Origin of the sequence: Paraburkholderia sp. BR10954, from assembly GCF_040965775.1 — a bacterium.
GTDB lineage: Bacteria > Pseudomonadota > Gammaproteobacteria > Burkholderiales > Burkholderiaceae > Paraburkholderia > Paraburkholderia youngii.
In genome coordinates this window covers 111,576-223,465 of sequence record NZ_JBFRCK010000004.1, presented here as the reverse complement: position 1 = coordinate 223,465, position 111,890 = coordinate 111,576, and the positions used below count along the sequence as shown (strand labels likewise).

At 64.2% G+C, this 111,890-nt stretch carries 107 protein-coding genes and 1 pseudogene (2 of these 108 cut by a window edge); 51 read left to right on the top strand and 57 right to left on the bottom strand.

The window, feature by feature from the left end; genetic code table 11:
* Positions 1-453 carry the 5' portion of a Fur family transcriptional regulator gene (locus tag AB4Y34_RS08455; RefSeq protein ID WP_176384408.1) on the bottom strand. 39 nt of this gene lie to the left of the window's left edge, so the window shows 453 of its 492 coding nt (coding positions 1-453); it begins with the start codon at positions 451-453; its stop codon lies beyond the left edge, outside the window.
* Between the two features lie 253 nt (positions 454-706).
* On the opposite strand from AB4Y34_RS08455, the gene AB4Y34_RS08450 reads away from it, so the two are divergent.
* From AB4Y34_RS08450 to AB4Y34_RS08415, 8 genes are all read left to right on the top strand, one after another.
* Positions 707-1,486 carry an L-iditol 2-dehydrogenase gene (locus AB4Y34_RS08450; RefSeq protein WP_176105164.1) on the top strand — a complete coding sequence of 260 codons (780 nt, stop codon included), beginning with the start codon at positions 707-709 and terminating at the stop codon, positions 1,484-1,486.
* Positions 1,487-1,583: 97 nt separating this feature from the next.
* A complete protein-coding gene (locus AB4Y34_RS08445; RefSeq protein WP_176105165.1) occupies positions 1,584-2,906 on the top strand; it encodes a sugar ABC transporter substrate-binding protein in 1,323 nt (440 codons plus the stop codon).
* A 195-nt stretch (positions 2,907-3,101) separates the two neighbouring features.
* On the top strand, positions 3,102-4,037 hold the full coding sequence (locus AB4Y34_RS08440; protein ID WP_368715768.1) for a carbohydrate ABC transporter permease: 936 nt from the start codon (positions 3,102-3,104) through the stop codon (positions 4,035-4,037).
* Positions 4,034-4,909, top strand: coding sequence for a carbohydrate ABC transporter permease (locus AB4Y34_RS08435; RefSeq protein WP_013090394.1), 876 nt, complete (start codon positions 4,034-4,036; stop codon positions 4,907-4,909). Before AB4Y34_RS08440 ends, AB4Y34_RS08435 begins: the two co-directional genes overlap by 4 nt.
* Complete coding sequence (locus AB4Y34_RS08430) at positions 4,909-5,619, top strand: HAD family hydrolase (RefSeq protein WP_368596461.1); 711 nt, start codon at positions 4,909-4,911, stop codon at positions 5,617-5,619. Before AB4Y34_RS08435 ends, AB4Y34_RS08430 begins: the two co-directional genes overlap by 1 nt.
* Positions 5,620-5,706: 87 nt before the next feature.
* The gene (locus tag AB4Y34_RS08425; protein WP_176384418.1) at positions 5,707-6,816 is read left to right on the top strand and encodes an ABC transporter ATP-binding protein; all 1,110 of its coding nucleotides are present in this window, start codon (positions 5,707-5,709) and stop codon (positions 6,814-6,816) included.
* 308 nt (positions 6,817-7,124) lie between these two features.
* The gene (locus AB4Y34_RS08420; RefSeq protein WP_368715767.1) at positions 7,125-7,955 is read left to right on the top strand and encodes an RNase A-like domain-containing protein; all 831 of its coding nucleotides are present in this window, start codon (positions 7,125-7,127) and stop codon (positions 7,953-7,955) included.
* A gap of 12 nt (positions 7,956-7,967) precedes the next feature.
* Positions 7,968-8,378, top strand: a complete 411-nt coding sequence (locus tag AB4Y34_RS08415; protein WP_176384422.1) for a hypothetical protein — start codon at positions 7,968-7,970, stop codon at positions 8,376-8,378.
* A 108-nt stretch (positions 8,379-8,486) separates the two neighbouring features.
* Here the strand turns inward: AB4Y34_RS08415 and AB4Y34_RS08410 are convergent, their stop codons facing one another.
* The 3 genes from AB4Y34_RS08410 to dalD all read right to left on the bottom strand — a co-directional run bounded on the left by AB4Y34_RS08410 (position 8,487) and on the right by dalD (position 12,487).
* Positions 8,487-9,434, bottom strand: coding sequence for a sugar-binding transcriptional regulator (locus AB4Y34_RS08410; protein ID WP_176105172.1), 948 nt, complete (start codon positions 9,432-9,434; stop codon positions 8,487-8,489).
* 77 nt (positions 9,435-9,511) lie between these two features.
* On the bottom strand, positions 9,512-10,993 hold the full coding sequence (gene xylB, locus AB4Y34_RS08405; protein WP_176365655.1) for a xylulokinase: 1,482 nt from the start codon (positions 10,991-10,993) through the stop codon (positions 9,512-9,514).
* A gap of 81 nt (positions 10,994-11,074) precedes the next feature.
* On the bottom strand, positions 11,075-12,487 hold the full coding sequence (gene dalD, locus AB4Y34_RS08400; RefSeq protein ID WP_368715766.1) for a D-arabinitol 4-dehydrogenase: 1,413 nt from the start codon (positions 12,485-12,487) through the stop codon (positions 11,075-11,077).
* Positions 12,488-12,929: 442 nt separating this feature from the next.
* Here dalD and AB4Y34_RS08395 point away from each other — a divergent pair, with 442 nt between their 5' ends.
* From AB4Y34_RS08395 to AB4Y34_RS08365, 7 genes are all read left to right on the top strand, one after another.
* Positions 12,930-13,907 (top strand): AraC family transcriptional regulator, encoded by a 978-nt coding sequence (locus AB4Y34_RS08395; protein ID WP_176121731.1) that lies wholly within the window; start codon positions 12,930-12,932, stop codon positions 13,905-13,907.
* A gap of 111 nt (positions 13,908-14,018) precedes the next feature.
* Positions 14,019-14,963, top strand: coding sequence for a substrate-binding domain-containing protein (locus AB4Y34_RS08390; RefSeq protein ID WP_368715765.1), 945 nt, complete (start codon positions 14,019-14,021; stop codon positions 14,961-14,963).
* A gap of 62 nt (positions 14,964-15,025) precedes the next feature.
* On the top strand, positions 15,026-16,546 hold the full coding sequence (locus tag AB4Y34_RS08385; RefSeq protein ID WP_368715764.1) for a sugar ABC transporter ATP-binding protein: 1,521 nt from the start codon (positions 15,026-15,028) through the stop codon (positions 16,544-16,546).
* Positions 16,533-17,540, top strand: a complete 1,008-nt coding sequence (locus AB4Y34_RS08380) for an ABC transporter permease (RefSeq protein ID WP_368715763.1) — start codon at positions 16,533-16,535, stop codon at positions 17,538-17,540. The genes AB4Y34_RS08385 and AB4Y34_RS08380 overlap by 14 nt, the downstream gene beginning before the upstream one ends.
* A gap of 37 nt (positions 17,541-17,577) precedes the next feature.
* Entirely contained in the window at positions 17,578-18,666 is a 1,089-nt protein-coding gene (locus tag AB4Y34_RS08375) for an alcohol dehydrogenase catalytic domain-containing protein (RefSeq protein WP_176105179.1), read from the top strand.
* A gap of 31 nt (positions 18,667-18,697) precedes the next feature.
* A complete protein-coding gene (locus AB4Y34_RS08370) occupies positions 18,698-20,242 on the top strand; it encodes an FGGY-family carbohydrate kinase (protein ID WP_368715762.1) in 1,545 nt (514 codons plus the stop codon).
* On the top strand, positions 20,239-20,976 hold the full coding sequence (locus AB4Y34_RS08365) for an SDR family oxidoreductase (RefSeq protein ID WP_368715761.1): 738 nt from the start codon (positions 20,239-20,241) through the stop codon (positions 20,974-20,976). The genes AB4Y34_RS08370 and AB4Y34_RS08365 overlap by 4 nt, the downstream gene beginning before the upstream one ends.
* A gap of 90 nt (positions 20,977-21,066) precedes the next feature.
* Here the strand turns inward: AB4Y34_RS08365 and AB4Y34_RS08360 are convergent, their stop codons facing one another.
* The 6 genes from AB4Y34_RS08360 to kynB all read right to left on the bottom strand — a co-directional run bounded on the left by AB4Y34_RS08360 (position 21,067) and on the right by kynB (position 25,619).
* Positions 21,067-21,351, bottom strand: a complete 285-nt coding sequence (locus tag AB4Y34_RS08360; protein WP_368715760.1) for a contact-dependent growth inhibition system immunity protein — start codon at positions 21,349-21,351, stop codon at positions 21,067-21,069.
* A 71-nt stretch (positions 21,352-21,422) separates the two neighbouring features.
* Positions 21,423-21,707 (bottom strand): contact-dependent growth inhibition system immunity protein, encoded by a 285-nt coding sequence (locus tag AB4Y34_RS08355; RefSeq protein ID WP_368715759.1) that lies wholly within the window; start codon positions 21,705-21,707, stop codon positions 21,423-21,425.
* Positions 21,708-21,724: 17 nt separating this feature from the next.
* Positions 21,725-22,555: an RNase A-like domain-containing protein gene (locus AB4Y34_RS08350; RefSeq protein ID WP_368715758.1), complete on the bottom strand. Its 831-nt coding sequence runs from the start codon at positions 22,553-22,555 to the stop codon at positions 21,725-21,727.
* 186 nt (positions 22,556-22,741) lie between these two features.
* Positions 22,742-23,668: a tryptophan 2,3-dioxygenase gene (gene kynA, locus AB4Y34_RS08345; protein ID WP_368715757.1), complete on the bottom strand. Its 927-nt coding sequence runs from the start codon at positions 23,666-23,668 to the stop codon at positions 22,742-22,744.
* A 10-nt stretch (positions 23,669-23,678) separates the two neighbouring features.
* Entirely contained in the window at positions 23,679-24,929 is a 1,251-nt protein-coding gene (gene kynU, locus AB4Y34_RS08340; RefSeq protein WP_176384448.1) for a kynureninase, read from the bottom strand.
* Positions 24,930-24,980: 51 nt separating this feature from the next.
* Positions 24,981-25,619, bottom strand: a complete 639-nt coding sequence (gene kynB / locus AB4Y34_RS08335; RefSeq protein ID WP_176384450.1) for an arylformamidase — start codon at positions 25,617-25,619, stop codon at positions 24,981-24,983.
* 130 nt (positions 25,620-25,749) lie between these two features.
* Here kynB and AB4Y34_RS08330 point away from each other — a divergent pair, with 130 nt between their 5' ends.
* Positions 25,750-26,265, top strand: coding sequence for an Lrp/AsnC family transcriptional regulator (locus tag AB4Y34_RS08330; RefSeq protein ID WP_176105186.1), 516 nt, complete (start codon positions 25,750-25,752; stop codon positions 26,263-26,265).
* Between the two features lie 76 nt (positions 26,266-26,341).
* On the opposite strand, the gene AB4Y34_RS08325 is transcribed toward AB4Y34_RS08330, so the two are convergent.
* Both AB4Y34_RS08325 and AB4Y34_RS08320 read right to left on the bottom strand, forming a co-directional pair.
* Positions 26,342-26,851, bottom strand: a complete 510-nt coding sequence (locus AB4Y34_RS08325; RefSeq protein ID WP_368715756.1) for a flavin reductase family protein — start codon at positions 26,849-26,851, stop codon at positions 26,342-26,344.
* 39 nt (positions 26,852-26,890) lie between these two features.
* Positions 26,891-27,187 (bottom strand): hypothetical protein, encoded by a 297-nt coding sequence (locus AB4Y34_RS08320; protein ID WP_368715755.1) that lies wholly within the window; start codon positions 27,185-27,187, stop codon positions 26,891-26,893.
* A 224-nt stretch (positions 27,188-27,411) separates the two neighbouring features.
* On the opposite strand from AB4Y34_RS08320, the gene msrA reads away from it, so the two are divergent.
* Positions 27,412-27,951, top strand: a complete 540-nt coding sequence (gene msrA / locus AB4Y34_RS08315; RefSeq protein ID WP_368715754.1) for a peptide-methionine (S)-S-oxide reductase MsrA — start codon at positions 27,412-27,414, stop codon at positions 27,949-27,951.
* A gap of 63 nt (positions 27,952-28,014) precedes the next feature.
* Here the strand turns inward: msrA and AB4Y34_RS08310 are convergent, their stop codons facing one another.
* From AB4Y34_RS08310 to pdxH, 3 genes are all read right to left on the bottom strand, one after another.
* A complete protein-coding gene (locus AB4Y34_RS08310) occupies positions 28,015-29,361 on the bottom strand; it encodes a DUF72 domain-containing protein (protein ID WP_368715753.1) in 1,347 nt (448 codons plus the stop codon).
* A gap of 84 nt (positions 29,362-29,445) precedes the next feature.
* Positions 29,446-30,660 (bottom strand): class I SAM-dependent methyltransferase, encoded by a 1,215-nt coding sequence (locus AB4Y34_RS08305; RefSeq protein ID WP_368715752.1) that lies wholly within the window; start codon positions 30,658-30,660, stop codon positions 29,446-29,448.
* 149 nt (positions 30,661-30,809) lie between these two features.
* Positions 30,810-31,451: a pyridoxamine 5'-phosphate oxidase gene (gene pdxH / locus AB4Y34_RS08300; protein WP_368715751.1), complete on the bottom strand. Its 642-nt coding sequence runs from the start codon at positions 31,449-31,451 to the stop codon at positions 30,810-30,812.
* A 246-nt stretch (positions 31,452-31,697) separates the two neighbouring features.
* Between pdxH and tcdA the strand changes: the two genes are divergently transcribed.
* Complete coding sequence (tcdA, locus tag AB4Y34_RS08295) at positions 31,698-32,555, top strand: tRNA cyclic N6-threonylcarbamoyladenosine(37) synthase TcdA (protein WP_176385073.1); 858 nt, start codon at positions 31,698-31,700, stop codon at positions 32,553-32,555.
* A gap of 68 nt (positions 32,556-32,623) precedes the next feature.
* Here tcdA and trxA read toward each other — a convergent pair whose 3' ends face one another.
* A complete protein-coding gene (gene trxA, locus AB4Y34_RS08290) occupies positions 32,624-33,472 on the bottom strand; it encodes a thioredoxin (protein WP_176385075.1) in 849 nt (282 codons plus the stop codon).
* Positions 33,473-33,561: 89 nt separating this feature from the next.
* Complete coding sequence (locus AB4Y34_RS08285) at positions 33,562-34,437, bottom strand: pirin family protein (protein ID WP_176121714.1); 876 nt, start codon at positions 34,435-34,437, stop codon at positions 33,562-33,564.
* Between the two features lie 168 nt (positions 34,438-34,605).
* Between AB4Y34_RS08285 and AB4Y34_RS08280 the strand changes: the two genes are divergently transcribed.
* The 4 genes and pseudogenes from AB4Y34_RS08280 (at position 34,606) to AB4Y34_RS08265 (ending at position 37,096) form a co-directional block, all read left to right on the top strand.
* Positions 34,606-35,487, top strand: a complete 882-nt coding sequence (locus AB4Y34_RS08280) for an EamA family transporter (RefSeq protein WP_368715750.1) — start codon at positions 34,606-34,608, stop codon at positions 35,485-35,487.
* A gap of 141 nt (positions 35,488-35,628) precedes the next feature.
* A pseudogene (locus AB4Y34_RS08275) lies at positions 35,629-35,910 on the top strand (hypothetical protein); the annotation flags it as partial.
* 261 nt (positions 35,911-36,171) lie between these two features.
* A complete protein-coding gene (locus AB4Y34_RS08270) occupies positions 36,172-36,666 on the top strand; it encodes a Tox-REase-5 domain-containing protein (protein WP_176385079.1) in 495 nt (164 codons plus the stop codon).
* A gap of 61 nt (positions 36,667-36,727) precedes the next feature.
* Positions 36,728-37,096, top strand: coding sequence for an immunity 52 family protein (locus AB4Y34_RS08265; RefSeq protein WP_368715749.1), 369 nt, complete (start codon positions 36,728-36,730; stop codon positions 37,094-37,096).
* Positions 37,097-37,269: 173 nt separating this feature from the next.
* Here the strand turns inward: AB4Y34_RS08265 and AB4Y34_RS08260 are convergent, their stop codons facing one another.
* Both AB4Y34_RS08260 and tsaE read right to left on the bottom strand, forming a co-directional pair.
* Entirely contained in the window at positions 37,270-38,877 is a 1,608-nt protein-coding gene (locus tag AB4Y34_RS08260; RefSeq protein WP_368715748.1) for an N-acetylmuramoyl-L-alanine amidase, read from the bottom strand.
* Positions 38,871-39,467 carry a tRNA (adenosine(37)-N6)-threonylcarbamoyltransferase complex ATPase subunit type 1 TsaE gene (gene tsaE, locus AB4Y34_RS08255; protein WP_176385085.1) on the bottom strand — a complete coding sequence of 199 codons (597 nt, stop codon included), beginning with the start codon at positions 39,465-39,467 and terminating at the stop codon, positions 38,871-38,873. Before tsaE ends, AB4Y34_RS08260 begins: the two co-directional genes overlap by 7 nt.
* Positions 39,468-39,484: 17 nt before the next feature.
* Between tsaE and queG the strand changes: the two genes are divergently transcribed.
* The 3 genes from queG to xerD are packed head-to-tail and all read left to right on the top strand — an operon-like array spanning position 39,485 to position 42,265.
* Complete coding sequence (gene queG / locus AB4Y34_RS08250) at positions 39,485-40,795, top strand: tRNA epoxyqueuosine(34) reductase QueG (RefSeq protein ID WP_176385087.1); 1,311 nt, start codon at positions 39,485-39,487, stop codon at positions 40,793-40,795.
* 52 nt (positions 40,796-40,847) lie between these two features.
* On the top strand, positions 40,848-41,318 hold the full coding sequence (locus AB4Y34_RS08245; protein WP_176105201.1) for a methylated-DNA--[protein]-cysteine S-methyltransferase: 471 nt from the start codon (positions 40,848-40,850) through the stop codon (positions 41,316-41,318).
* On the top strand, positions 41,315-42,265 hold the full coding sequence (gene xerD, locus AB4Y34_RS08240) for a site-specific tyrosine recombinase XerD (RefSeq protein WP_368715747.1): 951 nt from the start codon (positions 41,315-41,317) through the stop codon (positions 42,263-42,265). The genes AB4Y34_RS08245 and xerD overlap by 4 nt, the downstream gene beginning before the upstream one ends.
* Positions 42,266-42,298: 33 nt before the next feature.
* Here the strand turns inward: xerD and AB4Y34_RS08235 are convergent, their stop codons facing one another.
* Positions 42,299-43,861: a class I adenylate-forming enzyme family protein gene (locus AB4Y34_RS08235; protein ID WP_368715746.1), complete on the bottom strand. Its 1,563-nt coding sequence runs from the start codon at positions 43,859-43,861 to the stop codon at positions 42,299-42,301.
* 137 nt (positions 43,862-43,998) lie between these two features.
* Between AB4Y34_RS08235 and ybaK the strand changes: the two genes are divergently transcribed.
* On the top strand, positions 43,999-44,490 hold the full coding sequence (gene ybaK / locus AB4Y34_RS08230) for a Cys-tRNA(Pro) deacylase (RefSeq protein ID WP_176385093.1): 492 nt from the start codon (positions 43,999-44,001) through the stop codon (positions 44,488-44,490).
* A 142-nt stretch (positions 44,491-44,632) separates the two neighbouring features.
* Positions 44,633-45,268 carry a glycerol-3-phosphate 1-O-acyltransferase PlsY gene (plsY, locus tag AB4Y34_RS08225; RefSeq protein ID WP_176385095.1) on the top strand — a complete coding sequence of 212 codons (636 nt, stop codon included), beginning with the start codon at positions 44,633-44,635 and terminating at the stop codon, positions 45,266-45,268.
* A 98-nt stretch (positions 45,269-45,366) separates the two neighbouring features.
* Here the strand turns inward: plsY and AB4Y34_RS08220 are convergent, their stop codons facing one another.
* On the bottom strand, positions 45,367-45,852 hold the full coding sequence (locus tag AB4Y34_RS08220; RefSeq protein ID WP_018421633.1) for a YajQ family cyclic di-GMP-binding protein: 486 nt from the start codon (positions 45,850-45,852) through the stop codon (positions 45,367-45,369).
* Between the two features lie 209 nt (positions 45,853-46,061).
* On the opposite strand from AB4Y34_RS08220, the gene murB reads away from it, so the two are divergent.
* Entirely contained in the window at positions 46,062-47,144 is a 1,083-nt protein-coding gene (gene murB / locus AB4Y34_RS08215; protein WP_368715745.1) for a UDP-N-acetylmuramate dehydrogenase, read from the top strand.
* A 135-nt stretch (positions 47,145-47,279) separates the two neighbouring features.
* On the opposite strand, the gene argF is transcribed toward murB, so the two are convergent.
* Entirely contained in the window at positions 47,280-48,209 is a 930-nt protein-coding gene (argF, locus tag AB4Y34_RS08210) for an ornithine carbamoyltransferase (RefSeq protein WP_176105207.1), read from the bottom strand.
* A 517-nt stretch (positions 48,210-48,726) separates the two neighbouring features.
* Between argF and AB4Y34_RS08205 the strand changes: the two genes are divergently transcribed.
* Positions 48,727-49,074 carry a DUF3579 domain-containing protein gene (locus tag AB4Y34_RS08205; RefSeq protein WP_013090354.1) on the top strand — a complete coding sequence of 116 codons (348 nt, stop codon included), beginning with the start codon at positions 48,727-48,729 and terminating at the stop codon, positions 49,072-49,074.
* Between the two features lie 157 nt (positions 49,075-49,231).
* Here AB4Y34_RS08205 and rpsT read toward each other — a convergent pair whose 3' ends face one another.
* Complete coding sequence (rpsT, locus tag AB4Y34_RS08200) at positions 49,232-49,510, bottom strand: 30S ribosomal protein S20 (RefSeq protein ID WP_013090353.1); 279 nt, start codon at positions 49,508-49,510, stop codon at positions 49,232-49,234.
* Positions 49,511-49,984: 474 nt separating this feature from the next.
* On the opposite strand from rpsT, the gene murJ reads away from it, so the two are divergent.
* The gene (gene murJ / locus AB4Y34_RS08195; RefSeq protein WP_368715744.1) at positions 49,985-51,535 is read left to right on the top strand and encodes a murein biosynthesis integral membrane protein MurJ; all 1,551 of its coding nucleotides are present in this window, start codon (positions 49,985-49,987) and stop codon (positions 51,533-51,535) included.
* 5 nt (positions 51,536-51,540) lie between these two features.
* Positions 51,541-52,383, top strand: coding sequence for a SirB1 family protein (locus tag AB4Y34_RS08190; protein WP_176110260.1), 843 nt, complete (start codon positions 51,541-51,543; stop codon positions 52,381-52,383).
* Between the two features lie 83 nt (positions 52,384-52,466).
* Here AB4Y34_RS08190 and AB4Y34_RS08185 read toward each other — a convergent pair whose 3' ends face one another.
* From AB4Y34_RS08185 to lpxK, 5 genes are all read right to left on the bottom strand, one after another.
* Complete coding sequence (locus AB4Y34_RS08185; protein WP_176121700.1) at positions 52,467-53,225, bottom strand: 3-hydroxyacyl-CoA dehydrogenase; 759 nt, start codon at positions 53,223-53,225, stop codon at positions 52,467-52,469.
* Between the two features lie 260 nt (positions 53,226-53,485).
* Positions 53,486-54,151: an adenylate kinase gene (adk, locus tag AB4Y34_RS08180; RefSeq protein WP_368715743.1), complete on the bottom strand. Its 666-nt coding sequence runs from the start codon at positions 54,149-54,151 to the stop codon at positions 53,486-53,488.
* Between the two features lie 210 nt (positions 54,152-54,361).
* A complete protein-coding gene (gene kdsB, locus AB4Y34_RS08175; protein ID WP_368715742.1) occupies positions 54,362-55,156 on the bottom strand; it encodes a 3-deoxy-manno-octulosonate cytidylyltransferase in 795 nt (264 codons plus the stop codon).
* Positions 55,157-55,347: 191 nt separating this feature from the next.
* Positions 55,348-55,551, bottom strand: a complete 204-nt coding sequence (locus AB4Y34_RS08170) for a Trm112 family protein (protein WP_007180583.1) — start codon at positions 55,549-55,551, stop codon at positions 55,348-55,350.
* The gene (gene lpxK / locus AB4Y34_RS08165) at positions 55,532-56,548 is read right to left on the bottom strand and encodes a tetraacyldisaccharide 4'-kinase (RefSeq protein ID WP_368715741.1); all 1,017 of its coding nucleotides are present in this window, start codon (positions 56,546-56,548) and stop codon (positions 55,532-55,534) included. Before lpxK ends, AB4Y34_RS08170 begins: the two co-directional genes overlap by 20 nt.
* Before the next feature lie 547 nt (positions 56,549-57,095).
* Between lpxK and xseA the strand changes: the two genes are divergently transcribed.
* From xseA to AB4Y34_RS08150, 3 genes are all read left to right on the top strand, one after another.
* Complete coding sequence (gene xseA / locus AB4Y34_RS08160; RefSeq protein WP_368715740.1) at positions 57,096-58,475, top strand: exodeoxyribonuclease VII large subunit; 1,380 nt, start codon at positions 57,096-57,098, stop codon at positions 58,473-58,475.
* A gap of 225 nt (positions 58,476-58,700) precedes the next feature.
* The gene (sodB, locus tag AB4Y34_RS08155; protein WP_013090345.1) at positions 58,701-59,279 is read left to right on the top strand and encodes a superoxide dismutase [Fe]; all 579 of its coding nucleotides are present in this window, start codon (positions 58,701-58,703) and stop codon (positions 59,277-59,279) included.
* A gap of 535 nt (positions 59,280-59,814) precedes the next feature.
* Positions 59,815-60,369, top strand: coding sequence for a glycine zipper family protein (locus AB4Y34_RS08150; RefSeq protein WP_368715739.1), 555 nt, complete (start codon positions 59,815-59,817; stop codon positions 60,367-60,369).
* Between the two features lie 119 nt (positions 60,370-60,488).
* On the opposite strand, the gene AB4Y34_RS08145 is transcribed toward AB4Y34_RS08150, so the two are convergent.
* Together AB4Y34_RS08145 and clpP are read right to left on the bottom strand one after the other, a co-directional pair.
* Positions 60,489-62,036, bottom strand: coding sequence for an NYN domain-containing protein (locus AB4Y34_RS08145; protein WP_368715843.1), 1,548 nt, complete (start codon positions 62,034-62,036; stop codon positions 60,489-60,491).
* A 164-nt stretch (positions 62,037-62,200) separates the two neighbouring features.
* A complete protein-coding gene (clpP, locus tag AB4Y34_RS08140) occupies positions 62,201-62,848 on the bottom strand; it encodes an ATP-dependent Clp endopeptidase proteolytic subunit ClpP (RefSeq protein WP_368715842.1) in 648 nt (215 codons plus the stop codon).
* 274 nt (positions 62,849-63,122) lie between these two features.
* On the opposite strand from clpP, the gene AB4Y34_RS08135 reads away from it, so the two are divergent.
* Positions 63,123-64,178 carry a sigma-70 family RNA polymerase sigma factor gene (locus AB4Y34_RS08135; protein ID WP_368715738.1) on the top strand — a complete coding sequence of 352 codons (1,056 nt, stop codon included), beginning with the start codon at positions 63,123-63,125 and terminating at the stop codon, positions 64,176-64,178.
* Here the strand turns inward: AB4Y34_RS08135 and AB4Y34_RS08130 are convergent.
* The 3 genes from AB4Y34_RS08130 to AB4Y34_RS08120 form a co-directional block, all read right to left on the bottom strand.
* Complete coding sequence (locus tag AB4Y34_RS08130; protein ID WP_368715737.1) at positions 64,134-65,408, bottom strand: EAL domain-containing protein; 1,275 nt, start codon at positions 65,406-65,408, stop codon at positions 64,134-64,136. The genes AB4Y34_RS08135 and AB4Y34_RS08130 overlap by 45 nt on opposite strands.
* A 320-nt stretch (positions 65,409-65,728) precedes the next feature.
* A complete protein-coding gene (gene mdtD, locus AB4Y34_RS08125) occupies positions 65,729-67,114 on the bottom strand; it encodes a multidrug transporter subunit MdtD (RefSeq protein ID WP_368715841.1) in 1,386 nt (461 codons plus the stop codon).
* A 204-nt stretch (positions 67,115-67,318) separates the two neighbouring features.
* Positions 67,319-68,737, bottom strand: coding sequence for a PLP-dependent aminotransferase family protein (locus tag AB4Y34_RS08120; RefSeq protein WP_368715736.1), 1,419 nt, complete (start codon positions 68,735-68,737; stop codon positions 67,319-67,321).
* Positions 68,738-68,920: 183 nt separating this feature from the next.
* Between AB4Y34_RS08120 and AB4Y34_RS08115 the strand changes: the two genes are divergently transcribed.
* On the top strand, positions 68,921-69,226 hold the full coding sequence (locus AB4Y34_RS08115) for a DUF2917 domain-containing protein (protein ID WP_176385117.1): 306 nt from the start codon (positions 68,921-68,923) through the stop codon (positions 69,224-69,226).
* Positions 69,227-69,315: 89 nt separating this feature from the next.
* Here AB4Y34_RS08115 and AB4Y34_RS08110 read toward each other — a convergent pair whose 3' ends face one another.
* The gene (locus AB4Y34_RS08110; protein ID WP_368715735.1) at positions 69,316-70,557 is read right to left on the bottom strand and encodes a citrate/2-methylcitrate synthase; all 1,242 of its coding nucleotides are present in this window, start codon (positions 70,555-70,557) and stop codon (positions 69,316-69,318) included.
* A gap of 126 nt (positions 70,558-70,683) precedes the next feature.
* Between AB4Y34_RS08110 and AB4Y34_RS08105 the strand changes: the two genes are divergently transcribed.
* Positions 70,684-72,093 (top strand): CoA transferase, encoded by a 1,410-nt coding sequence (locus tag AB4Y34_RS08105; protein ID WP_176385121.1) that lies wholly within the window; start codon positions 70,684-70,686, stop codon positions 72,091-72,093.
* Positions 72,094-72,166: 73 nt separating this feature from the next.
* Here the strand turns inward: AB4Y34_RS08105 and AB4Y34_RS08100 are convergent, their stop codons facing one another.
* The gene (locus AB4Y34_RS08100; RefSeq protein ID WP_013090333.1) at positions 72,167-72,913 is read right to left on the bottom strand and encodes a GntR family transcriptional regulator; all 747 of its coding nucleotides are present in this window, start codon (positions 72,911-72,913) and stop codon (positions 72,167-72,169) included.
* Positions 72,914-73,109: 196 nt separating this feature from the next.
* Between AB4Y34_RS08100 and AB4Y34_RS08095 the strand changes: the two genes are divergently transcribed.
* Positions 73,110-73,955, top strand: a complete 846-nt coding sequence (locus AB4Y34_RS08095; protein WP_368715734.1) for an aldo/keto reductase — start codon at positions 73,110-73,112, stop codon at positions 73,953-73,955.
* A 93-nt stretch (positions 73,956-74,048) separates the two neighbouring features.
* Here the strand turns inward: AB4Y34_RS08095 and AB4Y34_RS08090 are convergent, their stop codons facing one another.
* Positions 74,049-74,510, bottom strand: coding sequence for a Rap1a/Tai family immunity protein (locus AB4Y34_RS08090; RefSeq protein WP_176385125.1), 462 nt, complete (start codon positions 74,508-74,510; stop codon positions 74,049-74,051).
* A gap of 331 nt (positions 74,511-74,841) precedes the next feature.
* On the opposite strand from AB4Y34_RS08090, the gene AB4Y34_RS08085 reads away from it, so the two are divergent.
* Complete coding sequence (locus tag AB4Y34_RS08085; protein ID WP_368715733.1) at positions 74,842-75,348, top strand: hypothetical protein; 507 nt, start codon at positions 74,842-74,844, stop codon at positions 75,346-75,348.
* A gap of 172 nt (positions 75,349-75,520) precedes the next feature.
* Here AB4Y34_RS08085 and AB4Y34_RS08080 read toward each other — a convergent pair whose 3' ends face one another.
* From AB4Y34_RS08080 to AB4Y34_RS08035, 10 genes are all read right to left on the bottom strand, one after another.
* Positions 75,521-77,710 (bottom strand): ABC transporter ATP-binding protein, encoded by a 2,190-nt coding sequence (locus tag AB4Y34_RS08080; protein WP_368715732.1) that lies wholly within the window; start codon positions 77,708-77,710, stop codon positions 75,521-75,523.
* On the bottom strand, positions 77,707-78,621 hold the full coding sequence (locus AB4Y34_RS08075) for an ABC transporter permease (protein ID WP_368715731.1): 915 nt from the start codon (positions 78,619-78,621) through the stop codon (positions 77,707-77,709). Before AB4Y34_RS08075 ends, AB4Y34_RS08080 begins: the two co-directional genes overlap by 4 nt.
* The gene (locus tag AB4Y34_RS08070) at positions 78,618-79,646 is read right to left on the bottom strand and encodes an ABC transporter permease (protein ID WP_368715730.1); all 1,029 of its coding nucleotides are present in this window, start codon (positions 79,644-79,646) and stop codon (positions 78,618-78,620) included. Before AB4Y34_RS08070 ends, AB4Y34_RS08075 begins: the two co-directional genes overlap by 4 nt.
* 41 nt (positions 79,647-79,687) lie before the next feature.
* The gene (locus tag AB4Y34_RS08065; protein WP_368715729.1) at positions 79,688-81,361 is read right to left on the bottom strand and encodes an ABC transporter substrate-binding protein; all 1,674 of its coding nucleotides are present in this window, start codon (positions 81,359-81,361) and stop codon (positions 79,688-79,690) included.
* A gap of 288 nt (positions 81,362-81,649) precedes the next feature.
* On the bottom strand, positions 81,650-82,693 hold the full coding sequence (locus AB4Y34_RS08060; protein WP_176385370.1) for a HoxN/HupN/NixA family nickel/cobalt transporter: 1,044 nt from the start codon (positions 82,691-82,693) through the stop codon (positions 81,650-81,652).
* A 50-nt stretch (positions 82,694-82,743) separates the two neighbouring features.
* Positions 82,744-83,271, bottom strand: coding sequence for a cupin domain-containing protein (locus AB4Y34_RS08055; RefSeq protein ID WP_368715728.1), 528 nt, complete (start codon positions 83,269-83,271; stop codon positions 82,744-82,746).
* Between the two features lie 158 nt (positions 83,272-83,429).
* Positions 83,430-85,538, bottom strand: coding sequence for an elongation factor G (gene fusA / locus AB4Y34_RS08050; RefSeq protein ID WP_368715727.1), 2,109 nt, complete (start codon positions 85,536-85,538; stop codon positions 83,430-83,432).
* A gap of 332 nt (positions 85,539-85,870) precedes the next feature.
* The gene (locus AB4Y34_RS08045; protein WP_176105234.1) at positions 85,871-86,386 is read right to left on the bottom strand and encodes a DUF192 domain-containing protein; all 516 of its coding nucleotides are present in this window, start codon (positions 86,384-86,386) and stop codon (positions 85,871-85,873) included.
* 144 nt (positions 86,387-86,530) lie between these two features.
* A complete protein-coding gene (locus tag AB4Y34_RS08040; protein ID WP_082194658.1) occupies positions 86,531-86,722 on the bottom strand; it encodes a hypothetical protein in 192 nt (63 codons plus the stop codon).
* Between the two features lie 440 nt (positions 86,723-87,162).
* Entirely contained in the window at positions 87,163-87,732 is a 570-nt protein-coding gene (locus AB4Y34_RS08035; RefSeq protein WP_368715726.1) for a pseudouridine synthase, read from the bottom strand.
* 261 nt (positions 87,733-87,993) lie between these two features.
* Here AB4Y34_RS08035 and icd point away from each other — a divergent pair, with 261 nt between their 5' ends.
* Together icd and AB4Y34_RS08025 are read left to right on the top strand one after the other, a co-directional pair.
* Positions 87,994-89,250 (top strand): NADP-dependent isocitrate dehydrogenase, encoded by a 1,257-nt coding sequence (gene icd / locus AB4Y34_RS08030; RefSeq protein WP_368715725.1) that lies wholly within the window; start codon positions 87,994-87,996, stop codon positions 89,248-89,250.
* Complete coding sequence (locus tag AB4Y34_RS08025) at positions 89,211-89,423, top strand: hypothetical protein (protein WP_368715845.1); 213 nt, start codon at positions 89,211-89,213, stop codon at positions 89,421-89,423. Before icd ends, AB4Y34_RS08025 begins: the two co-directional genes overlap by 40 nt.
* A gap of 20 nt (positions 89,424-89,443) precedes the next feature.
* On the opposite strand, the gene cspD is transcribed toward AB4Y34_RS08025, so the two are convergent.
* Entirely contained in the window at positions 89,444-89,650 is a 207-nt protein-coding gene (gene cspD / locus AB4Y34_RS08020) for a cold shock domain-containing protein CspD (RefSeq protein ID WP_176105238.1), read from the bottom strand.
* 556 nt (positions 89,651-90,206) lie between these two features.
* On the opposite strand from cspD, the gene clpS reads away from it, so the two are divergent.
* Together clpS and clpA are read left to right on the top strand one after the other, a co-directional pair.
* Positions 90,207-90,521 (top strand): ATP-dependent Clp protease adapter ClpS, encoded by a 315-nt coding sequence (clpS, locus tag AB4Y34_RS08015; RefSeq protein WP_008919570.1) that lies wholly within the window; start codon positions 90,207-90,209, stop codon positions 90,519-90,521.
* A complete protein-coding gene (gene clpA / locus AB4Y34_RS08010) occupies positions 90,518-92,815 on the top strand; it encodes an ATP-dependent Clp protease ATP-binding subunit ClpA (RefSeq protein ID WP_176105239.1) in 2,298 nt (765 codons plus the stop codon). The genes clpS and clpA overlap by 4 nt, the downstream gene beginning before the upstream one ends.
* 142 nt (positions 92,816-92,957) lie before the next feature.
* Here the strand turns inward: clpA and dut are convergent, their stop codons facing one another.
* The 6 genes from dut to AB4Y34_RS07980 all read right to left on the bottom strand — a co-directional run bounded on the left by dut (position 92,958) and on the right by AB4Y34_RS07980 (position 100,416).
* Positions 92,958-93,404: a dUTP diphosphatase gene (gene dut, locus AB4Y34_RS08005; RefSeq protein WP_176385376.1), complete on the bottom strand. Its 447-nt coding sequence runs from the start codon at positions 93,402-93,404 to the stop codon at positions 92,958-92,960.
* Positions 93,405-93,469: 65 nt separating this feature from the next.
* Entirely contained in the window at positions 93,470-94,486 is a 1,017-nt protein-coding gene (locus AB4Y34_RS08000; protein ID WP_368715724.1) for an LLM class flavin-dependent oxidoreductase, read from the bottom strand.
* An 81-nt stretch (positions 94,487-94,567) separates the two neighbouring features.
* Entirely contained in the window at positions 94,568-95,785 is a 1,218-nt protein-coding gene (coaBC, locus tag AB4Y34_RS07995; protein WP_368715723.1) for a bifunctional phosphopantothenoylcysteine decarboxylase/phosphopantothenate--cysteine ligase CoaBC, read from the bottom strand.
* A 127-nt stretch (positions 95,786-95,912) separates the two neighbouring features.
* The gene (gene lspA, locus AB4Y34_RS07990; protein WP_013090301.1) at positions 95,913-96,419 is read right to left on the bottom strand and encodes a signal peptidase II; all 507 of its coding nucleotides are present in this window, start codon (positions 96,417-96,419) and stop codon (positions 95,913-95,915) included.
* Positions 96,419-99,256 (bottom strand): isoleucine--tRNA ligase, encoded by a 2,838-nt coding sequence (gene ileS, locus AB4Y34_RS07985; RefSeq protein ID WP_368715722.1) that lies wholly within the window; start codon positions 99,254-99,256, stop codon positions 96,419-96,421. Before ileS ends, lspA begins: the two co-directional genes overlap by 1 nt.
* Before the next feature lie 164 nt (positions 99,257-99,420).
* Positions 99,421-100,416: a bifunctional riboflavin kinase/FAD synthetase gene (locus AB4Y34_RS07980; protein ID WP_176385382.1), complete on the bottom strand. Its 996-nt coding sequence runs from the start codon at positions 100,414-100,416 to the stop codon at positions 99,421-99,423.
* A 138-nt stretch (positions 100,417-100,554) separates the two neighbouring features.
* On the opposite strand from AB4Y34_RS07980, the gene purN reads away from it, so the two are divergent.
* The 6 genes from purN to nadC all read left to right on the top strand — a co-directional run bounded on the left by purN (position 100,555) and on the right by nadC (position 107,505).
* The gene (gene purN, locus AB4Y34_RS07975) at positions 100,555-101,208 is read left to right on the top strand and encodes a phosphoribosylglycinamide formyltransferase (protein ID WP_176121674.1); all 654 of its coding nucleotides are present in this window, start codon (positions 100,555-100,557) and stop codon (positions 101,206-101,208) included.
* On the top strand, positions 101,205-102,464 hold the full coding sequence (locus tag AB4Y34_RS07970) for an RsmB/NOP family class I SAM-dependent RNA methyltransferase (protein WP_176385384.1): 1,260 nt from the start codon (positions 101,205-101,207) through the stop codon (positions 102,462-102,464). Before purN ends, AB4Y34_RS07970 begins: the two co-directional genes overlap by 4 nt.
* 68 nt (positions 102,465-102,532) lie before the next feature.
* Positions 102,533-103,924: a mechanosensitive ion channel family protein gene (locus AB4Y34_RS07965; RefSeq protein ID WP_368715840.1), complete on the top strand. Its 1,392-nt coding sequence runs from the start codon at positions 102,533-102,535 to the stop codon at positions 103,922-103,924.
* 200 nt (positions 103,925-104,124) lie between these two features.
* A complete protein-coding gene (locus AB4Y34_RS07960) occupies positions 104,125-105,321 on the top strand; it encodes a fatty acid desaturase (protein WP_368715721.1) in 1,197 nt (398 codons plus the stop codon).
* A gap of 121 nt (positions 105,322-105,442) precedes the next feature.
* On the top strand, positions 105,443-106,582 hold the full coding sequence (gene nadA, locus AB4Y34_RS07955; protein WP_176110268.1) for a quinolinate synthase NadA: 1,140 nt from the start codon (positions 105,443-105,445) through the stop codon (positions 106,580-106,582).
* The gene (nadC, locus tag AB4Y34_RS07950) at positions 106,582-107,505 is read left to right on the top strand and encodes a carboxylating nicotinate-nucleotide diphosphorylase (RefSeq protein WP_176385388.1); all 924 of its coding nucleotides are present in this window, start codon (positions 106,582-106,584) and stop codon (positions 107,503-107,505) included. The genes nadA and nadC overlap by 1 nt, the downstream gene beginning before the upstream one ends.
* A gap of 124 nt (positions 107,506-107,629) precedes the next feature.
* Here nadC and nadB read toward each other — a convergent pair whose 3' ends face one another.
* The 4 genes from nadB to radC all read right to left on the bottom strand — a co-directional run bounded on the left by nadB (position 107,630) and on the right by radC (position 110,988).
* Positions 107,630-109,228 (bottom strand): L-aspartate oxidase, encoded by a 1,599-nt coding sequence (gene nadB / locus AB4Y34_RS07945; RefSeq protein ID WP_368715720.1) that lies wholly within the window; start codon positions 109,226-109,228, stop codon positions 107,630-107,632.
* A gap of 226 nt (positions 109,229-109,454) precedes the next feature.
* Positions 109,455-109,622 carry a 50S ribosomal protein L33 gene (gene rpmG, locus AB4Y34_RS07940; RefSeq protein WP_008919555.1) on the bottom strand — a complete coding sequence of 56 codons (168 nt, stop codon included), beginning with the start codon at positions 109,620-109,622 and terminating at the stop codon, positions 109,455-109,457.
* A gap of 10 nt (positions 109,623-109,632) precedes the next feature.
* Complete coding sequence (gene rpmB / locus AB4Y34_RS07935; RefSeq protein ID WP_006050117.1) at positions 109,633-109,866, bottom strand: 50S ribosomal protein L28; 234 nt, start codon at positions 109,864-109,866, stop codon at positions 109,633-109,635.
* Between the two features lie 210 nt (positions 109,867-110,076).
* Positions 110,077-110,988: a DNA repair protein RadC gene (gene radC / locus AB4Y34_RS07930; protein ID WP_368715719.1), complete on the bottom strand. Its 912-nt coding sequence runs from the start codon at positions 110,986-110,988 to the stop codon at positions 110,077-110,079.
* A 211-nt stretch (positions 110,989-111,199) separates the two neighbouring features.
* Here radC and AB4Y34_RS07925 point away from each other — a divergent pair, with 211 nt between their 5' ends.
* The gene (locus AB4Y34_RS07925) at positions 111,200-111,655 is read left to right on the top strand and encodes a peptidylprolyl isomerase (protein WP_062128641.1); all 456 of its coding nucleotides are present in this window, start codon (positions 111,200-111,202) and stop codon (positions 111,653-111,655) included.
* Positions 111,656-111,657: 2 nt separating this feature from the next.
* Positions 111,658-111,890, top strand: partial view of a 4-hydroxy-3-methylbut-2-enyl diphosphate reductase gene (gene ispH, locus AB4Y34_RS07920; protein WP_176385394.1) — the start only. Its footprint extends 727 nt past the window's final position; only the first 233 of its 960 coding nucleotides appear in the window; its start codon is at positions 111,658-111,660; its stop codon lies off the right edge, out of view.

Here is a 111,890-nt window from a genome sequence, read left to right as displayed (position 1 = left end):
GGCTCGCGCACATAGCCCGCACAGGCCGCTCAACTCGATCACCTGGCGATGCACCTCGAAGCCATGCGCGGGCGCGCTGTGCGACAGGCGGTCGGCGAGTTCGTCGCCGGGAATCTCGACGGTCGCGCCGCAGCCGTCGCACATCAGGAACTGGCTGCGATGCGGCACGCCGATTTCGCAGCAAGCGACGAACGCGTTCTTCGATTCGATCCGATGCACGAAGCCATGCGCGACGAGGAAGTCGAGCGCGCGGTAGACGGTGGTCGGCGGCATGCGACCGCGCTCGGGCGCGAGCGCGTCGAGCAACTCGTACGCGCCGACCGGCCGCTCGCTTGCGACGATCGCCGCATACACCTGGCGACGCAGCGGCGTCAGCGCGAGCCCCTGCGCCGCGGCGTGCGCATCCGCATGCGCGAGGCGCATGGCGTGCTGTTCGGCGAGCGAGGTAGTCATCGGCGCGAATCTCCTGGCGTGACGCCCCCGGCGGGCGACGAGGTCGAAATGATATAACGTATCGCGATTTTTTGTCAGCAGCGCGAATCTTCGCGGATTGGAAGCCTGCCGCGCTGCACCATCGAAATTCGTCCGCGTGCCTTGACATGACCCGGCCCGTATCCGATCATTCGATCACTAGCCGAGCAATTGATCGCGCGATGAGCGTTCGCTCACCACGCGCCAAGATGTAAAAACGAACCGGAGACAGGCAGTGGCACGATTGCAGGACAAGGTCGCCATTCTGACGGGCGCGGCCAGCGGTATCGGTGAAGCGGTGGCCCTGCGCTATCTCGACGAAGGCGCGCGCTGCGTGCTGGTCGACGTGAAGCCGACCGACAGCATCGGCGGCGCGCTGCGCGGCACCTACGGCGAGCGCGTGTTGAGCGTCAGTGCCGACGTCCGGCGCCGCGAGGACATCGAGCGCATCGTCACGAGCACGCTCGGCTGCTTCGGCCAGATCGACATCCTTTTCAATAACGCGGCGCTGTTCGACATGCGCCCGCTCCTCGACGAATCCTGGGACGTGTTCGACCGCCTGTTCGCGGTCAACGTGAAGGGCATGTTCTTCCTGATGCAAGCCGTCGCGCGGCAGATGGTCGAGCAGGGCCGCGGCGGCAAGATCATCAACATGTCGTCGCAGGCCGGCCGGCGCGGCGAGGCGCTCGTGTCGCACTACTGCGCGACCAAGGCGGCGGTGTTGAGCTATACGCAGTCCGCGGCGCTCGCGCTCGCGCCGCATAAGATCAATGTAAACGGCATCGCGCCGGGCGTCGTCGACACGCCGATGTGGAACGAGGTCGACGCGCTGTTCGCACGCTACGAGAACCGGCCGCTCGGCGAAAAGAAGCGCCTCGTCGGTGAGGCCGTGCCGCTCGGCCGCATGGGCGTGCCCGACGACCTGACCGGCGCCGCGCTGTTCCTCGCGTCTGCCGATGCCGACTACATCACCGCGCAGACGCTGAACGTCGACGGCGGCAACTGGATGAGCTGAACGAAGAGCAGGGAGCGGGTACGTTGGCTGCTTGGAGCGGCGCGTCATTCCGTCAAACGAACGCAGCATCACATAACGTATGAAAAAGGAGACAACCATGAAACCAGCTTTCAAATTCGCGCTGAAGGCGGCCGGTGCCGGCGCGGCCACCTGCTTCGCGCTGAGCGCATCGGCGGCGACGGTGACGATCGCGACACTGAACAATCCGGACATGATCGAGCTGAAGAAGCTGTCGCCCGCGTTCGAAAAAGCGAATCCGGACATCAAGCTGAACTGGGTGATCCTCGAAGAAAACGTGCTGCGTCAGCGCGCGACGACCGACATCACGACCGGCAGCGGCCAGTTCGACGTGATGACGATCGGCGCGTACGAAACGCCGCAATGGGGCAAGCGCGGCTGGCTCGCGCCGATCGCGAACCTGCCCGCGAACTACGACCTGAACGACGTCGTCAAGACGGCCCGCGACGGCCTGTCCGCGAACGGCCAGCTGTACGCGCTGCCGTTCTACGTCGAAAGCTCGATGACCTATTACCGCAAGGATCTGTTCGACAAGGCCGGCCTGAAGATGCCCGACCAGCCGACCTATGACCAGATCGCGCAATTCGCCGACAAGCTCACCGACAAGTCCAAGGAGCAATACGGCATCTGCCTGCGCGGCAAGGCGGGCTGGGGCGAGAACATGGCGTACGGCACGACGGTCGTGAACACGTTCGGCGGCCGCTGGTTCGACGACAAGTGGAACGCGCAGCTGACCTCGCCGGAATGGAAGAAGGCGATGACGTTCTATGTCGATCTGCTGAAGAAGGACGGCCCTCCGGGAGCGAGCTCGAACGGCTTCAACGAAAACCTGACGCTGATGTCGTCCGGCAAGTGCGCGATGTGGATCGACGCGACGGTCGCGGCCGGCATGCTGTACAACAAGCAGCAGTCGCAGATCGCCGACAAGGTCGGCTTCGCCGCGGCGCCGGTCGCGGTCACGCCGAAGGGCTCGCACTGGCTGTGGGCGTGGGCGCTGGCGATTCCGAAGTCGTCGAAGCAGGCCGATTCGGCGAAGAAGTTCATCGAGTGGGCGACCTCGAAGGAGTACATTGAACTGGTCGCGAAGGACGAAGGCTGGGCCTCGGTGCCTCCGGGCACGCGCCAGTCCACCTATGCGCGCCCCGAGTACAAGCAGGCCGCGCCGTTCGGCGACTTCGTGCTGAAGGCGATCCAGACCGCCGACCCGGATCATCCGACCTTGAAGCCGGTCCCGTACACCGGCGTGCAGTTCGTCGGAATTCCTGAGTTCCAGTCGTTTGGCACGGTGGTCGGGCAGAGCATCTCCGGCGCGATCGCCGGTCAGATGACGGTCGACCAGGCGCTCGCGGCCGGCAACGCGGCCGCGGACCGCGCAGTCAAGCAGGCGGGTTATCAGAAGTAACTGCGCAGAAATAACTGCGCTGCTGTAACCCGGCATGCCCGCCGCATCGACCGATGCGGCTCATGAAGCAGGGCGGCCGTTGGTCTGCGCCGTAAGCGATGCGGCGCGTGCCGTGCGTCATTCGGCACGGCACGCCGCGTCGCACACACGCGGCTCGGGCGAACGCTCCGCGCATTACCGAACAGGTGGTCCATCATGCGTCCTTTGCGCCTACCTTTGATGCACGCCCATCGCCAGACAGAAAAAGAACGCGAGGAGCGTAAGGCCAATTCGGCCCGCTGGCTCGTGGCGCCGTCGGTCAGCGTTCTCGTGCTGTGGATGGTCATTCCGCTCGCGATGACGATCTGGTTCTCGTTCTCGCACTACAACCTGCTGAATCCCGATCTGCGCGGTTTCGCCGGTTTCGACAACTACCGCTATCTCGCGACCGATCCGTCGTTCGGCCCGTCGATCGCGCACACGATCGAGCTGATCGTGTGGGTGCTCGTGATCACCGTGGTCGGCGGGGTGCTGATGGCGATCCTGTTCGATCGCAAGTTCTACGGGCAGGGCATCGCGCGCCTGCTCGCGATCGGACCGTTCTTCGTCATGCCTACGGTCAGCGCGCTGATCTGGAAGAACATGATCCTGCACCCGGTGTACGGTCTCGTCGCGCAGGGCATGCGCGCGCTCGGCATGCAGCCGATCGACTGGTTCGCCGACTATCCGCTGACCGCGGTGATCATGATCGTCGCGTGGCAGTGGCTGCCGTTCGCGTTCCTGATCCTGTTCACGGCGATCCAGTCGCTCGACCAGGAGCAGAAGGAAGCCGCGAAGATCGACGGTGCGGGTCCGTTCTCGATGTTCTTCTACATCACACTGCCGCATCTGAGACGCGCGATCGCGGTCGTCGTGATGATGGAGACGATTTTCCTGCTGTCGATCTTCGCCGAGATCTACACGACCACGGGCGGCGGCCCCGGCAACGCGACCACCACGCTGTCGTATCTGATCTTCTCGCTCGGCCTGCAGCAGTTCGACGTCGGTCTCGCATCGGCGGGCGGTATTCTCGCGGTCGTGCTGGCCAACATCGTGTCGTTCTTCCTCGTGCGGATGCTCGCGAAGAACCTGAAAGGGGAGTACGAAAAATGAGCCACGTTGCCTCCACTGCGGCATCGACGACGCAGCCCGTCGCGGTGCCGACCAAATCGCCGTTCGACACGATTCGCCGCGGCATTCCCGGCGTGATCGCGTGGCTCGTCGCGCTGCTGCTGTTCTTCCCGATCTTCTGGATGACGATCACCGCGTTCAAGACCGAGCAGCAGGCCTACGCGTCGTCGCTGTTTTTCATGCCGACGCTCGACAGCTTCCGCGAAGTGTTCGCGCGCAGCAACTACTTCGCGTTCGCGTGGAACTCGGTGCTGATCTCGGTCGGCGTCACGCTGCTGTGCCTGATCCTCGCGGTGCCGTGCGCGTACGCGATGGCGTTCTTCCCGACGCACCGCACGCAGAAGGTGCTGCTGTGGATGCTGTCGACGAAGATGATGCCGTCGGTCGGCGTGCTCGTGCCGATCTATCTGCTCTGGAAAAACAGCGGCCTGCTCGATACGGTGTCGGGTCTGATCATCGTGTACACGCTGATCAATCTGCCAATCGCGGTCTGGATGGCTTTCACGTACTTCGCCGAGATTCCGCGCGACATTCTCGAAGCCGGGCGCATCGACGGCGCGGCGACATGGCAGGAGATCGTCTATCTGTTGATGCCGATGGCACTGCCCGGACTCGCGTCGACCGCGCTGCTGCTCGTGATTCTCGCGTGGAACGAGGCGTTCTGGAGCATCAACCTGTCGAGCTCGAACGCCGCGCCGCTGACCGTGTTCATCGCGTCGTATTCGAGTCCTGAGGGGTTGTTCTGGGCGAAGTTGTCGGCCGCTTCGTTGCTGGCGGTCGCACCGATCCTGATCGTCGGCTGGCTGTCGCAGAAGCAGCTGGTGCGCGGCCTCACGTTCGGGGCGGTCAAGTGATGGCGGACCCGACGGCGGGTCCGGGCGTCGCGCGATATGCGTTGATCTGCGATTGCGACGGCGTGCTGATCGACAGCGAAGCGGTGGCCGCGCGCATGCTGGTGCGGGAACTCGAGGCGCGCTGGCCCGGCGTCGACGTCGAGCCGGTCGTGCTGCCGCTGCTCGGGCTGCGCATCGAGCGCGTGCTGCAGGACACCGCGACGCAGCTCGGCCAGCAGCTCGGCGCCGACGATATCGACGCGATCCGCCGCGCGGTCGAAGCGGCGGCGATCGATGCGCCCGCGGTCGACGGCATCGAGATGGCGCTGACCCAGGTGCCGCTCGTCAAGGGCTGCGCGAGCAATAGCTTCCGGCCGTACGTCGAGACGGTGCTGGCGCGCACGGGCCTGAAGCGGTTCTTCGGCGAGCGGCTGTTCTGCGCCGACGCGGTGCCGAATCCGAAGCCCGCGCCGGACGTGTATCTGGCGGCGGCGCAAGGCTTCGGGCTCGCGCCTGCCTCGTGCCTTGTCGTCGAGGACAGCGTGACGGGTGTCACGGCGGCGGCCACGGCGGGCATGGCGGTGCTGGGGTTTATCGGCGGCGGTCATGCGAGCAATGCGCAGATCGAGCGTCTGCACGCGGCGGGCGCGCGTCATGTGTTCGACGATATGCGGCAGTTGCCCGACCTCGTCGCGCAATGGACACTGTCCGCGACGACCGCGGCGCCATGAGCGCGCGAACGTACGCGACACCAAACGGCATCAGGTTGCAGCACGAAGTAACGAGCAGCATCGAACAGCATTACACGGAGACACATCATGGCAAGCGTAACCTTGCGCAACATCAGAAAGGCCTACGACGACAACGAAGTGATGCGCGACATCAATCTCGACATCGCCGATGGCGAGTTCGTCGTGTTCGTCGGGCCGAGCGGTTGCGGCAAATCGACCCTGATGCGGATGATCGCGGGCCTCGAGGACATCACGGGCGGCGATCTGAACATCGACGCCGTGCGCATGAACGACGTGCCGCCGGCCAAGCGCGGCATCGCGATGGTGTTCCAGTCGTACGCGCTGTATCCGCACATGACGCTGTACGACAACATGGCGTTCGGCCTGAAGCTCGCCGGCGCGAAGAAGCCGGAGATCGACGCGGCCGTACGCAACGCGGCGAAGATTCTGCATATCGACCATCTGCTCGATCGCAAGCCCAAGCAGTTGTCGGGCGGACAGCGGCAGCGCGTCGCGATCGGCCGCGCGATCACGCGCAAGCCGAAGGTGTTCCTGTTCGACGAGCCGCTATCGAATCTCGACGCCGCGTTGCGCGTGAAGATGCGCCTCGAGTTCGCGCGCCTGCACGACGAGCTGAAGACGACGATGATCTACGTGACGCACGACCAAGTGGAGGCGATGACTTTGGCCGACAAGATCGTGGTGCTGTCGGCGGGCAATCTGGAGCAGGTCGGCAGCCCGACGATGCTGTATCACGCGCCGGCGAACCGTTTCGTCGCAGGTTTCATCGGTTCACCGAAGATGAACTTCATGGAAGGCGTCGTGCAGTCGGTGTCGCGCGACGGCGTTTCGGTGCGTTACGAGAGCGGCGAGACGCAGCGCGTGTCGGTCGAGCCCGGCGCGGCGAAGCAGGGCGACAAGGTGACGGTCGGCATCCGCCCCGAGCACCTGCACGTCAGCACGACCGAGGACGGTATCGAGGCGCGTACGATGACGGTCGAATCGCTCGGGGATGCGGCGTATCTGTACGCGGAGTCGAGCGTCGCGCCGGACGGTTTGATCGCACGGATTCCGCCGCTCGAGAGGCATGTGAAGGGTAATACGCAGAAGCTTGGCGCGACGCCGGAGCATTGCCATCTGTTCGATAGCGACGGGAAGGCGTTCCAGCGCAAGATTGTTGAGGTATTGGCGGCTTGAGGATGAAGCGGGAAGCGGCGTGTGGGCGCCGCTTTCCTGCATAGGCGAGGTTTTTCGTGCGTTGTGACCATGAGCCGCGCCTCGCCGTGTTCCGTGCTGTACTACGGTCTCCTGTTTTGTCACGTTGAAATACTTGATGTTGTGTCGCCGCGCAGTTTGACTATCGGTCAATGATAGCAGCTGCCACGGCCCGGTATTGGCCGCCGAACAGCGCCTTCTCTTTCTCTCCGAATCATCCATCGCCCATAGACCGACCGTGAATCCTCCGGTCAACTTGGGATCCCGAAAGGAATGGAGAGGACTTCTGCATGTCACAGGTGAATGAATCGGACGGCGTGCGCGTCGTACTGAGCGCTCCGCAGCTCGCGGCCGTGCTGGCCCGTCAGTCGATTAGTATGACTGAGACGCTTTCGAACCGGTTGTGGGGCGGTTTGCAGGTTGTCGGCGGGGTATTGGAAATGGTTGGAGCGGGCGCTTTATGCGTTCTGCCCGAACCGACTATGGCAAGCAAGGCCGGGTGCATCGTGTTCGGCGTGCATGGCTCGGATACCGCCGCTGCAGGTCTGCGACAGGTTTGGACCGGGCGGGATACCGCCACGCTCACCCAACGCGGTACGGCGAAGCTGGCGGAAACAATGAAGGCCAGCCCCGACATGGCCAACAATATCGGGCTGTCACTCGATATCGCCGTGTCGGCGGGCGTGGCGGGATCGATCAAGGCAGTACGAGCGTCGGAGATCACACTGGGCCGGATCAGGCTGCAGATGCATGAAGCGAAGGCAGGCAGCGGACTTGGCGGACATACGCTTCTGAAGCATGTGGGACGCACTGAGGCACAATTGTCGGAGAGATTGTTGAAGGAACCGTGGCGGGACCGGGTCTCCTCATTCACGAATATTGCTGCGGCGGAATGGGCCATATCGGACACGATGCGGGCCAACGCCATTGCGATCAGATCGTGGGCTGCTTCCCCGTCAAGAGATTTGGCTTTAAAAAGGGATGTCGGGAAAAATGTTGGCTATACCTTGTTCAAAGAATCAGGAAAATTGATAAATTCTAGTAAGGTCACCGTTGTTCTTCGGCATAAGACGTACAATGGAATGCCATACTTTATTCTCACCGCTTATCTGGATGTCTAATTGGGGGTAAAAATGAGTTTAATTTCGGACATTCTTGCGGCGAGAGGTCCAACGATGGTTAGAGTTTCCAGTGTTCTGGACTATTCAAATGACCTGTCCTTGGTACTCTCCAAATTCGGCCTGACTCAAGATGAGGCGATGCTAGTGACCCTGGATAGAGCGGGGGCAATTGCCATTCTGACGAACCTGCTTTGGAAAGAACAGGCTTATGATTGTGAACGCATGGACAGGAGTAAAGCGGAAGAGCTGGCCGAAGAGATAATTGCGGAAAATGAGTCAAAAGACAGCAAATACTTTTCAAACAAGGAATCGCCATCATCGGATTCATGGAACGGCTTTACAGAATCAACATTCGACTCGGGTGTCGTTATAAGTGGTGGAGATGGTCAATATTTCTGTATCTGGTTTGAAGATGAAGATTGATTTGACGTGTGTGTAAGCAATCGTTCAGTAGGTTAAAAAACGGAAGGCCCGCCTTGTCTGCGGGCCCCTCTCCATGCCATTCATGCGCGTCACCTAAACGCAGCACAATCACGCCTCCAACGCCGCCCGCGCACACAACTCATCGGTAACGAGCCCCGACAACCACCCACCCTTGAGCACCGCGATCAAAGCCTCACGCTTGCGCTGCCCGCCCGCAAACCCGATGGTCGGCCGGCGCGGCGGCGCGTCGAGCGCGATGCTCGTCACGCGCCGGCCGGTCGGCGATTCGACGTGCGCGCCGGCCGCATCGATCGGCAGGCCCAGCATTTCGGCGACCGCGCCGTTGTGCATCAACTCCTTCACCTCGCCTTCCGTGATGAAGCCGTCCTCGTGCAACGGACAGGTCATGCCGATGTTGCCGATGCCGACGAACGCGACGTCGGCCTGCGCGGACAGCGACTCGACGATCCGATAAAGACGGTGATTGCACCACTGCGCGCGCTCGGCCTCGCTGTCAGCGAGCAGCGGCGCGGGCAGCAGAAAATGCTTGCCACCAGTCTTTTCGGAAATGTGCAGCGCGACGTCGTAGCGGTTCGAGGAGCCGTCCTGCGCGATCGCCCCGACCATCGATACCAACCGGTGCTGCGGACGGTCCAGCTGCGCGATCTGATCGACCGCGGCTTTCAGCGTGCGCCCGCTGCTGACCGCGACCACCATCGGCTTTTCCGCGGTCAGATAACGCTCCATCACCTGTGCGCCGGCCACCGCGAGCTTGCGGTCGAGTTCCTCGGGTGTATCGCCATCGATCGGCACGACCTCGCACATGCTGAGGCCGTAGCGCTTCGACAACTGATCGGCGAGCGACAGACAATCGGCGAGCTTGTGGTCGACCCGCACGCGGATCAGGTTCTTTTCGACCGCGAATGCGACGAGCCGCTGCGCGACCGGCCGCGACACCTGCAGCTTCTCGGCGATTTCGTTCTGGGTATTGCCCGCGACGTAGTAAAGCCACGCGGCGCGCGTGGCGAGATCGAGTTTTTCTGTGGACCTGGGCACGATGAGATTTCGCTTGGAGTGTGCCGATGATAGCGGCCGGCGGCGCGTCTGTCGCGCAGGCCGGCCGCGGATGACGCTCAGGCGAGCGGGGCGCGGGCGGGATCGAACAGCGGCCGTACGTGGCGATACAGCGCGCGATACGCTTCGAGGCGCGTGCGCAATTCCGCGTGGCGGCGCGGATTCGGCGTGAACTCCTTTTCGACGGGCGGCTTGGTCAGCACGGTGGCTGGCTCGCCACCTGCGGCGAGCCAGCCGAGACGCGCCGCGCCGAGCGCCGCGCCGGTTTCGCCGCCGCCATGCTTGACGGTGACGGTGTCGAGCGCATCGGCGAGCAACTGGGCCCAGTAATCGCTGCGTGCGCCGCCGCCGAGCAGCGACAGCACCTTCGCTTCGGTGCCGGCCGCGCGCAGCGCGTCGAGGCCGTCGGTCAGCGCGAGCGTCACGCCTTCGAGCACCGCATAGCCGAGCAGCGCGCGGTCGGTAGCGTGAGTCATGCCGAAGAATACGCCTTGCGCGTAGGGGTCGTTGTGCGGCGTGCGCTCGCCCGACAGATACGGCAAGAAGAGCGGCGCGGTGGTCAACGCCTCGGCGGGCAGCGCCTCGATTTCGGCGAGCAGCGTCGGCTCGTCGGTCGACGTGAGCTTGCAGACCCAGCGCAAACAGCTCGCTGCCGACAGCACCACGCTCATCTGATGCCAGCGGTCCGGGATCGCATGACAGAACGCGTGCACGGCGGAGGCCGGGTTCGGCCGGAAGCTGTCGCCGACCACGCACAGCACGCCCGATGTACCCAGCGACACGAAGCCGTCGCCCGGTTGCGTCGCGCCGATGCCGATCGCGCTGGTCGCATTGTCGCCGCCGCCGGCCGCGACGATCACGTCGTCGCGCAGGCCGAATTCGCGCGCGAGTTCCGGCAGCAGCGTGCCGGCCGGCGCGCTGCCTTCACGAAGCGCAGGCATCTGCGCGCGCGTCATGTTGCAGGCAGCGAGCAGCGAATCCGACCAATCGCGTTTCGCGACGTCGAGCCACAATGTGCCGGCCGCGTCCGACGGATCGGACACCTTGCCGCCCGTCAGTTGCAGGCGCAGATAGTCTTTCGGCAGCAGCACGCAGGCAGTCCTGGCGAAAATCTCCGGTTCGTGACGCGCGACCCACAGCAGCTTCGGCGCGGTGAAACCGGGCATCGCCAGATTGCCGGCGACGCTGTGCAGATCCGGCGCGCGTTCGGTCAGCTCCGCGCATTCCTTGTCGCTGCGCATGTCGTTCCACAGGATCGCGGGCCGCAGCACACGATTCTCCGCATCGAGCAGCACCGCGCCGTGCATCTGCCCCGACAGGCCGATGCCGCGAATCTGCGCGAACTCGTCGGGATGACGCTCGCGCAACGCGGCGAGCGCGCTGCGCGTGCCCGCCCACCAGTCTTCGGGATTCTGCTCGGCCCAGCGCTGGTGTGGACGCGAAACGGTGAACGGCGAGCCTGCGGTGCCGATCACGCGGCCATCGGAGGCGAGCAGCAGAACTTTCACTTCGGACGTGCCGAGGTCGATGCCTAGGTACATGGGAGCGAAACCTTCGTCGTTGGAGATGCGCTACTTTATCCGCACATCGCGCGCGCTGTCATGCGCATTAAGCCTGGCTCGTCAAGCCGCGCCGCGTTTCGCGAGCCAAGCGTCGACACGCGCGAGCGCGCCGGCGAGCGCCGCTTCGAGCTCGGGCGTCTGCGCCATGCCGCCCCACAGCAGCCGGTCGGCCGCGAATGCGCGCAGCGGATCGGGCGCCGAGAAAAAGCCGCGGGCGACGCGCTCGTCCATCACGCCGTCCTGATACGCGTAAGGCAGCTTGCCCGTGTGCCAGCGCTCCAGAAAGCGGAAGAACAACGCGGGCAGCATCGCGGTCGCCGCCGGCGTGACGCCGCGCTCGAAGCATTCGGCGAGTGTCGGCGCGATGAAGCCGGGCAGCTTCGAGAAGCCATCGGCGGCAACGCGCTGGTTCGTGTCGAGAATATGCGGATTGCTGAAGCGCTCGAGCACGACGTCGCGATAGCGTTCGAGATCGAGCGGGCTCGGTGTCAGACACGGGATCACGTCCTCGGTCACGTAGTCGTATGCGAACTGGCGGATGTCGGCGTCGAGCGTGCCTTCGTGGATGTAGTTCAGGCCGACCAGCGTGCCCGCCCACGCGATGCAGCTATGCGTCGCGTTGAGGATGCGGATCTTCGCTTCTTCGTACGGCAGCACCGAATCGACGAGTTCCGCGCCGACCTTCTCCCAGGCCGGCCGTCCCGCGATGAAGCGGTCTTCGATCACCCACTGGATGAACGCTTCGCCCATCACCGGGCTCGCGTCGTCGACGCCGGTCGCGGCCTTCACGCGCTCGCGCACGTCGGGCGTCGGACGCGGCGTGATGCGATCGACCATCGAGCACGGGCACGAGGTGTTGTCGTCGAACCATTGCGCCAGTTCGTTCGCGCCGCGTCGTTCGAGAAACTCGCTCATGCCCGCATGAAAGCGCTCGCCGTTGCTGCGCAGGTTGTCGCAGGTCTGCAGCGTGACCGGTCCCGCGCCGCGCTTCACGCGCGCGTCGAGAATCTCCGCGAGCGCGCCGTAGATCGTCGTGTGACCGCCGGCGAGGTCGGCGGCGAGATCCGGATTCGCGGTGTCGAGCCGGTCGTGTTCATCGAGGTAATAGCCGCCTTCGGTCACGGTGAACGCGATGATCTTGCAGGCCGGATCGGCACCCGCTTCGATCAACCCGTCGAGGCTTTCGCTCCACGGCAGCACGCGCTCGATCGAGCGGATCGTCTCGTAGGCGCGCTGGCCTTGCGGCGTGACCGTTTCGAGCGTGTAGACGCCGTTCTGCGCAGCGAGCGCTTCGAGCACCGGGTTCATGTCGCCGCGAATATTGCCGACGGTCAGCGACCAGTGCGGCTCGCTGGCCGCGCTCGCTTCGTTCAGCCGATGCAGATACCACGCCTGATGCGCGCGATGAAACGAACCCGCGCCGATGTGCAGGATCACGTGTGCGGCCGCGCCGCTGCCTTGCCCGCTGTTCATGTCGTGTCTCCGATGTCGGCCAGAGTCAGCGCTTCAGCGCTTGCTCTGGTCCCATGCAACGTAGTTGCAAACGTCCACCGCGCTCTTGGCGCGCGTTTTGTGCGTGCAGAGCATTTGCTCTGTATGTGAGCGAATGATCGTACCCGGCGAAACGAAAGTCAAGGCAACGGGGCGGGGTTTTGATGGCGCAGCGCGGCATGCTGGATGCGCGGGCTGCGGCGAGCAGTGTTCGAGGCCGGAACCCGCGCTGCGTTACTCATATTGCATTGCATCAAATTTGACCTCGCGCGCGTCCGGACTAACCCCAGTGCAAAAAAGTATCGGTCCGCGGTTTCTTTTTAAGTGGTCGCCAACGCGTTTGGCGGTTACTTTTCGCTTTACAAGATCAAGATCAAGATCAAGATCGGCGGCGCCTCACCGTGCCGCTCCATGGAGGCAGACAGTGCAACCTGATCTCGAAATCGTGGCCGTACGCCACGATGAGTCGTTCAAAGTGTGGTCGCATGGCTATCCGTATCGCACGGTGCGCTGGCACTTTCATCCGGAGTACGAGATTCATCTGATCGTCGCGACGACGGGCAAGATGTTCGTCGGCGATCACATCGGCAGCTTCGCGCCCGGCAATCTCGTGCTGATGGGGCCGAACCTGCCGCACAACTGGGTCAGCGACGTGCCCGAAGGCGAGAGCGTCGCGCAGCGCAATCTGGTCGTGCAGTTCGGCCAGGAGTTCGTGTCGAACTGTCTTGAGAGTTTTCCGGAGTGGCGTCAGGTCGAGGCGATGCTTGCCGATGCGCGTCGCGGCCTGTCGTTCGGTCACGAGACCTCGGCGCAAATCAAGCCGCTCTTTCTCGAACTGCTCGGGGCGCGCGGACTGCGCCGGCTCGTGCTGTTCATGTCGATGCTCGAGATCCTGATGAACGCGCCGGATCGCGACACGCTCGCGAGTCCCGCATACCAGGCCGATCCGACCAGTTTCGCGGCAACCCGCATCAACCATGTGCTCGCGTATATCGGCAAAAACCTCTCGAACGAATTGCGCGAGTCGGAGCTTGCGCAACTCGCCGGCCAGAGCGTCAGCGCGTTTTCGCGTTATTTCCGCCGCCATACCGGGCTGCCTTTCGTGCAGTACGTGAATCGCATGCGCATCAATCTCGCGTGCCAGTTGCTGACCGACGGCGAACTGAGCGTGACCGACATCTGCTTCAAGGCGGGCTTCAACAACCTGTCGAATTTCAACCGGCAGTTTCTGGCCATGAAGGGCATGGCGCCATCGACGTTCCGCCGTTATCAGCAACTGAACGATGCGAGCCGCGACGCTTCCGAGCAAGCGGCCGCGCATGGCAGGGGCATCGACAACGCGCCGGCGATCGTGCTCGCGCCGGGCTTGCCGCGTAGCGGCGTCGCATATCCGGTCACATAGTGCCCGCCCGGTAGTCCGCTGTTTTAGTCAACTCGCGTTTCAACACGCATCGATCGCGCTGTGCGCACACAGCGCGAGGGGGCGTGCTCACTTCAAAAAATGGAGACAACCATGAAGCCGTCTACTCTTTCGCTCAATTCTTCGACGATGTTCGCGCGCCGCATCTCCGCGCTCGCGTTCGGTTTGTCGCTCGTCGCCGTATCGGCTGCGCAGGCCGCGCCGCTGAAAATCGGCATGACGTTTCAGGAACTCAACAACCCGTACTTCGTGACGATGCAAAAAGCGCTGAACGACGCGGCCGCATCGACCGGCGCGACCGTCGTCGTCACCGACGCGCATCACGACGTCAGCAAGCAGGTCAGCGACGTCGAAGACATGCTGCAAAAGAAGATCGACATCCTGCTCGTCAATCCGACCGACTCGACCGGCATCCAGTCGGCGGTTACGTCGGCGAAGAAGGCGGGCGTCGTCGTGGTCGCGGTCGATGCGAACGCGAACGGCCCGGTCGATTCGTTCGTCGGCTCGAAGAACTACGACGCGGGCGTGATGGCTTGCGACTACCTCGCGAAGTCGATCGGCGGCAGCGGCGAAGTGGCGATTCTCGACGGCATTCCGGTCGTGCCGATTCTCGAACGCGTGCGCGGCTGCAAGGCGGCGCTCGCGAAGTCGCCGGGCGTGAAGCTCGTCGATACGCAGAACGGCAAGCAGGAACGCGCGACCGCGCTGTCCGTTACCGAGAACATGATCCAGGCGCATCCGAATCTGAAGGGCGTGTTCAGCGTCAACGACGGCGGTTCGATGGGTGCGCTGTCGGCGATCGAATCGTCGGGCAAGGACATCAAGCTGACGAGCGTCGATGGTGCGCCTGAGGCGATCGCCGCGATTCAGAAGCCGGATTCGAAATTCGTCGAGACGTCGGCGCAGTTCCCGGCCGACCAGGTGCGCATCGCGCTCGGCATCGCGCTCGCGAAGAAGTGGGGCGCCAATGTGCCGAAAGCAATTCCGGTCGACGTGAAAATGATCGACAGGAGCAACGCGAAGGGCTTCAGCTGGTAACGCAAGCGCAGGCCGCCGCGCGTGGCGATCATGCGCGGCGGTGCGCAGCAAAGGAACTCGCGATGGATACGCTTCTGAAGCTCGACAACATCAGCAAGAGCTTTCCCGGTGTGAAGGCGCTGCAAGGCATTCACCTGGAGATCGCGCGTGGCGAGATTCACGCGCTGCTCGGCGAGAACGGCGCGGGCAAATCGACGCTGATGAAAATTCTGTGCGGCATCTATCAGCCGGACGAAGGCACGATCACGCTCGACGGCGAGCCACGCCACTTCGCGAACTACCACGACGCGGTGGCCGCGGGCGTCGGTATCGTGTTTCAGGAGTTCAGCCTGATTCCGTATCTGAACGCGGTGGAGAACATATTTCTCGGGCGTGAAATGCGCAATCGCTTCGGCCTGCTCGAACGCGCCAGAATGCGCCGCGCGGCGGCCGCGATTTTTCAGCGGCTCGGCGTTGCGATCGATCTGTCCGTGCCGATCGGGGAACTCTCCGTTGCGCAGCAGCAGTTCGTCGAAATCGGCAAGGCGTTGTCGCTCGATGCGCGCGTGCTGATTCTCGACGAACCGACTGCGACGCTGACGCCGGCCGAAGCCGCGCATCTGTTCACGATCATGCGCGAACTGAAGCAGCAGGGCGTCGCGATGATCTTTATCTCGCACCATCTCGAAGAGATCTTCGAGGTGTGCGACCGCATCACGGTGCTGCGCGACGGCCAGTACGTCGGCATGACCGAGGTCGCGCAGTCCGACGTGAGCCGGCTCGTGCAGATGATGGTGGGACGCCGCATCGAAAGCAGCTTTCCGCCGAAGCCGTCGCCGCGCGCCGATGCGAAGGTCGTGCTCGAGGTCGTGCGCTTGCAGTTGTTCAAAGACAGCCCCGAGTTGAGCTTCACGCTGCGCGAAGGCGAGATTCTCGGCTTCGCGGGACTCGTCGGTTCGGGTCGCACCGAGACCGCGCTCGCGGTGATCGGCGCGGAGCGCGCGTACGTGAAGGAGATTCGCGTGAACGGCACCGCCGCGAAGCTCGCCGATCCGGCCGATGCGCTGCGCGCGGGCGTCGGCATTCTTCCCGAGAGCCGCAAGACCGAAGGGCTCATTACCGACTTCTCGATCAAGCAGAACATCTCGATCAACAACCTCGGCAAGTACCGCTCGCTGCGTTTCTTCATCGACCAGCGCAGCGAGGCGCGCGCGACCGCCGACATCATGAAGCGCGTGGGCGTGAAGGCGCCGACGATGCACACCGAAGTCGCGACGCTGTCGGGCGGCAATCAGCAGAAGGTCGTGATCGCGCGCTGGCTCAATCACCACACCAACATCCTGATCTTCGACGAACCGACTCGCGGCATCGACGTCGGCGCGAAGGCCGAAATCTATCTGCTGATGCGCGAACTGACCGCGCGCGGCTACTCGATCATCATGATCTCGTCCGAGTTGCCGGAGATCGTCGGCATGTGCGACCGCGTCGCCGTGTTCCGGCAGGGCCGCATCGAAGCGCTGCTCGAAGGCGACGCGATCGAATCGAACGCCGTGATGACCTATGCGACCGCCGGTTCGTTTGGAGCTTCTCATGAACATGCCTAATCCTTCCTCTTCACCGAAAACATCGAGCGTCAGCAGCGACACGCCGGGCGCGCCGGTGCGCTTCACCTGGACCGCGCTGAAACGCTCGACGCTGTTCTATCCGTTCATCGGCCTCTTGGTCGTCTGCATCGTGATGGTGTTCGCGAGCGATAGCTTTCTGTCGGCCGCAAACATCGAGAACGTGCTGCGCCAGGTGTCGATCAACGCGATCATCGCGGTCGGCATGACCTGCGTGATCCTGACGGGCGGCATCGATCTGTCGGTCGGCTCGGTGATGGCGCTCGCGGGCACGCTGTCGGCCGGGCTGATGGTCGCGGGCATGAACGGGGTAGCCGCGCTCGCGATCGGCCTCGCGGTCGGTCTCGGCTTCGGCGCGGCCAACGGCTTTTTCGTCGCGTTCGCCGGCATGCCGCCGATCATCGTCACGCTCGCGACGATGGGTATCGCGCGCGGCCTCGCGCTGATCTACACCGGCGGCTACCCGATCGACGGTCTGCCCGAATGGGTCAGCTTCTTCGGCAGCGGCAAGATACTCGGCATCCAGGCGCCGGTCGTAATCATGGCGGTGATCTATGTGATCGCATGGGTGCTGCTCGAACGGATGCCGTTCGGCCGCTACGTGTATGCGATCGGCGGCAACGAGCAGGCGACGCGCTTGTCCGGCGTGCGTGTCGCGCGCGTGAAGCTGATCGTCTACACGATCGCCGGCTTGACGTCCGCGTTCGCCGCGATCGTGCTGACCGCGCGTCTGATGAGCGGCCAGCCGAACGCCGGCGTCGGCTTCGAACTCGACGCAATCGCCGCCGTCGTGATGGGCGGCACGTCGATCTCCGGTGGACGCGGCTCGATCATCGGCACGCTGATCGGCGCGCTGTTACTCGGTGTGCTGAATAACGGCCTGAACATGGTCGGCGTCAATCCATACGTGCAGAACGTGATCAAGGGCGGAATCATTCTGCTCGCGATCTATATCAGCCGGGACCGCAGAAAGTAGCGCTCACTTCCCCCCATCTTTTTTGCAGGACCATGCAATGACGACTCCATCCGACCAGCAGAACATGACCGCCATCGTCTGTCATGCACCGAAAGACTATCGCGTCGAGCAGGTGCAGAAGCCACGCGCCCGCGCGCACGAGCTGGTGATCCGCATCGCCGCGTGCGGCATCTGCGCGAGCGACTGCAAATGCCATTCGGGCGCGAAGATGTTCTGGGGCGGCCCGAGCCCGTGGGTCAAGGCGCCGGTGATTCCGGGCCACGAGTTCTTTGGCTATGTCGAGGAACTGGGCGAGGGCGCGGCCGAGCATTTCGGCGTGCAAAAAGGCGAGCGCGTGATCGCCGAGCAGATCGTCCCGTGCGGCAAGTGCCGCTACTGCAAATCAGGCCAGTACTGGATGTGCGAAGTGCACAACATCTTCGGCTTTCAGCGCGAGGTCGCGGACGGCGGCATGGCGGAGTACATGCGGATTCCGCCGACCGCGATCGTCCACAAGATTCCCGACGGCATCTCGCTCGAGGATGCCGCGATCATCGAGCCGCTCGCGTGCGCGATTCACACGGTCAATCGCGGCGATCTGCAACTCGACGACGTCGTCGTGATCGCGGGCGCGGGGCCGCTCGGTCTGATGATGACGCAGGTCGCGCATCTGAAGACGCCGAAGAAGCTCGTCGTGATCGATCTCGTCGAAGAACGCCTGGCACTTGCTCGCGAATACGGCGCGGACGTGACGATCAATCCTCAGAAGGACGATGCGCTCGCGATCATTCGTTCACTGACCGACGGCTACGGCTGCGACGTCTATATTGAAACGACGGGCGCGCCGATCGGCGTGAACCAGGGGATGGACCTGATCCGCAAGCTCGGGCGCTTCGTCGAATTCTCGGTGTTCGGCGCGGATACGACGCTCGACTGGTCGGTGATCGGTGATCGCAAGGAACTCGACGTGCGCGGCGCGCACCTTGGACCTTATTGCTATCCGATCGCGATCGATCTGCTCGCGCGCGGACTTGTCACGTCGAAGGGCATCGTCACGCACGGCTTTTCGTTGGAAGAATGGGACGAAGCGATCAGGATCGCGAATTCACTCGACTCGATCAAGGTGCTGATGAAGCCGCGCGCATGAATCTCGTGTGCGGCGTTTCAACGGAGACTCTATGAACTACGTCATCGGCGTCGATATCGGCACGCAGAGCACGAAGGCGTTGCTGGTCGACGAGTACGGGGCGATCGTCGCGCAGCATGCGTCGAGCTATCAACCCGATACGCCGAAGCCGTTGTGGGCCGAGCAGTGGCCCGCGGTATGGCTGAAGGCCGTGGTCGAATGCGTGGCCGCGTGCGTCGGCGAGGCGAAGGCGGCCGGCATCGCGCCGGGTGCGATCAAGGCGCTGTGCGTGAGCAGCCTGTACGGCGGTTCGGGCATCCCGGTCGATAACGACATGCGGCCGCTTGCGCCGTGCCTGATCTGGATGGACCGGCGCGCGACCGCGCAGGTGGACTGGGTGCGCGAGAACGTCGATCTCGAACGGCTCCATACGATCACCGGTAATGGGGTAGACAGCTACTACGGCTACACGAAGATGCTGTGGCTGCGCGAGAACGAGCCGGACGTGTGGGCGCATACGCGCTACTTCCTGCCGCCGAACGCGTACGTGATCTACATGCTGACCGGCGAGGTCGCCGTCGATCACAGCTCGGCTGGCAATATCGGCGGCGTCTACGATATCGCGCGGCGCGACTGGTCGGACGAAGCGCTCGACATGCTCGGCATTCCCGCGACGATGATGCCGGAGCGGCTCGTCGAATCGTCGGAGGTGGTGGGCGGCTTGTTGTCGCAATGGACCGCGCAGCTTGGGCTCGATGCAGGCACGGCGATCGTCGCGGGCGGCGTCGATGCGGCGATGGCGACGTTCGCGGCCGGTGTCACGCGCGCCGGGCAGCACGTCGCGATGATCGGCACCAGCATGTGCTGGGGCTACATCAATCAGCGTGTCGACGCACGCCACGGTTTGGTCAGCATGCCGCACGTTTTCAACGGGCAGCACGATATCTACGTATTCGGCGGCGCGATTGCCGCGGGCGCGTCGGTCAGCTGGTATCGCGAGCAGTTCTGTCACGCGGAGATCGAGGCCGCGCGCGCGACACCGCATGGCGATCCGCATCGGCTGCTCGAAGAAGCGGCCGCGCAAGTGCCGGCCGGCGCCGACGGCGTGCTGTTCCTGCCGTATCTGATGGGCGAGCGAAGTCCGGTGTGGGATGCGAAGGCGAGCGGCGCGTTCGTCGGGTTGTCGCTGTTTCATACGCGTGCGCATCTGTATCGCGCGGTGCTCGAAGGAGTGTCGTTCGCGCTGAAACACAACATCGAGGCGGGGCGCAAAGGCGCGCAATCGCTCGACGACAAGCTGATCGTCGTGGGCGGCGCCGCGCATTCGGACCTGTGGATGCAGATCATCGCCGATGTCACCGGCTATCCGGTCTACACGATCGAGCAGGACGTGGAAGCGGCGATGGGCGCGGCGTTGCTCGCCGCGCTCGGCGTCGGCCTCGTGTCGCGCGAAGCGGCGCAAGGCGGCTGGGTCACACTGATCGAGCGCGCGCAGCCTGACGCACGGCGCATGGCGTTATACGAGCAGCGCTTCGGCGTCTACGTGGATCTCTATCCGGTTTTGAAGCCGGTCATGCATCGCTTGCAATCATCATGAACGCTACTTTCGATTTTTCCGGACGCTCGATCCTGGTGACGGGCGCCTCCAGCGGCATCGGCCGCGCGACGGTCGAGGCGCTGTGCGCGAGCGGCGCATCGGTCGTCGCGGCCGCGCGCAACGTGAACGAGCTCGCGCGGCTCGCCGAGGAAACCGGCTGCGAGCCGTTGAAGCTCGACGTCAGCGACGAAGCCGCAATCGACGAAGCATTCGCGTCGCTCGAACCGTTCGACGGGCTCGTCAATTGCGCGGGCATCGCGTTGCTCGAACGCGCGGTGGATACCACGGCCGCGAGCTTCGATCGCGTGATGGCGGTGAATGCGCGCGGCGCGGTGCTGGTCGCGAAGCACGTCGCGCGTGGCATGCTCGACGCGGGGCGCGCGGGCAGCATCGTCAACGTTTCGAGTCAGGCGGCGCTCGTCGCGCTCGACGATCACCTGAGCTATTCGGCGTCGAAGGCGGCGCTCGATGCGGTCACGCGCGCGTTGTGCATCGAGCTGGGGCCGCACGGGATTCGCGTGAATAGCGTGAACCCGACGATCACGCTGACGCCGATGGCGGTGCTGGCCTGGAGTGATCCCGTCAAACGCGATCCTGCGTTGCAGGCGATTCCGCTCAGGCGCTTTGCTGAATCCGCCGAGGTCGCGGCGCCGATTCTGTTTTTGTTGAGCGATGCGGCGTCGATGGTTAGCGGGGTGTGTTTGCCGATTGATGGTGGTTATACCGCGCGCTAGGGGGTGTTAGGCCCAGCGGTTGGCCGGTGAAATGAAAATGCGCGGAAGCCCTGCCAGACGGCGGGGCTGTCCGGTGAGCCGAAGTGCAGGCTACTCACTCAGAAGAAGACGTTTAAGTTTGTCGAGAAAAGATTCGACGGTGTGACCCCACAGCGTCGGATCGAACTGCCTGCCGAATTCCTCCTCGAAGGCAGCGCCATGATTTCCAGCGTGATCTCTCTTGAACCGATCTATGTCGGCCACCTTTGCGTTAATCATTTCTGGCGTGCATCCGCTTGCACGAGCCCGCACCAACTCTTCAATTTTGTTTCCCCAGTAGTCGGAATCCTCATTGAAGTAGACACCGATCAATTGATCCAGATCGTCGTATCTCAAGTATCGATGTTCACTCAAAATCATTGAGTGAACCAGACGGTTTGTGGCGGTCCGATGCGAGCAAACGCATGCTACTCGCTCAGAAGAAGACGCTTAATCTTGTCAAGAAAGGCCTCAGTAGTCTGCTCCCACGCCGTCGGATCGCACTGGTAGCCAAATTCCTCCTCGAAGGCCGCGTCAAGATTTCCAGCATGATCGCTCTTGAACCGGTCTATGTCGGCCGCCGTCGCGTTAATCATGTCTGGCGTGCATCCGCTTGCACATGCCCGTACCAACTCTTCAATTGTGTTTCCCCAGTAGTCGAAATCTTCATTGAAGTAGCCAAGGATCAATTGGCCCAGATCATAATATTTCATGCATCAATACCCACCGATCACTTATCGAGCACAGCCGTGAGGATGTAGTACGGCATCCCGTTATACGTCCCGTACTTCAAGACAACCTCCACTTTACTGCTATCTACCAACCTGTCGGTCTTTCTGACCAGTGCGTAACCTACTTTTCTTCCAACGTCCGTTCTCAGCGTCAAAACCCGGTTTGGTGCTTTTGTCCATGTGTGAATCTGCGAGGCGTTTGCGCGTATCGTTTCCGATATCGCCCACTCCGCATCTTCAAGATTTACGAAAGACGAAACTACTTTCCTTTCCGGCTCCAGCCTGAGCCTCTCCCGCAACTGCGCTTCAGTCCGACCGACATGTTTCAAAAGCGTATGTCCACCAATCCGGCTTCCCGCCTTCGCCTCATGCATGTTCAGCCTGATCCGGCCCATCGTGACACGCGCAGCGCGCGCCGCCTTGATCGAGCCAGCAAATCCGAATGGCACGGCGATATCGAGGGACAGGCCGATATTGTTCGCCATGTCGGGGCTCGCTTGCATCGCTTCAGCGAGTTTAGTCGTGCCCCGCTGGGTCAGCGTGGTCGTGTCCTGACCCGTCCAGACCTGCCGCAGGCCAGCCGCCGCTGAGTCGGAGCCATGTACCCCGAACACGACACAGCCGGCTTTGCTCGCCATCGTCGGATCTGGCAAAGCGCACAGCACACCCGCGCCGACCATTTCCAGCACGCCGCCGACGACCTGTAAACCGCCCCAAAGCCGGTTGGAAAGCATTTCCGACTGGCTGATCGACTGACGAGATAGCACGGCCGCGAGTTGCGGAGCACTCAGTACAACCTTCACTCCTTCGGCGTTATCGGCACCGGGCATATCGAAACCCTCTGATGTTTTTTATGGGGTTCCGATGCTGCCATGCTGACCATCTCTCTAGATTCGGAGAACTCCGAACTTTCCTCAGCCCGATGAACGGTGCCTGTTATGCAACAAGCGGGAATAACCGCGGCATTACGCTTGCCGTGATTTACCGGTCATACCCTGTCTGACACGCGCCAACCGTTACAGCATGGTCCGCACATGCCAAAGCTCGGGGAACAGCACGACATCGAGCATCTTGCGCAGATACGGCGCGCCGCTGGTGCCGCCGGTGCCCTGCTTGAAGCCGATGATGCGCTCGACGGTCGTCACGTGGCGGAAGCGCCATTGGCGGAACGCGTCCTCGAGATCGACCAGTTCTTCCGCCATCTCGTACAGCTCCCAATGCTCGGACGGATTGCGATACACCTCGAGCCACGCGGCCTCCACCGACGCATCATGTTCAGTAGGCCTGGTCCAGTCACGTTCGAGCCGCGCGGACGAAATCTTGAAGCCGCGACGCGCCAGCAGCCGCACCACTTCGTCATAGAACGACGGCGCTTCGAGCGATGCCTTCACTTGCGCGTACACGTCGGCGCGATGCGCGTGCGGCTTCAGCATCTGCTCGTTCTTGTTGCCGAGCAGGAACTCGATCTGCCGGTACTGATACGACTGGAAGCCTGACGAAGTGCCGAGGTACGGCCGCATCGCCGTGTATTCAGACGGCGTCATCGTCGCGAGCACGCTCCACGCCTGCACCAGTTGCTCCATGATCCGCGACACGCGCGCGAGCATCTTGAACGCGGGCGGCAGCTCGTCGCGATGCACGGCCGCGAGCGCCGCGCGCAACTCGTACAGCGCGAGCTTCATCCACAGCTCGCTCGTCTGATGCTGGATGATGAACAGCATCTCGTTGTGATCCGGCGACAACGGATGCTGCGCGTCCAGCACCGTGCCGAGCGACAGATAATCGCCGTAGCTCATCGACTCCGAGAAGTCGAACTGCGCGTCGTGCCAGCCGCTATCGGTCGTGCTCGATGCCGGCGCCGAAGCCGTCTGTCCGTGCCCGAACGGACAGCCTTGTGCCGCCGTTTCTTCTGGCAAGCCCGGCGTGTGCATGTGATCGGTCATTCTGTCGTCCTCAGGTAACGGCGCCGCGCTGGGCGAATTCAGGAGCTTTCCAGGCCTCGCGGGTGAGCACGTCGCGCAAGGTTTCGACGGCGTCCCAGACGTCGACGAAACGCGTGTACAGCGGCGTGAAGCCGAAGCGCAGCACATGCGGCTCGCGATAGTCGCCGATCACGCCATGCGCAATCAGCGCCTGCATCACCTCGTAGCCGTGCGGATGCTCGAAGCTCGCATGCGAGCCGCGCTGCGCATGCTCGCGCGGCGTCACGAGCTTCAGTGGAAATTCGCTGCAACGCGTCTCGACCAGTTCGATGAACAGATCGGTCAGCGCGAGCGACTTCTCGCGAACCGCCTGCATGTTGGTTTGCAGGAACACGTCGAGCCCGCATTCGACGAGCGCCATCGACACCATCGGCTGCGTGCCGCACAGGAAGCGGCCTACGCCGTCGTCGGGCTGATACGTCGGATTCATTTCGAACGGCGCGCGATGCCCCCACCAGCCCGACAGCGGCTGCGCGAACTCGTTCTGGTGGTGCTTGGGCACCCACACGAACGCAGGCGAACCGGGGCCGCCGTTCAGATACTTGTAGGTGCAGCCGACCGCGTAGTCGGCGCCGACGCCGTTCAGATCGACCGGCACCGCGCCCGCCGAATGCGCGAGATCCCATAGCGCGAGCGCGCCCCTGTCGTGGATCAGCTTCGTCAGCGCGGCCATGTCGTGCATATAGCCGGTCCGGTAGTTCACGTGCGTGATCATCGCGATCGCGGTGTCCGCGCCGATCGCGTCGGGCAGCTCGGACGGATCGTCGACGAGGCGCAGCTCGTAGCCGCGATCGAGCTGTTCGATCAAACCCTGCGCGATATACAGATCGCTCGGGAAGTTCGAGCGCTCGGACACGATCACGCGACGCTGCGGATCGCGCGCATTCGCGAGCCGCAGCGCGGCCGACAGCAGCTTGAACAGGTTGATCGAGATCGTGTCGGTGATCACGACTTCGTCTTGGGCCGCGCCGATCAACGGCGCGAGCTTGTTGCCGAGCCGGCGCGGCAGCACGAACCAACCGGATTTGTTCCAGCTGCGGATCAGCCCTTCGCCCCATTCCGCGGCGATCACGGTTTGCGCGCGCTGCGCCGCGGCGGCCGGCGGTACGCCGAGCGAGTTGCCGTCGAGATAGATGGTCGTCGGCGATAGCGCGAACTGGTCGCGCAGCGCTGCGAGCGGGTCGGCGCTGTCGAGCGCCACGGCTTCGTCACGATGGTTCATGGTGGTTCGATGGTTGGGTTGTCGGGTTGTTGGCTCGCCGAGTCGCGTGGCTTAGCGAGAGCCGTGCAATGCGCGTAGCACCGCGCGTACCGGGCTCGCGTCGAGCGTGGTCAGCTTCAGCGGCAGCGCGATCAGCTCGTAGTCGCCGGGTTCGACGGCGTCGAGCACGATGCCTTCGAGAATCGCCATCCGGTGCGCGCGAATGCGGTGATGCGCGTCCATCGTCTTCGATTCCTGCGGATCGAGCGATGGCGTATCGATGCCGATCAGCTTCACGCCACGCGCGGCGAGCAGATCGACGGTCTCGGGCGCGACCGCGCAGAACGCGCTATCCCACTCGCGCGTCGGCGCATTCCTGTAAGTGCGCAGTAAGACTCGCGGCGGCAGATCGTCGAGCGAGCCGGTCAGGTGTTGTGGCGTCACAACAGGCGATGCGCCGATACAGTCAATCACTCTGCATAAACCGAGATACGCGTCGAGCGGCACGTCGCCGATCGCGGCGCCGTCGGCGTCGTAGTGCAGCGGCGCATCGGTATGCGCGCCGGTGTGCGGCGACATCGTCAGACGCGCGACATTGACCGGCGAGCCAGCCTCCATGCGCCAGACGCGTTCGATGCCGACCGGCGTGTCGCCCGGCCAGACGGGCGTGGCGGGATCGACGGCGGGGGTAATGTCCCAGAGTGCGCGCATGACGGTTTCGACGGAACGTGACTATCTCTAAATGATAGAGGTCAAGCCGTGAAATGTGATTGCGAAAAAATCTCCTAACCAGCCGTGTCTTGGAACATAATTTGAGCCAAACCGGAAAGGGAGACCGAATATGAACGCGATCTCGCTCGACGCCACCGATTGCCGTATCTTGACGGTGCTTCAGCAGGAAGGACGGATCAGCAATCTCGACCTGGCGGAGCGCATCTCGCTGTCGCCATCAGCCTGTCTGCGACGCCTGCGTCTGCTGGAGGAGCAGGGCGTCATCGAACACTACCGCGCGTGTCTGAACCGCGAAGTTTTGGGGTTCGAGCTGGAAGCGTTCGTGCAGGTGTCCATGCGCAACGACCAGCAGAACTGGCACGAGCGCTTTGCCGAGGCGTTGCGCGACTGGCCCGAAGTGGTCGGCGCGTTCGTCGTGACCGGCGAAACCCACTACCTGCTGCGCGTGCTCGCGCACAACCTCAAACACTATTCGGATTTCGTGCTCAACCGCCTGTACAAGGCGCCGGGCGTGATGGACATCCGCTCGAACATCGTGCTCGAAACGCTGAAGGAAGATTCGGGCGTGCCGGTGTCGCTCGTGAAGAAGAGCAGCGGGCACGGGGCCACGCATAGCGACCGTTGACGATGACGAGGGGGCGCGCCGTTTTTGGCGCGTCCGACCGACAAGCACTACCGGCGCGAGGGGCGCGCCGCGCCGCTCAAAGCGGCTTCAGGCCGTGGAACTGTCCGCTCTGGAACACCAGCGGCAGCATCTCCGCGGCATTTTCGTGCACGCCGCAGCGCTCCACTTCGCCGACGAAAATCACGTGGTCGCCTTCGTCGTAGCGGCTGCGGTTATGACATTCGAACCACGCGAGCGCGCCGTCGAGCACCGGCATGCCGGTGTCGCCCGCCGCGTGCGATACGCCTTTGAAGCGGTCGCCCTTCACGGTCGCGAAGCGCTTGCACAGATCGAGCTGCGTCGAAGACAGCACATTGATCACGTAGTGACTGTTGGCGCGGAACACCGGCATCGACGCCGAGCGCGTCGCGAGACTCCATAGCACGAGCGGCGGAGAGAGCGACACCGAGTTGAACGAGCTGGCCGTGATGCCGATCAACTGGCCGGACGCGGCGCGCGTCGTGATCACGGTGACGCCGGTCGCGAACTGGCTGAGCGCCTGTCTAAACGCGGACTGGTCGAAGTTGGGTGGGCTCGCGCTCTTCATCGGGGCAGGGTCCCCGGCGCGCGCCGTGTGAAAGACGGACTAAAGCGCGAATCGAGGCGCGGAGAACAACGCGGATATGTGCGGCTGGCAGCGGATGTTTCGAAAGTCATGGTGAAAATCATCGATTTCCGCCAATTTTAACTGTAATCGCCGCGCGCGCCGCACGACATTGCGTACGGTGCGCAATCCGGCGTTCGCTCGTTCACAGTCGAGCACGAACCGGCCGCCGTGTTTCGTGCGGACACGCCGATCGTCATGCTTCCTCTCGCCGCATTTTTCGCTTCGCTTCGCAGAGCACGCGTTCGCCTGGGCGCGGCGCTTGCTGTTGTGCTGCATGGTTATTCACCCGTCGCGCGACGCCCTTTTCTATACTCGATATCTGCACTGCGGGATTCGCGTGGAATGGCGCGACTCATTGCAAACGGCGCCGCGCGACGGTGCATCAGTTGTGCCTTTTAGTCCGCGTTTTCGGCCATATATTCGGATGCGGTGGCAGACTCGGCGGCGCTACGCAGGCCGACTGCCGATCATTGTGTGGATCTGATCCTGGGGTGAAGCTTATGAACGAGACGGCAACGCTCGGCGGTGGATGTTTCTGGTGCCTCGAAGCGGTGTATCTGGACGTCGAGGGCGTCAACGCGGTGGAGTCGGGTTACGCGGGCGGTCACGCGCGCCGTCCGAGCTACGAGCAGGTCTGCGACGGCGATACCGGTCACGCGGAAGTGGTCAGGGTCGACTTCGATCCGGCGAAGATCAGCTATCGCGAGATTCTCGACATCTTCTTCGCAATCCACGATCCGACCCAGGTGAACCGGCAGGGTAACGACGTCGGCACGCAATACCGTTCGGTGATCTTCACGCATTCCGATGCGCAACGCGAAACCGCGCTGCAGGCGATTCGCGAGATCGGCGAACAGGGCATCTACGACGGCAAGATCGTGACCGAGGTGCTGCCGCTCGACGACAACTACTGGCCCGCCGAGGCTTACCATCAGAACTATTTCGCGCAGCATCCGAATCAGGGCTACTGCTCGTTCGTGGTCGCGCCGAAGGTCGCGAAGTTCCGCCAGAAGTTCGCGCATCGGATCAAGGCGCGCTAACGGCGCAGCGCGAGGATCGGAGTCGGCAGCGGGCGGACACGCAAGAACGCCCGCTGCTGTTCGTCACTGCGGTTCCTGTGCTTGCGACCGCGCGTCATCAACGCCGGCGCCATCATTCCCGCGTCCCTGGGTGACACGCACGCAGGCTTCGACAATCTCTTCGGCCAGCTTCACGCAGCTGAGCGGCGCCGATCCCTCCGCCTTGTTGTTGACCGCGATCACAACCGGCTGACCGGCCAGCGCGTAGCGCGCGGCCAGCTCGGCAAGCGACGCGCGCGTCGCCGGATCTTCGTCGACGAGCCGGTTGAACGGCTCGTACTTCGCCTTCGCCTGTTCGTATTTGAAGCCGCCGTGCAGGCTCCAGCGCACGATCAACGGACCGGCCGGCTCGCCGTCGAGCAGCGCGAGCGCCGCGGCCTGACGCAGCGGATCGGGCATCCGCGCATGAATGCCAACGCAGTAGCGCACGCCGGCCGTCTTCAGCATCCGGATGAAGCGTGGCGTGAGCAGACTCGCGTCGCGAATCTCGACCGCGTAGCAACTGCCGTCGGGCAGCCTCGGCAGCGCGCCGAAAAACTCTCCCAGACGCTCGATGAACACCGCCGGCTGCGCGAGCATCTGATCCGGCAGCGGCGAGAACTGGAACACCAGCGCGCCGGCCTTGGCACCGAGGCCTTCGACACAAGGCGCGACGAAGTCGTCGATCGCCATCTGCGCGTTCAGAAAGCACGGGTTCAGCGACACCGGCTCGCCGCGCTCGGCGCGCACGGTGGCGTCGGTGATCGTCATCGGCGCCTTGACGATGAAGCGGAAGTGCTCGGGCACCTGCTGCGCGTAGCGCAGGTATTCGGTGACCGTCAGCGCCTGGTAGAACGAGCGGTCGATGCTGACCGTCTTCAGCAGCGGATGCGCGCCGTACGCGCTCAAGCCCTCGCGCGACAGTTTGCTGTTGCTGTAGTCGTCGCCGTAGACGATGCCGCTCCAGCCCGGGAACGACCATGTGGACGTGCCGAGGTGGATCTGTGGCGGCAATTGCGCCGCGAGCGCGAGCAGTTCGGGCGAGGGCGGCGCGGCGAGCACGTCGCGGCCGCGGCGTCTCTTCGGGGCGTCGGTGCGGGCGGGTGCGGAGTCTGGTTTAGCAGCGGGGCTGTCGGGCGGGGCGTCGTCTTCGAACAGCGACGCGGCAGCGTTGGCCTTTGCGGGCTTCGGCGCGCGCTTGCGCTCTGGCTGCGCGGCAGCGCTTGCGATGGAGTCGGCCTCGTTCGTGGACACGGCCGGCGCTTCTACAGCAGCCTCCACCGGCATCCCGAACAGATCGAACTGCTGCGTGGCGTCGTGCGCCGCATCGTCCGCGCTGTCGTCCTTGCCGTTCAACGGCTCTTCAACGTCACTCGTCCTGCTCTGGTCCATCAATGTCGGGCCTGCTGTTGATCAGAAATGCGCCGCGGCGCGCGCTTCATGCACGCCGCCGCGGCGTAACCGGTCACAGCACGGTCACAGCGGTTTTTCGTACATGTAGCGGCGCGACCACGGCAGGGTTTTCGCGCTGCGGCCGGCTTTGCGGCACACCACCTGGAAGATCGACACGTCGTCGTTTTCGAACGCATACGCGCAGCCGGCCAGATACACGCGCCAGATGCGGAATTTTTCGTCGTCGACGAGCTTGCGCGCCTGGTCCGCGTGGGCTTCGAAATTTTCTGCCCAGATGTCGAGCGTGTGCGCATAGTGACGGCGCAGGCTTTCGACGTCAATCGGCTCGAGTCCGCCGCGCTGCATCGCTTCCAGCGCGAGGCTGATATGCGGCAGCTCGCCGTCCGGGAAGACGTAGCGGTCGATGAACTCGCCGCCGCCGAGCGCGGTTTCGCCGCTATCGGCGTCGCTCGACGTGATGCCGTGGTTCATCGCGATGCCGTCGTCGGCGAGCAGATCGTGCATCTTCTGGAAATAGCCGGGCAGGTTCTTGCGGCCGACGTGCTCGAACATGCCGACGCTCGTGATGCGGTCGAACTGCCCCGGGATGTCGCGATAGTCCTGCAGGCGGATTTCGATCTGGTTCTCGAGGCCCGCTGCTTTGACGCGCGCGGTGGCGAGATCGAACTGGTTCTGTGACAGCGTGACGCCGACGCACCTGGCGCCGAACTTCTGCGCGGCGCGCAGCACGAGCGCACCCCAGCCGCAGCCGATGTCGAGCAGACGCTGGCCGGGCTGCAGCTGGATTTTGGTCAGAATGTGATCTATTTTCTTCAGCTGCGCCGTTGCGAGGTCTTCGGTGCCGGTCTCGAAGTACGCGCACGAGTAGACCATGTTTTCGTCGAGCCACAGCTTGTAGAACTCGTTCGACACGTCGTAGTGATACTGAATGGCTTTCTTATCCGACGTCTTCGAATGATTGAAGTAGCGCCGCACGCGCGCGAGCTTGCCGGCGCTCGTCACGGTACTGCGTGCGAGCTGATAGCCGATATTGATGATGTCCGACAGCTTGCCCTCGATGTCGATTTTGCCTTTGACATAGGCTTCGCCAAGATTGTCGAGGCTCGGTTCGAGCAGATAGGGCAGCGCGGTTGCGCTCTTCACGTGTAGCGTGACCTGGGGCGCGGCGAACTGCCCGAAGTCGTGTTGCTGACCGTCCCACAGCACGAGGCGTGCGGGCAGGTTAGCTGAGGTTTTGACATCTTCAACCCACTGCGCCAGCTTTTTCTCCCAGAACATGTGATCTCTCCGTGTTCGTTGATTTAAAGCAAAGCTATGTGGATCGCGATAGGGCGCGGCGCATTCCGCGGGCCGCGCAACGCAATCCCGCCGACGCGCGCCGCTACGATGGCGGCACGGCCGGCGTCATTCGTCCCATCATCGTCCGGTCAGGGTTGCAGGCGTGCGATCAGCCAGTTGGCGCCTTCTTCCGCGCGCGTATAAAGCAGACGATCGTGCAGCCGCGATGGCCGCCCCTGCCAGAATTCGATCGCGTCGGGCACCAGACGGTAGCCACCCCAGTGCGGCGGACGCGGAGGATTTTCGCCGTATTGCAGGCTGATTTCGCGTTCGCGTACTTCGAGCTGCGAACGGCTTTCAATTACCTGACTCTGATTCGATGCCCATGCGCCGATCCGCGAGCCGAGCGGACGCGATGCGAAATACGCGTCACTTTCTGTCTCGCTCGTTTTGACGACGGGGCCCTCGATGCGCACCTGGCGTTCGAGTTCGATCCAGTGAAACAGCAGGCTCGCGTAGGGGTTCGCGCTCAGTTCGCGGCCCTTGCGGCTCTCGTAGTTGGTGAAGAACACGAAACCACGCTCGTCGACCCCCTTGATGAGCACGATGCGTGCCGAAGGCCGGCCGCGCGCGTCGACCGTGGCAAGCGTCATCGCATTCGGCTCAGGCAGCTTGGCGTCGATCGCCTGCTGGAACCACGTGTCGAATTGACGGAACGGATCGTGGTTGACGTCGGCAACGTCCAGTGAGCCCAGCGAGTAGTTTCTTCGAAGCTCGGCGAGTGAGATCATGTTCTTATGCGAACGCTACAGTGGGCCAAGTATAGCTAAGGCGCCAGGTTTTTGCGCGCGAGCGGATCAACGTATGGCGGCCGCATGCTGCGAGCGCCAAGCCTGCAACGTTGGGTCGCTGCTCGGGGTCCTGCGCGGCTGCTTTCACGTGTTCAGGCAAAATACGGGCTGCGCGCCTGATTGGCCAAAGCGAATTGCCAATGCGCCGCCTGTTACGTTCCGCCTGTGTTTTCGAGCCCTGCCATCATGTCCAGCACCACCGCGCAATCCGATCTTACTACCAGCCTCGACGCGAACGAAACCGCCGACCGCGCCCGCCGGTTCGGCGGCATCGCCCGTCTGTATGGCGCGCCCGCGCTCGCCGCGTTCGAGGGGGCGCACGTCGCGGTGATCGGCATCGGCGGGGTGGGGTCGTGGGTCGCGGAGGCGCTTGCCCGCAGCGCGCTCGGCGCGCTGACGCTGATCGATCTCGACAACGTCGCGGAAAGCAACACGAACCGGCAGATTCACGCGCTCGACGGCAACTACGGAAAACCGAAAGTCGAAGCGATGGCCGAGCGCATCAAGGCGATCAATCCGTACTGCGACGTGCGTCTGATCGAAGACTTCGTCGAGCCGGACAATTTCGCGGCCACGCTCGGCGGCGGCTTCGACTATGTGATCGACGCGATCGACAGCGTGCGCACGAAGACCGCGCTGATCGCGTGGTGCGTCGAGCGCAAGCAGCCGCTGATCACGGTCGGCGGTGCGGGCGGTCAGCTCGACCCGACGCGTATCCGCATCGACGATCTGGCGCTGACGATTCAGGACCCGCTGCTGTCGAAGGTGCGCGGGCAGTTGCGCAAGCAGCACGGCTTTCCGCGCGGGCCGAAAGCGAAGTTCAAAGTGAGCGCCGTGTATTCCGACGAGCCGCTGATCTATCCGGAAGCGGCCGTCTGCGACATCGATGAAGAAGCCGAGCACGTGAGCACGTCGCCCGGACATACGGGGCCGGTCGGTTTGAACTGCGCGGGGTTTGGGTCCAGCGTGTGCGTGACCGCGAGCTTTGGTTTCGCGGCCGCGGCGTATGTGTTGCGGGAACTGGCGAAGAAGGCGACGGTTTAGGCGACAGCCTGGGCGGCGGTTTCAACCGCTCTGACCCAGGCCGCCATCGGGCAAAACGTCACGAACGATCAATTCAACGACGCGCTCAGCTTGCGCCGCCACTGCGCCACCAGTTCCGGCTGATGCGCGGCCAGATCGAACACCGACAACATCGTCTTGCGGCCGATATCTTCGCGGAACGCGCGGTCGCGCTGCACGATCGCGAGCAGATGTTCGAGCGCCTGCGCATATTTGTGCCGCGCGATAAACGCATTCGCGAGATCGAAGCGCGCTTCGAGATCGTCGGGGTTGCCCGCGACGCGCGCTTCGAGCGCATCGGTGGGCGGCAGGTCCGCGGCGGCGTCCACCGCGTCGAGCCTGGTTTTGATCGCGTTGAAACGCGCGTCGATGCCTTGCGTGGTTTTCGGCGACAGCAGATCGACTTCGTTGCGCGCCTCGTCGATGCGGTTGTCTTCGAGCAGCAACTCGATGCGGTCCATGCGCGCGTCGTCGAACCCCGGGTCGTACGCGAGCGCCGCTTGGAGCAGGTCGTAGGCGTCGTCGCGGCGGCCTTCGGCGAGCGCGGTCTGCGCTTCGATGCGCGCTCCCGGCGCGCCCTGCGGCACGAGCCGGTCGAGGAACTCGCGCAACTGTCCTTCCGTCAGCACGCCGATGAACTGATCGACGGCCTGGCCGTCGGCGAACGCGATCACGTGCGGAATGCTGCGCACCTGGAAGTGCGCGGCCAGCTCGTGGTTCTCGTCCACGTTGACCTTCACGAGCTTCCATTTACCGGCGGCTTCGGCTTCGAGCTTTTCGAGCATCGGGCCGAGACTCTTGCAGGGGCCGCACCACGGCGCCCAGAAATCGACCAGCACGGGGGCCAGCATCGACGCCTTGATGACGTCCTGTTCGAAAGTGGCCAGAGTGGTGTCCATTGCGTCCTCGTCGATAGAAACGGTTTGTGGCTAGTTGGGGCCGAATCGCGCGATTTCAATGCGGTCCTGCGCATGCGGCGCCGGCGCCGTTACTTGCGCTGCGGCAGCGGAATCCATTCGGTTTCGCCGGGCACGTGGCCCATTTCCTGATTCGTCCATGCGAGCTTCGCGGCTTCGATCTTCTCGCGCGAGCTCGCGACGAAATTCCATTCGATGAAGCGCTCGCCGTCGAGCTTCTCGCCGCCGAGCAGCATCACGCGCGCGCCGTGGGTGCTCGCGAGCGTGACGGTTTCGTCCAGCGCGAGCACGGCCATCTGGCCGACTTCGAGCGTGGCGCCGTCGATCTCCAGATCGCCTTCCACCAGATATACACCGCGCTCCTCGTGCTCCGGTTCGAGCGCGAACGCGCTGCCCGGCGTGAAGTCGGCGGCGACGTACAGCGTGCCCGAGAACGTCGCGACCGGCGACACCGCGCCGAACGCGGTGCCCGCGATCACGCGCAGTGTCACGCCATTGCGCTCGACGACCGGCAAGGTCGCCGCCGCATGATGCGCGAACGACGGCTCGGCGTCTTCATCGGCGAGCGGCAGTGCGACCCAGGTCTGGATGCCGTGAATCCGCTGGCCGCGCGCGCGGTCTTCGGCCGGCGTGCGCTCCGAATGGACGATGCCGCGTCCGGCCGTCATCCAGTTGACGTCGCCGGGGACGATCTTCTGCTCGGAGCCGAGGCTGTCGCGATGCATGATCGCGCCGTCGAACAGATAGGTGACGGTCGCGAGGCCGATATGCGGATGCGGGCGCACGTCGAGGCCGGTGCCGGGTTCGAGGGTCGCCGGGCCCATGTGGTCGAAGAAGATGAACGGGCCGACGAGGCGCGCCGCCATCGCCGGCAGCACGCGTCGCACGGCCAGATTGCCGATGTCGCGTAGGTGCGGTGTCAGGACGGCTTTGATCGAGGAAGTCATGGGCAGGATCGACGGGAAAGTGGAAAGAAGAAAGCTCGAATGGACGATTCTACTGCGCGTCGCGCGCGGCCGACGGCAACGGTGCACGCTCGCCATCAGCCGGCGCAATGAACCGGGATCGCAGCCTCGGCTACACTGCCGGATCGAACCATTTCATTGGAGACCTGGATGTCGCCCAGGGACTTGCTGCTCGCGCTGATCGTCGTGGTCGCGTGGGGCGTCAATTTCGTCGTGATCAAGGTCGGCCTGCATGGCGTGCCGCCGATGCTGCTCGGCGCGCTGCGCTTTGCGCTCGCCGCGGTGCCGGCGGTGTTTTTCGTCAAGCGGCCGCAGATGCCGTGGCGGTGGCTGTTCGCCTACGGCGCGACCATTTCGTTCGGGCAATTCGCGTTCCTGTTCTCGGCGATGTACGTCGGCATGCCGGCGGGGCTCGCGTCGCTGGTGCTGCAGGCGCAGGCGTTTTTCACGCTGATTTTCGCGGCGCTGTTTCTGCACGAACGCTTCCGTTTGCCGAACCTCGCGGGTCTGCTGATCGCCGCGGCGGGGCTCGCGGTGATCGGCCTGCAAGGCGGCCACACGATGTCGCTCGTCGGGTTCGTGCTGACGCTATGCGCCGCGTGCATGTGGGCGCTCGGCAATATCGTCACGAAGAAGGTCGGCAAGGTCGATCTGGTCGGACTCGTCGTGTGGGGCAGCCTGATTCCGCCGCTGCCGTTTTTCGCCGCGTCGTTCGTGTTCGAGGGACCGCGCGAGATCGCCGCCGCGCTGACCGGTATCAGCGCGCTGTCGATCTTCGCGATCGTCTATCTGGCGTTTATCGCGACGTTGGTCGGCTATGGCTTGTGGAGCCGTCTGCTGTCGCGCTATCCGGCGAGCCAGGTCGCGCCGTTCTCGTTGCTGGTGCCGATCGTCGGGCTTGCGTCGGCGTCGTTGCTGCTCGGCGAGGAACTGTCGGCGATGCAGGTGGCGGGCGCATTGCTCGTGATGGCGGGGCTCGCGGTCAACGTGTTCGGTGACTGGGTCGTGCAACGCTTGATGCCGGCGCGCTGAGCAACCGTTGCGCCACGCGTTGCCCGCGTGAATAGAAAAACGGCCGTGAGGCCTAATGCCGTTCGGTCAAGCGACTGAACGGCATTTCGTTTTTTGGCGCAAAGCAGTTGTAAACGGGACGGCGGCGTCGGCTACCCGCACGCCAGGCACGCACCCGAAGCACTGAGCTTCATCCGCGCGTTGCATACCATTCAGTACGAAATGGCCTAGGCGGACGTGACGCGCTCGTACGGCAAACTGCCCGCGTTGCTCAGGCGCTTGCGAGCGCGGCTCAAGCAACTTCCCAATGAGAAACGGCCCGGGCGCACCTGCGCTCGGATCGTCAAATCCAGACCGTTTCGCTATACCGTTCGCGTTCTCAAAAGAGACCTTAATTGGACGGCAAACGGCTCAATGCCGCTTTTTTGTTGGACGGTGATGTAGGAGAAATGCACCCGAAAATAAGATAGGCAGAGCAACTGCGAATATCTGTCAAAGCGGTTTTATCTCAATTAAAGTCGTTGACTGTGTCGCGTTTTAGACGGTTAATTCGTCAGATGTGTTCTGGAAGAATAGCGTTCGCCGAAGTTTTTCTAGATTCCGGCAGTCATAGATTGGCTGTGCGAACCAGGCGATCCGGTAAACAGCGATTCGAAATGTCAACGCAATGCGAAAAAGACACCAGGAAATGAAGGAGAAACGTTGATGGCTATTCCATTCCCGGCGACGCTCGCGCGCGCAGCAAACGCAATGGCGCAGGCAATGCCACTGCCTGTTCCAGGCCCCACCGCCGCACCGTCTGCTGGTCCTGCAGGCAGCGGCGGCACTGGTGCGGGTGCAGACGGCGGATGGGGCGAACTACCGCGTGATCGCTCCCGCGAGCGTGAGAGACCGTGCAAGTGCCCGCCTGAGAAGGGCGGCGAAAAGGTACAAAGGAATCACGGAATGAATCCTGAGCCGCGACGCTACCAGGCCCGCATCACAGGGTTTGAGTACGGGATTGTGTCGGACGGGACAGGCAGGGAAACCAGCCAGGGCTGGAATATGGAATGGGCATGGCTTGGCACAGACTTTGATGGCTTTCAGCCTTCCCAATGTCTCTTGCTCTTTCGAAAGAGTACGCGGGGAAAAGCAAAGACGATCCAAAATCAATCGGAATATGGAATGGGGTTAGATCGGATCAGGTTGGCGCATCAATAACAGTCGAGATTGATGGCGGAGAGTTTTTTTAAAATCGCTTGACATATCCCTTAACGAGAAGATGGGAAATCGGGATTCCCGCCTGGGCGACTATAACTCTGTAGCAGAGGTTCTTTCTAAAATTGTGGAAATCTATGGGTCGTTCTACATCACATTCGGCCCGTACTTCTATTTCCAGGAAAAAGTGTTTGAAGATCGTCCTGGCGTAAGCTGGATGCTCTACTTACCCCATACTCTGACAGCCGCCCAAGTGCCAGAAGCGCGCGCCCTTATCCCTGTGATGCGGGAAGACAAGCAGCAAGGCACGATCATCGTCAGCGTGACGGATGACGTCTTCGACGTGAACAACCGCGATCACGTCAAGGCGGCTAACGATATCGAAATTCGTCTGGCGGATCAGGATTTGTTGCCACGATTCGTTGACCTTTGAGTTTTGACCGTTGCCCCGCTTCTGCGGGGCTTCTTCATGCGAAAAAGGGCCGCGCCGTATCGGGCCTCTCGATCTTCGTCAGGCGTCGGCTCGACGCCATCTCAGGCCTCGGCCGGCGAGAACCGTCCAGCCAACGCCAATACGTGCTGGCAGGCGGCGAGTGGGTACCGACATCACGTCATGCGGCTCTTCGCGAGCGGCGGATTCGCCGCGAAATAGCGCTTGATGCCGGTCAGAATCGCGTTGGCCATCTTGTCGCGATACGCGTCGTCGTTGAGGCGCCGCTCTTCATCCGGATTGCTGATGAACGCAGTCTCGACGAGGATCGACGGAATGTCCGGCGCCTTCAGCACCGCGAAGCCGGCCTGCTCGACCGAGCCCTTGTGCAGCTTGTTGATGTCGCCGATCTCCTTGAGCACGAAGTTGCCGTAGCGCATCGAGTCGCGAATCTGCGCGGTGGTCGACATGTCGAATAGCGCTCGGTTTACGGTGGCGTCGTCGGATTTGATGTTGATGCCGCCGATCAGGTCCGACGAGTTTTCCTTGTTCGCCATCCAGCGCGCGGCCGCGCTCGACGCGCCGTGCTCCGACAGCGCGAAAACCGACGAGCCCTTCGCCTCGGGCGTCGTGAACGCGTCCGCGTGGATCGACACGAACAGGTCCGCGCCGACGCGCCGCGCCTTCTGCACGCGCACGTTCAACGGCACGAAGAAGTCGGCGTCGCGCGTCATCATCGCGCGCATGTTCGGCTGCGCGTCGATCTTCGCGCGCAGCTTCTTCGCGATGTCGAGCGCGACGTGCTTCTCGTAGGTGCCTGAGCCGCCGATCGCGCCCGGGTCCTCGCCGCCATGACCCGGATCGATCGCGACGGTGAGCAGTCGCACGGTGTTGCTGCGGCCCGTCTTCGGCGTGGTGAATGCGTAGGTGTCGCCGTTGTCGCCGAGGTTGTCGTTGTTGCTGTCGAGGTCGCGTGCGGTGCCGTTGCCGTTGGCGCTGCCACCCTTGTTGCGGGCGATCACGCTGGGCGGAGCCGACGGCGCAGAGGGTGTGGGCTGCCTGCCGGCAATGGCGGGTCCGGACGGCGCCGGCGTGCCACGCGCGGGCGGACGCGGTACGCCCGCGTCGCCATTGCCAGCACCACTACCCGCGCCACCGTTCTGCGCGTAATGCTCGAAGAACGCCTCGCTGTTGTCGACGGGCGGCGGCGTGCCGGGGCCGGAAAGCGTCGCGGGCGGCGCGCCGTTTTCTTCGTTGAGCGCCTGCTGCTTGCGCTCGGACTGCGCGAGCAGGTCCATCAGCGGATCGGGCGCGACTGCCGGATACAGGTCGAACACGAGCCGGTACTTGTACGCGCCGACTGGCGGCAGCGCGAACACCTGCGGCTTCACCGAGCCCTTCAGGTCGAACACCATTCGCACCACGTGCGGCTGATACTGCCCGACCCGCACCGACGAAATCTGCGGATCGTTCGGCGTGATCTTCGACACCAGTTCCTTGAGCGCCTGATCGAGATCGAGGCCGTTCAGATCGACGACGAGCCGGTCCGGTCCCTGCAGCAGTTGCTGCGTGTTCTGCAGCGGCTGATCGGATTCGATCGTCACGCGCGTGTAGTCGCGCGCGGGCCACACGCGCACGCCGAGCACCGAGCTCGCAAACGCGAGGCGCGGCGCGACGAGGCCGAGCACCAGCGTCGACGCGCCCGCGCGCAGGATCTGCCGGCGCCGCCAGTTATGCGTTGCGCCCGCTGCCGATTCGATCGAATGGAACGGTTTGATTAACATCTTTCGAGACATGCCTTTCCTGATTCGCTATAAGCGCGTGCGACGAGTGTGCGTGCGTCCGCGTTTGCGTCCATGTTGCCGACGAGCCCGAGCGAGAAGACGAGATCCGGCACACCGAGCAGCGGTCCCGCGCGTTGCGGCCATTCGACGAGGCAGACCGCGCCGCTATCGAAATATTCGCGAAAGCCCGCGTCGGCCCATTCGGCCGGATCGGAGAATCTGTACAGATCGAAGTGATAGAGCGCGAGTTCCCCAGCGGGCCGTGCGAGCACATACGGTTCGACGAGCGTGTAGGTCGGACTGCGCACGCGGCCGGTGTGGCCGAGGCCGCGCAAGGTCGCGCGCACGAGCGTGGTTTTGCCGGCGCCGAGATCGCCGACGAGCTGGACTTGCAGGCCGTGGAACGCGAGGTCGCTTACGGCGCCGGGCTGTGCTGACTGTGCGTGCTGCGAGGCCGCGCGTACGCTTTCGATCGCCTGTGCGAAGCGCGCGCCGAACGTCTGCGTGGCGGCCTCGTCCGCGAGCGCGAAAGAGCGTTCGAGCAGCACCGGAGCGGACGGTAGGGTCGCGTGATCGGGATTGACGGGCATTCTCGTAAAATGGCGTGATGAACCGAAGTCCGAAGTCCCCTGTTTCCTGCACGCCCGCATCGGCCGATGATGCCGTGCGAGCTTCTGATGCAACGTCCCGTTTCGATGAGGCGGCGCTTCGTGCGCTCGCGCTCGACATCAAGACGTGGGGCCGTGAACTCGGTTTCGGGGCGATCGGCATTAGCGATACCGATCTGTCGGCCGCCGAAGCGCCGCTTGCAGCGTGGCTCGAAGCGGGTTGCCACGGCGAGATGGATTATATGGCCAAACACGGCATGAAACGCGCGAGGCCCGCCGAGCTTGTGGCCGGCACGCGACGCGTGATCACCGTGCGCATCGCCTATTTGCCTGCGCGGACGCTGGAAGCAGAGACGGCTGAAGAGACGTATGAAGGGGCGCATGAACGCGCGCCTGAAAGCATGCCGCAAGACGTAAGGCCACCCCCGTCACGCGCGACACCCCGCGCGCGCGACTGGCGCGCGGCCGAGCACGCGCGGCTCGCGGACCCATCGACGGCGGTCGTGTCGATCTATGCGCGCGGCCGCGACTATCACAAGGTGATGCGTCAGCGCTTGCAACAACTGGCCGACCGGATCGAAGCGGCGACCGGGCCGTTCGGCTATCGCGTGTTCACCGATTCGGCACCGGTGCTCGAAGTCGAGCTCGCGCAGAAGGCCGGCATCGGCTGGCGCGGCAAGCACACCTTGCTTCTGCAGCGCGACGCCGGCTCGCTGTTCTTCCTCGGCGAGATCTACGTCGACATCCCGCTGCCGACCGACGCCGAAACCTCGCCCGAGGCCGCGCCCGAAACGCCGGGCTCGCATTGCGGCAGCTGCGCGCGCTGCATCGGCGCCTGTCCGACCGGTGCGATCGTCGCGCCGTACAAGGTCGACGCGCGGCGCTGCATCTCGTATCTGACGATCGAGCTGAAGGGCAGTATTCCGCGCGAGCTGCGGCCGCTGATCGGCAATCGGGTGTATGGCTGTGATGATTGCCAGCTCGTGTGTCCGTGGAACAAGTTCGCGCAGGCCGCGCCAGTCGCCGATTTCGACGTGCGGCACGGGCTCGATCGCGCGTCGCTGGTCGAACTGTTCGCGTGGAGCGCGCAGGAGTTCGATACGCGCATGCAGGGCAGCGCGATTCGCCGCATCGGCTACGAGTGCTGGCTGCGCAATCTCGCGGTCGGCATGGGCAACGCGTTGCGCGCCCCGCCCGGAGCTCTCGACGCCGACGCGCGCGATGCGATCGTGCGGGCGTTGAAGCAGCGAGCTGACGATCCGTCGGCGCTCGTGCGCGAGCATGTGGAGTGGGCGCTGGAAGCGGCGTAAAGTCGAGGCAATTCGGTGCCGGCAATCCGGCACGCTAGAGGAGCAGGCAATCATGTTCAACGCAGTGATCGATGCGCCGTTCGGCAAGGTCGGCATCCGGCTCGAAGGCGAGGCGGTGCGCGAGATCGTCTATCTGCCCGACTCGACGCGCAACGTCGCGCCCGAGACGCCGCTCGCACGCGAGGCGGCCGAACAGATCGAGCGTTACTTCGAGAGCGCGTCGGCGAAGTTCGAGCTGCCGCTCGCCGAGTGCGGCACCGCGTTCCAGCGGCGCGTGTGGCAGGCGATCTGCGACATCCCGCCGGGTGTCGTGCTGACTTACGGACAACTCGCAAAGCAGCTCGGCAGCGTGCCACGCGCGGTCGGCCAGGCGTGCGGCGCGAATTTCTTTCCGATCGTGATTCCGTGTCACCGCGTGGTGAGTGCGAGCGGCATCGGCGGCTTCGCGCACGACGGCGGCGACGGCTTCTTTCGCGACGTGAAGCGCTGGCTGCTCGCGCATGAAGGTGTGCCGTACGCATGAGCACGAGCCCCGATACCGCTGAAAACGTCGAAGACACAGCCGCCGTATCGCCGCTGTTGCTGACCAGCTCCGCATCGATCGACGCCTTTTGCGACGCGCTGTGGCTCGAACACGGCCTGTCGCGCAACACGCTCGACGCGTATCGCCGCGACTTGCGCCTGTTCTGCGAATGGCTCGCGCACACGCGCAATGCGTCGCTCGACACCGCGAGCGAAGCCGACCTGCGCGCCTACAGCGCGGCGCGGCAAAAGGACAAGGCGACCTCGGCGAACCGCCGTCTGTCGGTGTTTCGCCGCTATTACGCTTGGGCGGTGCGCGAGCATCGCGCGGCCGCCGATCCTACGGTGCGCCTCCGCTCGGCGAAGCAGCCGCCGCGTTTTCCGTCGACGTTGAGCGAAGCGCAGGTCGAAGCGCTGCTCGGCGCGCCCGACCTCGATACGCCGCTCGGCTTGCGCGATCGCACGATGCTCGAACTGATGTACGCGAGCGGATTGCGCGTGACAGAACTGGTCACGCTGAAGACCGTCGAGGTGGGACTCAACGAAGGCGTCGTGCGTGTCACCGGCAAGGGCTCGAAGGAGCGGCTGGTGCCGTTCGGCGAAGAGGCGCACGCGTGGATCGAGCGCTATCTTCGCGAGGCGCGCCCGGCGCTGCTCGGCCCGCGCGCGGCCGACGCGCTATTCGTGACGGCACGCGCCGAAGGCATGACGCGCCAGCAGTTCTGGAACATCATCAAGCGACACGCGGAGGCGGCGGGTGTGCATGCGCCGTTGTCGCCGCATACGTTGCGGCATGCGTTCGCGACGCACCTGCTCAATCACGGTGCCGATCTGCGCGTCGTGCAATTGCTGCTCGGCCACACCGATATTTCGACGACGCAGATTTATACGCACGTCGCGCGAGAGCGTCTGAAATCGCTCCATGCGCAGCATCATCCGCGCGGCTGAGCACGACGTGAAGCGCGCGGGCCTGCGCTCGCTTCACACCAGCTCGCGCAACCGGTGCTTGAGAATCTTGCAGGTCGATGCGGCCGGCAGCGCCGCGAGCACCTTCACCTCGGCCGGCCGCTTGTACGGCGCGAGCCGCTCGCCGCACCACGCGATCAACTCCGCGGGCGCGACCGTCGCGCCGGCAATCAGCTCGACGAACGCGATCACCTCCTCGTTGCCCTCGACCGCGCGTCCGATCACCGCCGACTGCACGACCTGCGGATGCGCGTTCAGCACGTGCTCGACCTCGGCCGGATACACGTTGAAGCCCGAACGGATGATCAGCTCCTTGCTGCGCCCGACGATATGCAAGGCGCCGTCCGCATCGCGGCGCGCGAGGTCGCCGGTCTTCAGCCAGCCATCCTCGGTGACGGTCGCGCGGGTCTGCTCGGGATTGCGATAGTAGCCGAGCATCACGTTCGGGCCGCGCACCCACAGTTCGCCAATCTCGCCCGGCGAGGCTTGCGCGCCGTCGAGTCCGACGAACTTCACTTCGACGCCCGGAATGACTTCGCCGACCGAGCAATCGGCGCGCGGTGCGTCGACCATCGTCTGAGATACGGTCGGGCTGCTTTCGGTCATGCCGTAGCCGTTGTGCAGCGGCAGACCGTACACGGCTTCGGCCTGCGCCTTCAACGCGGCGTCGAGCGGAGAGCCGCCCGAGTACGCGAAGCGCAGCCGCGGCGCGGACCATGCGTGGCCGTCCGTGTGCAGATGTTCGAGCAGCTTCGCGTGCATCGCCGGCACGCCCTGGAAGATCGACACCTGCTCGTCGGCGAGGGCGCGGCGCACCGCTTCCGGCACGAAGCGCGGCGCGAGCCGCAATGTCGCGCCCGCATGCAGGCTGCCGAGGCATACCGACGCGAAGCCGTACACATGCGAGATCGGCAGCACCGCATAGACGACGTCGTCGGGCCCGACCTGGCGCAGCCGGCTCGACACGGCCGCGATGTACAGCAGATTGCGATGCGACAGCATCACGCCCTTCGGTGCGCCGGTGGTGCCGGTCGTGTAGATCAGTGCCGCGCATTGGCTGTCGCTGGCGGCTTCGACGGCTTCGGCCTGCACGCTGCCGTCCAACGCATACGACCATGCGCCGACGTCCGGTGACAGCGTGGGTGCCGGTGTCGCTCTATGACGCTCAGCATGCTGGCACGCGTCGGGCGAGCTTTCGACCGCATACGCGACGACGCGCGGTTGCGCGTGCGCGCGGATCGAATCGAGTTCGGCCGCCGAGAGGCGCGCGTTCGACACCAGCGCCCACGCATCGAGCCTGGCGGTCGCGAACAGCAGCACGACCTGCGCGATGCTGTTCTCCGCGACGATCATCACGCGATCGCCGCCGCGCAGGCCCCATTCGCGCAGCAGCGCGGCGGCGGCATCGATGGCCTCTAGCAGTTGCGCATTGGTTAGGCGGCGCGCGTCTTCGATCAGCGCGACATGCCGCGGATCGCGTGCGGCGGCGAGCGCGGGAATGTCGCTGATGCGGGCGGGCAGCGCGGCGAGCAGCGCGGGGATGTCGATCGTGGAACGGATGGATGATGCCTGGTTCAACGCTGTCTCCTGGCTCTGCGCGGACTATCTCGCACCATGCCGGCATAATTTCGAACGATCGTGCCACAAGCGTCGAGCCCGCACAATTGCCGGTTCGGCAAATAGCCGTTGTGCAATCTCGCCATTACAATGCGCCGATGAGCAAATCCAGACACGTGTCCGAAACCCCCGCCACGCAGCTGCTGCGCCGTCACGGCGTCACGTTCGGCGAGCATCCTTACGACTACGTCGAGCATGGCGGCACCGCGGAATCGGCGCGCCAGCTCGGCGTCGACGAGCATCACGTCGTGAAGACACTGGTGATGGAAGACGAGCACGCGAAGCCGTTGATCGTGCTGATGCACGGCGATCGCACCGTCAGCACCAAGAACCTCGCGCGGCAGATCGGCGCGAAGCGCGTCGAGCCGTGCAAGCCCGAAGTCGCGAACCGGCACTCGGGTTATCTGATCGGCGGCACCTCGCCGTTCGGCACGCGCAAGCAGATGCCGGTGTATGTCGAGTCGACCATTCTCGAGATGGACAAAATCTGGCTGAACGGAGGGCGGCGCGGCTTTCTCGTCAGCATCGAGCCGAAGGTCCTCACGGATCTGCTTGCGGCGAACCCGGTGCAGTGCGCGAGCGTGGACTGACGCCGACGCGCCAGTTGACGTTTGCCTGAATGTTTTTCGCGCGGACGCCTTCGGTAAAATGTGCGCCGCCTTGTTTCGACGGGCGTACCCTGTTGCGGTTGGGGTATCGAATGTCAGACCGCGATCCTTATAAGAGTCCTAGATGCAAAACCTGATCGTCGCTGTCGTTGCCTATCTGATCGGTTCGTTGTCGTTTGCCGTGATCGTGAGCGCCGCGATGGGTCTCGACGACCCGCGCTCGTACGGCTCGGGCAACCCGGGCGCCACCAACGTGCTGCGCAGCGGCAGCAAGAAGGCCGCGATTCTGACGCTGATCGGCGACGCCTTCAAGGGCTGGCTGCCGGTGTGGCTGGTCGTGAATTTCGGCGCGCGCTACGGGCTCGACGAGCGCTCGATCGCGATTGCGTCGCTTGCGGTGTTTCTCGGCCATCTGTATCCGATCTTCTTCCGCTTCAAGGGCGGCAAGGGTGTCGCGACCGCCGCGGGCGTACTGCTCGCGATCAACCCGACGCTCGGCGTCGCGACCTTGCTGACCTGGATCATCGTCGCGTTCTTCACGCGCTATTCGTCACTGGCGGCGCTGTGCTCGGCGCTGTTCGCGCCGCTTTTCTACGTATTTCTGTTCGGGCCGCGCATCGTTGCGCTCGCGGTTCTGGCGATGAGCCTGCTGCTCGTATGGCGCCATCGCGGCAATATCGCGAAGCTGATGAATGGGCAGGAGAGCCGTATCGGCGACAAGAAGAAGGCCGCCAGCCCGGCGGCGGGCAACGATCTTTGAAGTGGGCTGAGCCGCGTCGCCCGGCCTGAGGTGAAGCGGCTCGAAGACTTTGCGCGCGGCGCGCCGCGTTGCGTTGCAAGCCTCGCGCGCCGTGCCGCTTAGTCGCGGAAGTTGTTGAAGTCGAGCGGCGTGTCGGTCACGTCCTTGCGCAGCATCGCGATCACGCTTTGCAGATCGTCGCGCTTCGCACCGGTGATGCGCACCGCATCGCCCTGAATGCTCGCCTGCACCTTGATCTTGCTGTCCTTCACCAGACGCACGATTTTCTTCGACAGATCGCCCGACACGCCCTTCTTGATCTTGATGACCTGCTTGACCTTGTCGCCGCCGATCTTCTCGATCTTGCCGTAGTCGAGGAACCGCACGTCGACGTTGCGCTTGGCCATTTTCGACAGCAGCACGTCCTTCACCTGGCCGAGCTTGAAGTCGTCGTCGGCGTACGCGGTAATTTCGTTTTCCTTGTGCTCGACGCGCGCGTCGGACCCCTTGAAGTCGAAACGCGTCGAAATTTCCTTGTTGGACTGCTCGATCGCGTTCTTGACTTCGATCATGTTCGCTTCGCAGACGACGTCAAACGATGGCATTGCTTTCTCCCAATAGTGCGGCAGTGCGCGACGCGGCCGGTGGGCTGCGCGCGGGGCACTCGCTATAATCACGAACCGGACGTCATTTTACCGACGCCGCTCTCTTTTGCCCAAGGCCGCCGCGCGGCGCCGCTCGTGTCGTCAGGCGCGGTATTGGTCGTTTTTCGTTGTTTCCTGTCGCTCTGCGTTGTTGCCCTGCTGCCATTCCGATGCCCCAATCCGCTCTTGCCGCTCCCGTCGTCGCGTCTCTCCTGGCCGGCTATTCGCTGAAGGCCCACAACACGTTCGGCTTCGACGTACGCGCGCAGTTCGCGTGCCTGATCGAGCGCGAGGAGCAGTTGCCCACCGCGGTGCGCGATCCGCGCGTCGCGGGCCTGCCGCGCCTCGTGCTCGGTGGCGGCAGCAACGTCGTGCTGAGCGGCGACTTGGCCGGGCTCGTGCTGCTGGTGGCGCTGCGCGGCCGCCGCGTGGTGCGCGAGGATCAGCATGCGTGGTATGTCGAGGCGGCCGGCGGCGAGCCGTGGCACGAGTTCGTCGCGTGGACGTTGGCGCAGGGCATGCCCGGCCTCGAGAATCTCGCGCTGATACCGGGCACGGTCGGCGCGGCGCCGATCCAGAACATCGGCGCGTACGGGCTCGAAATGTGCGAACGCTTCGCGTCGCTGCGGGCGATCGAGCTCGCGACCGGCAGCGCCGTCGAACTCGACGCCAATGCGTGCCGGTTCGGCTATCGTGACAGCTTCTTCAAGCGGGAAGGGCGCGAGCGCTTCGTGATCACGTCGGTGACGTTTCGTTTGCCGAAGGCATGGCGGCCGCGCGCGGGCTACGCGGATCTCGCGCGCGAGCTGGCGGCGCGGGGTCCTGCGGCGAGCCAAGGGAAAGCCGATGGTGCCGCCCCGCAGCCGACCGCGCAGGCGATTTTCGATGCGGTCGTCGCCGTGCGGCGGGCGAAGCTGCCCGATCCGCTCGAACTGGGCAACGCGGGGAGCTTCTTCAAGAATCCGGTGATCGATGCCGCGCAGTTCGAGGCGCTGAAGCGCCGCGAACCGGAAATCGTGTCGTATCCGCAGGCGGACGGGCGGGTCAAGCTGGCGGCCGGCTGGCTGATCGACCGATGCGGCTGGAAGGGCCGCGCGATGGGTGCGGCGGCCGTGCATGAACGCCAGGCGCTGGTGCTGGTCAATCGCGGTGGCGCGAGCGGCACGGAAGTGCTGGCGCTGGCGCGGGCGATCCAGCACGAAGTGTTCGAGCAATTTGGCGTGGAGCTGGAGGCGGAGCCGGTTTGCCTATGAGCGGAAGCGCGCTCTTTTCGCGCTGACTGGCCGCGCTGAGCTTCACCGTCGACGAATGCACAAAGGCGCCGGGAGTTTCCTCCCGGCGCCTTTTTTGTAACGCGGTCCCAGCTGGTGCCTGGGCGAACGCCTCGCTCAATGATTGAGCTTGCCGAGCAGCAGGTATTCCATCAACGCTTTCTGCACGTGCAGACGGTTTTCCGCTTCATCCCACACGACGCTCTGCGGTCCGTCGATCACTTCCGCGCTGACTTCCTCGCCGCGATGCGCGGGCAGGCAGTGCATGAAGAGCGCATCGGGATTCGCGCGCGCCATCATGTCGGCGTCCACGCACCAGTCGGCGAAGGCCTTCTTGCGCGCCTCGTTTTCGGCCTCGAAGCCCATGCTGGTCCACACGTCGGTGGTGACGAGATCGGCGCCCGCGCAGGCTTCGTTGGGGTCGTCGAACTCCTCGTAAAACGGCGCGCTTTCCGCCGAGACGAGCGCACGGTCGAGTTTGTAGCCGGGCGGCGTGGATAGGCGCAGTTTGAAGCCCAGGATCTGTGCGGCTTCGATCCATGTGTACAGCATGTTATTCGCGTCGCCGACCCACGCGACCGTTTTGTCGCGGATCGGACCGCGATGCTCGAAGTACGTGAAGATGTCCGCGAGCACCTGGCACGGGTGATACTCGTTCGTGAGCCCGTTGATCACGGGCACGCGCGAATTTTCGGCGAAGCGCTGGATGATGTCCTGGCCGAACGTGCGGATCATGATGATGTCCACCATGCGCGAGATGACCTGGGCGGCGTCTTCGATCGGCTCGCCGCGGCCAAGCTGCGTGTCGCGCGTGCTCATGAACACCGCGTGGCCGCCCAGCTGGAAGATGCCGGCTTCGAACGACAGGCGCGTGCGCGTCGAATTCTTTTCGAAGATCATCGCCAGCGTGCGGTCGTGCAGCGGGTGATAGGTCTCGTAGTTCTTGAATTTGCGTTTCAGGATGCGCGCGCGTTCGAGCACGTACTCGTAGTCTTCCAGCGAGAAGTCCTTGAACTGCAGGTAGTGGCGAATTTTCTTGGCGGTCATGAAACAAATACGGCGGTCTCACCCGGCAGGGTTGCCGGACTGTGCCGCCGTGGGTTTGGTGGTAACTCAATCCAGCATAAAGGATTTCGCCCTGTTTGACGAGTCGGCTGGAAGGCTGTGAAAGCAATTAGAAAGCTGGTAGAAGGCGTCGTGTTGGGCTGCGCGGGGTCATCGGACGGTGCTTGTGTGCGCTGCGGAAAAGGGCCCGCTGCGCTATAATTTAAGGGTTATCCCATAGCCCAGCAGGCCGGCGTTTCGCATCAAGAAACGCGGCTGGCGCGGCGCGGAAAGTCTGTCACGGCGTGGCCGTCATGACAGGCGCCAGAGCGGTTCAGCCGGTTCGCCGCAGCGGTTCTCGTGGTGCGGCTCGTCATTGTTGCGTTAGCGCCAAGGTCCCACGCACGTCGCAGGTGGCTTCAAGCGCTTGCCGTGCATGCCGCTTGCGGTGAATTCGAGCGTGCAACCGGTGTCGCCGGTTGATCGTCATTCCGCTGGGCAGTCACACAGGTATTTCTACATGGCCGAAGCAGCTCCAATCGAATATTTCATTCAGGGCATCACGTCGACCGGAAAAAGATTTCGGCCGAGCGACTGGTCGGAGCGGCTCGCGGGCGTCATGTCGTCGTTCGGGCCCGGCGTGAGGAAGGGGCCGAACGCCTATATGCAGTACTCGCTGTACGTGCGGCCGACCATGATCGGCGATCTCAAATGCGTGATTCTCGATTCGCGGCTGCGCGACATCGAGCCAATGGCCTTCGATTTCGTTCTGAACTTCGCGAAAGACAACGACCTCCTCGTCACCGAGGCATGCGAACTGGAACTCGAGCATGCGCCTGCGCCGCAAGCCAAACGGCATGCGATCTGACGCAAGCTGGCCGGATCGGCAAAAGCAAAAAAACAAAAACCCGCAAGCAGCGGGTTTTTTTGTGGCTGGTCATCCGGCCAAAACAAAAAAGCCCGCCAAAGCGGGCTTCTTGTGCAGCGGAAACAGGAGCTAGCCCGCCGAAGCGGGCCGACTGGAATTACTGCGCTGCGGGCGCTTGCAGACCCTTGATGGCTGCAGCGAGGCGGCTCTTGTGGCGAGCTGCCTTGTTTTTGTGAATGATGTTCTTGTCGGCGATGATGTCGATGGTCTTCGACGATGCCTTGAAGATTTCGGCGGCCTTAGCCTGGTCGCCTGCGTCGATTGCCTTGCGGACAGCCTTGATAGCCGTGCGGAACTTCGAGCGCAGTGCCGAGTTGTGCGAGTTTGCCTTCGCGGCCTGGCGGGCGCGCTTGCGTGCTTGTGCGGAGTTAGCCATGACGGTTCCTTATCCTGTTCCTGTTTCCAGTACCCGGCCTTCAACGATGAGGCGAGGTGCTGCTTCTCGATCCGAACCCTTGGAAGCGATTGCCCAAGGGCGCAAAAGTGTCGAAAAAATCGATCGAACTACGCGAAGGCGGGCCCGTGTTTCCAGGCTTCCGGATGTATTGACAGGCGGCGCTGTGCCAACCTGAGAATCCCGTCCGAAGACCGTGCGAAAACTGAGCAAGCTTCGAAACCGACGATTATAGCAACAAAATCAGGCACGTGACAACGGGAAACGCGCGACGGCGTCGCAGTGACGGGAGTGGCGTCATGTTGACGCTGAAGTGCTGGCGCAGCACGGAAAGCCGCTGAAAATACAAAAATCGCACTTTCCAGCCGATTGCGGCGAACGTCCGCGCTGCAAATCGGTCCGAATCGCGTTCCGGCTCGTCGCCCGCATTAGCGGGACCCGTATAATAAGCGCCCCATGAATCTATTCCGAGCCCTGCTGACGGTCAGCGGCTTCACGCTGCTGTCGCGCGTGACCGGACTGGCCCGTGAAACCCTGATCGCCCGTGCGTTCGGCGCCAGTCAATACACCGACGCTTTCTACGTCGCCTTTCGCATTCCGAACCTGCTGCGCCGCATTTCCGCGGAAGGCGCGTTCTCGCAGGCCTTCGTGCCGATCCTCGCCGAGTTCAAGAACCAGCAAGGCCACGACGCCACCAAGGCGCTCGTCGACGCGACTTCGACCGTGCTCGCGTGGGCGCTCGCCGTGCTATCGGTGATCGGCGTGGTCGGCGCGTCGGGCGTCGTGTTCGTCGTCGCTTCGGGCCTTGCGCGCGAGGGCCACGCATACCAGCTCGCGGTCACGATGACGCGCATCATGTTCCCGTACATCATTTTCATTTCGCTGACGTCACTGGCGTCGGGCGTGCTGAATACGTACCGGAACTTTTCGTTGCCCGCATTCGCGCCGGTACTGTTGAACGTTTCGTTCATCGTCTCTGCGCTGTTTCTCGCGCCGCGCCTGCAAACGCCGGTCTATGCGCTCGCGTGGGCGGTGATCATCGGCGGCGTGCTGCAATTCGCGGTGCAACTGCCGGGCCTCAAGAAGATCGACATGGTGCCGCGCATCGGCCTGAACCCGCTGCACGCGCTCGCGCATCGCGGCGTAAAACGGGTGCTCGCGAAGATGGTGCCGGCGATGTTCGCGGTGTCGGTCGCGCAGATCAGCCTGATCATCAACACCAACATCGCGTCGCACATCGGCCCCGGCGCGGTGTCGTGGATCAACTACGCCGACCGCCTGATGGAGTTTCCGACCGCACTGCTCGGCGTCGCGCTGGGCACGATCCTGCTGCCGAGCCTGTCGAAGGCGCATGTCGATGCCGATTCGCACGAGTATTCGTCGCTGCTCGACTGGGGGCTGCGCGTGACGTTCCTGCTCGCCGCACCAAGCGCGATCGCGCTGTTCTTTTTCGCCCAGCCGCTGACAGCAGTGCTGTTCAACTACGGCAAGTTCGACGGCACCGCGGTCGTGATGGTGAGCCGCGCGCTCGCCGCTTACGGCGTCGGCCTGGTCGGCCTGATCCTGATCAAGATCCTCGCGCCGGGCTTCTACGCGAAGCAGGACATCAAGACGCCGGTGAAGATCGGCATCGGCGTGCTGGTCGTCACGCAGCTGTGCAACTACGCGTTCGTGCCGCTGTTCGCGCATGCGGGTCTCACGCTGAGCGTCGGGCTCGGCGCTTGCGTGAATGCGTTGCTGCTGTTCATCGGTCTGCGCAAACGCGGCATCTATACGCCGTCGAGCGGCTGGCTCAAGTTTTTCGTGCAGTTGCTCGGCGCGTGCCTCGTGCTCGCCGGCGTGATGCGCTGGCTTGCGATCAGCTTCGACTGGGTCGGCATGCATACCCAGCCGGTCAGCCGGATCGTGTTGCTCGGTGCGTGTCTCGTGCTGTTCGCTGCGCTATATTTCGGTATGCTTTGGCTGATGGGCTTCAAGTACGCGTATTTCAAAAGGCGAGTGAAGTGATCACCATGTCGCGGGTTCTCGATTATTTCAGTACGCTCGTCGCCGAAGACGAGAGCCTGCCGCTGACCGAGACGGCGCTCTCGCTGGCGCAGGACGCCTATCCTGACCTCGATCTGCAGTCGGTGCTCGCCGAGATCGACGAGCTGGTGCTGCGGCTGCGCCGCCGCATGCCAGACGACGCCGACATCCGTCAGAAGGTTGGCATCCTCAATCGGTTCTTTTTCCGTGAACTCGGTTTCGCGAGCAATCTGAACGATTACTACGACCCCGACAACAGTCATCTGAACGTCGTACTCAAACGTCGCCGCGGCATCCCGATTTCACTTGCGGTGCTCTATCTGGAGATGGCCGAGCAATTCGGCGTTCCGGTGCGCGGGGTGTCGTTTCCGGGTCACTTCCTGCTGCGCGTGACGACGCCCGACGGCGACGTGATGCTCGATCCGACCACCGGTCATTCGCTGTCCGAAGCGCAGATGGTCGAGATGCTCGAACCGTACGTCGCGTCGGCTGGGGATTCGGTCGGCCGGGCGCTGCGCATGCTGCTGCAACCGGCCACGCGTCGCGAGATCGTCGCGCGGATGCTGCGCAACCTGAAGGCGATCTATCTGCAAACCGAGCGTTGGCAACGACTGCTCGCGGTGCAACAGCGGCTCGTCATTCTGCTGCCGGACAATATCGAGGAAGTGCGCGATCGCGGTTTCGCGTATGCGCGGCTCGACTATCTGCGGCCCGCGCTCGAGGACCTCGAAAGCTACCTCGGGGATCGCCCCGATGCGGAAGACGCCACCGTGGTCGAGTCGCAGCTGCATGAATTGCGGCAGCGCACGCGGCACGATGGTGGTGAATAGCGCCGCGAGCTTTCACGCTGCATAGAAGTCAAACGCCTGCACATGTCGTACATGTACAGGCGTTTTTTATCGCCAGGCGCTCCTCACTTCGGCTGCATACGGATCGCGCCGTCCAGCCGAATCACCTCGCCGTTCAGCATCGGATTGTCGAAGATCTGCTTGGCGAGCATCGCGTATTCGGCCGGTTTGCCGAGGCGCGGGGGGAACGGCACCATCGCGCCGAGCGCGTCCTGCACTTCCTGCGGCATGCCGAGCAGCATCGGCGTTTCGAAGATGCCGGGGGCGATCGTCATCACGCGGATCGCGTTGCGCGACAGGTCGCGCGCGATCGGCAACGTCATGCCGACCACGCCACTCTTCGACGCGGAGTAGGCCGCCTGGCCGATCTGGCCGTCGAACGCGGCGACCGATGCGGTGTTGATGATCACGCCGCGCTCGCCGTTGGCGTTCGGCTCGTTCTTCGACATCTGCGCGGCGGCGAGCCGGATCATGTTGAACGTGCCGATCAGGTTGATCGAGATCGTGCGGGTGAACAGATCGAGCGAATGGGGGCCATCCTTGCCGACGGTCTTCGCGGCCGGCGCGACGCCCGCGCAGTTGACGAGTCCGCGCAGCACGCCGAGCTTCGTCGCGGCTTCGACGGCTTGTTGCGCGTCCTCTTCCCGGCTCACGTCGCATTTGACGAATACGCCGCCGAGCTCCTTGGCGAGCGCCTCGCCCGCGTCCAGATTCAGGTCGGCGAGCACGACCTTGCCGCCGTTCTCGACCAGCAGGCGCGCGGTGGCAGCGCCGAGGCCTGATGCACCGCCGGTGATCAGGAACACGTTGTCACGAATTTCCATGTCTTCTCCTTCGCTACGGTTGTTCAGTGCAGTCTGGATCGAAGCATTTTTTCGACGATCGATTGTAGCGGCTGTGCTGCGCTGCGGAAAGCGACGTGGGTCGCGGACATGCGAGCGCTAGGGAAGACCAACCGGTTCCGCTGGACGCTCCGCATACAGCGCTTGCCGTCGCGGTTGGCGCGCTGAGCCAATAAAAAACCCGCCCAATGTGGGCGGGTTTTGGCCGAACGCAAACAGCGGAAATGTTAGATCAATCCAGCTTACTTCAGCGCATCGAACGCACGGGCGCGAATTGCATCGACGCTGCCGATTCCCGAAATGCGGCGATATTGGGGCGCTTTCACCGAGCTCGACGCATCGCCGTTCTTCGCCCAGCTGTTGTAGTACTCGATCAGCGGCTTGGTTTGCGATTCGTACACTTCCAGACGCTTCTTGACCGTTTCTTCCTTGTCGTCGTCGCGCTGGATCAGCGGCTCCCCAGTTACGTCGTCGATGCCATCGACCTTCGGCGGGTTGAACGTCACGTGATACGTGCGGCCCGACGCGGGGTGCGAGCGGCGGCCGCTCATGCGCACGATGATCTCGTCGAACGGCACGTCGATCTCGAGCACGTAGTCGATCGCGACACCGGCCTGCTTCATTGCTTCGGCTTGCGGAATCGTGCGCGGGAAGCCGTCGAACAGATAGCCGTTCGCGCAGTCCGGCTGCTGCAGACGTTCCTTCACGAGGTTGATGATCAACTCATCCGTGACCAGCTCGCCGGCGTCCATGAAGCGCTTTGCTTCGAGGCCGAGCGGCGTACCAGCCTTAACGGCCGCGCGCAGCATGTCGCCGGTCGAAATTTGCGGGATGCCGAACTTTTCCTTGATGAAGTTGGCCTGAGTGCCTTTGCCAGCACCCGGTGCACCCAACAGGATCAAACGCATGGATATCTCCAGATCTATGTGAATTCTTTGTTTACGCAGCAGGCTTCCCGGCGATTCTCGCAGGCTCCGCATCGGCTACCGTTGGCTAGCTCGCGCTGCACGTCGAAATGACGGCGCTGCAAGAACCGCACGGCGCGACCGGGATAACCCGAGCGTCGCCTGCGCTGGGAGGCGCGCATAACGGTTCGATTATGCCACGGCTTCCCGCGCTCAAGACCCGAATAAAGCCCGTACGCGCGCGAGATCGGCGGGGGTATCGACGCCCGGCAACGGCACGTCGTGCGTGACGAGTACTGCGATGCGCTCGCCATGCCACATCGCGCGCAGCTGTTCGAGCGCTTCGACCTGTTCGATCGGCGAGATCGCGAGACTCGGGTACGTGCGCAGAAATTTCGCGCGATACGCGTACAGTCCGATGTGCCGGTATACGGCGGTGGGTGCGGGCGGCGCCGGCATCGACGCGACGTTGGGCCAGTGCGGCTGCCATGCGTCGCGCGCCCACGGGATCGGCGCGCGCGAGAAATACAGCGCGACGCCGCGCGCATCGGGCACGACCTTGACGACGTTCGGATTGAAAATTTCGGCGGGATCGGTGATCGGATGGGCGGCCGTCGCGATCGCGCAGTCGCTCGTCGTTGCCAGATGCGCGGCGACGCCGCGCACCAGCGCCGGGTCGATCAGCGGCTCGTCGCCCTGCACGTTGACGACGATCGTGTCGTCGCTCCACCCGAAGCGCGTCGCCACTTCCGCGAGACGGTCAGTGCCCGACGGATGGTCGGCGCGCGTGAGGACCGCGTCGAAGCCGTGGTCGTGCGCCGCGTCGAGCACTTCCTGCGCGTCCGACGCGACCAGCACCTGCTGCGCGCCCGATTCGCGCGCGCGCTCGGCGACGCGCACGACCATCGGTTTGCCGCCGATGTCCGCGAGCGGCTTGTTGGGCAGACGCGTCGACGCCAGACGGGCCGGCACGACGGCAATAAACGGATAAGGGGTGGGTTGGATCATCGGATCGGGAACGGGCGGCAATCAGGCCGAAGGAAGAGGCTGCGCGCGCGACGCGCACGCAGAGTCGGACGTAAGCCGGAGCGGCTAAAACGGCTACGGATCGATCGTGGAGCACATACGGGCGGGTTGGCGTTGACGAACCTTTGCCCCTTGACCCGCGCGCGAGCGAGACGACGCGGCGCCGCGCCGGGTCAGGCGACCGAGCCGGGATTCAGATCGACCGGCGTGCCTTCGACGGTCTGCCGCGCTTCGTCGACGAGCATCACGGGAATGCCGTCGCGGATCGGATAGGCGAGCTTGTCCGCGTTGCAGATCAGTTCCTGCGCGGCGCGGTCGTAGCTGAGCGGGCCCTTGCAGATCGGGCAAACGAGAATTTCAAGCAGGCGAGCGTCCACGGACTTTCTCCACAACTAATGCAGTGAGGCGGTGATCAAGCGCGGCTTCGACCGGGACTACCCAGATGCGCGCGTCGTGCCAGGCCCCCAATTTTACCGCATCCTTTTCGGTAATCAGGATCGCGTCGGCGTCGACGTCGGTGAACGGATTGCGCTCGAACGCGTAGTGATCGGGCAGTGCGCGCGTCGTGGGCGCGATGCCGGCCGCGCGCACTGTCGCGAAGAAGCGTTCCGGCGCGCCGATGCCGGCCGCGGCCAGCACACGTTGACCGGCGAATTGCGCGAGCGGGCGGCGCAGCGCGGGATTGTCGAGATGCCACGCGTCGGCGGGCGCGAGCTGCAGTGCGAACGTGTTCGGCCACGCGGGCAGCGTGCGCGCGTACGGATCATTGATCAGCGTCGCGTCGCGGCGGCGCGACAACGGCTCGCGCAGTGGCCCGGCCGGCAGCAGGAAGCCGTTGCCGCCGAGCCGGTGATCGAACACGACGAGTTCGACGTCGCGCGCGAGGCGATAGTGCTGCAAGCCGTCGTCGCTGACGATCACGTCGACGTCGCGATGGGCAGCGCACAGCGCCCGCGCGGCGGCGACGCGATCGGGACAGACCCATACGGGTGCGCCGGTGCGGCGCGCGATCAGCAACGGTTCGTCCCCGCCGACGCGCGCCGAAGAACCGGGCGTGACCTGGGTCGGCGTGCTCACGCGCGCGCCGTAGCCGCGCGACACGATGCCAGGCATGAAGCCCGCGGTGCGCAACGCTTCGACGAGCGCGATGACGGTCGGCGTCTTGCCGGTGCCCCCAACCGTCAGGTTGCCGACCACCACCACCGGCACGCCGACGCGCACCGACTTCAGCCAGCCTTGGGAAAACGCGGCGCGGCGCGCGGCCGCGACCGCGCCGAACACGCAGGCAAGCGGCGTCAACGCCCACGCGAGCGGGCCGCGTTGCTGCCATTCGCGCGCGAGGCGCGCTGCGAGACGGTCGCTGAGTTCGCTCATGGGCGGGTTGCGGGCAAGGACTGCGTGCCGTGCGCACTACGCGGGGTCAACTTCAACGCGGTTCTCCGGGCAATCGAATGCAAATACGGTCGAAAAATGAGTTGCAAACCGCGCGGCGAAAGGGCTCGTGCTGATTGGCCTCGGGCCAGCAAGCTCCCTGGCTCACTGCGCGATCGGCATGCCGTCGAACCCGCAACTCTAGCGCGCGGGCGTCCCAGCCGGCAAGTCGCGCAGGGTTTGATGGACGCTGGTCTATGCTATGTGCGGTCGGCCACAGTCTGTGGATAACTTTGTGGAGAACCTGCCATCCGATCGTCCGGGAGGGCCATTCCGTGCGCTTTGGATCGAAGTGCTCGCCCTCAATTGAGATGCAAACGCCATATAAATCAAGGGTCTGCCAGGAATCTATTGGCGTTGGCGGGCGTTCTGGCGGAATTCGTCAGGCGGTTCCCGCCATGTGGACACTTTTAACAATCCTGCGATTCCGGCTGGACTCCGCTCGTCGCTCGGTCTATCGTCTGTCCGGCCAGCGCTATTTATTCCTCGCATGAACCCCGAAAATCCTTTTGCTTCGGCGGCCACACCAGGCGGTGAGGTCGTCGTTCCCGTTTCCGCGCTCAATCGCGCGATCGGCACGATGCTCGAACGCTCGTTTCCACTCGTATGGGTCGCGGGCGAAGTGTCGAACTTCACGCGCGCTGCGAGTGGTCACTGGTATTTCTCGATCAAGGACGCGCAGGCGCAGATGCGCTGTGTGATGTTCCGCGGTCGCGCGCAGTACGCCGAATTCATGCCGCGCGAAGGCGATCGCATCGAAGTGCGCGCCCTCGTGACGATGTACGAACCGCGCGGTGAATTGCAACTGAATGTCGAAGCGGTGCGCCGCACCGGTCAGGGGCGTCTGTACGAAGCGTTCCTGCGGTTGAAGGCGCAACTCGAAGCCGAAGGGTTGTTCGCCGCCGAGCGCAAACGCGCACTGCCGACGCATCCTCGCGCGATCGGTATCGTCACATCGTTGCAGGCGGCCGCATTGCGCGACGTGCTGACGACGCTGTCGCGCCGCGCGCCGCATATTCCGGTGATCGTTTATCCGGCGCCGGTGCAGGGTTCGGGTGTCAGCGCGAAACTGGCGGCGATGGTCGAGACGGCTGGCGCCCGCCGCGAGGTCGACGTGCTGATCGTGTGTCGCGGCGGCGGCTCGATCGAAGATCTGTGGGCCTTCAACGAAGAAGTGCTCGCGCGCGCGATTGCGGAAAGCGTGATACCGGTGGTGAGCGGCGTCGGCCACGAGACCGATTTCACGATTGCCGATTTCGCCGCCGACGTACGTGCGCCGACGCCAACCGGTGCCGCCGAACTCGTGAGTCCGCAGCGCGTCATGCTGCTGCGCGAACTCGATCATCGGCACGCGACGCTTGCGCGTGCGTTCGGCCGCATGATGGAGCGGCGCGCGCAGCAGCTCGACTGGCTGGCGCGCCGGCTCGTGTCGCCGGCCGAGCGGCTCGCGCGGCAGCGTACGCATCTGCAGCAATTGCGCGTGCGGCTCGCGTCGGCGGGCGCGCGGCCGGTGCGGGACGCTCGAGCGCGCTTCTCGCTGCTGCAGATGCGCTGGCAACGCTGGCGTCCGGATCTCGCGGCCGAGCGCACGCGCGTCGACATGCTGGCGCAGCGCCTGAATGCGGCGCTGTCGCGCCAGCATGAACGTCAGCTCGCGCGTATCGACATGCTCCTCGCGCGACTCGAAGCGCTGAGTCCACAGCGCACGCTCGAGCGCGGTTATGCGGCCGTGCTCGACGCGCAAAGCGGGCGGGCGATTCGCACGCCGTCGTCGCTGAAACCCGGACGTCGTTTGACGATGCATCTCGCCGAAGGGTCGGCCGACGTCGCGCTCGCCGACGTGCAGGCGCGTCTGACCGAGGGCTTCTGACGTTTTGCCGGTGGGCGCGTGGCGCCCATCTGCTGTCATGTCCTGCCTGCCGACGACCCGGGCACGCGCCATGCGCACCCTTCCGAAGGGCCTTGCGCACGGCGTGTTCGACATGCCGGACATAAAGGCCGGTCGTTTGCGGGGTTATTCCAACTCGCCTACAATCGAGTGCTCGATAGCGTCATCCGCAGACTCCCCACAACAGATATAGAGAAGGAAAGCACCATGGAACATACGCTCCCGCCGCTGCCGTTTGCGAAAAACGCGCTCGCTCCGCACATGTCGGAAGAGACGCTCGAGTTTCACTATGGCAAGCATCACCAGACCTATGTGACCAACCTGAACAATCTGATCAAGGGCACGGAGTTCGAGAACCTGTCGCTGGAAGAGATCGTCAAGAAGTCGTCGGGCGGTATCTTCAACAATTCGGCTCAGGTGTGGAATCACACGTTCTTCTGGAACAGCCTGTCGCCGCAAGGTGGCGGCGCACCGACCGGCGCGCTCGCGGACGCGATCAACGCGAAGTGGGGTTCGTTCGACAAGTTCAAGGAAGAGTTTGCGAAGACCGCGGTCGGCACGTTCGGCTCGGGCTGGGCATGGCTCGTGAAGAAGGCCGATGGTTCGCTCGACCTCGTGTCGACGAGCAACGCCGCCACGCCGCTCACCACCGACGCCAAGGCTCTGCTGACGATCGACGTCTGGGAGCACGCTTACTACATCGACTATCGCAATGCGCGTCCGAAGTTCGTCGAAGCGTACTGGAACATCGTCAACTGGGACTTCGCGGCGAAGAACTTCGCTTGAGGTTACCGGTTGCAGCTCGTCGTCTGATGTCGTGATCCTTGCGGTCGCGATTGAAGATGGTTAGCTAGAGACGAAAGCCCTCCATCGCGAGGGCTTTTTCCTTTTCTGAGGCGAGCGGAACGGGAGGGGCGCTTCTGAAAGAAGTTTGTCACAGTTGGTAACTGCGATTTCGCGGGGCGCTAAGTGGACCTCGGCCGCCGCCCGTCGACTTCGCCGAGCTGGCGGGGGCGGGCGCGCCGCAGGCAATGCAAGCTGCTGCGGCGGCGAGAATGAGCCGGTTGATTGAGGCGGCCTCCGCGGGGTCGATTGGCTTGGGCGGCGGGGATCGTTTGACGCGAGTGTGGGCGGCGTTCCTTGTCAATTGATTGCCCGCGCATTTACAAGCATCACTTGATATAACGTACCCAATGCCGCGACGATGCGCAGCCGGGTCGAGGCCAGCCGGCCGCGCAAAAACTTTCTGTAACGGAGCCGTAACCACGGAATTTTGCGATTCGCCTAACGTTTGAATTCCAATCCTCCGAAGTGCACAACCATGATTTCCAGCAATAAAACGATCAACCTGGCGATTCCCGCCGCAGTCATCGCGCTCGCGTTAGGCGGTTGCGCAGTGGCGCCACCGAGCGGCCCGAGCATAGCCGCGATGCCGCGCGCCGGCGAGCCGCTCAGCCAGTTCCAACAGAACGACTACGCGTGCCGCGACTACGCGAATCAAACGACGAATCCGTCCGGCGCTGCGCAGGCTGCCACCACGAACAGCGTGAACAGCGCGGCGCTCGGCACGCTCGGCGGCGCGGCGGTCGGCGCGCTGCTCGGCGCCGCGGCGGGCAACGCCGGCGCGGGCGCGGCGATCGGGGCGGGCAGCGGCCTGCTGATCGGCGGCGCGAACGGTGCGAATGGCGCCCAGTACTCGGCGGCCGGCATGCAGGCACGCTATGACACCGCCTACGCCCAGTGCATGACATCGAAGGGCGAGACGATCGCTCAGCCGCAGCCTTACTATTCGACGCAGCCGGTGTATGTCGCGCCCCGTCCTTACTACTACGCACCGCCTCCGCCCGTCATGTATGCGCCTTATCCGGCTTACTGAGTGGTGATAGTGGGGCCGGCCGGCTTGCTCGTCTTGCATTGTCGGCCGGTACCGGGTTTCGTTGCGTAGCCCGGTTGGGTGGTAGCTTGTAGCGACGATCGTCAAATCCGCGCCGCTGCTTACTCCGTGCTGTCCGTCGACGCCGCTTTGCGCGGACGACGGCTGCGAGACGCCGTTTTACGGGCGGCCTTCCTGGCGGCCTCAGATCCTTCTTCCGAATCGACTGCTGGAGCAGGGGCCTCCGCCGGCGCCGCGATCTCAGGGACTTCCTCGATGGTGCGCGGCGTACTTTTCTTCGCTTTCTTCGCGGCGGTTTTGCGGGATGCGCGCTTTTTGGCGCTTTCACGCTGTGCGAGTTGGTCGCTGTCGGCGGTCTGCTCGATTTCTTGACCGAAGACGACCTGTTCAGCGGCAGTATCCGCTGCCGCTTTTACAGCGCGAGCTTCGGTCTCTTCAGCTATCGGTTTAACGACGAACTCATCTGGGAGCGGCGCGTGTTCACGTGGCTCCTGCCGCTGGAGCTGCTCGGCCGGCTGCGCCTGTTCGGTGAGAGTCGGAGCGCCAGCCGCAGGTTCTTCATCAGTCGTTTCGTGGTGACCGCGCTTGCCGTGCGCGGCCTCCTGACCTCGCCCCGCCTTGCGGTTGCCGCGGTCCTTGCGACGCGACTTGTGCTTGCCGCCCGGCTCGGACGCGGCCGCTTGCGCCGCCTGCGCTTGATACGAATGTTCGGCTGCCTGTTCAGCCGACGCCGACTCAGCCGACCCCGTTTCGGCAGACTCTGCCGCGGTTTCGCCGATAGTTTCACTGGCCGCTTCGCTCGCGACGTTCACAGCCGTGCTTCGATAAACGTACGCGCCTGATTTTTCATCGCGGCCGAATTCGAGCAGCCCGCGCGCCTGCGCCTCTTCCAGCAGATTACCGAAAGCGCGAAACCCGTAATACGTTTCGTTGAAATCCGGTTTGCGCCGTTTGATCGCGTTCTTCAGCACGGACGCCCAGATCTTGCCGCTGTCGCCACGTTCGGAAGCGAGTGCGTCGAACGTCTGCACCGCAATTTCAACGGCCTTGCTGCGACGCTTCTCCAGATCTTCCTTCGGCGGGGCTTTCTCTTCGTCAGCCGCACGTTTGGCTGCCTGCTGCGCGCTCTGCTGCTGGCGCGACGATTCGCGCCTCGCGACCGCGCGCTGACTTTCGCGTACGAGATCGTCGTAAAAGAAGAACTCGTCGCAGTTCGCAATCAGCAAATCCGAGGTGGACTGCTGCACACCAACGCCGATGACCTGTTTGGCGTTCTCCCGCAGCTTCGACACGAGCGGCGAAAAATCCGAATCACCACTGATGATGACGAACGTATTGACGTGCGATTTCGTATAACAGAGATCGAGCGCATCGACGACGAGCCGAATGTCGGCGGAATTCTTGCCCGATTGGCGCACATGCGGAATTTCGATCAACTCGAAATTGGCCTCGTGCATGGCCCCTTTGAAACTCTTGTAGCGATCCCAGTCACAATACGCCTTCTTGACGACGATGCTGCCCTTCAGCAGCAGGCGCTCGAGTACAAGCTTGATATCGAACTTGTCGTATTTCGCGTCGCGCACGCCAAGCGCGACATTCTCGAAGTCGCAGAACAGCGCCATGCTGACGTTTTCGTTGGATGACGCCATGTGTATCTCCATTGAAGCGGTCGTCGAAGTCGACGAATCGCGACATGATAGCGATTCCAGCGAAGGTGAGCAGCTTTTGTGGTGCGCTCGCACCGATAGGTGGATGGTAATTTGGAGCAAGCGGTTTGTCTGGCGGCCCAGCGAGCGGCTCCGTGTCAGTTCCGTTACAGGGTGTCGCGACGACTTGCGTTGTTCCACGTCGCGCGAGCTTCCAGCACGTCATCGATCAATCCGTATTCCCGCGCTTCGAGCGCCGACATGAAGTTGTCGCGGTCGGTATCGCGCGCGATATCTTCGATGCTGCGTCCGGTGCGCTCGGCCATCATGGCATTGAGACGCGCTCGCACATACAGCACCTCCTTCGCCTGGATTTCGATGTCCGCCGCGGTGCCCTGACCACCGCCGGAAGGCTGGTGAATCATGATGCGGGCATTGGGTAGCGCATACCGTTTGCCGCGTTGACCCGCGGTGAGCAGAAAGGTGCCCATGCTCGCGGCAAAGCCCGTGCACAAGGTCGAGACCTCCGGCTTGATGAACTGCATGGTGTCGTAAATCGCGAGGCCGTCATACACCGAGCCGCCGGGCGAGTTGATGTAAAAAGAAATATCCTTGTCGGGGTTCTCCGATTCGAGAAACAGCAATTGTGCGACGATCAGACTGGCTGACTGCTCGTTCACGGGCCCGACAAGAAACACGATGCGCTCGCGCAGCAGGCGGGAGTAAATGTCATAGGCGCGCTCGCCCCGGCCGGATTGTTCGATCACCGTGGGCACGAGGCCCAGGGCGGAGACAGATGGGTAACTGGAAGGCATGGGTTCCTCGTTCAGGATGGATGGCACGGGCATTCGGGGATGCACAGGCGGGGATGCGCAGGCGGCCTCGGGGCAGCCGCCGCGTGACATGCGCCGGTTCTTGCTCATTTGACGAAGCAGCGGCCCGAGTTGTGACAGAAATTTTTTTGCGCCGAGCTGTCACATCACCCGTTGCCCGTGCGTCAAGCTCAGGAATACCGAACATGACGCGCGCCTGACCCATGCCACTGGTGTACAGCCGCTTTTTCACGACGCAACATCGGGAGGTCTACGCATGACGGAACAGGGAATCGACAAGGCATCCAGTTTCGAGGCCGCGCGCGCCCGTCTGCTGGCGCTCGCATATCGGATGCTTGGCAGTCGTGCGGAGGCCGAAGACGTGGTGCAGGACGTCTGGCTCAAATGGCATCTGGCCGATAAGCAGGCGGTGCAAACGCCGGTCGCGTGGCTCACCACGCTCACCACCCGCACGGCGATCGACCGTCTGCGGCACGCGCAGCGCGAGCGCGCGTCGCAGGCTTGCGGCTGGTTGCCGGAGCCGTGGCTCGACGAGGTCGCACCATCGGCGGAGGAGTTGGCATTGCGCGCGGCCGATATTTCATATGGCGTGATGTTGCTGCTCGAACATCTGAAGCCAGACGAACGCGCGGCGTTCGTCCTGCATGAAGCGTTCGAGTGCGGTTATGCCGAAATCGCGTCGATTCTCGAGCGCACACCGGCCTCATGCCGGCAAATGGTTCATCGCGCCAAGGAGCGTCTGAAACGGGCGGGCGCGCCGTTGGAGCGGCCCGATCCAGCGGTGCATGGGCGAATCGTCGAGCGATTGCGCGCGGCGCTCGAAGCGCAAGACCGGGCGGGCTTGCTGCAGCTTTTCAACGACGCGCCGCAACTGATCAGCGACGTACCTTTGTACGCTACGCCCACTCCATTCCCTGCGGCCAACCTGGCCCTTCGGGCACAAGGGCCAACACCTGGAGCCGAAGCGCAGCGCGCCCGCGAACCGGGCTCAGGTCCGAAGTGGATCGCTGTGGTTACATCGCTCGCGCAACAGGCGAGCTATACCGAGGTGGTGTCGATGGCGGGTGCCGTGTGTATCGCACTGTTCTGCGACGGCGATATCGTCGGGCTAATCGACGTGGTGACGGACGGCGCAACGGACCTTTCGGCGAGAATCGTCTCGCTGCGCATCGTGGCCAGCGCCGCGCATTTGCGGGCGGCCAACCGAATGCTGGGCCGTGAGGCGGTCAAGGAACTGCTTGCCCGCATCAAGGGCCATCCGCAGGTGTCAGTTGCGGTGAGCCGCGACTTCCCAGTTGATGTCCACGCATAGCACCTGCGTACCATGCGAGTTATGCGCGGCAATCGAGGCCGTGACGCACAGATGCGCTTCGTTGATCGACAGATACGGCGGTGTTAGATGAACCCGCCCCGGTTGACGCATCGCCTGAATGAAGTACGGGCGGCGCTCCCAACTGGCGCCTTCGGAATGCAGCAGCGGGCTGAAGCGCTTTGCGCGTTGCGATGTGCGGCCCGGCGGCAGCACGTTGTCGCCGATCTGCCGGCCCGATCCGTCCAGGACAAAGCAGCGCGCCGTTTCTCCCAGCGCGAGCAGAGGTGCGGTCGCCTGCGTGATCGATTCCCCGGCAATCAACTGAGCTGCGGCAGCCTCGAGCGCAGTGACATACGGCGCGAGCCGCGCGGATTGCGCTTTCTCCCGAGCGGCAACGCGTTCGCGCAGCGAAGCGGAGAGCGAATCCATCAGGCCAGCGGCAACCTGCGGCTTGACGGGTTCGACGCTCGGGCCGGCGAAAAATGCGCCCTGGACGAAGTCCACATTGCATTCGAGCGCGATCAGCGCGTCGCGCTCGGTGCTCAGACCGCCCATCAGCACCAGTTGCCCGGACTCGTGCAACAGGGAGACGAGGCCCGGCAACACGCGTTCGATATGCGAGTGTTCACTCGCTTGCGCGAGGATGCAGCGGTCGAGCGTCACGATGTCCGGCCGCAGATTCCACACGCGGTCGATGTTCGAATGCTTCGCACCAAAGCCGTCGAGCGCGATCAGAAAACCGGACTTGCGCAGCGAATCGACGATTTCGGCGAAGCGCGTTGTTTCGCCGCCGGCCTGTTCGGAAACTTCGAGCACCACGCGTTGCGGCGGGAGGCCGAGCGTCTTCAGGCTGGCAAGGAGCGCGTCGCCGTAGCTGGTGTCCATCAGCGCGGCCGGATGCAGGCTGAGGAAGAGCCATTCGTCGTGGCTGTCGAACGCGTTGAAGTTGCCGAGGTGCAGCGATTCGGCCAGCCGTCCGAGTTCGAGCAGGTCGCCGCGTCGCGCGGCCTGCGTAAAGACTTCGTGCGAGGGCACTTGCTGCTCATGCTCGTCGTGCACGCGCAGCGACGCGTGATACCCGATCGCGCGCCGGTGCGATACCGAGAAGACCGGTTGAAACACGCTGAAAACGGTGTAGCCGCCATACAGAACGGTACGGCGGGAGCCTTCGTCGCCGGCCATCGGGCGTGGTGGCTGGAAGCCGGGATGTTCGAGTTCGATCATGCTCATCATGTCGGTCGTGTGGAAACGGCGGCGCTTGCAGGGCTCCACAGGAGTTCGCACGCGCAGACTAAGAGTTTACAGGATAGTCGAGCAAGAACTATGCGCGTGTACCAACAAGGCTCGAGCGCCCACCAGCAATGCTCCGAGGAAAACGTGCTGCGCCCGCTCCGCTATGAAGGCGACGACACGCACTTCACTGGTGCGGCACGCGCCCTGTTGCGGGTCGGTGACGCTGTTCAAGGATGCTGCGTGCGCGCCGCGCGGAGCGTTGCCAGGAAATCCGTTTGTGAGCGCGCGAGGATGCGTCGTCCTGGCGCGCGCGGCTTTCAGGTTCGCTCTGACGGATCGGTCTTCTTCGCTGGCGTGCGGATCTCCGGCGACAACTGCGCAAAGATCCATGACGAACATGCGGTAATGACGCCGACACACAGGAACGTTGCATGAAACGCCGGCAGCGAATTCGCGGCGGTCACACGCTGCATGATGCCGGTAAAGGTCGTCAGCAACGCACCGGCCACGGTCACGCCGAGACTCATCGAAAGCATCTGCACGAGCGAAAACAGGCTATTGCCGCTGCTCGCGCCGCCAGTGCCCAGGTCCTTCAGCGTCAACGTGTTCATCGCGGTGAACTGCATCGAGTTCACGCCGCCAAAGATCGCCAGTTGCACGAGCCGCAGCCACAGCGGCTGATTCGTGCTCGTGAGCGCGAAACTCGCCATCATCAGACCCACCAGAATCGTGTTCGCCATCAGCACGCGCCGGTAGCTGTACTTCAGAATCAGCGTCGTCACGAGACGCTTCGTTGCCATGCCCGCGGCCGCCACGGGCAGCATCATCAGCCCGGCTTCGAATGCGCTATAGCCGAGGCTCACCTGCAACAGCAGAGGAATCAGGTAGGGCATCGAGCCGCTGCCGATCCGCGCGAACAGATTGCCGAGCAGCCCGACGCTAAACGTGTGAATCTTGAACAGATCGAGCGGAAAGATCGGCTCGGGCTCGCGCACCGCGTGCAGACCATAGGCAACGAAGCACGCCATGCTCAGAATCAGCAGCACCAGCACCGTCGCATGTTGAATGCCGAACTCGGTGCGGCCATCGAGCGCGAACGAAAGTGCCACCATGCCCACCACCAGCAGCAGGTAGCCGCCGAGGTCGAATTTGCCAGTGTGTTCGTTGCGGCTATCCGGCATGAAAATAAACGTGGCAATGCAGCCCACGATGCCTACCGGCACGTTGATCAGAAAGATCCAGTGCCACGACGCGATTTTGACGAGCCAGCCGCCGAGCGTCGGTCCGATCAACGGTCCGATCAGGCCCGGGATCGCCACGAAGGCCAACGCCGGCAGATAGCGCTCCGCCGGAAAGGTACGCAGCACCGCGAGCCGCCCAACCGGCAGCAGCATCGCGCCGCCCACGCCTTGCAGAATGCGGAAGAGCACCAGTTGGTTCAGCGTGCGCGCGTTCGCGCACAGCAGCGAGCCCACCGCGAACACGAGGATCGCACTGAAGAACACGCGCCGCGTGCCGAGTCTGTCGGCGAGCCAGCCGGACACGGGGATCATCACCGCCATTGTCAGCGAGTAGGCGATCACCACCGATTGCATGCGCAGCGGCAGCTCGCCGAGGCTTGTCGCCATCGCGGGGAGTGCGGTGTTGACGATCGTCGAATCGAGCGTCTGCATGAAGAAGCCGGTGGCGACCAGCCACAGCATCACCGTCAGTGCGCGGGGCGAAGGACCAGAGGGGAGGTCGGGAGCGAGGGCGGGCGGAGTCGGCGTCGTAGACATATCAAGCGGCTGGGCGCGCTCGGTCGGGCTGGGACTCGCTATTCTAGGGAAAAGCGACTCCTGACGCAGCGCGCGGCGCAGTCTTGCGCAGGCGTCGGCGCTGCGTCTCGGCGGCGCTCTGCGCCGTCTTCACACATCAGCCGGCAACTGCGCCGCCGCCTGAAAAAACGCCTGCGCCCGTGGCTCGTTGCCAAACGCCACATGAATCCTGATCCACGGGCTCGCCTCCCGATTCGGCCTGAAGTGTTGTCCAGGCAGCACCGTCACACCGAGCGGCACACCGCATTCAACGAGCCGCTCGGCGTCCGTGACATGGGGCACGCGCGCCCACACGAACTTGCCGCCCGCTGGTTCTTCGAAAATCTCCCAGCCGGAATCTTCGAGTGTCTGGACGGTCGAGCCGAGCGCGCCGCGCATCTGGCGGCGCAGTCGCTCCAGATATTTGCGATATGCGCCGCGCTCCAGCATCGACACCGCCACCGCTTCGGCAAACCGCGAGCCGCCGATGCTCGTCAGCATCTTGATATCGACCAGATCCTTGATGATCGCGTGACTCGCAACCACGCAGCCGATCCGTAGCGACGACGACAGCGTCTTCGACAGTCCGCCGATGTAGATCACCTGTTCGAGTTGGTCGAGGGTCGCGAGGCGATCGGTGAGCTCGGTCTGAAAATCCGCGTAGATATCGTCCTCGATAATCTGGAAGCCATGCTCACGCGCCAGTTGCAGCAAACGGAACGCGACCTGCGGTGCGACCGTGGTGCCGGTCGGATTGTGGAACACGGTGTTGATGAGCAGCAATCTGGGCCGGTGCAGCTTCAGTTGCGCCTGCATCGCATCGAGGTCGGGACCGCTGCCGGTGCGCGGAATGCCGATCAGCTTCATGCCGTGCAGTCGCAACAGGCCGTAGAGGTTGTAGTAACCGGGGTCCTCGACAAAGATCGTGTCGCCAGGCTTCAGCATGTAGCGCACGAGCAGATCGAACGCCTGGCTCGCGCCATTGGTGATCAGAATCTGCGACGCGTCCGCCTGGATGCCCAACTGGCCAATACGGCCGCGCAACTGTTCGCGCAAGACGGGATTGCCGAGCGGCGTCGCGTATTCGACCATGCTCGCCGGATCGGTTCGCGACACGTGGCGAATCGCCTGCGCAATGCCATCGATGTCGCGCCAGCTTTCGGGAATGAAGCCGGTGCTGAGCTTCAGCGTCTCGCCCGGAAAGTTGAATTGCTCGAGCAAATGGTCCGACTCGACATCGGCGCGGCGCGGGTCCGACGTGCCTTGGCAACGCATGTCCGTCGGCTGGCGATCGGCGACGTAAAAGCCGGAGCCGTGGCGCGAGTCGACATAGCCGAGCGACACCAGCCGGTCGTATGCCTCGATCACCGGGAAGCGGCTCACGCCGAAGTCGGCGGCGAACTGGCGGATCGACGGCAGCTTCGAGCCAGGATGCGCATTGCGCGAACGGATCCACGCCGAAACGCCCGTGACGATCTGCTCGGTAAGCGGTACGCCGTTGTCCCGATCGAGCTGGATTTCGAGTTTCATACGCTTGCCTTTTGTCGCCGGCCCGCGAGCGCGCAAGCTCGTAACCTGCGTCGGGCGAGCCATGCCAACTGTTCGGTTTTTTGACTGAACAGTTCCGATGAAAGTGTTCGGAACTGTGCATGGGTTTCCGATCATCGCACGCCAATAATCGGTACAACAGAAAGTTCTTCGAGGAGAACGGCGATGCGAGAAGTGCGAGTTTTCGAACTGGAACATGGCGAACCCGTCACGGCCTGGCGCGTTGCGCGCCCGTCGATTTTGAAAGTGATCAGCGGCAAGGTCTGGCTGACCGTCGAGGGCGAGCATGAAGATCACTGGCTCGGGGCAGGGCAGTCGATCGAGTTGGCGCGCGGATCGGTGGCATGGATCAGCGCAGGGCGGGAGGGGGCGCATTTCGCGCTGGCGAGCGGCTCGCAACGCAAGCTGCCGACGCTGCTACTCGGCTGGCCGATACCGGCCTGGCTGGCGCGTCGACCGGGCGTGGTCTGATGCGGGGCGAACGGCGAGCCGCCGCTTTGCAGGTCCGACGTAGCGCCTAAGCAGACCTTAGCAGCCCCTGAGCAGCCCCTAAGCAGCCCCTAAGCAGCCTCTCCCGCCTGATACTCCCCGATATACCGCGCTCGCGGCCGGATTAACCTGCCATCGCGCGTCTGCTCCATCGCGTGCGCGATCCAGCCGACCACCCGCCCGAGCGCAAAGAGCGTGAATGCGGCGCCGGTCGGCAAGCCGAGCACGCGCTCGATCGCCGCAAGCGCGAAATCCACGGTCGGCTCGGCGCCGGTCGTGTCGCGCACCGCACGTGCAAGGTGCAGCACCTCGTTGAGCGGCGAGCGGGCCGGCGCGCAGTCGGCGAGCATCGTCAGCAACAACCGCGCGCGCGGATCGCCGTCCGGGTACAGCGGATGACCGAAGCCCGACAGCACCGGACCTTGCGCGCCGTGCTCGTGCCGCGCGAGGCGGTTCGCCAGATAGCGGTCCAGATCGGGCGAGCGCGACGCTTCATCGAGCAGGGCCGCAATGCGCACGGTTTCGCCGCCGTGACGCGGCCCGGAGAGCGCCGCGAGGCCTCCCGCGACCGCGCCGAACAAGTGCGTGCCCGTCGACGTGATGCAGCGGACCGTGAACGTGGACGCGTTCAGCTCGTGATCCGCGCACGCGACCAGCGCCGCGCGCAGCAGCCCGTTTTGCGGCCGGCTGCGCACCCGCCAGGCCGTCGCGATCTGGCGATGCAGCGGTTCGTTCGACGGCGCCGCCGGCAGCATCGCGGCGGCCAGCAGCCGCATCACGGCGCACGCGGTGTCCAGCTGGGCGTCGCGGCCGAGCGCCCACACGCGCGGCATCTGCGCGGCGGCGGCCGGCAGCAGCACGAGCGCGCGATCGAGCGGGGTGCTGTCACTCCACAGCTTGAGCCACGCAGCCCATTGCGCGGGGGCGAGCGGCACGGCGGGCGCATCGGCGATGCGCCGCGCGCTGCATTGCCAAAGCAGCGCCGCGACGTCTTCGAGTGACGCACTGCGTGCAAGCTCGATCGCATCGTGCCCGCGATACAGCAGCCGACCGTCCGCGACCAGCGTGATCGACGATTCGAGCACCGGCACGCCCCAGTCGAGCACCTTCTGCGCGACCTTGCCCGCTCGCTTGCCGTCGGCCTTGCGACGCGCAAGGCGCCGCACCTCGGCGGCATCGTAGAGGCGATGCCTGCCTTGCGCATCCGGCGACGAGCCGAGCATCCCGCGGCTCACGTACGCGTACAGCGTCGGCAAGCTGACGCCGAGCGTCGCGGCCGCTTCGGCGGCGGTCAGATAAATCGGGGCTGACATGAAAGCGAGTGAAAACCGAAGAAATCAATATATGTTGATTATCATAATCAAGATTGATTGCAGCAAGGCGCAAATTTAGACTCGGTGCACCTGCTTCCTGTGCGCGCGGTCAACGCGCCCGATGCCATGACACCCGAACTCGCCCTCAAGCACATCTGGACTCTCGCCGGCTGCGATCCGGTCGCACTGCACGCCGTATCGCTTGCCGGCGCGGACCCCGGCTTGCCTTCGGTCTATCGCGTCGGCAGCCTCGCGTCGTCGACCATCGCGGCGACGGGCCTCGCGGCCGCCGAATACTGGCACCTGCGCAGCGGACACAGGCAACGGGTGTCGGTGCAGATGCATCGCGCGCTGGCGGCGTTTCGCAGCGAACGCTATCTGCGGATCGACGATGGGCCGCCGCCCGCGCTGCGCGATCCGGTCACTGGCTTCTACGAAACGGGCGACGGCCGCTGGATCCAGCTGCACACGAATTTTGCGCATCATTTGAAGGGCGTGCTCGACGTGCTCGGCTGTGACAACGGCCGGGAGTCGGTGGCGGCCGCGATTCGCGGCTGGGAGGGCGCGACGCTCGATCAAACGCTCGCCGACGCGGGCCTATGCGCCGCCTTGATTCGCACGCCCGACGAATGGGCCGCGCTCGAGCAGGCCAAAGCGATCGGGCGCCTGCCGCTGTTCGAGATCGAGCGCATCGGCGACGCGCCGGCCGAGCCGCCGCGCCACGCCGACGCCGACGCCGAACCAGGCGTCGATCGTCCGCTCGCGTGCGTGCGGGTACTGGATCTGTCGCGGATCATCGCCGGACCGGTGGCCGGCCGCGCGCTCGCGCATCATGGCGCGGACGTGATGACGATCAACGGGCCGCATCTGCCGAACATCGCGCCGCTCGTGATAGACAACGGCCGCGGCAAGCGTTCGGCGCTCGTCGATCTGCGCGACGCCGCTGGCTGCGACACGTTGCGCGGACTCGCGCGCGATGCCGACGTGTTCCTGCAGGCCTATCGTCCGGGCGCGCTCGCGGCGCGCGGCTTCGGGCCGGACGAGCTGGCGCGCCTGCGGCCTGGCATCGTCTATGTGTCGGTGTGCGCGTACGGGTACACGGGGCCGTGGGCGCAGCGACGCGGCTTCGATAGTCTGGTGCAGTCGGCGAGCGGCATCGCGTGGACGGAGCGCGCGGCGGCGGGTTCGGCCGAGCCACGGCATCTGCCGTGTCAGGCGCTCGATCACGCGACCGGCTATCTGGCCGCGTTCGGCGCGATGGTCGCGCTCGCGCGGCGGGCTCGCGAAGGCGGCAGCTGGCATGTGAAGGTGTCGCTTGCGCAGACCGGGCGCTGGCTGCAGTCGTTCGGGCTGCTGGTCGATGGACAGCAGGCGCCCGAGATGTCGCTCGACGATGTGCGCGATTGCGTCGCGAGCGTGCAATCGGAGTTTGGGTGCGTGCTGGGCGTTCAGCCCGCCGAAGAACTGGAACAGACGCCGGCGTTTTATGCGCTGCCGCCGGCGCGCATCGGCGCGCACGAAGCCCGGTGGACGTAACAGGGCAGCGTGCGCCGCGTTGGAGTTTGAAGCGCGGCGCGCCCGGCTGCGTGACCATTCACCGAGCCGCAGCCTACTTCCTCAACTCCGCCACGAAGTCGTAGTAATCGTTGCGGCAGTACGTGTCCGTCAACTCGATAGCGCGCTGATCCGCCGTATAGCCCACGCGCGTGATCAACAGCAACGCCTCGTTCGGCGCGATGCTCATCTGCTGCGCGATCTCGTCGCTCGCGTTCACCGCGCGGAAGTGCTGCAACGCGCGCACGATCGTCAGTCCGCGATTCTCCAGATATGTGTACAGGGAGTCGCCGATTGCCTGCGGATCGGGAATCACCGCGGCCGGGAACGTCGAATTCTCGACCGCCATCACGATGCCGTCGGCGAGCCTCAGCCGCCGCAGCCGTGTGACCGCGGCGGCCGGGGACAGCCCCAACTGGATCACCTCGTCGCGATTGGCCGGCGAGATTTCCCGCGACAGCCACTTCGAACTCGGTGTGAAGCCGCGCCGCCGCAGCATTTCGCTGAAGCTCGACAGGCGCGACAACGGATCTTCATAGCGCGGCGTGATGAAGCTGCCCGCGCCCTGGGTGCGGCGAATCAAACCCTGCTCGACGAGCAGCGCGATCGCCTTACGCGACGTGATGCGCGATACGCCGAGCGCCTCCGACAGCACCCGCTCGGAGGGGAGCGCCTCACCGGCGTTCCAGCGGTTTTCGTGGATCGCGCTGCCGAGCTTGCGGGCAAGTTGCAGATAGAGCGGCGTGTCGTTTTCCGGGTCCGGGCGCAGGTCGCGCCAGCGGTCTTCCGAGGCAGAGGTCATGGGGCTCACGCAAGATGGGCAAGCGGCAATTTTAAAACATCGGCGCGCCCCGTTATAGCGGGCTTTTGCCTGGCGCGCCGTCGTGAGGCCGCGGAGCCGCTAAACTCATCTCCAGGTTTTTCGCAGCGTGCGTTGCGCGGTGAGGCCGCGCGCAATTGCATCGCATCCGGATCGAGCCACTTTCGAAGGAGTCAGCATGACGAGCGAAATCGTAAGCGTGAGCTTGCCGGGCGGCGAGCGCATTCCGGCGCTGGGGCAGGGCACGTGGGAGATGGGCGAGCGGCAAGCACGACGCGCGGCGGAAATCGATGCGCTGCGCTGCGGCATCGAACTCGGCATGACGCTGATCGACACCGCCGAAATGTACGGCGACGGCGCGACCGAGTCGCTGCTCGGCGAAGCGCTCGCCGGTTTGCGCGACAAGGTGTTTCTGGTCAGCAAGGTGTATCCGCACAACGCCAGCCGGCGCGGCGTGATCGCCGCGTGCGAGCAGAGCCTGAAGCGTCTGAAGACGGACCGGCTGGATTTGTATCTGCTGCACTGGCGTGGCTCGGTGCCGCTCGCGGACACCGTCGACGGCTTCGAGGCGCTGCGGCGCGCGGGCAAGATCCGTCACTGGGGCGTGAGCAACTTCGATACCGACGACATGGAAGAACTCATCGCGACGCCAGGCGGCGACGCATGCGCGACCGACCAGATTCTGTACAACGTGGCGCGGCGCGGGCCGGAGTTCGATCTGCTGCCATGGCTCGCCGAGCGCGGCACGCCGGCGATGGCATACAGCCCGATCGATCATGCGCGGCTGCCGAAACGCTCGCCGCTCGACGACATCGCGGACGCGCGCGGCGTCTCCGTGTTTCAGGTGGCGCTCGCGTGGGTGCTGGGCAAGCCCAATGTGTGCGCGATTCCGAAGGCGGCGCGGGTCGAGCATGTGCGCGACAACTATCGCGCGTCGCAACTGGTGCTGGAAGCCGGCGAACTCGCCGCGCTCGACGCGTACTTCAAGCCGTCGCGCGGCAAGCGTGCGCTGGAGATGTTGTAAGCGCCGGCGCGGCCGCCGTCCGTTGCGGAGCGGTGGCGCGCGAGGCTCTGAGCGAGGCGGGCGCGGATGACGCCGCGCGCGCTGACGCGGCGCTCAGGTGCAGGGGTGGTGCTGATGCACGGAGCCGAGCACGGCGACTTCGGCGGGGGTGTGCTGCAGTGCGTCGTCCGGTACCTGAGCGGCATCGGCGAGGAAGTCGTCGACGATCGACGACACTGGCACGTCGGGCAGACATAGCGACACGCGCTGGGTTTCGTTGGCGGGGAAGGTGGCGCGTTGAGCGAGGAACAGCACGCCGTATTGATAACCGTGGATGATGCCGCGGATCGCGCTGACGCATTGCCCTTGCGCGACGTTGTCTTGGCGCTGTTTGCAGCTCTGTACAAGCGAGTAGGCGGAGAAGCTCGGATCGACCGGTGGCGCCGCTTGCGACAGGGTTTGCGCCATTGGCTGCGCGGGAGTTTGCGCATTGGCGAGCGATGCGAGGCCCAGGGCGGTAGCCATCAGCACGGCGGCTGCCATGCGGGTCGCGGAGGGGGGGACACTTCTATGCATGTTGTGGGCCCTCATATCGAACGTTGAATTTGATATGAGGCGGTCGTCTCGGATTGGTTCCATGACACTCACGCGCAGGGAAGGTTGTGTTCCCGCCGCTCGCGGTGCGGTTCGCGCGACGATGCGAGGCGCGGCTCGCGCACTCTCCGGGCCATTCCGTCAGCGCGCGCCGCAGGCGGGCGGGCCGCTTCGACCGGCCTGCGGCGGTGACGCCCGACCGGGGGATCGGGACGCCACCGCCGTTGCCAGCGGATAGCGGACAGTATGCCGGGACATGTCGCCGGCGGGTAGGGCGCGGGGGCCCCCTACCCGGGGCAACGGGCGACGCCTGGTGCCCGTTCCCGCCGCCGTTGTCACTGCCGCCGCTGCCGCCACCCTTGCCTCCGGGACCGCCGCCGAAGCCTCCGCCAAAGCCTCCGCCGAACCCGCCACCGAAGCCACCGCCAAAGCCACCACCCGGACCACCGCTGAAGCCTCCGCAACTGCAACCGCCGCTCCCGCTGCCGCCGCTGCTTCCGCCACCAGCACCGCCACCGCCGCTACTGCCGCCTCCACCGCCTCCACCGCCTCCACCGCCTCCACCGCCGCTATTTCTGGTTTTCATCGCGCGTCTCCAGCTGCCAAAGCGGCGGCCGACCTATGCACGCGGGTCTTGTCGAACCCCGAGTCCGTCGTGTCGAAGCTGGCCGCGCGTCGCTGCCGTGCTGATCGCTCGATACCGCGTCATCGCGTGGTGACGCTCGTCGTGCGGATGTGCGCGGCGTTGCGCGCCCGGTTTGGCTTCGAATCTCTGGCCGCAAATTTAGCGATATCCATGCCACGCGTCGCAGAGCCTTGAGGCGACGCGGGCGATCCCGGGATGTACGATGCGCGCGCCGGAAAAACGCCTGAAAACGTTGCGACGATGAAACGCGGGGACACAAAAGCGTGTTCTGACGCGGGATTCGTCAAGGGGACGCTGTGCTGGGTGACGCCGTGTCACGCGACGTCGATGAGGGCCGAGTCGACGCCTAGCTGGCGTTTTCCGACGCGTCGTCGGAAGCCGCGCCGTTCGTCGGGTTGCCCGCGATGTCATCGCGCTGCTCGCATTGCAGCTCGCGCAGCGTGGCGACCGGGATATGGCAGCGAATCCGGTGCGCGGAAGGCGAGTCGGCGGCGCCGCTGGCGTCGAGGAACGGCGGGTCCTGCTGCTCGCAGATCGCGCCGAGCTTGCGCGGACAGCGCGTGTGAAACACGCAGCCCGACGGCATCGCGCCGGGCCCGGGCAACTCGCCCGTCAGATGGATGCGCGTACGTCGATGTTCCTCGCCGGACGCGCCGTCGCCCGGCAGCGTCGGCACGGCGGACAACAGCGCCTCGGTATAGGGATGCTGCGGTCCATCGAACACGGCCGCCGCCGGCCCGATTTCGAGGAGCCGGCCGAGATAGAGCACCGCGATGCGATCCGACACGTAGCGCACCACGTGCAGATCGTGCGAGATGAACACGTAGCTGACGCCGCGCTCGCGCTGCAGATCGGCGAGCAGGTTCAGGATCGCGGCCTGCACCGACACGTCGAGCGACGAAGTCGGCTCATCGCAGACCACGACGCGTGGTTCGCCGGCAAACGCGCGCGCAATCGCGACGCGCTGCTTGAGCCCACCCGATAGCTGGCGCGAAAGTGCGTCGAGATAGCGCTCGGGCAGCCGCACGGCGTCCGTCAGCGTGGCGAGCCTTTCGTCGATCTCGGGTCCGCGCAGCGCGGTGAAGCGCGCGAGTGCACGACCGATCAGCCGCTTGACCGAATGCGCGCGATTGAGCGCCGAGTCCGGATTCTGGAACACGATCTGCAGCGACTTCAGCTGCTCGTCGCTGCGTCGCGTGACGCGCGCGGCGAGCGGTGCGCCGTCGAGTTCGAGCACGCCGCCGGCATCGGGTGCGAGCAGGCCGAGCATCAGCCGCGCGAGCGTCGTCTTGCCGCTGCCCGACTCGCCGACGAGGCCGAGCGTCTCGCCGCTCGCGAGTTCGAGCGACACGTCGTCGACCGCGCGCAACGGCGCACCGGATACGTGGAATGTTTTCGACAGGTTGCGAGCGCGCAAGACCGGCGCAGAGGACGCGCGCGCCGCCGCGTTGAATGATGCGGCCGCCACCGGCTCCTCGCTCGATGCCGCCCGCGGCAACTCGATCGCGCGCTCGTGATAGTGGCAGCGCGCCATCTGATCCCCATGCGGAGCGCCGAGCCGATAGGGCGGCGGCGCGTCGCGGCGGCAGCGTTCGTCGGCGAGACGGCAGCGTTGCGCATAGATGCAGCCCTGCGTGACCGAGCCCGGCAGCGGCAGGCCGCCCGCGATCGTATCGAGCCGTTCGCGGTCCTTGCTGCGTCCGGCGCTCGGCAGGCAGCGCAGCAATCCGACCGTGTACGGATGACGCGGCCGCGCGAACACGTCCTGGGTCGCGCCTTCCTCGACCAGCTTGCCCGCGTACAGCACGCCGATGCGTTCGCACATGCGGCCGATCACCGCGAGGTTGTGGCTGATGAACAGCACCGCGGTGCCGAACTCCGCGCGTAACTGCGCGACGAGGTCGAGCACTTCCGCTTCGACGGTCGCGTCGAGGCCGGTGGTCGGTTCGTCGAGAATCAGCAGCGCGGGGTTCGACGCGAGCGCCATCGCGATCACGACGCGCTGCTGCATGCCCCCCGACAGTTGATGAGGATAGCTGTCCATCACGCGCTCGGGCGCCGCGATACGCACGCGCTGCAACATCTCGAGCGTGCGATGCAACGCTTCGTCGTGTGCGACGCCGGCCGCCTCGAATGCTTCGGATATCTGGCGGGCAATCGTCAGCGACGGGTTCAGCGCGCGCCCAGGGTCCTGATAGACCATCGAGACGGTCGTCGCCCGCATGCTGCGCAGCGCATCGGCGCCGAGCTTCTGCACGTCCGCGCCGGCGATCACGATCTTGCCGGCCTTCACCTTGCCGTTGCGTGGCAGGTAGCGCAGCGTCGCCATCGCGACGGTCGACTTGCCGCAGCCCGATTCGCCGACGAGCCCATACGCCTCGCCGCGCCGCACACGAAACGACACGTCTTGCAGCACTTCGCGATCGCGTCCGCGGATCCGGTAGGTGACCGTCAGGCCGACCACGGTCAGCGCATCGGTGAGATCGCTCTTCGACACGTCGAACGTGGCGAACGAAGAGGGCGGCGCGCCGTTCATCGGTCGAGCACTCCCTGCACGCTGTCGGCGATCAGATTGACGCCGACCACCAGCGACGCGATCGCGCCCGCCGCGAACACGACGGTCCACCACGCGCCGCCCGCCATCAGCGTGTACGACTCGGACAGCGCGAGCCCCCAGTCGGCCGACGGCGGCTGGATGCCGAAGCCGAGAAACGACAGCGTCGCGACCGCGAAGATCGCATAGCCGAGCCGCACCGTTGCTTCGGCGACGATCGGCGGCAGCACGTTCGGCAGGATCTCCACGAACATGATGTACGGCGCGCGCTCGCCGCGCAGCTGGGCAGCGGCCACGTAGTCGAGATGGCGCTCGGCGAATACGGCGGCGCGCACGGTGCGCGCGGTGATCGGCGTGAAGGTGAGGCCGATCACGAGAATCACCGTGAGATTCGATGCGCCGACCGCGGCGAGCGCGAGCAGCGCGATGATCACGAGCGGCAGCGCGAGCACCGCGTCGATCACGCGGCCGATCACGTCGTCGACCCACCCGTCGAAGTAGCCGACCAGCAGGCCGAGCGCGGTGCCCGCCGCGGTGCCGAGCAGCGTCGCGAGCGGCGCGATGGTCAGGATGTCGCGCGCGCCGACGATCACGCGTGAGAATACGTCGCGGCCGAGCTGATCGGTGCCGAACCAGTGCGTGCGATCGGGCGGTGTGAGCGAATTGAGTGGATCGGACGCGTACGGATCGAGATGCACGAACCAGGGCCCGGCGATCGCGCAGACGATCCACCACGCGACGATCAGCGCACCCACGATGAAGGTCGGCGAACTCAGAAGCAGCAGGAGGCGCGGGAAGCGTGGCTCGGCGGGCGCGCGCGGCGTGAAGCCCGGTGCGCCAGGCGTGGGCGGCGCAGGTGTCGTCGAAGGAGCCGGTGACACGCTCGGATTCATTCCGCGGTCCTCACCCGCAGCCGCGGATTGAGCAGCACGTGCAGCGCATCGGCGACCAGATTCGCGAGCGTATAGACGACGCCGATCGTCAGCACGCCCGCTTCGAGCATCGGAAAGTCCTTCGCCTTGGCGGCGTTGTAAATCAGCGAGCCGATCCCCTGGTAGTGGAACAGCGTTTCGACCACCACGAGTCCGCCGATCATGTAGCCGAGCTGGGTGGCGGCGACGGTGATCGTCGGCAGCAGCGCGTTGCGCAGCACGTGCCGCCAGATCACGACGTGGCGCGGCAGGCCCTTGAGGATCGCGGTGCGCGTGTAGTCGGCGTCGAGCGCTTCGACGGTGCCCGCGCGCGCCATCCGCGCGATATAGCCGAAGAATACGAAGACGAGCGGCAGCACCGGCAGCACCAGATGCCGCAGCTGGTCGAGCACGCTTGCATCGGGCGGAAACGAGGCCTCGATCGGCAGCCAGCGCAGCCACACGCCGAACACGAGGATCAGCACGATCGACGACACGAACTCCGGCACCACGGTCGCCGACAAACCGGCAATGCTGATCGTGCGATCGAGCCAGCGTCCCGCATGCATCGCAGACCACACGCCGCCCGCAATGCCGAGCGGCACGACGACGATGAACGCGAAGAGGCCGAGCTTCGCCGAATGCGCTAGCGCATCGGCGATGAACGGCCCGACCGGTTCGCGATACGCGTACGACAGCCCCATGTTGCCGCGCACGAAATGCGTGATCCAGTCGATGTATTGCGTGAGCAGCGGCCGGTCGGCGCCGAGCTGATGATTGAGCGCCGCGACCGCGCGCGCATCGGCGAGCGGCCCGAGCACCGCGCGGCCGATATCGCCGGGCAGCAACTGCCCGCCCGCGAACACGATCAGCGACAGCAGCCACAGCGTGATCAGCGACAGACCCACGCGCGTCGCCAGGAAACGCGCGACGCGGCGTGCGTTGCCGTTCGTCGCACGCGGTAAACGCGATGCGTTCGAGGCGGGAGAGGGCGCCGAAGCCGACATCGTGAGTTCTCCTGCGAAAGGTGCGTTGAGCAGCGCGGTACTTACGCGCTCAGCGTCGCGCGATCGAAATACAGCTGCGCGAGCGCGGTGAAGCGCACGCCGTTCACGCCCTTGCGCATCGCGATCAGCTGATCGTAGAAGAACGGGATGATCAGCGGCGTTTCGTCGAGCAGCAGCGTCTGGATCTGTCCGGAGAGTTTCTTCTGCGTGGCGAGGTCGATCGCCGCGACGAACTGCGCGACCAGTTGATCGTATTGCGGATTCTTGAAGTGCGCAGCATTCCACGTGCCGTTGCTCGTGAGCGTCGCGTTGAGGAACACGTTCGGCACGCCGCGATGACCGTAGTCGGTGATGCCGAGCGGCGAGTCGAGCCAGTCGGATTTGCCCGGCGTGCCCGCGCCGTAGTACAGCGACTGGCTCTCGACCTTCAGGTTGATGCGCACGCCGATCGCCTTCGCGGCGTTCTGCACGACGACCGCGAGGTCGGGGATCTCCATGTATTTTTCGGTGGTCAGCGTGACATCGAAACCGTTCGGCACGCCGGCTTGCGCGAGCAGTTGCTTCGCCTTCGCGACATCGATCTTGCGTTGCGGCACGCCCGCGTCCGACGACGGAAACACCGGGGCGAACGGGCTGTCGTTGCCGAGTTGCGCGCGACCCTTGAAGAGACCACGCACGAGCACGTCGCGATCGAGCGACAACGCGAGCGCCTGGCGCACGCGTTTGTCCTTGAAGAGCGGGCTGTCGTTGCGCATATGGATCTGCCGATGCGCGCTCGACTTCACGCCCACTGCCTTGTAGTCCGGATTGTTCAGAATGGCCGCGCCGCCCTGCACGGTGAAGGTGCCCATCACGTCGGCCTGGTGGCCTTGCAGCGCGAGCAGTTGCGCCTGTTCGTCCGCATAGAACGAAAACTGCACCCGTTGCGGTAACGCTTTGTCGCCCCAGTAGTCGGGATTGCGCACGAACGACGCGCCGACCTTCGGCTGATACTTTTCGAGTTTGAACGGGCCGGTGCCGATGAAGCTCTTTTCGTAATTGCCCGCGAAGTTCGCGGGCAGGATCACCGCGTTGTAATTATCCGAGGAAACGTAGTAGGGGAAATTGCCGATCGGTGCGTCGAGATGAAACTCGACCGTGTGTTCGTCGACGACCTTCGCACCGCCTTTCGACAGCACGCCTTTCAATACCGACAACGCGGCCGAGCCGCTCGCGGGATCGGCGAGACGGTCGAAGGTGGCGGCCACGTCTTTCGCGCCGAAGCTCTGGCCGTCGTGGAATTTCACGTTGGGGCGCAGCCTGAACGTCCACACGTCGCCCTTGTCGTTCGGCTTCCACGACAGCGCGAGCGCGGGTTTGAGCATCAGCTTCTCGCCGTCGTCGTCGATCAGGAATTCGCCGGTCTGGTTTAGCAGCGCGAGGCTCGCGGCGTCGGTGACCGTCAGCGGATCGACGGCGCCCGCCGGCGTCAGATGCGCGACGCGGATCGTCTGGTTCGACGGGGCCGGCGCACCTTGCGCCCTCGCTCGCGGCGCGCCGAGCAAGCCGCCGCCCGCGACTGAAAGACCGATCACGCTAGCGTAGCGCAGCAGTTCGCGGCGGGTGATGCGGCCGGCGAGGAATTCGTCGAGGGCGTGGTTGCCGTAGGCGTCGGCGGTGAGGCGGGCTGTGTCTAGTGCGTCAGATGCGAGAAGTCGGTCCGCTGGCGTTTTCATCGATGGCGTGTCCAGTCCGTTCTGTTGCCGGTTCCGAAGCGTCGCGCGAGCGGCGCGACAGCGCGAGAAAAGCCGTCTCAGTGTAAGCGATTGCTCGCGGCTCTGGCGCGCCGGCGGCGCACCGGGCCAGCCGATCGGGCGATAAACGGCGCGCGGTGTGTCGTCGTCGCAACGCTTGCGCGATGCATGCTTGCGAGCGGTGCCCGCCGTAGCGGACAGAATGACGGCATCGCGCTGGAATCCTTACCGATCGCCTCGCATGGGTCGAGTGAGTTATACCGGGACGAGTCATTTGGGCGCCGCGCTTGTTGCCGCGCGTGTCGTCGCGGTTGGCCGTCTCCAGCGATGAAACAGCACCGAGCCGATCCAGCACGCCATGAAGGCCGCGACGATCGCATAGCCGAGCGCGCCAAAGTGATCGTTGATGCGGGCGATCGCATCCAACACGCCGCCGCTCCAGCCGAAGCGGTCCGACAGTAGTCCCAACGCCTCGATGCCGCCGATCACGATCGCGACCACCGCCGACACGAACGTGATGCTCGCGTTGTAGTACAGCTTGCGCTTCGGGTCATCCATCGCCCAGCCGTATGCGTGCACCATCAGCACGTTATCGGTCGAATCGACGAGCGTCATGCCGGCCGTGAAGAGCGCGGGGAACACCAGGATCGAGTAGAGCGGCAGACCGGTGCTCGCCTGCGACGCGGCGATCGCGAGCAGGCCGATCTCCGTCGCGGTATCGAAGCCGAGCCCGAACAGCACGCCGACCGGGTACATGTGCCAGCTTTGGGTCACCAGCCGGAACAGCGGCCGTAACGCACGCGACAGGAGCCCGGCTGGGGCGAGCGAGTCAGTTAACGCGGTCGCCACGGCGCCATCGTGTTGCGCGTGCCGGTAACGACGCCACACATCGCGCAGGATCACGAGATTGACCGCCGCGAGCACCAGCAGGAACGTCGCCGAAACCAGCGTGCCGAGCGTGCCGCCGAGTTCCTTGAGGCTCTCGAAGCGCCCGTGCAGCGAATGCGTGGTCCACGCGATGCCGATCGTCGCCGAGACCACGACGGTCGAGTGTCCGAGCGAAAATGCGAGCCCGATGCCGAGCGGCCGCTTGCCCGTTTGCATCAGCTTGCGCGTGACCGCGTCGATCGCCGCGATGTGGTCGGCGTCGACCGCATGACGCAGACCGAAGCCATACGCGAGCAGCGCGGTGCCGAGCAGCAGCGGGTAGTGGCGAAACGCGATCAGCGCCCACAGCCAGGTGCCGAGGTTGGCGGCGATCAGCGCCGCGTAGAGCGTGACGAGGCGACGGCGCAGCGAAGCGGTTGGCGTCACGTGGCGCGGGCGGATCAGTCAGCAGGTGAATGAGCAGGCAAATGAGCGACTCAGTGATCGTGCGGATGCTTGTGGATCGGATCGACCCAGTAGACCGTTTCCGGCTGCTCGACAGCATCGATGTTCAGATTGACGACGACCGCTTCGTTGTCGCTGCGTACGAGCACGCATTCGAGCGGCTCGTCGGTGCTCGCGTTGATCTCCTGATGTGGCACGTAGGGCGGCACGAAGATGAAGTCGCCGGGCCCGGCCTCGGCGGTGAATTCCAGATGCTCGCCCCAGCGCATGCGCGCCTGGCCGCGCACCACGTAGATCACGCTTTCGAGCGCGCCGTGATGATGCGCGCCGGTCTTCGCGTTCGGATGGATCGTCACGGTGCCGGCCCAGATCTTCTGCGCGCCGACGCGCGCCGCGTTGATCGCAGCCGCGCGGTTCATGCCCGGCGTTTGCGCGGTGTTGGTATCGAGCTGATCGCCGCGGATGACCTTCACGCCGTGCTCGCGCCAGTCGATCTGCACGCCGGTTTCGGCGGTCTCGTGCTCGGCCCGGTAATGCGGATGTTCGTGATCCTGGCTCATCGCGTCTCCTCCTTGGCTTGCGTGCCGCGTACCTGTTCGACATTCTGGCACGTTCAAAAAACGGCTGCGTGGCGTGACGATGGCAGGGCGCCACGAAAAAAAGCCCGCTCACAAGGAGCGGGCTTCGACTCAAGACACTCTGCGGTGCCGCGTCAGCGTCATTGCTTCTTCGCGTTGATCACGGCCTCGGCGACGTTGCTCGGCGTTTCGGCGTAGTGCTTGAACTCCATCGTATAAGTCGCGCGGCCCTGAGTGGCCGAGCGCAGCGACGTCGAGTAGCCGAACATCTCGGCGAGCGGCACCTCCGCACGCACCAGCTTGCCGCCGCCGCCCGCGATGTCTTCCATGCCTTGCACCATGCCGCGCCGGCTCGACAGGTCGCCCATCACGTTGCCCATGAAGTCCTCGGGTGTTTCCACCTCGACGGCCATCATCGGTTCGAGCAGTATGGGCTTCGCCTTGCGCATCGCTTCCTTGAACGCCATCGAGCCAGCCATGCGGAACGCGTTTTCGTTCGAGTCGACGTCGTGGTACGAACCGAAGGTCAGCGTGACCTTCACGTCGACGACCGGATAGCCCGCCAGCACGCCGGCTTTCAGCGTCTCCTGGATGCCCTTGTCGACCGCCGGGATGAATTCGCGCGGAATCACGCCGCCCTTGATCGCATCGACGAACTCGTAGCCCTTGCCCTGTTCGGAAGGTTCGAGCGCGATCACCGCGTGGCCGTACTGGCCGCGGCCGCCCGACTGCTTGACGAACTTGCCTTCGACGTCCTCGACCTTGTTGCGCACCGTTTCGCGATAGGCGACCTGCGGCTTGCCCACCGTTGCTTCGACGCCGAACTCGCGCTTCATCCGGTCGACCAGAATTTCCAGGTGCAGCTCGCCCATGCCGGAGATGATCGTCTGTCCGGATTCCTCATCGGTCTGCACGCGGAACGATGGATCTTCCTGCGCGAGACGATTCAGCGCGATGCCCATCTTCTCCTGATCGGCCTTGGTCTTCGGCTCGACGGCCTGCGAGATCACCGGCTCCGGGAAGATCATCTTTTCGAGGATGATCACATGATTAGGATCGCACAGCGTGTCACCGGTAGTCGCTTCCTTCAGGCCGACGGCCGCCGCGATGTCGCCCGCGTAGACCTCCTTGATTTCCTTGCGCTCGTTCGCGTGCATCTGCAGGATGCGGCCGAGGCGCTCCTTCTTTTCCTTGGCCGCGTTGTAGACCGTGTCGCCCGAATTGACGACGCCCGAGTACACGCGGAAGAAGATCAACTGGCCGACGAACGGGTCGGTCATGATCTTGAAGGCGAGCGCCGAGAACGGATCGTCGTCGTTCGGATGACGCTCGATCTCCTTGTCGTGCTCGTCGTGACCGGTGATCGCGGGCACGTCGACCGGCGACGGCAGATAGTCGATCACCGCGTCGAGCATCGCCTGCACGCCCTTGTTCTTGAACGCGCTGCCGCACAGCATCGGCACGATCTCATTGGCGATCGTGCGCGCGCGAATGCCCTGCTTGATTTCTTCTTCGCTCAGGTGATGCTCGCCGCCCAGGTACTTTTCGAGCAGCGTCTCGTTCGCCTCGGCCGCGGCCTCGACCATCTTGTCGTGCCATTCCTTCGCCGTTGCGGCGAGTTCAGCCGGAATGTCGCGATACTCGAACTTGATGCCCTGGCTCGCGTCGTCCCAGTAGATCGCCTTCATCTTGACGAGGTCGACCACGCCCTGGAAGTGCTCTTCCGCGCCGATCGGAATCTGGATCGGCACGGCGACGCCCTTCAGGCGTTCGCCGATCTGCCGCTGCACGCGGAAGAAGTCCGCGCCGACGCGATCCATCTTGTTGACGAACGCAATGCGCGGCACCTTGTACTTGTTCGCCTGGCGCCACACGGTTTCCGATTGCGGCTGCACGCCGCCGACCGAGTCGTACACCATGCACGCGCCGTCGAGCACGCGCATCGAGCGCTCGACTTCGATCGTGAAGTCAACGTGCCCGGGGGTGTCGATGATGTTGATCCGATGCTCGGGGTAGTTGCCGGCCATGCCTTTCCAGAACGCGGTCGTGGCCGCCGACGTGATCGTGATGCCGCGCTCCTGCTCCTGTTCCATCCAGTCCATCGTCGCCGCACCGTCGTGAACCTCGCCGATCTTGTGGGTCACGCCGGTGTAGAACAGGATCCGTTCGGTGGTGGTGGTTTTGCCGGCATCGATGTGAGCGCTGATGCCGATATTCCGGTAGCGCTCGATTGGAGTCTTGCGGGGCACGTGAATCTCCTTGTAATGGCGCGCCTGAAACGCATGCCGGGCGACCGCGTCAGCCGCCCGGGGAGTCTGGGTGGTGCTTTATGTGGCGTTACCAAATCGAGATTACAAGGATAGCGCTTCGATTGGTCTTTTGCATGAATCCTGCCAGCCGGCGCGAAGGCTGGCCGCGCGGGGCTGCGCGGGCGGAAAAAAACCCGGCGCCTCGGGTTGAGGCGCCGGGTTTTTGCGGGAAAGCAGGGCGGGACGGCCGGGCTGGCCAGTGGCAGCTTACGGAGACGCCCGGGTGGCCATCTGCGGGGCGCCGCAGGGGTGCAGCCCGGCGGTGAGAGGCTTTACTGGGTGATACCCGGCACCGGCGGCAAGCCCTGGATCTGCATGCCCGGCTTGATGCCCTTCGCCGTGAACCAGCCCTTGGGCATTTCCAGCGCGAACACGCCGTTGTGCGTCGGGCAGTGGTTGTTGGTGGTCTCGGCCTGCATCTCGTCGATGTCGGTGATCGTGCCGTCGGCGCGTATGAACGCGATCGACAGCGGAATCAGCGTGTTCTTCATCCAGAAGCAATGGCCCGCGTTCTCGTTGAACACGAACAGCATGCCTTCGTTCGGTCCGAGCTTCGTGCGATACATCAAGCCCTGTTCGCGATCCGCGTCGTTGGCGGCGACGGCCGCGTCGATCACGAACATACCAGCGGTCAGCTTGACCCGCGGAAACTCGCCCGGCTGCTTGGCGCCCGGCGGCATCTGCTGCGCCAGGGCGGGAGCCGTGGTAGCGGCGAACGACAGCGCCGCGAGCGGCAGTGCAACGGCAACGGCGAAACGCGCCACCGACGAGCGGATGGAAAATCGCACGACAAGACTCCTTGCTGAAATCGACCCGCGCATGTTACGCGAGCGTGTCAAAAACAAAAAGGCAGATCGCCTTGCGGTGATCTGCCTTACAACGCCGTAAGAACGGCAATGAAGCTAGTTCTTTACTGCGTTTTTACAAGCAACTTACTCCGAAGCTGCCGAAGCTGCAGCAGCTGCTGCCTTCTTGTGCGACTTCTTGTGAGCGTGCTTGGTGGTCTTCTTTGCCGACGAGGCTGCTGCTGCCGGAGCTGCCGAAGCTGCTTCCGGTGCCGATGCTTGTGCGAATGCTGCCGTTGCGAAGAGGCCAGCGACCAGAGCGGCGATCAGTTTGTTCATTTTGTGAATCCTCAGCTTGAGTTAATTAACCAAATGACCCGGCAAATGTAGAGTCATGACGGTAAACGTGCCATCCACCTTTCGGTTGACAGCCGCATCGAACAAATTTTTCGACGCGTCTGCTAGCGTTCGGACTTTCGTACTCGCCGCGCAAAAACGGCTTATGCAAAGGTCTTTAAGGCTGAATGCCGGATAGCTTCGGCGGCATCTGCGTCGAATAACGCGTGGACTTGTACGGCGGTTGACGTGAATTGCGCGGAAATTTTTGTCGTCATCACACACGATCGAACTGCATCACGCAGGCTCGCGCGAGCTCATTTGTTTCACGCATTTCGGGCTTGCGTTTCACGCATTGTTTTGTGTGCTGCTACAACGAGTTAGCGTTGATTGTCACGGCCGTGAAACGTGTTTCCAGTGAGCACGCGCAGGCTGATTCGCGTTCAGGCGACGCCATCCCACGGCGCGTTCGCTCGCAACTCGATGCTCTCACCGGGTTGTAGTCCGAGTGAAAAAATGTCAAGCGCACCGATGCCGACGCGCACGAGACGCAGCGTCGGAAAACCGACCGCGGCGGTCATGCGACGCACCTGACGGTTCTTGCCTTCTGTGATCGACAGTTCGATCCAAGTGGTCGGGATCGCAGCACGATAGCGGATCGGCGGCGTGCGCGTCCATAGCGAGCCAGACGGTTCGACATAGCTCGCCTGACATGGGCGTGTCACGTAATCGCCGAGATCGACGCCGCGTGCGAGCCGTTTCAACGCGGCGTCGTCGACCGCGCCTTCGACTGGCGCCCAATAGCGTTTGACGAGCTTGTGACGCGGCTCCGCAATGCGCGCCTGCAGCGCGCCGTCGTCGGTGAGCAGCAGCAGACCTTCGCTATCCGAGTCGAGGCGGCCGGCCGGATAGACACCCGGTACCTTGACCCAGTCTGCAAGCGACGCGCGCGTCTCATGTGGCGAAAATTGACAGATGGTGCCGAATGGATTGTTGAGGGCGAGAAGGCGCATAGGAGAGCAAGACGGCAGAGCGGTACGGCGCGATGATAATGCATAAATCAGCAGGCGGATTCTTGTATCTTATAGAGGAGCGTGGCGCGGTCGAGGGGTCGTCGATGTTGGAAAACACGGAGCCCGCGGCGGCCGCGACGTGCCTGGGGCGTGGGCTAGAATAGCGGCCAGGCCGCTCGCGGCGGTTCGGCATTGCGTGGCGAGCGTATCTCTTTCGCAGTCTCCCATCAGCTTTTGCACGGCTTTCACTGGAGTCCAATCATGCCGTATCAGCACATCAAGGTTCCGGCAAGTGGCGATAAGATCACCGTCAACGCCGACTTCTCGCTCAACGTTTCCAACGAGCCGATCATCCCGTACATCGAAGGCGACGGTACCGGTGTGGACATCACGCCGGTCATGCTCAAGGTCGTCGATGCGGCGGTCGAAAAGGCGTACGGCGGCAAGAAGAAAATCCACTGGATGGAAATCTACGCGGGCGAGAAGGCGACCCGGGTGTACGGCCCGGACGTATGGCTGCCGGACGAAACGCTGCAGGCGGTCAAGGAATACATCGTATCGATCAAGGGGCCGCTCACCACGCCGGTCGGCGGCGGCATCCGCTCGCTGAACGTCGCGTTGCGCCAGGAACTGGACCTCTACGTGTGCCTGCGTCCGGTGCAGTATTTCAAGGGCGTGCCGTCGCCGGTGCGTGAGCCCGAGAAGACCAACATGGTGATCTTCCGCGAGAACTCGGAAGACATTTACGCCGGCATCGAATGGCCGGCCGAATCCGAACAGGCGAAGAAGATCATCAGGTTCCTGCGCGAAGAAATGGGCGTGAAGAAGATCCGCTTCCCGGATTCGTCGGGCATCGGCATCAAGCCGGTGTCGCGCGAAGGGACCGAACGTCTGGTGCGCAAGGCGATCCAGTATGCGATCGACAATGAACGCCGCTCGGTGACGCTGGTGCACAAGGGCAACATCATGAAGTACACCGAAGGCGCGTTTCGCGACTACGGCTACGCGCTCGCGCAGAAAGAGTTCAACGCGGAGCTGATCGACGACGGTCCGTGGATGAAAGTCAGGAATCCGAAGACCGGCGGCGACGTCGTCGTGAAGGACGTGATCGCCGACGCGTTCCTGCAGCAGATCCTGCTGCGCCCGGCCGAATACGACGTGATCGCCACGCTGAACCTGAACGGCGACTACATCTCCGACGCGCTCGCCGCGCAGGTTGGCGGCATCGGTATCGCGCCGGGCGCGAATATGTCGGATTCGGTTGCGATGTTCGAGGCGACTCATGGCACGGCGCCGAAATACGCGGGCAAGGACTACGTGAATCCCGGCTCGGAAATCCTGTCGGCGGAAATGATGCTGCGCCACCTGGGCTGGTTCGAGGCGGCGGATCTGATAATCAGCTCGATGGAAAAATCGATCCTGCAAAAGCGCGTGACTTACGATTTTGCCCGTCTGATGGAAGGCGCGACCCAGGTGTCGTGTTCCGCATTTGGCCAAGTGATGATCGAAAATATGTAATTGATGCGCCGGAATTATCCGTTTTGCATAAATACCCCGGCGCCAGCAAACGGCCGGGGTATTTTTATACCCGGGATTTTCGCGCGATTTTCCGGCGGGAAAATCCGCTGCAACGGAAAGCCACCGCAAAAAAGAAACCCGGCATGAAGCCGGGTTTCAAAAAGGACGGGTAACGAACCGCCGCAGAGCCGCCTCAGGCAGGAGTCTGAATGTTCGATGCCTGTTTGCCTTTCGGGCCTTGTACAACCTCGAAGGTGACCTTCTGACCTTCCTTCAGGGTTTTGAACCCATTCATCTGGATGGCCGAGAAGTGTGCAAACAGATCCTCACCACCCTCATCAGGCGTGATGAATCCGAAACCTTTGGCGTCGTTAAACCATTTGACCGTACCAGTTGCCATTTCCAACTTCCCCTGTAACTCATGTCACTACCACGAGCCCTCGAAAAGCCACGACTGCGCGAGGCAGTCGTCCCCTCCTCACAAGCTCACCATCGGCATTTTTTCGAAATTATGGCTTAGTGAAAAAAGTGCCAGCTTGATTGTTGGGGCTCTTTATTCGAGTGTCAAGAAAATTTTGAGACGTCGTTGTCGCGTTGCAAACAGGCCGCTTTCCAGGGTTTTTACCGCTTCCGTATGTGCGGTGGCGCAAGCGGCGTGGCTTGAAAAGTCGCATAATCGACTCACATGCTGACTGTGCCCGCGGCGCCGACGCCAGCGCGGCGAGCGCTCGCAGCCTGTACCGGCAGGTTGTGCGATACTCGATCCGACCGCGGTGCAGCACGCACCGTGCATGACAGGATGGGGGCCGGCACCGCAATCGGCCCGTCGAACACGCGAGAGGCCGGGCCGATCATGACAGAGTCGTGACCGCCGGGCGGCAGCGAACGGGCTCATCGGCCGGGCGGCCGGGTTTTGACAGGATTGCGGGCCTGTCCTAGTTGTTTAGAATGGGTGTATGGCGATTATCCCGGACAAGCAGGACGGCACCGTACTGGAACGGCAGGAGCAGAAACTCAAGCCGCCGTCCATGTACAAGGTGGTGCTGCTGAATGACGACTTCACGCCGATGGAATTTGTCGTGATGATCGTGCAGGAATATTTCAATAAGGATCGTGAAACCGCAACACAGGTCATGTTGAAGGTGCATCGCGAGGGCAGGGGAGTTTGTGGGGTCTATACGCGGGACATCGCGTCGACCAAAGTCGAGCAAGTCGTTACCCACGCACGGCAGGCCGGGCATCCGCTGCAGTGTGTGATGGAGGAAGCATGATTGCCCAGGAACTGGAAGTCAGCCTGCATATGGCGTTCATGGAAGCGCGCCAGGCACGGCACGAGTTCATAACGGTCGAACATCTTTTGCTCGCGCTGTTGGATAACCCGACGGCGGCAGAGGTACTGCGCGCATGCGCGGCCAATATCGAGGATCTGCGTCAGAACCTGCGCAACTTCATTCATGACAACACGCCGACCGTGCCGGGCACGGACGACGTCGACACGCAGCCCACGCTCGGTTTCCAGCGTGTGATCCAGCGCGCGATCATGCATGTGCAGTCCACCTCGAACGGCAAGAAGGAAGTGACCGGCGCGAACGTGCTGGTCGCGATCTTCGGCGAGAAGGATTCGCACGCGGTGTACTACCTGCAGCAGCAGGGCGTCACGCGTCTCGACGTGGTCAATTTCATCTCGCACGGCATCGCCAAGACGAGCAGTTCGGACGCCGCGAAAGCGAGCGACGCGAATGCCGAGTCCGACGAAGCCGCCGCGCAGAAGGAAACGCCGCTCGCCCAGTTCACGCAGAACCTGAACCAGATGGCGAAGGACGGCCGCATCGATCCGCTGATCGGGCGCGAGTCGGAAGTCGAGCGTGTGGTGCAGGTGCTGTGCCGCCGGCGCAAGAACAATCCGCTGCTGGTCGGTGAGGCCGGTGTCGGCAAGACCGCGATCGCCGAAGGGCTCGCATGGCGCATCACGCGCGGCGAAGTGCCGGATATCCTCGCGGATGCCCAGGTGTATTCGCTCGACATGGGCGCGTTGCTCGCTGGCACCAAGTACCGCGGCGACTTCGAGCAGCGTCTGAAGACGGTGCTGAAGGAACTGAAGGAGCGTCCGCACGCGATTCTGTTCATCGACGAAATTCATACGCTGATCGGCGCGGGCGCCGCGTCCGGCGGCACGCTGGATGCGTCGAACCTGCTGAAGCCGGCGCTCTCGTCGGGCACGCTGAAGTGCATCGGCGCGACCACCTTCACCGAATATCGCGGCATCTTCGAAAAGGACGCGGCGCTGTCGCGTCGTTTCCAGAAGGTCGACGTGACCGAGCCCACCGTCGAGCAGACGGTGGCGATCCTGCGCGGGCTGAAGTCGCGTTTCGAGGAGCACCACGGCGTCAAGTATTCGTCGGGTGCGCTGTCGGCGGCGGCTGAGCTGTCGGCGCGCTTCATCACCGATCGTCATTTGCCGGACAAGGCGATCGACGTGATCGACGAAGCGGGCGCGGCGCAGCGCATTCTGCCGAAGTCGAAGCAGAAGAAGACCATCGGCAAGAATGAGATCGAGGAAATCATCTCGAAGATCGCGCGCGTGCCGGCGCAAAGCGTGTCGCAGGACGATCGCAGCAAGCTGCAGACGCTCGACCGCGACCTGAAGAGCGTCGTGTTCGGCCAGGACCCGGCCATCGACGCGCTGTCGGCGGCGATCAAGATGGCGCGAGCGGGCCTCGGCAAGCTCGACAAGCCGATCGGCGCGTTCCTGTTCTCCGGTCCGACCGGTGTCGGCAAGACCGAGGTCGCGAAGCAGCTCGCGTTCACGCTCGGCATCGAGCTGATTCGCTTCGACATGTCGGAGTACATGGAGCGTCACGCGGTGAGCCGGCTGATCGGCGCGCCGCCGGGCTACGTCGGTTTCGACCAGGGCGGCCTGCTGACCGAGGCGATCACGAAGAAGCCGCACTGCGTGCTGCTGCTCGACGAAATCGAGAAGGCGCACCCGGATATCTTCAACGTGCTGCTGCAGGTGATGGACCACGGCACGCTGACGGACAACAACGGCCGCAAGGCGGACTTCCGCAACGTCATCATCATCATGACGACGAACGCGGGCGCCGAGGCGATGGGCAAGGCAGTGATCGGCTTCACGAATCGCCGCGAGGCGGGCGACGAGATGGTCGACATCAAGCGCATGTTCACGCCGGAGTTCCGCAACCGTCTGGACGCGACGATCAGCTTCCGTGCGCTCGATGAGGAAATCATCATGCGCGTGGTCGACAAGTTCCTGATGCAGCTGGAAGATCAGCTGCACGAGAAGAAGGTCGATGCGCTGTTCACCGATGCGCTGCGCAAGCATCTGGCGAAGCACGGTTTCGATCCGTTGATGGGCGCGCGGCCCATGCAGCGCCTGATCCAGGACACGATCCGTCGCGCGCTCGCCGACGAACTGCTGTTCGGCAAGCTGATGAACGGCGGCCGCGTGACGGTCGACGTCGATGCGGACGACAAGGTGCAGTTGACCTTCGACGAGCATCCGGCGCCGCGTAATCCGAATCCTGAGGCGGTGGAAGTCGAGTGATGTCAGTCAGGCCGGCGTTGTCTTAAGCTGGCCAGACGCCAAAAACAGAACGGCGCGGGTTTTATCCCGCGCCGTTTTTATGCTCTGATCTTCTGCTCGCGGCGCGCGCTGAACGCCGCAGCCGCCGCGGCGCAGCAATCAATCAATGCTTGCCGGTGCTGCCAAACCCGCCCGCGCCGCGCGCGCTTTCCTCGAAGTCATCGACGATGTTGAACCTGGCCTGCACGACCGGCACGATCACCAGTTGCGCGAGGCGTTCCATCGGGTTCAGCACGAACGTCGTCTCGCCGCGATTCCACGTCGAAATCATCAGTTGGCCCTGGTAGTCGGAATCGATCAGGCCGACCAGATTGCCGAGCACGATCCCATGCTTGTGACCCAGACCCGAGCGCGGCAGAATCAGCGCCGCATAGCCGGGGTCGCCGACGTGAATCGCGAGTCCGGTCGGCACCAGCGCGGTTTCGCCGGGTTTCAGCGTCAGCGGTTCGTCGAGGCAGGCGCGCAGATCGAGGCCGGCGCTACCGGTCGTCGCGTAAGCGGGGAGCTGTTCGCGCATGCGCTGATCGAGAATCTTCAGGTCGAGTTTCATTCAGGTTCGATAGTGGGGGTGGGTTTGGTGGAGGGGCGCACGGCTGACTGGCAAAACCTCCGCGATCAAGCCGCCTGGTTCGAGCCGAGCTGAAATGCATCAGCGAGCAGTTCGTAGGAGCGCAAGCGCGCGCGATAGCTGCCCGCGACGGTCAGCACCATCAGCTCGTCGGCCTGGAACTGCTGCCGCAAATCCGTAAGCCGCTCGGTCACGCGCTCAGGCGTGCCGATGATGCTGCGTGGTTTTTCGCGATCGATCACGAGCTGTTCGCGCTCGCCATATTCCTGCGCGATGCCTTGCTCGATCGACGGAATCGGTTCGTTCAGACCATACGCCATCTGCACGCGACGTAGATCGACGGCTTTTTCGAGGTCCGCGGCTTCCTGCTCGGTATCCGCGCAGATCACGAAGACCGCGGCCGCCAGATACGGCTGCGACGCCTCGTTGCCAGGCTGGAAGCGCTCGCGATACGCCAGCGCGACTTGCTTGCCGAAATGCGCGTTGATGAAATGCGCGAACGAGAAGCGGATGCCGAGCTGCGCCGCGAGCAGACCGCCGAATTCGCTCGAGCCGAGCACCCACAGTTGCGGGCGCGTATCGATTTGCGGCTGCAGCAGCACACCCTGCGCGAGATGATCGTCGGGCAGCGCGCCGTGCATGAGGCCGAGCAGCTCGGCGACCTGCTGCGGAAAAATCTCGCCGCGATTGTAAGCGCCGGCCGCGACCGCCTGCGCGGTGCGCATGTCGCCGCCCGGCGCGCGTCCGACGCCGAGATCGACGCGGTTCGGAAATAGCGCCTCGAGCATCATGAACTGCTCGGCGACTTTGAACGGGCTGTAGTACGGCAGCATGATGCCACCCGAGCCGATGCGGATGCGTTTGGTCACGCTGCCGAGGCGCGCCAGCATCACTTCAGGGCATGGGTTCGACACGCCGCGCAGGCCGTGGTGCTCGGCGCACCAGTAGCGCGTGTAGCCGAGGTCGTCGGCGAGCTGCGCGAGTTCGATGGTCGCGGCGATCGCGTCCGCCACCGAATGGCCGGCGATCACCGGTGTTTGATCGAGCACGGAGAGTAGCGTCATGGCAGTAGTGCTCCAGATGGTTCCGGTCGGCTAGCCGGGCAAAGGCAGCTGGGCCACACGGGCCCAATGCCGCTCGCTCGTTCAGCCAACCGGACTGATGCCGGCCGGCATACGCTTCGCGATTTCCGCGATCAGCGCGCGCGCCAGCGTCTGCTTGTCGGCGCGTGGCAGCTTCGTCGCGCGGCCTGCTTCGAACAGAATCACTTCATTGTCGTCGAGCCCGAACGTTTGCGGCCCCAAATTGCCGATCAGCAGCGGCACGTTCTTGCGCGCGCGCTTTTCCTCGCCGTGGACTTCGAGATTGTCGCTTTCGGCGGCGAAGCCGACCGCGAACGGCGGCTTCGGCAGCCGGGCGACCGCCGCGAGGATGTCCGGATTTTCGACGAATGAAAAGCTCGGCAGCGTGCGCTCGGCGGTCTTCTTGATCTTCTGATCGCTGACGTGGTCGACCCGCCAGTCGGCCACCGCCGCGACACCGATAAAGATGTCCGCTTGGGCGACCGCGCGCATCACCGCGTCGTGCATCTGCTGCGCGGTCTGCACGTCCTCGCGCAATACGCCCCACGGCGTTTCCAGTGCGACCGGACCAGCCACCAGATGCACGTCGGCGCCGGCCTGCTGCGCGGCGCGCGCGAGCGCGAAGCCCATCTTGCCGCTCGAGCGATTGGTGATGCCGCGCACCGGGTCGAGCGGTTCGAAGGTCGGGCCGGCGGTCAAGAGCACACGGCGGCCGGACAAGATCTTCGGCGCGAAGAACGACGCGATCGCCTCGTAGGTCGCGGCCGCTTCGAGCATGCGGCCATCGCCGATCTCGCCGCAGGCCTGCGGGCCCGAATCGGGGCCGAGCACTTCGACGCCGTCCGCGCGCAATTGCGCGACGTTGCGTTGCGTGGCCGGGTTTTGCCACATCTGCCGGTTCATCGCCGGCACCACGAGCAGCGGGCAGTCGCGCGCGATGCACAGAGTCGACAGCAGATCGTCGGCCATGCCGTGCGCGAGCTTGGCGAGGAAGTCGGTCGACGCCGGCGCGATCACGATCGCATCGGCTTCGCGCGACAGATCAATGTGCGCCATGTTGTTCGGCACGCGAGCGTCCCACTGGCTCGTGTAGACCGGCCGGCCCGACAGCGCCTGCATCGTGATGGGGGTGATGAACTGCGTGGCCGCATCGGTCATGACGACCTGCACGGTCGCGCCTGCCTTGGTCAGCAGACGCGTGAGTTCGGCGATCTTGTAGCAGGCGATGCCGCCCGTCATGCCGAGGACGAGGTGTTTGCCTGCGAGTTCAGCGGTTGCCAACGAAAGCCTCCGACAAAGCGTGATCGCGAGGCGGCGCGAGGGCGTTGCCCGTCGCCGTCGCCGCGCGTTTCAAACCGGACGTGAGGCGCGGCTCTCGCAACCGCGGCCGTGCCTCACGTCGGCGACGTTAGCGTGTGCCGCGTACCCGCCGCAGCTCGTCGATCACGAGCAGGATCGCACCGATCGTGATCGCGCTGTCGGCGAGATTGAACGCCGGCCAGTGCCAGCCGCCCACGTGGAAGTCGAGGAAGTCGATCACGTGGCCGTACGCGAGCCGGTCGATCACATTGCCGAGCGCGCCGCCGAGAATCAGCGCGAGCGCCGTGCAGAACATTTTCTGCCCGCTATGCCGCTTGAGCAGGTAGCAGATCACGAGCGCCGCGACCACGCCGAGCGCGGTGAACGCCCAGCGCTGCCAGCCACCCGCCATCGCGAGGAAGCTGAACGCGGCGCCGCGGTTGAACACGAGAATCAGGTTGAAGAACGGCGTAACTTCGTGCGGCACACCGTAGGCGAACACTTTGCGCACCGCGATTTTCGTCAGCTGGTCGAACAGGATGACGATCAGCGCGATGCCGAGCCAGGGTGCGAGCGAGCCGCTCGCGGTGGACGTTTTCGACATGGTTCTCGCCATTATGCCGCGCTCCTCGTTTCGCCACTGCCGAACAGATTGCTGAAGCAGCGGCCGCACAGCGACGGATGCTCGGCATTCGCGCCGACGTCCGCGCGATAGTGCCAGCAGCGTTCGCACTTCAGGTACTTCGAGGCGATCACTTCGACACCTTCGTCCGCTTCGCTATCGACCTTGACGACGGTTGCCGCCGACGTGATCAGTACGAACTTCAGGTCGTCGCCGAGGCTCGCGAGCGCGTCGTAACGCGCGCCGCTCGCGCGGATTTCGACTTCCGCCTGCAGCGACGAGCCGATCAGGTTCGCGACCCGCGCCTCTTCAAGCGCCTTGGTCACGTCGCCGCGGACCGCGCGCAGCAGGGTCCACTTGTCGAGCAGCGCGCCCGCGTCCGGCACGGCCGGGTACGCGTGGTAAGTCTCGGTGAAGATCGTTTCGCTGTCCGGCTGGAACACCTTCCACGCTTCTTCCGCGGTAAACGACAGGAACGGCGCCATCACGCGCAGCAGGCCGTGTGCGATGTGATAGAGCGCGGTCTGCGCCGAGCGGCGCGCGACCGAATCCGCCGCGGTCGTGTACAGGCGGTCCTTCAGCACGTCGAGGTAGAAGCCGCCCAGGTCTTCCGAGCAGAACGTCTGCAGCTTGGCGACGACCGGGTGGAACTCGTACTTCTCGTAGTGCGCGAGGATGTCGTTCTGCAGATTCGCCGACAGCGCCACCGCGTAACGGTCGATCTCGAGCCAGTCTTCGACGGGACGTGCGTGCTGCGCGAAGTCGAAGTCCGACAGGTTCGCGAGCAGGAAGCGCAGCGTATTGCGGATACGACGATAGCCTTCCGTCACGCGCTTCAGGATTTCCTCGGAGATCGCAAGTTCGCCCGAGTAGTCGGTCGACGCGATCCACAGGCGGATGATTTCCGCGCCGAGGCGGTTCGCCACTTCATGCGGATCGATGCCGTTGCCGAGCGACTTGCTCATCTTGCGGCCTTCGCCGTCGACGGTGAAGCCGTGGGTGAGCAGCGCGTTGTAGGGCGGGCGGCCATCGAGCATCGAGGCGGTCAACAGCGACGAATGGAACCAGCCGCGATGCTGGTCCGAGCCTTCGAGGTACAGGTCGGCCGGGAACTGCAGCTCGTCCTTGTGCGAGCCGCGCAGCACGTGCCAGTGCGTGGTGCCCGAGTCGAACCACACGTCGAGCGTGTCGCGGTTCTTTTCGTACAGGTTGGCGTCGTCGCCGATCAGCTCACGCGGATCGAGCGTCTGCCATGCCTCGATGCCTTCCCTCTCGACACGCTGCGCGACCTGTTCGAGCAACTCCAGCGTGCGCGGATGCAGCTCGCCGGTTTCCTTGTGCACGAAGAATGCCATCGGCACGCCCCACTGGCGCTGGCGCGACAGCGTCCAGTCCGGGCGGTTCGCGATCATGCTGAAGAGGCGTTGCTTGCCCCACGACGGATAGAACGCCGTGTTCTCGATGCCTTCGAGCGCGGTCTCGCGCAGCGTCTTGTCGCCGTCGTTCGGCTTCACGTCCATGCCGGCGAACCACTGCGAAGTGGCGCGGTAGATGATCGGCGTCTTGTGGCGCCAGCAGTGCATGTAGCTGTGCGTGTACTTTTCGGTGCGCAGCAGCGCGCCGGCGCCTTGCAGCGCCTCGACGATCTGCGGATTCGCCGCCCAGATCGACAGGCCGCCGAACAGTGCGAGCGATTCGATGTAGCGGCCGTCGCCCATCACCGGGTTGATGATGTCCGAGTCGGCCATGCCGTGCGACTTGCAAGACACGAAGTCTTCCACGCCGTACGCGGGCGACGAGTGCACGATGCCGGTGCCGGTTTCGGTCGTCACGTAGTCGCCGAGATAGACCGGCGCGGTGCGCTTGTAGCCCGGATGCGCGGACGCGAGCGGATGGTTGAAGCGCAGGTTCACGAGCTTTTCGCCCGGCGTCGTCGCGACGACCGTGCCTTCGAGGCCGTACAGCTTCAGGCAGGCCTCGACGCGTTCCTCGGCGAGGATCAGCAGGCCGCGCGGCGTGTCGACGAGCGCGTAGACGATTTCCGGGTGCAGGTTCAGCGCCTGGTTGGCGGGAATGGTCCACGGCGTGGTGGTCCAGATCACGATGCCGCCTTCGTTGCGCGGCAGCGCGGCAAGGCCGAACGCCTGGGCGGTCTTCTCCGGTTCGGCGAAGCTGAATAGCACGTCGATGGTCGGATCGGTCTTGTCCTTGTATTCGACTTCCGCTTCAGCGAGCGCCGAGCCGCAGTCGAAACACCAGTTGACCGGCTTCAGGCCGCGGAACACGTAGCCCTTTTCCATGATTTTCGCGAGCGCGCGGATTTCGCCGGCTTCGTTCGCGAAGTTCATCGTCTTGTACGGATTGTCCCAGTCGCCGAGCACGCCCAGGCGGCGGAAGCCGGCCTTCTGCTTCTCGATCTGCTCGGTCGCGTAGGCGCGCGCCTTCTGCATCACTTCGGCGGCCGGCAGCGACTTGCCGAACTGCTTTTCGATCTGGATTTCGATCGGCATGCCGTGGCAGTCCCAGCCCGGCACGTAGACCGCGTCGAAGCCCGCCAGATTGCGCGCCTTGACGATCATGTCCTTCAGGATCTTGTTCACCGCGTGGCCGAGGTGGATGTCGCCGTTCGCATACGGCGGCCCGTCGTGCAGGATGAACTTCGTGCGGCCCTTGGAGGCGGCGCGGATCTTGTCGTACACCTTGCGTTCCTGCCAGTCCTTGACCCATTGCGGCTCGCGCTTGGGCAGGTCGCCGCGCATCGGAAACGGCGTGTCGAGCAGGTTGACCGGGTAGCGGGACTGCGGTTTCGAATCGGCTTTCTTGTTGCTCATGATGTGGGTGGCGGTGAATTCGTTTCTATGCGTAGCGGCGCGCGGATTGCGCGCTGCGCGAGGAGCGGGGCGCGCCCGGCAGGCGGCTCCGCGTGAAACCCGGATGCCCTTCGATGCGCGGCGACGGTTCGTGCGGCGCGGCGCGCCGGCCCGAACCGCGGCGGTTATCTAATTCGGTCGGTGGCCGAGGTGGCGAAACCGGTGGAACGGCTGCCCGGCGTGCCGGCACCGACCGCGGCGAACCATGCGCGCGCATTGGCGACGTCGCGCGCGATCGCGGCGGTCAGCGTTTCGAGGTCGACGAACTTCTCCTCGTCGCGCAGCTTCTTCAGAAATTCGACGCGCACGAGTTTGCCATACGCGTCGCCGTGCCAATCGAGCAGGTGCACTTCCAGCAGCACGCGGCCGGAATCGTCGACGGTGGGGCGCAGGCCGAGGCTCGCGACGCCCGGCAGCGGGTGCTCGGCGATGCCGTGCACCTGTACGACGAAGATGCCGGCCAGAGCCGGACGCTTGTGCGTGATCGGCAGATTGAGCGTCGGAAAACCGAGATCGCGGCCGAGCTTCATGCCATGGGTAACGTGGCCGCTGATCAGATAGTCGCGGCCGAGCGCGGCGCGCGCCGAGTCGAGGTCGCCCGCGACCAGCGCCGCGCGCACGCCCGAGCTCGAGATGCGCGCGCCCGACGGATCGGCGACCGTCGCCATCTGTTCGACCTCGAAGCCGTAATGCTTGCCGGCCTCGCGCAGCGACGCAAAATCGCCGGCCCGCTTCGCGCCGTAGCGAAAGTCGTCGCCGATCATGATCCAGCGCGCGTGCAAGCCGTTGACGATGATCCGCTCGACGAACGCATCTGGCGACTGGCTCGCGAACGTGTGATTGAAGTGCTCGACGACGACCCGGTCGACTCCGTTGGTGCGCAGCGCCTCGAGCTTGTCGCGCAGCATCGCGATGCGCGGCGGCGCGCCGGCCGGGTTGAAGAACTCGCGCGGGTGCGGCTCGAAGGTCATCACGCAGACGGGCAGGCCGCGCGCGTTGGCGGCCGCGCGCACGTGCGCGAGCAGAGCCTGGTGGCCGCGGTGGACACCGTCGAAGTTGCCGATGGTCAGCGCGCACGGCGCGCGGCTCTCGGCATTGGGAAGACCGCGGAAGACTCTCACGATAGCGGGTTGCAGCGGTTGCTGCGATTGCAATAGGGACGCGGGCAGGGTGCCGCAAAACAATCGATTATAAACGCTTGGCGCAATAGACGGCTGCGCGGTCGCGGTCGGGCGATTGCCGAATGATAAAATCCGCGCATGAAAAAACTCGTCATCCTGATTTCCGGGCGGGGTAGCAACATGGAAGCCATCGTGCGCGCTTGCGCGAGCGAAGGCTGGCCGGCGCGGGTCGCCGCCGTGATTGCCAACCGTCCCGATGCCGCGGGGCTCGCGTTTGCGGCGTCGCATGGTATCGCCACGGCGGTGGTCGACCACCGCCAGTTTCCGGATCGCGACAGCTTCGACGCGGCGCTGGCCGAGCAGATCGACGCTATCGCGCCGGACCTCGTCGTGCTCGCGGGCTTCATGCGGGTGCTGACCGAGCGCTTCGTCGACCATTACGCCGGGCGCATGCTGAACGTGCACCCGTCGCTGCTGCCGAGCTTTCCCGGCCTGAAGACACACCAGCAGGCGCTCGACGCCGGCGTGCGGTTCCACGGTGCGTCGGTGCATTTTGTCACATCAAAGCTGGATCACGGGCCGATCGTCGTGCAGTCGGCGGTGCCTGTCGAGGCGGGCGACACCGCTCAGACGCTCGCCGCACGCGTGCTCGCCACCGAGCACATCATTTATCCACGCGCGGTGCGCTGGTTCGTCGAAGGGCGTCTCGCTCTGGACGGCTCGCGCGTCACGCTTACGCCGTCGGAGCCGCAATGGCTCTTTGCCGGTTACACCGCCGGAGAGGGCGCATGAGATTGCATGGTTTCCTGATTGGACAAACTGAAACGCTGCTGGCCGAAGTACTGCGGCTGAACGGCCCCGCGGACGCCACCACGAGCCGCTTCTTCCGCGCGCATCCGAAGCTCGGCCACGCCGAGCGCGGTGTGATCGCCGAGGCGGTGTTCGCGGTGCTGCGCCGCCGGATGGAGTTCGCGCATCTGGCCGAAAGCGGCACCGGCAGCCCGGCGCGCCGCATGGCCCTGCTGGGCCTGATGCAAACGGTCGGACGCTCGGCGTTGAAGCCGTTCGTCAGCGAGGCCGAGGCGACGTGGCTCGAACACGTGTCGAAGATCGATCCGGAAAGCCTGCCGCTGCGGATTCGCCTGAATCTGCCCGACTGGATCTGCCAGGCTTTGAGCTCGCGTTTCGAGGGTCCCGAACTCGCGCAGCTGGCCGCCGCGCTGAACTACCCGGCGCCGCTGGATCTGCGCGCGAATCCGATCAAGGCGAGCCGCGACGACGTGCTGGGCGCGCTGTCGAAGGCCGGCATCGAGGCGGGCGCGACGCCGTTCGCGCCGCTCGGCGTGCGCGTGGTCGGCAAGCCGGCGTTGACGAAGCTCGACGCGTTCCAGCAGGGCTGGCTCGAAGTGCAGGACGAGGGCAGCCAGCTGCTGTGCTCGCTGGTCGCGCCGCGGCGCGGCGAGATGATCGTCGATTTCTGCGCGGGCGCGGGCGGCAAGACGCTGGCGCTCGGCGCGGCGATGCGCTCGACCGGCCGACTCTACGCGTTCGACATCTCCGAGCGTCGCCTCGCGAAGCTGAAGCCACGGCTCGCGAGGAGCGGCCTGTCGAACGTGAATCCGGTACTGATCGACAGCGAACACGACGCGAAGATCAAGCGTCTGGCTGGCAAGATCGACCGCGTGCTCGTCGATGCGCCGTGCAGCGGCCTCGGCACGCTGCGCCGCAATCCGGATCTGAAGTGGCGCCAGTCGCCGGAGTCGATCGCCGAGCTGGCGCCGAAGCAGGCGTCGATTCTCGCGAGCGCGGCGCGTCTCGTGAAGAAGGGCGGGCGGCTCGTCTATGCCACGTGCTCGATTCTCGACGCGGAAAACGAGGCGGTCGTGCAGCAGTTCCTCGCCGACCACACTGATTTCGCGCTGGTGCCCGTGCGCGACGTGCTCGCCGAGCAGCGCATCGAGCTGGAGATGGGCGACTACCTGTCGCTGTGGCCGCACCGCCACGCGACCGACGGCTTCTTCGCCGCCGTGCTGGAGCGCCAGAGCTAGGCAACCCGCTGCAGGCCGGCGCGCGCGGATTGGCTGATGAATCCGCACGTGCCGGCGATTTCGGCGACATCATGCACACGACTTTTCCCCACATGTTCAGCGATATCGCGCGCGACTTCGGTCAGCCCGTGATGCTGTGGCAGGTCGCGATCCTGCTCGGGACGCTGCTCGTCGCGTGGCTGCTCGCGCGGACGCTGCGCCGCCGGATCAAGCGGTCGCAAGCGCCGCGCTACGAGAGCCTGCGCTTCGGCATGGAAAGTCTGGATCGAGCGGCTTTTCCGCTGATCGGCGCGGCGCTCGTGTGGCTCGCGCGGGCGATCGCCGGCCAGTTCATGGACACCGCGCTGCTCGATCTGGCGCTGGTGCCGCTCGTCGGCATCGGGCTGATCTACATCGTGTTCTTCTTCGCGCGGCGGGTGTTCAACCGCGAAGGGGGCGAGCATCCGTGGCTGTTTCTGGTCGAGAAAATCGTGTCGGTGGTCGTTTGGGTCGGCATGGTGCTCACGCTGTTGGGCATTCAGAACGCCGTGATCGCATGGATGGACAGCGTGAGCTTCCGCGTCGGCAATGCGCATATGACGCTGCTGTCGCTGATCACTGGGCTGCTGTGGGTCGCGGTCACGATGATCGTCGCGATGTGGCTCGGCTCGTCGTTCGAAGACCGCCTGATGCGCTCGAAGACGCTCGACGCGAATCTGAAGGTGGTGGTCGCGCGCGTCGGCCGCGCGGCCTTCGTGCTCGCGGCGATCCTGATCAGCCTGTCGATCGTCGGCATCGACATCACGGTGCTCGGTGTGTTCGGGGGCGCGCTCGGCGTCGGGCTCGGCTTCGGCATGCAGAAGATCGCGAGCAACTACGTGTCGGGCTTCATCATCCTGCTCGACCGCTCGTTGCGGATCGGCGACGCGATCAACGTGGGCGGTCTGCAGGGCCGCGTCACGCAGATCCGCACGCGCTATACCGTCGTGCGCGGACTCGACGGTATCGAAACGCTGATTCCGAACGAGAAATTGATCACCGACGTCGTACAGAACCAGTCGTCGTTTCTGACTCGTGGCCACGCGAGGGTGCCCGTGCAGATCGCCTACACATCCAACGTCGAGCAGGCGATGACGCTGCTCGCCCTGGCCGCGGCCGACGTGCCGCGGGTGCTGAGCGAGCCGGCGCCGACGCCATTTCTGGTCGGTTTCGGCCCGGATGGCGTCAATCTCGAGTTGGGCTTCTGGATCGAAGACGCGGCGAGCGGCACACGTGGCGTGCTCTCGGCGGTCAACCGCAACATCTGGCGTCTCTTTTCCGAGCACGGCATCAGGATTCCGCTTGCGCAACGTGAGGTGCGCATCGTCGGTCAGGCCGGCGGCGCAATGCCGCACCCGGCAGCAATGACCGATGCGGTGCCCGACACCGCGACCGGTTCAGCGCTCGGGCCCGCCGACGGGGCCGCCAACGGCGATCGTTAGAGCCAGCTTTTGGCCGTCGCAAGTGATGCGTCAGTGCCGAGGCAATCGCTATCGGCTTGATAGCGCACAAAAAATCCCTATTTGTTACAAACACTTGGAACGCTTCCAGTAGAATATCGTCCTATCCCGCTGTATGCTTTCACTTTCATGACACACGCGCCGCGTGTGCTTCGTATCTCTCGTTCTGCAGGTAACTTACCTTGTTGAATTCTTTGCTTGATTTCCTTGCCCACGGACTGCTGCATTTCTCGTGGTGGCAACTCGTCGTGTTCACGCTGATCGTGACGCACATCACGATTATCGGCGTGACCGTCTATCTGCATCGCTGCCAGGCGCACCGCGCGCTGGATCTGCACCCGATCGCCAGCCATTTTTTCCGTTTCTGGCTGTGGATGACCACCGGCATGCTGACCGGCCAGTGGGCGGCGATTCACCGTAAGCATCACGCGAAGTGCGAAACCGAAGAGGATCCGCACAGCCCGCAGACGCGCGGCATCTGGAAGGTGTTGCTCGAAGGCGCCGAACTCTATCGCACCGAAGCGAAAAACGAAGAAACGATGCGCAAGTTCAGTCACGGTACGCCGAATGACTGGCTCGAGCGCAACGTCTACACGAAATACCCGATCCTCGGCGTGAGCCTGATGATGGTGATCAACGTCGCGCTGTTCGGCGTCGTCGGTCTGACCATCTGGGCCGTGCAGATGGTGTGGATTCCTTTCTGGGCCGCGGGCGTGGTCAACGGTCTTGCGCACTTCTGGGGCTATCGCAACTTCAATTCGTCGGATGCGAGCACCAACATTTTCCCGTGGGGCATCATCATCGGTGGCGAGGAACTGCATAACAATCACCACACGTATGCGACGTCCGCGAAGCTGTCGAACAAGTGGTACGAGTTCGACATCGGCTGGATGTACATCCGCATCATGCAGGCGTTTCGTCTGGCCAAGGTGAAGAAGATCGCGCCGACGCCGCGCCTGACCACCGGCAAGCTCGTGCTCGATCAGGACACGCTGCAGGCTGTGCTCGCGAACCGCTACGAAGTGATGGAGCGTTACGCGAAGGCGATCAAGCGCGCGTACCGTCAGGAGCTCGCGCATCTGAAGGAAGTCGGCGCGCGCGAGAAGTATCAGGTGATGCGCGGTGCGCGTAGCTGGTTCCACAAGGAAGAGGCGGGCCTTAATGAGCCGCAGAAGCTCCAGCTGCCGCAGATTTTTGCGAGCAGCCAGAAGCTGAAGACCTACATCGATATGCGCAACGAACTGGCGGCGATGTGGGAGCGCTCCAACGCGTCGCGCGAGCAATTGCTGGCGCAATTGCAGGACTGGTGCCATCGCGCCGAGCAGAGCGGCATCAAGGCGCTGCAAGACTTCGCGATGCGACTGCGTCGATATGCCTGAAATCTATTAAAATTTCAGGACGTCACAAAACCCCGCGTTGGCGGGGTTTTGCGTTTTTGGGCCGTGGAAATGCATTGCGCGAGTGGCAAGCCGCGGCGGCCAAGTGAGGGCAGAGGAGATGATGGAGCAGCAGGCGATCAGGACCGTCGAATTCGATCGGCCTCAGGCGCAGGGCACGACCTGCGGGATCGGGCAGGCGTGGGCGAAGGTGCCCGAGACGCCGTCCGCGGAAGAGAAGCGGGCGCTGAAGGCGCGCATCCGCGAATTGCTCAAGCGCGAGAAAGCGGTGCTGGTCGCGCATTATTATGTCGACGCCGAATTGCAGGAGCTCGCAGACGAAACCGGCGGTTGCGTGGCCGATTCGCTGGAAATGGCGCGCTTCGGGCGCGATCACGAAGCGCAGACGCTGGTGGTCGCGGGCGTGCGCTTCATGGGTGAGACCGCAAAAATTCTCAGTCCGGACAAGCGCATTCTCATGCCGGATCTGGACGCGACCTGTTCGCTCGACCTCGGCTGTCCGGCCGACGAGTTCTCGGCGTTCTGCGACGCACACCCGGACCGCACGGTGGTCGTGTACGCGAACACGAGCGCGGCCGTGAAGGCGCGCGCGGACTGGATGGTAACGTCGTCGATCGGCTTGGAGATCGTTGCCGATCTGCATGCGCGCGGCGAGAAGATCATCTGGGCACCGGACCGTCATCTCGGTAGCTACATCCAGGGCAAGACCGGCGCGGACATGCTGATGTGGCAGGGCTCGTGCCTCGTGCACGACGAATTCAAGGGGATCGAGCTCGATCTGCTGCGCGCCGAATATCCGCACGCGAAGGTGCTCGTGCATCCGGAGTCGCCGGCCAACGTGGTCGCGCTGGCGGACGTCGTCGGCTCGACCACGCAGTTGATCGACGCTGCGCAGAAGCTCGACGCGACGCACTTCATCGTCGCGACCGACCTGGGCATCCTGCACAAGATGCAACTCGCCGCGCCCGGCAAGACGCTGATTGCCGCGCCGACGGCCGGCAACAGCGCGACCTGCAAGAGCTGCGCGCATTGCCCGTGGATGGCGATGAACGGCCTCGCGAATCTGGCCGATGTGCTCGAGCGCGGCCATAACGAGATCTTCGTCGATCGCGCGATCGGTGAGCGGGCGCGTCTGCCGATCGACCGTATGCTCGATTTCGCGGCACGTCACAAGAAGCGCGTGCAGGCGAGCGGCGATCTCGCGCGCGACGCGCAACTCTATTCGAACGTGGGAGCAGCGTAATGACGGTGGTGCAGAAGGCGCCTGAGCAGGCAGTGGCGCGCGATGGGGCCAACGCAACATCGCCGCTTTTCGCCGAGATTCACGCGCAGTACGGCGAGGCGTTCGACGCTGCGCTCGCGCGCAACGTCGCCGATGCGCTCGCCGAAGATATCGGTAGCGGCGATCAGACCGGCCGCCTCGTGCCTGCCGATGACGTTCGCAACGCGCGCATCATCGTGCGCGAGGAAGCGGTGCTATGCGGCGTGCCTTGGTTCGACGCGGTGATGCGTGCGGTCGATCCGCGCATCGGAGTTCAATGGCGTTACCGCGAGGGCGACCGCATGAGCGCCGATACGACGGTCTGCGATCTGCGCGGGCCGGTACGCGCGCTGCTGACCGCCGAGCGTAACGCGATGAATTTCCTGCAACTGCTGTCGGGCGTGGCAAGCGCAACCCGCCGCTATGTCGACGCGATTGCCCACACGAGCACCCGCGTTCTCGATACGCGCAAGACACTGCCGGGTTTGCGGCTCGCGCAGAAGTACGCGGTGCGCGTCGGCGGCGGTGCCAATCAGCGACTTGCGTTGTACGACGGCATTCTGATCAAGGAGAACCACATTGCGGCGGCCGGCGGAGTGGGTGCGGCGATGGACGCGGCTCTCGCGTTGAATGCGGGCGTGCCCATCCAGATCGAAGTCGAAACGCTCGAACAACTGGAAACCGCGCTCGCGCATCGGGCGGAGTCGATTCTGCTCGACAACTTCTCGTTCGACATGATGCGCGACGCGGTTCGCATCACGGCCGGGCGCGCGGTGCTCGAGGTGTCCGGCGGCGTTAATTTCGAGACCGTGCGTACGATCGCGGAGACGGGTGTGGATCGTGTGTCGATCGGCGCGCTGACCAAGGACGTGCGTGCAACCGACTACTCGATGCGGATCATTTGAGCGTCGCGCGTCTTAGCGCATCGATCGACGCCCACGACGACTGAACAAGGCCATTGCCGGAGTTTGCCGGCAATGGCCTTGTTATTTGCGGCGCCGTTTCACCGTACGCTCCGGCGCAATGCCATCAGGCATTCGGCCTGCGGACATACTTTGGCGTGAGCACCGTCGGCAGCGCCTTGGGCAATGTGGCCGGCCAGTCGCGACTGAAATGCAGGCCGCGGCTTTCGCGCCGCGAGCGCGCGCCGTCCACGATCAGGGACGCCACGTCGACCAGATTGCGCAGCTCCAGCAGATCGCGGCTTACCTTGAAGTTCGCGTAGTACTCGTGGATTTCGTCGCGCAACAGCGCGAGCCGGTGCTTCGCGCGCTCGAGCCGTTTGTCGGTGCGCACGATGCCGACGTAGTTCCACATCAGCCGGCGCAGTTCGTCCCAGTTGTGCGCGACCACCACTTCCTCGTCCGGATCGGACACGCGGCTTTCGTCCCAAGCCGGCAGCGGCGCATGCACGGCGGCGGCGAAGCCTTCCGCTTCGATCGCCTCGGCAGCGGCGCGGCCGATCACGAGGCATTCGAGCAGCGAATTGCTGGCCAGCCGGTTCGCGCCGTGCAGGCCGGTGCAGGACGTTTCGCCGACCGCGTAGAGACCCGCGAGGTCAGTGCGCCCCGCCAGATCGGTGACGACGCCGCCGCACGTGTAATGCGCGGCCGGCACCACCGGAATCGGCTCTTTCGTGATGTCGATGCCGAACTCGAGGCAGCGGGCGAGGATCGTCGGGAAATGCTCGTGCAGGAACGTGGCCGGCTGGTGGCTGATGTCGAGGTACACGCAGTCGATGCCGCGTTTCTTGATCTCAAAGTCGATCGCCCGCGCGACGATATCGCGCGGCGCAAGCTCCGCGCGCTCGTCGTGATTGGGCATGAAGCGTGTGCCGTCGGGCAGCTTCAGAATGCCGCCTTCGCCGCGCACTGCTTCCGAAATCAGGAACGACTTCGCGTACGGGTGAAACAGGCACGTCGGGTGGAACTGGATGAATTCCATGTTCGCCACGCGACAGCCGGCGCGCCATGCCATCGCGATGCCGTCGCCGGTCGCGGTGTCGGGGTTGGTCGTGTACAGGTACACCTTGCCCGCGCCGCCGGTCGCGAGCACCGTATGCGGCGCTTCGATCGTAACGGTGCGGCCGCTTTGCAGATCGAGCGCATACAGACCATGGCAGCGGCGGCCGGGTAGGCCGAGGCGTTCGGACGTAATCAGGTCGATCGCGTGATGATCTTCGAACAGCGTGATGTTCGGATGATGGCGCACCTGCTCGCTGAGCGTGGCGACGACCGCATGGCCGGTCGCGTCGGCCGCGTGAATGATCCGGCGATGGCTATGGCCGCCTTCGCGCGTCAGATGAAAGCCCAGCTCGGCGGCGTCGTCTTTCGTGAATGGCACGCCCTGTTCGATCAGCCATTCGATCGCGGCGCGCCCATGCTCGACGATAAAGCGCGTCGCAGCCTCGTCGCACAGACCGCCACCCGCGATCAGCGTGTCGCGCACGTGATTTTCGACGCTGTCCGCGGAATCCAGCACCGCGGCGATACCGCCTTGCGCCCAGTCGCTCGCGCCCTCGGTCAGCGATCGCTTGGCGATCACAGCAACGCGCCGTGTCTGCGCGAGGTTGAGCGCGACGCTCAAACCAGCCAGACCGCTACCGACAATCGCCACATCGAATTCCATTACCCACATCTCCGTCTTTCATTTTGCGATGCCGGCGTGCGAACCGCACGCCGCGAAAACGACAAAGGATACGCGCCACGACGCACTAGCGAAAGCAGGCCGAACGGAATAGGGCGATTTGCGCGGGCATTGCTGCGCTATCGCGAAGCCCGCCCAAAAACAAAAAAGCCTCGCACGGATGCGAGGCTTTTCATGTTTTTGCCTTCGTCAGGCTGGAGAGCCAAGATTACTTGATCTTGGTTTCCTTGTAGTCAACGTGCTTGCGGATGACCGGATCAAACTTCTTGATCAGCATCTTTTCCGGCATGTTGCGTTTGTTCTTCGTGGTTGTGTAGAAGTGACCCGTGCCTGCGGTCGATTCCAGCTTAATCTTGTCGCGTGCGCCTTTCGCCATGATTTACTCCTTAGGCTTCACCGCGTGCGCGCAGGTCTGCGAGCACAGCGTCGATACCGTTCTTGTCGATCAGGCGCAGGCCGGCGTTCGAAATACGCAGACGCACCCAACGGTTTTCGCTTTCCACCCAGATACGGCGGCTTTGCAGGTTCGGCAGGAACCGGCGCTTGGTCTTGTTGTTCGCGTGGGAAACGTTGTTGCCGCTCATCGGCGCTTTCCCAGTTACTTGGCATACGCGTGCCATGAGAGCACTCCTAATACGCTAATTCTGAGTTCGAACGCCGTGAAAGTTTCCCGAAAAGAGCCGCGCTGAGAGTGTGCGAACTTGCGCCGAATTTGCATCGAGGCACTTCGCTACCACAGCCGCCTGACCTTTGCGGAACGCCTTGATGGCTTCGGAACAGGGGGTTGGAAATAGGCAAACCGGAATTCTAGCAGAAAAAAAGCCGCAAAATCAAACCTTATTTGCGACGCGGGGCACGGCGTCGTGCGGTGGCCCTTCCGCTTCCCGCGCTCCAGCAGGCTTGCGTGCGAGCTCCGGCCAGCCGGCGCGGGCGAACGAGTATACGCTGTCCGCGCCGATCACCAGATGATCGATCAGCTGCACATCGACGAGCGCGAGCGCGTCGCGCAGTGTCTGCGTGAGGCGGCAGTCGCTCGCGCTCGGCTCGACGGCGCCGGACGGATGATTGTGCGCAACGATCAGGCTGGCCGCGTTCGCGGCGAGCGCCCGCCGCACGATCTCCCGTGGATACACCGCCATCCGCGTGAGCGAGCCGCGCGCGCTTTCCTCGCAGCGGATCAGCCGATGCCGCGCGTCGAGAAACAGCGACACGAACACCTCCTGCGGCTGTCCGCCGATCAGAAGGCGCAGATAACTTTCGACCGCTTCGGGCGAATTCATCAGCTGGCGCTTGCGCATCTTGTCCACGAGGGAGCGGCGGGCCATTTCCATGATCGCGAGCAATTGCGCCTTTTTTGCCGGGCCAATGCCGCGAATGCCATCGAAATCCTGATAAGTCGCGTCGAGCATCGCGCGGAGTGAGCCGAAACGATCGAGCAGCGTCCGGGCGACGCTGAACACGTCGTGACCGGGCAGGCCGGAGCCGAGCACGAGCGCGATCATTTCGGTGTCCGACAGCACGTCGGGGCCCTGGTCGATCAGTCGCTCGCGCGGCATGTCGCGCCGGAGCCATTTGCCCCGGAACAGTTGCCGCCGGCTGCGGACCGCCGAGTCGGCGGTATCTGAGGGAGTCCTGGCCGAGCGATTGGAGGTGGCTTTCGCGCCGCCCGTGGCGCGTGGGCGCGCCTTCGGTCGCAGTTTTGCCGCAGGTGTTTCGTCGATTGTGCTGGCGAAATCAGCCATATATATAGAGTCCTCCGCGTAAGGTTGACGGCGCACACGCGGCGCAACGCGCCGGAGTGCCGTGCCACCCTAACGCGCGACGGACTCAAGCCGGAGCCCGCTAGGTGGCTTACAATAGACGCTTTGCGCACGGCACCCCGACGGTTTGCCACACGCGTCGACTGCGCCCGCGGCGCACGCGTGCAGCGCGCTTCGACTGAGCGAGCATTGCATGAGCATCATCGATATTTCCGAGGTGAAACCCGGTTCACACGTCACGCTGCATTACCGGCTTTCCCTTGCCGATGGCGCCGAAGTGATCAACACGTTCAACGACAAGCCGGCCACGTTGCTGCTCGGTGCAGGTCAACTGGCGCCGCCGCTGGAAGATATTTTGCTGGGTTTGAAGGTGGGCCACCATTCGACCTTTCAGCTAGCGCCGGGTCAGGCGTTCGGCCCACGCAATCCGGATCTGATCCAGCGCGTGTCCCTCGCCACGCTGCGGGAGAACAGCATGATCGGCGAGGATTTTTCCCCGGGTGACCTGGTCGAATTCAACGCGCCGGGCGGCGGGCGCTACGCCGGCGTGCTGAAGGAAGTCGGCGAAACGTCGGCCCTGTTCGATTTCAATCACCCGCTTGCCGGCCAGGCGCTGGCGTTTGAAGTGAAAATCATCGGGATTTTGTAAACATGAGCATCACGGATACGACTCTTGCCGAAGCGGAGATCCTGCTGGCCCAGCCACGCGGTTTCTGCGCCGGCGTCGACCGGGCGATCGAGATCGTCGAGCGAGCCATCAAGCTGTATGGCTCACCGATCTACGTGCGTCACGAAATCGTCCATAACGCCTATGTGGTCGAAGACCTGCGCAAGAAGGGTGCCATCTTCATCGAGAACCTGGAGGAAGTGCCGGCTGGCAACAC

Coding starts and splice junctions, on each gene's coding strand:
- AB4Y34_RS08445 (WP_176105165.1), top strand. CDS start 1,584: ATGAAACCAGCTTTCAAATTCGCGCTGAAGGCGGCCGGTGCCGGCGCG.
- AB4Y34_RS08440 (WP_368715768.1), top strand. CDS start 3,102: ATGCGTCCTTTGCGCCTACCTTTGATGCACGCCCATCGCCAGACAGAA.
- AB4Y34_RS08435 (WP_013090394.1), top strand. CDS start 4,034: ATGAGCCACGTTGCCTCCACTGCGGCATCGACGACGCAGCCCGTCGCG.
- AB4Y34_RS08430 (WP_368596461.1), top strand. CDS start 4,909: ATGGCGGACCCGACGGCGGGTCCGGGCGTCGCGCGATATGCGTTGATC.
- AB4Y34_RS08425 (WP_176384418.1), top strand. CDS start 5,707: ATGGCAAGCGTAACCTTGCGCAACATCAGAAAGGCCTACGACGACAAC.
- AB4Y34_RS08420 (WP_368715767.1), top strand. CDS start 7,125: ATGTCACAGGTGAATGAATCGGACGGCGTGCGCGTCGTACTGAGCGCT.
- AB4Y34_RS08415 (WP_176384422.1), top strand. CDS start 7,968: ATGAGTTTAATTTCGGACATTCTTGCGGCGAGAGGTCCAACGATGGTT.
- xylB (WP_176365655.1), bottom strand. CDS start 10,993: ATGTACCTAGGCATCGACCTCGGCACGTCCGAAGTGAAAGTTCTGCTG.
- dalD (WP_368715766.1), bottom strand. CDS start 12,487: ATGAACAGCGGGCAAGGCAGCGGCGCGGCCGCACACGTGATCCTGCAC.
- AB4Y34_RS08390 (WP_368715765.1), top strand. CDS start 14,019: ATGAAGCCGTCTACTCTTTCGCTCAATTCTTCGACGATGTTCGCGCGC.
- AB4Y34_RS08385 (WP_368715764.1), top strand. CDS start 15,026: ATGGATACGCTTCTGAAGCTCGACAACATCAGCAAGAGCTTTCCCGGT.
- AB4Y34_RS08380 (WP_368715763.1), top strand. CDS start 16,533: ATGAACATGCCTAATCCTTCCTCTTCACCGAAAACATCGAGCGTCAGC.
- AB4Y34_RS08375 (WP_176105179.1), top strand. CDS start 17,578: ATGACGACTCCATCCGACCAGCAGAACATGACCGCCATCGTCTGTCAT.
- AB4Y34_RS08370 (WP_368715762.1), top strand. CDS start 18,698: ATGAACTACGTCATCGGCGTCGATATCGGCACGCAGAGCACGAAGGCG.
- AB4Y34_RS08365 (WP_368715761.1), top strand. CDS start 20,239: ATGAACGCTACTTTCGATTTTTCCGGACGCTCGATCCTGGTGACGGGC.
- AB4Y34_RS08355 (WP_368715759.1), bottom strand. CDS start 21,707: ATGAAATATTATGATCTGGGCCAATTGATCCTTGGCTACTTCAATGAA.
- AB4Y34_RS08350 (WP_368715758.1), bottom strand. CDS start 22,555: ATGCCCGGTGCCGATAACGCCGAAGGAGTGAAGGTTGTACTGAGTGCT.
- kynA (WP_368715757.1), bottom strand. CDS start 23,668: ATGACCGATCACATGCACACGCCGGGCTTGCCAGAAGAAACGGCGGCA.
- kynU (WP_176384448.1), bottom strand. CDS start 24,929: ATGAACCATCGTGACGAAGCCGTGGCGCTCGACAGCGCCGACCCGCTC.
- kynB (WP_176384450.1), bottom strand. CDS start 25,619: ATGCGCGCACTCTGGGACATTACCCCCGCCGTCGATCCCGCCACGCCC.
- AB4Y34_RS08330 (WP_176105186.1), top strand. CDS start 25,750: ATGAACGCGATCTCGCTCGACGCCACCGATTGCCGTATCTTGACGGTG.
- AB4Y34_RS08325 (WP_368715756.1), bottom strand. CDS start 26,851: ATGAAGAGCGCGAGCCCACCCAACTTCGACCAGTCCGCGTTTAGACAG.
- AB4Y34_RS08320 (WP_368715755.1), bottom strand. CDS start 27,187: ATGCAGCACAACAGCAAGCGCCGCGCCCAGGCGAACGCGTGCTCTGCG.
- msrA (WP_368715754.1), top strand. CDS start 27,412: ATGAACGAGACGGCAACGCTCGGCGGTGGATGTTTCTGGTGCCTCGAA.
- AB4Y34_RS08310 (WP_368715753.1), bottom strand. CDS start 29,361: ATGGACCAGAGCAGGACGAGTGACGTTGAAGAGCCGTTGAACGGCAAG.
- AB4Y34_RS08305 (WP_368715752.1), bottom strand. CDS start 30,660: ATGTTCTGGGAGAAAAAGCTGGCGCAGTGGGTTGAAGATGTCAAAACC.
- pdxH (WP_368715751.1), bottom strand. CDS start 31,451: ATGATCTCACTCGCCGAGCTTCGAAGAAACTACTCGCTGGGCTCACTG.
- tcdA (WP_176385073.1), top strand. CDS start 31,698: ATGTCCAGCACCACCGCGCAATCCGATCTTACTACCAGCCTCGACGCG.
- trxA (WP_176385075.1), bottom strand. CDS start 33,472: ATGGACACCACTCTGGCCACTTTCGAACAGGACGTCATCAAGGCGTCG.
- AB4Y34_RS08285 (WP_176121714.1), bottom strand. CDS start 34,437: ATGACTTCCTCGATCAAAGCCGTCCTGACACCGCACCTACGCGACATC.
- AB4Y34_RS08280 (WP_368715750.1), top strand. CDS start 34,606: ATGTCGCCCAGGGACTTGCTGCTCGCGCTGATCGTCGTGGTCGCGTGG.
- AB4Y34_RS08270 (WP_176385079.1), top strand. CDS start 36,172: ATGGCTATTCCATTCCCGGCGACGCTCGCGCGCGCAGCAAACGCAATG.
- AB4Y34_RS08265 (WP_368715749.1), top strand. CDS start 36,728: ATGGGAAATCGGGATTCCCGCCTGGGCGACTATAACTCTGTAGCAGAG.
- AB4Y34_RS08260 (WP_368715748.1), bottom strand. CDS start 38,877: ATGTTAATCAAACCGTTCCATTCGATCGAATCGGCAGCGGGCGCAACG.
- tsaE (WP_176385085.1), bottom strand. CDS start 39,467: ATGCCCGTCAATCCCGATCACGCGACCCTACCGTCCGCTCCGGTGCTG.
- queG (WP_176385087.1), top strand. CDS start 39,485: ATGAACCGAAGTCCGAAGTCCCCTGTTTCCTGCACGCCCGCATCGGCC.
- AB4Y34_RS08245 (WP_176105201.1), top strand. CDS start 40,848: ATGTTCAACGCAGTGATCGATGCGCCGTTCGGCAAGGTCGGCATCCGG.
- xerD (WP_368715747.1), top strand. CDS start 41,315: ATGAGCACGAGCCCCGATACCGCTGAAAACGTCGAAGACACAGCCGCC.
- ybaK (WP_176385093.1), top strand. CDS start 43,999: ATGAGCAAATCCAGACACGTGTCCGAAACCCCCGCCACGCAGCTGCTG.
- plsY (WP_176385095.1), top strand. CDS start 44,633: ATGCAAAACCTGATCGTCGCTGTCGTTGCCTATCTGATCGGTTCGTTG.
- AB4Y34_RS08220 (WP_018421633.1), bottom strand. CDS start 45,852: ATGCCATCGTTTGACGTCGTCTGCGAAGCGAACATGATCGAAGTCAAG.
- murB (WP_368715745.1), top strand. CDS start 46,062: ATGCCCCAATCCGCTCTTGCCGCTCCCGTCGTCGCGTCTCTCCTGGCC.
- argF (WP_176105207.1), bottom strand. CDS start 48,209: ATGACCGCCAAGAAAATTCGCCACTACCTGCAGTTCAAGGACTTCTCG.
- AB4Y34_RS08205 (WP_013090354.1), top strand. CDS start 48,727: ATGGCCGAAGCAGCTCCAATCGAATATTTCATTCAGGGCATCACGTCG.
- rpsT (WP_013090353.1), bottom strand. CDS start 49,510: ATGGCTAACTCCGCACAAGCACGCAAGCGCGCCCGCCAGGCCGCGAAG.
- murJ (WP_368715744.1), top strand. CDS start 49,985: ATGAATCTATTCCGAGCCCTGCTGACGGTCAGCGGCTTCACGCTGCTG.
- AB4Y34_RS08190 (WP_176110260.1), top strand. CDS start 51,541: ATGTCGCGGGTTCTCGATTATTTCAGTACGCTCGTCGCCGAAGACGAG.
- AB4Y34_RS08185 (WP_176121700.1), bottom strand. CDS start 53,225: ATGGAAATTCGTGACAACGTGTTCCTGATCACCGGCGGTGCATCAGGC.
- adk (WP_368715743.1), bottom strand. CDS start 54,151: ATGCGTTTGATCCTGTTGGGTGCACCGGGTGCTGGCAAAGGCACTCAG.
- kdsB (WP_368715742.1), bottom strand. CDS start 55,156: ATGATCCAACCCACCCCTTATCCGTTTATTGCCGTCGTGCCGGCCCGT.
- lpxK (WP_368715741.1), bottom strand. CDS start 56,548: ATGAGCGAACTCAGCGACCGTCTCGCAGCGCGCCTCGCGCGCGAATGG.
- xseA (WP_368715740.1), top strand. CDS start 57,096: ATGAACCCCGAAAATCCTTTTGCTTCGGCGGCCACACCAGGCGGTGAG.
- sodB (WP_013090345.1), top strand. CDS start 58,701: ATGGAACATACGCTCCCGCCGCTGCCGTTTGCGAAAAACGCGCTCGCT.
- AB4Y34_RS08150 (WP_368715739.1), top strand. CDS start 59,815: ATGATTTCCAGCAATAAAACGATCAACCTGGCGATTCCCGCCGCAGTC.
- AB4Y34_RS08145 (WP_368715843.1), bottom strand. CDS start 62,036: ATGGCGTCATCCAACGAAAACGTCAGCATGGCGCTGTTCTGCGACTTC.
- clpP (WP_368715842.1), bottom strand. CDS start 62,848: ATGCCTTCCAGTTACCCATCTGTCTCCGCCCTGGGCCTCGTGCCCACG.
- AB4Y34_RS08135 (WP_368715738.1), top strand. CDS start 63,123: ATGACGGAACAGGGAATCGACAAGGCATCCAGTTTCGAGGCCGCGCGC.
- AB4Y34_RS08130 (WP_368715737.1), bottom strand. CDS start 65,408: ATGAGCATGATCGAACTCGAACATCCCGGCTTCCAGCCACCACGCCCG.
- mdtD (WP_368715841.1), bottom strand. CDS start 67,114: ATGCTGTGGCTGGTCGCCACCGGCTTCTTCATGCAGACGCTCGATTCG.
- AB4Y34_RS08120 (WP_368715736.1), bottom strand. CDS start 68,737: ATGAAACTCGAAATCCAGCTCGATCGGGACAACGGCGTACCGCTTACC.
- AB4Y34_RS08115 (WP_176385117.1), top strand. CDS start 68,921: ATGCGAGAAGTGCGAGTTTTCGAACTGGAACATGGCGAACCCGTCACG.
- AB4Y34_RS08110 (WP_368715735.1), bottom strand. CDS start 70,557: ATGTCAGCCCCGATTTATCTGACCGCCGCCGAAGCGGCCGCGACGCTC.
- AB4Y34_RS08105 (WP_176385121.1), top strand. CDS start 70,684: ATGACACCCGAACTCGCCCTCAAGCACATCTGGACTCTCGCCGGCTGC.
- AB4Y34_RS08100 (WP_013090333.1), bottom strand. CDS start 72,913: ATGACCTCTGCCTCGGAAGACCGCTGGCGCGACCTGCGCCCGGACCCG.
- AB4Y34_RS08095 (WP_368715734.1), top strand. CDS start 73,110: ATGACGAGCGAAATCGTAAGCGTGAGCTTGCCGGGCGGCGAGCGCATT.
- AB4Y34_RS08090 (WP_176385125.1), bottom strand. CDS start 74,510: ATGCATAGAAGTGTCCCCCCCTCCGCGACCCGCATGGCAGCCGCCGTG.
- AB4Y34_RS08080 (WP_368715732.1), bottom strand. CDS start 77,710: ATGAACGGCGCGCCGCCCTCTTCGTTCGCCACGTTCGACGTGTCGAAG.
- AB4Y34_RS08075 (WP_368715731.1), bottom strand. CDS start 78,621: ATGAATCCGAGCGTGTCACCGGCTCCTTCGACGACACCTGCGCCGCCC.
- AB4Y34_RS08070 (WP_368715730.1), bottom strand. CDS start 79,646: ATGTCGGCTTCGGCGCCCTCTCCCGCCTCGAACGCATCGCGTTTACCG.
- AB4Y34_RS08065 (WP_368715729.1), bottom strand. CDS start 81,361: ATGAAAACGCCAGCGGACCGACTTCTCGCATCTGACGCACTAGACACA.
- AB4Y34_RS08055 (WP_368715728.1), bottom strand. CDS start 83,271: ATGAGCCAGGATCACGAACATCCGCATTACCGGGCCGAGCACGAGACC.
- AB4Y34_RS08040 (WP_082194658.1), bottom strand. CDS start 86,722: ATGAACAAACTGATCGCCGCTCTGGTCGCTGGCCTCTTCGCAACGGCA.
- AB4Y34_RS08035 (WP_368715726.1), bottom strand. CDS start 87,732: ATGCGCCTTCTCGCCCTCAACAATCCATTCGGCACCATCTGTCAATTT.
- icd (WP_368715725.1), top strand. CDS start 87,994: ATGCCGTATCAGCACATCAAGGTTCCGGCAAGTGGCGATAAGATCACC.
- cspD (WP_176105238.1), bottom strand. CDS start 89,650: ATGGCAACTGGTACGGTCAAATGGTTTAACGACGCCAAAGGTTTCGGA.
- clpS (WP_008919570.1), top strand. CDS start 90,207: ATGGCGATTATCCCGGACAAGCAGGACGGCACCGTACTGGAACGGCAG.
- clpA (WP_176105239.1), top strand. CDS start 90,518: ATGATTGCCCAGGAACTGGAAGTCAGCCTGCATATGGCGTTCATGGAA.
- dut (WP_176385376.1), bottom strand. CDS start 93,404: ATGAAACTCGACCTGAAGATTCTCGATCAGCGCATGCGCGAACAGCTC.
- AB4Y34_RS08000 (WP_368715724.1), bottom strand. CDS start 94,486: ATGACGCTACTCTCCGTGCTCGATCAAACACCGGTGATCGCCGGCCAT.
- lspA (WP_013090301.1), bottom strand. CDS start 96,419: ATGGCGAGAACCATGTCGAAAACGTCCACCGCGAGCGGCTCGCTCGCA.
- ileS (WP_368715722.1), bottom strand. CDS start 99,256: ATGAGCAACAAGAAAGCCGATTCGAAACCGCAGTCCCGCTACCCGGTC.
- purN (WP_176121674.1), top strand. CDS start 100,555: ATGAAAAAACTCGTCATCCTGATTTCCGGGCGGGGTAGCAACATGGAA.
- AB4Y34_RS07970 (WP_176385384.1), top strand. CDS start 101,205: ATGAGATTGCATGGTTTCCTGATTGGACAAACTGAAACGCTGCTGGCC.
- nadA (WP_176110268.1), top strand. CDS start 105,443: ATGGAGCAGCAGGCGATCAGGACCGTCGAATTCGATCGGCCTCAGGCG.
- nadC (WP_176385388.1), top strand. CDS start 106,582: ATGACGGTGGTGCAGAAGGCGCCTGAGCAGGCAGTGGCGCGCGATGGG.
- nadB (WP_368715720.1), bottom strand. CDS start 109,228: ATGGAATTCGATGTGGCGATTGTCGGTAGCGGTCTGGCTGGTTTGAGC.
- rpmG (WP_008919555.1), bottom strand. CDS start 109,622: ATGGCGAAAGGCGCACGCGACAAGATTAAGCTGGAATCGACCGCAGGC.
- rpmB (WP_006050117.1), bottom strand. CDS start 109,866: ATGGCACGCGTATGCCAAGTAACTGGGAAAGCGCCGATGAGCGGCAAC.
- radC (WP_368715719.1), bottom strand. CDS start 110,988: ATGGCTGATTTCGCCAGCACAATCGACGAAACACCTGCGGCAAAACTG.
- AB4Y34_RS07925 (WP_062128641.1), top strand. CDS start 111,200: ATGAGCATCATCGATATTTCCGAGGTGAAACCCGGTTCACACGTCACG.